The organism is Streptomyces sp. NBC_01622, assembly GCF_045209635.1.
Lineage (GTDB): Bacteria > Actinomycetota > Actinomycetes > Streptomycetales > Streptomycetaceae > Streptomyces.
The window spans coordinates 8806753-8919396 of the sequence record NZ_CP109293.1; the positions used below are offsets into that span (position 1 = coordinate 8806753).

Consider the following 112644-nt stretch of genomic DNA (forward strand, 5'->3'; position numbering starts at 1 on the left):
ACCGGCTGCGACCGGGCCTTCGCGGAGATCACCCGGCGGGCCCTCGGCGACAAGGACCAACTGCCCCGGATCAAGGACTGGTTCCACCGGAAGGCACGCGCGCGTGGCTACAGCGCGGCCGTCCGGGACGAGGTCTGGGAGACCGTCGAGGCCTTCGGGGCGTACGGCTTCTGCCGCGCCCACGCGGTCGCGTTCGCCGTACCGGCCCTGCAGAGCGCCTGGTTGAAGGCGCACTATCCGGCGTTCCTGCTGGCGGGGTTGCTCGAACACGACCCCGGGATGTGGCCCAAGCGCGTCCTGGTCTCCGATGCCCGGCGCCGCGGGGTGCAGATCCTGTCTGTTGACGTCAACCGTTCGAAGGTGAAGCACGTCGTGGAGATGACCGGGCAGGAGGAGTGGGGCGTGCGGCTCGCGCTGTCCGGGGTGCGCGGCATCAATGAGGAGGAGTGCGCGCGGATCGAGGAGGGGCAGCCGTACGGATCGCTGTCGGACTTCTGGCAGCGGGCCCGTCCCAGCAGACCCGTCGCCGAACGGCTCGCCGAGATCGGCGCGTTGACCTGTCTGCACGACGGCCGGCTCACTCGACGCGATCTCCTGCTCCAGATCGCCGAGCTGCACCGGCAGTCCCGCAACCGGACCGCGGGGGCAGGTCAACTGCCCATGGACACGGGTGCTGTTGGGGGAGCGGAGCCGAGCGGGCTGCCGGAGCTGACCGGACGCGAGGCGCTGAGCGCCGAGTTGGAGACTCTCGGCATCGATGTCTCCAGGCATCTGATGGAGCATCACCACCGGCTGCTGCGCGAGATCGGCGCGACGGACGCGGCGCACCTGGCCGAACTGCGCGCGGGCCGGCAGGTGTTGGTCGCCGGGGTGCGGGCCTCGACGCAGACCCCGCCGATCGCGAGCGGCAAGCGGATCATCTTCGTCACCCTGGAGGACGGCTCGGGCCTGGTCGACCTCGCCTTCTTCGAGGACTCCCACCCGGCCTGCGCGTACACCGTCTTCCACAGCGGCCTGCTCCTGGTGCGCGGCACGGTCCAGGTGCGCGGCACCCGTCGTACCGTCGTCGGTTCCATGGCCTGGGACCTGGACGAGATCGCGGCGGCCCGCCGGGACAACGGCCCCGAGGCGGCGCTCGCCCTCCTGGGCGCCGACCGCCCGCATCCGACGCCCGCCCAGCCGCGGCGCACCCTGGCCGACGGCACCGCCGGCGCACGGCTGCATCCGTACGCCGACCTCCAGCCCGCCGGCACCCGCTCCGCCGACCTGAAGAAGTTCGGCCACCGCAGCCCCGGTTCTCCAGGCTGATATGTGTCTCCCGAGACACACCAACACCCACCCGCGGGGGTGTCCTCGACCGCCGGGAGGTGTTGATGGCGATCCTTGGAAAACGACCGGCATTGCTCCTCGCCTCACGTGATCCAGTTCCCAACGGCTGGGGAGGATCGGCAGGCGTCCAGGGCAGCCTTACGCCTGCGCGGGGGCGGCCGGCCGTGTCGCGTAACGGTGACGCATGGCGTCGCTGGCTGCGGGACCCGCGGTGAAGACATGGGTGTTGCTGTCGTCGAGTCGGCGGCCGGTCTTGGCGTCGACGACGACGGGCTCGACTTCCTCGCCGCTGTGCGCGTCGACGAGGATCATGCTGCGTTCGGCCGGTGCGAGACGGGAGTTGCCCCACGCGGCCAAGGCGACGATCACCGGTCGCAGGGAGCGCCCCAGTTCGGTGAGGACGTACTCGTGGCGTACGGGGTTGGCCTGGTAGGGCCGGCGCTCCAGCAGGCCGTCCGCGACGAGGGTCTTCAGCCGGGTGGTCAGCATGCTGGAGGAGATACCCAGGCTCTCCTGGAACTGGTCGAAGCGCGTGTAGCCGTCGAAGGCGTCGTGGAGGATCAGCAGCGTCCACCACTCGCCTACGTGTTCCACCGTCGTGGACAGCGGGCATTCCCGGTCCTCCAGCCTGATCCGGCTTGCCACGGCGACCATCCCCTCAGTTGCTGCTAAAGTCGAAGTTACTAGCTTCTAGTTTAGCAGTAACGACGGGAGCGGTGCCTTTGGTGCCCGCACCTGGGATCGGAGCACACCGTGACCACATCCATCAGCGAATCCCTCGAAGGCCGACGCGCTCTGGTTACCGGCGGTACCAAGGGCACGGGAGCTGCCATCGCCCGACGTCTCGCCCAGGCCGGCGCAACCGTACTGGTCACCGCCCGCAGCCTCCCCGACGACGTCGAAGAGAAGACGTTCATCACCGCTGACCTGTCCACGGCCCAGGGCGCATCCCACGTGGCCGCCGAGGTGGACGCCCGTGTGGGAGGCGTCGACATCCTGGTCAACACCCTCGGCGGGTCCGAGGCGCCGGCCGGAGGTTTCGCGGCGCTCGGCGAGGACGACTGGGCCAGGGAGCTGAACACAAACCTGCTGGCCGCCGTCCGCCTGGACCGCGCGCTCCTCCCTCACATGATCGCCACGGGCGAGGGCGTGATCGTGCATGTCACCTCGATCCAGCGCCGCATGCCGCTGTGGAACGGCACCCTGGCCTACGCCGCCGCCAAGGCCGCCCTGACCACGTACAGCAAGGGCCTGGCCAACGAGGTCGCCCCGCACGGCGTCCGCGTCAACACCGTCTCGCCCGGCTTCGTGCAGACCTCGGCCGCCGACCACCTCGTCGCCCGGATCGCCCACGATGCGGACATCACCCAGGAAGCGGCGCTGGGCAAGCTCATGGACTCCCTGGGCGGCATCCCGCTCGGTCGTCCCAACCGGCCCGATGAGGTCGCCGAGCTCGTCGCGTTCCTCGTCTCCGACCGGGCCTCGGCCATCGTCGGCGCCGAGCACGTCATCGACGGCGGCACCACCCCCACCGTCTGAACCCGCCACCACCCCAAGGAGCGTCATGCACGACAACCAGCCCCGAACCAGCACCCGGGACACCCTGCCCGAGGTGATCACCCGCTACCTGAACGCGCACCGCGCCCACGACGCAGACACCGCGATCACGGCGTTCACCGGCCGGGCCGCGGTGATCGACGACGGCAACACCTACGAGGGCACCGAGGCGATCGCGGGGTGGCTCGACCGATCCGCCACCGAATTCACCTACACCATCCGCCTCACCGACGCCCGGCAGACCGACGCGACCCACTACATCGCCACCCACCACCTCGAGGGCAACTTCCCCGGCGGGACCATCGATCTGCGCTACCAGTTCACACTCCACGACGGCCTCATCGAACGCCTCGTCATCGAACCCTGAGTCTGCTCGCGAGGCGATCCTCGGCACAGCAGTGGAACGACGACGCCAGAGCGCTTGGCGAGTGGCGAGCAAGAACAACCGCACCAGGCCTCCAGAGAACGACCGGAAGGTGGCTGGCAAAACGGAGCGACTCGCACACATATTCGAACAAGGTCTATGGTGAGAGAGGGGTGGGAGTTGCCGGAGAACAACTAGGACAGTCAGGAGGCCGCCGTGGACGTATTGCCGCGAATCTCCTGCTGGGCCGCGCCACGCCCCAGGCCGGCCGTGCGACCCGACGCCCGGGGCATCCCTGGCGCCATTCGCGACCGAGGCGCTCTGGGGCGTCTGGTGAACCCGGGGAGCGCGGGATGAGCACACGGCAGCGGCACATCGCCCACCTCCATCTGCATGCTGCGCTGAGCGGGGCTCAGTACGACGACGTAATCGAACTGGTGTCCGGAATCACGCCCCATGTCCAGGCGATCCCGCCCAACGCCCTTCAGCTGGACCTGACTTCGGCGCTCCGGTACTTCGACCTGTCTCCCTACGACGCGGTCCAGACGGTGAAGATGAGGCTGAAGGCCCTCTACGACATCGACAGCAGCGCCGGCCTCGCGGGCAACCGCATGCTGGCGGCGATGGCGGCCGACGCGTCCGCCCCGGGGGACACCACCTGGGTGCCCACCGGGCAGGCGGCCGACTGGCTGTACCCCCGGCCGGTCACCGCGCTGCCCGGGATCGGCCGCGCCACGGCGGACACGCTGCACCGATACGGCCTGCACACCATCGGCCAGCTCACCGACCTGCCTCCGGCGACCCTGCAACGGCTCCTCGGCGCGGGCCAGGCACGGCTGTTGACCGAGCGTGCCCGCGGCCACGACCCCCGCCCGGTCGTCCCCGCGGAACCGGCGGCGCAACTGGTCGCCGAACTGGCCCTGAGCCGGGACTGTCTGGACCCGGCCCAACACCACCGGGCCGTCCTGGGACTTGCCGACCGGATCGGCCAACGTCTGCGCGGAGAAAGGCAGTTCGCGGGCCGGCTCACCCTCACGGTCCGCTACGCCGACTGCACCTCCACCACGCGCACCCGCGCCCTGCCGGAACCCACCGACCACTCACCCGCTCTCGCCGCCACTGCCCTGGGCCTGTTGACCTCCCTCGGACTGCAACGCGCCCGCGTCCGCGCCTTCGTGCTCCGCGCCGACGACCTGCGTCCGGCCGGCAGTGCCTACCGCCAGCTCTCCATGGATCCCACGGACGCCCGCGCCCGCGCGGTCGAGGCCGCCGCGGACCGGGCCCGCCGACGCTTCGGACAGGGGGCCGTACGTCCGGCCGCTCTGGCCGACTGAGAACCGCCCATGGATTCAGGGGTGTTGGCGGTGGTCGTTGTTCCGCACCCGCCAGGCCCGCACCAGCAGGAAGAGCCCGATCAGCGCGACCGCCACGCCCAGCACCGCGTACTGGCCGTGGCCGGACATGGCCGAGCCGTTCATCGCGCCGGTGCCCTGCGCGATCCAGACCGCGCCGAGCACGACGAGGATGATCCCGCCGATACCACGGACCAACATGGTCACTCCATTCTCCGCACCGGTACGTCCGCGGCGGTACCCGCCCGCGTTCACCGCTCAGCTTCGTCCCGTTCGGCGCGGCCGGGGCGGTCGAAAACCTTACGGAACGGGAACGTCGTACCGACCGGGGTGCTGAGGGCGCACGGGCGTCAACTGTCGGCCGCGGCCCGCAGGATGAGCCTGGTGATCACTTCCGGGTGCGTCACGAGTGACAGGTGGCCGGCGTCGACCTCGATGGTCCTGGCGTTCATCCGCCGGGCCATGAAGCGTTCGAGCCCGGGATCGATGGTGCGGTCGTTCTTCGAGACCGCGTACCAGGACGGCTTCCGGTGCCAGGCGGCGACGCTGGTGGTGGGCACCGTCCTGGGCTCGGCCGGTCTCTTCGGTCTGGTCTACGGCTTCGCGAACGCCGAGACGTACGACTGATTCTCGCCGCTGACCTGGGGAACTGAGCGGCGAACCGAGCGGGCCGATCGTCCACATGTGACCGGACTCCCTTTGCGTGCGGGTCAGTTGGCCCACGGTGGGACGATGCGTGAGCCGTCGGCCAGTTCCGCCTCCAGTCCGATGGACGTGGTGACCCAGGTGATCGTGGTCCGGTCGGTCGGGTTCTCGGCGCCGAAGGTCGCGCCGGGGTTGATGATCAGCGTGTCGCCGGTGGTGACCCGCTCGGTGCGGCCGTCGAGCGTGACGACCAGCTCGCCTTCGAGGATGTGCAGGATCTCCTCGCGGTTGACGGTGTGCAGGGGCGCCTTGGTGCCGGCCGGGATCTCACCGCGCCAGGCGCACAACTCCTTGCTGCCGGTGCCGGGACGGGCGTACGAGACGAAGCGGGCGCCGTGGATCTCGTGGGTGACGGCTTCGGTCGAGCGGATGACGGGCATGGGTGGGCCTCTCACGGGATGGTCAAGCTGCTTGACTATATGGCTCATGGTCAAGCTGCTTGACCAGTTCGTCAAGGGTGTTTCAATGCCTCCGTGCAGAACTCCGAGGCCATCGCCCTGTCCGCCGCCGTGCTCGCCGTCGCAGGTGAGCTCACGCGGCGCATCCATGAAGGCGTCGTCGCCCGTGGCTTCGAGGGGGTGCGGCCCGCGCACGGGTTCGCCTTCGTGCGTCTCGCCCCGGACGGTGCGACGGTCACCGATCTCGCCGCTCATCTCGGAGTGACCAAGCAGGCGGCGAGTCAGCTCGTCGAAGAGCTCGTGCGCAGGGGGTACGTCGAGCGGCGCCCGCATCCCGGCGACGCGCGCGCCCGGCTGGTCGTGCTCACCGAGTTGGGCTGGGCCTGCACGCGTGCGGCGGAGGAGGCCGCCGTCGATGCCGTGCAGCCGTGGGTCGAACTACTGGGGGAGAGTGAAGTGCGCGTGTTGTGTGACCGTTTGGTGCGTATTGCGCCCTACGGTCCCATCAGGCCCACCTGGTGACCGGTTATCACTGGAAGTTTTTACTGACGCGTAACTTCACACTTCACCTACTCGCTCGTAACTTGACGAGTGAACAGCATTCTTGTGATCCGGATCACAGGGCGTAAGGCCGTCGAAACTCCCTTGAGCCGCAAGGAGATCACACGATGCTGCCCTGGAAACGAGTGCTCAGACCCCTGACCGCACTGCTCCTGACCGCCGCGGTCGCCGCTCTCCCCACCGCCGCCCACGCGGCGAGCACCCCGAGCACCGGCTGGAACGACTACACGTGTAAGCCCTCCGCCGCCCACCCCGACCCGGTCGTCCTCGTACACGGCACCTTCGCCAACAGCACCGACAACTGGCTGGTTCTCGCGCCGTACCTGGAGGCCCGCGGCTACTGCGTCTTCTCCCTCGACTACGGCCAGCTCCCCGGCGTCCCCCTCATCTACGGCCTCGGCCCCATCGACAAGTCGGCAGAGCAACTCCAGGCCTACGTCGACAAGGTGCTCGCCGCGACCGGCGCCGCCAAGGTCGACCTCGTCGGTCACTCGCAGGGCGGCATGATGCCCCGTTACTACCTCAAGTTCCTCGGCGGAGCCGCCAAGGTGGACACCTTCGTCGGCATCGCGCCCGACAACCACGGCACCACCCTGGACGGCCTCACCAAACTCCTGCCGTACTTCCCGGGTGCCGAGGACGTGATCTCCGCGACCACCCCCGCCCTCGCCGACCAGATCGCCGGCTCGGCCTTCCTCGCCAAGCTGAACGCGGGCGGCGACACCGTCCCCGGCGTCCACTACACGGTCATCGCCACCCGGTACGACGAGGTGGTCACGCCGTACAGCAGTCAGTTCCTGAGCGGATCCGACGTGCACAACGTGCTGATCCAGAACCTGTGTTCAGTCGATCTGTCCGAGCACGCCCTGCTCGGGCTGTCGGACCGGATCGCCTTCCACGAGGTCGCCAACGCCCTCGATCCGGCGCACGCCACCACCACCAACTGCCTGTCGGCACTGAGCTGATGGCACATCGCGGGGTCTGTCCGACCTGAGCCGCCGGACAGACCCCGCCCCCTGGACGGCCGTACTAACGGCCGTGCCGTCCACCGCCGTTGGTCGCGCGGCGGCGGACCGAGGCGAACAGGGCCGCGGCGCCGAGCGCCAGGGAGGCCGCGCCGCCGATGACGAGATACGGCGAGCTGTCGTTGCTGCCGGTCGCCGCGAGCTTCTGCGAACTGCCCGCGGGCTGGGGCTCGTTGACCTGGGTCGTGGCGGCGGCCGGCTCTGCCGAGGTGCTCGCGTCCGCGTCCCCGTGACCTTGGTGCTCTACGGTCGACTTGTCGGCCCCGGCCGCGATCTGCTCGTCGGACGGGGCGGAGGCGGACGGCGCGGGAGTGGTCGGGGCGGCCGGGGTAGGCGTCGAACTGCCCGCCGTACCACCGCCGTTGGCCCCCGTCCCACTCCCGCCGAAGCTGACGTCCGAGCAGGAGTAGAACGCCTCCGGGCTGTCCGAGCGCTGCCAGATCGCGTACAGGAGCTGCCTGCCGGAGCGCTGGGGGAGGGTGCCGGAGAAGGTGTAGAAGCCGCCCGAGGCGACCGGGTCGGTGGCCGTCGCGACCGGGTGCTCCAGGTCCAGGCCGGCCCAGGCGAGCGGCTGCGAGGGGTCGTAGCCGGACTTGGTGAGGTACACCTTGAAGGTGCCCTTGTGCGGTGCGGTCACGCGGTACTTGAAGGTGTACGAGCCGCTGCTCACGCTCGTCGCCGGCCAGTCCGCGCGGGCCAGGTCGAGACCCTTGAACTCCTCGTTGTTCGCGCTGCACAGCTTGCCGTCCGGGATCAGCGTCCGGTGCTGCCCGTTGGCGTCGCCGATCCGGATGCCGTTCCAGTCGTAGAGCGCCTGTGTGCCGCCGGCCGCGACCGCCGCCTTGCAAGCGGCCGACTTCGGGTTCTCCGGGCCCTCCGCGTAGCACTGCGCGACCCGGCTGACCGGATCCCCCATCGAACCGTGCGCCGCCGCGGGCGTCGCGGCGAGCCCGGTCAGTACGAGGGGAGCCATGCCGAGGACGGCGGCAGCGGCGGCCTTGCGGCGTGCGAGCATGGCGGAACTCCAACTCCTCGGACGGTTCGCGGCGCGGGGGACGGATCCCGTGGGGTGATCAGAAGCTAGCCCCTGGAAACCGCGGAATCGCCTGCTGGAGACGGGGGAGGGAGATCCTTATGGTCGTGTTAAGGCAGGGCTAACCGAGGGCTCAGGGAGGGGTGGGTGCCGTGCGGGTGGAGAGGTGTCGCAGATGAGCAGAGCGCAGTCCGAGTTCCATCGCCCCGATGCACCCTGGCGGCGGCCGGCCGGGGCGCCCGCCGGAGTGTGGGAGCAGGAGCTGGCGGTGGATCCGGTCTCCGGGGACTCCACCGTGCTCCAGCGGTACGAGCCGGGGACCGACACCAGTGCCCAGGGCGCCGTCCGGCACGGCTACTTCGAGGAGGTGTACATCCTCGAGGGCGACCTCACCGACCTGCGCCTCGGCGAGACCTTCACCGCGGGCATGTACGCGTACCGCCACCCGGACATGGAGCACGGGCCGTGGACGAGCGCGGAGGGTGTCCGGATGCTCGTGATCAGTACGCACACCGTCGAGCACCGTTCATGACCACCGGCGTTCGCGCGGCCGTCCCCGCCGACGTACCGGCCGTGAAGGCCGTGACCGACATGGCGTACCACCACTACATCGCGCGCATCGGTGTGGTGCCGCAGCCCATGGAGGCGGACCACATGGCGAATGTGGCCGCAGGGCGCGTCTTCGTGACGGGGGACCCCGTGACCGGGCTCGTGGTGATCGAGGAGCGCACCGGTCACCTGTTCCTCGACAGCATCGCCGTCCACCCCGACGCGCACGGCACGGGGGTGGGACGGCGGCTGCTGCACTTCGTGGACGCACGCGCGCGTGCGCTGGGCCTGCCCGAGGTCAGGCTCTACACCAACGCGCTGATGTGGGAGAACCAGGAGATCTACCCGAAGTTCGGCTACGAGGTCGTCGAGCGGCGCACGGACGGGCCCTACGACCGCGTCCACTACCGGAAGCGGCTGGGCTGACGCCTGGGCCGGTCTCCGGGCGGGCTCAGCCGTCCGGCCACCAGGTGCGGGCGATGTCCTTTCGGACCTCGGGGCGCTCGACAGGGCGCTCGTCGGCCTCGTCCCGCACCCGACGGGCGTCCGACTTCTTCAGGGGCTTCTGCACGGTTACGCGGCGCATGGCTGCCTCCTTGTGTCCACCCGGGTTCGTGTTCTCACGAGGTAGACCGTTCCCGGGAGGGTGACTCATCGACGCGGGTCTGTCTGTGGCGGCTGTCACGATGGGACTGTCAGTGGCGGGTGTCACGCTGGGCCCATGAGTGAATCTGAAGCGAACGTGGACTGGGACGCGGAGGCCCGAACCTTCGACGAAGAGGCTGATCACGGCCTGCGTGACCCGGAGATCCGGCGGGCCTGGGCGGACCGGCTGCGCGGCTGGCTGCCCGCCGGCGCGGCCGATGTCCTCGACCTCGGCTGCGGCACCGGCACCCTGTCGCTGCTCGCGGCCGAGCAGGGACACCGTGTCACCGGCGTCGACCTCTCCCCGGCGATGGTCGACCTCGCCCGCGCGAAGCTGGCCGGCCGCGACGCGGCGTTCCTGGTCGGCGACGCGGCGACTCCTCCGGTGGGCGAGCAGCGCTACGACGTCGTCCTCGTCCGGCATGTGCTGTGGACGCTGCCCGACCCCGCCCGGGTCCTGCGGCACTGGCGCGGCCTGCTGCGCCCCGGCGGGCGGCTGGTGCTGATCGAGGGCCGCTGGGGGACGGTGAGCCCGGTCGGCATACCCGCCGACCGCCTCGCCGAGCTCCTGGCGCCCGTCGCCGGGCACGTGCGCGTGGAGCGGCTGTCGGACGACCCGCTGCTGTGGGGGAAGCCGGTGGCCGACGAGCGGTACGCGGTGGTCGCCATGGAGTGATGGGGTGAGCGGGCCTCACCGCAGCAGCGCGTCGAACCCGCCCGCACGGGCCAGCCCCTCCAACTCGTCGAGCGCGGCCGCGGCCGCCGCGGCCGCGGGGTCCGAGGTGGCCAGCCCGCTCTCCTCGAACTCGTCCTCGTCCAGCCGGCGCACGTCCGTGCCGTCGGCGGACACCCACAGGTCCAGATCGAGGTCCTCTACGACGAGTTCGGCGCCGGACCGCGTCGCGGGGCGGGTGATGTCGCAGTACCAGCCCTTCAACTCTCCGGTGCCGTCCCGGACTTCCTTCACCGCGAACCAGCGGTCCCGCCAGTAGTACTCGGTGAACACATCGCCGGGCTCGAAGCGCACGAAGCCGAAGTCGCGGACGCCGTCACCCGCCCACGGGGCACGGACGGCGAGGCGGGTGCCGTCGTCGAAGAGAAGCTCGGCCGGGTAACGGATCTTCGTACGGCCCGCTTTGACCAGGACGATGTCCAACTGGTGTGTCAAATCAGGCGAGTTCACGGACATACCGCACCTCCGTAGCGCAGATCTCATAACCGAACCACTTGTTGATCGCCAGCATCGGCTCGTTCCCGGCGTCGTTGCCCGTGAACGCCTCCGTGCAGCCGGCGGCGCGGGCGCGGTGCAGGGAGGCGTTCTTGGCGAGCTTGGCCAGGCCCCGGCCGCGATGCGCGCGGGCGGTGCCGGTCATCGACGTGCCGTAGCGGGTGGCACCGTCCGTGCGGGCGGCGCTGAAGGCGGCCGGGCGTCCGCCGACGAGGACGACGGAGGTCAGCTCGGGGCTGAACAGCGGGTGTCGCCAGGTCTCGTCCAGCCAGGCCTCGAAATCCGTGAGCTCGGCGTCGATGTCGCTGGGTTCGTCCAGCGTCACTTCCGTGTCCAGCTCGAACAGGGGGCGCGGGTCCGCGGAGAAGTCCGAGCCGGAACGGACCTCGACCCCGGACGGTGGGACCTGGAGCGGGGGCAGGGCGCCTTGCGCAAGGTCCAGACGGAGGAGATGCGCCAGGCGGCTCGCGGTGTAACCGGACCGCTCGGCGAAGGCACGATTGCCCGGCTCGTCCAGGACCCAGGAGTAGAGCCTGGTCGCACCGTGGGCGACGAGGTGTTCCTCAGCCGTGCGGACCAGAAGCGAGCCCACGCCGTGGCGCGTCCGCTCCGGGTCCACGAAGACGTTGAGCATGCCCTGGCCGGGTTCCGGGCTGTCGTGGGCGATGTCGATCTGGGCGGTGCCGATGATCTCGCCGTTCTCCTCCGCGATCAGCTTGCGCGAGTGCGCGTCCGGGTGGGCATGGGCGAGGTCGTGGGCGATCGACTCCGGGGTGGACAGCATGAAGGGGAAGGCCCGGTCGCGGACCCGAACGTAGCCCTCCAGGTCTGCTGGGACGTCGGGACGCAGGTCGCGCACGCTCACTGTCATGTCGCCGCACGCTACGGCGGAGCCGCGCCGTAGTGCCTCTCATTTTCCGGCCGGTGCGGGACAATCGGGCCGTGACCTTGAAGATCCACATCGATGACAGTGCCGCGCCCTACGAGCAGATCCGCGCCCAGATCTCGGACCAGGCCCGGTCCGGAGCACTGCCGGTCGGCCACCGGCTGCCCACGGTACGGGGACTGGCCGAGTCGCTGGGCCTCGCCGCCAACACCGTCGCCAAGGCGTACCGGGCCCTGGAGACGGACGGCGTGATCGAGACGCGGGGCCGTAACGGCACGCTGATCGCTGCCGCGGGTTCGGCGGCGGAGCGGGAGGCGGCGTTGGCCGCGCAGGCCTATGCGGAGAAGGTCCGGCGGCTGGGGCTCACGCGGGAGGACGCGGCGGCGGCCGTGCGGGATGCCCTGCGGGCGGCCTACGAGGCTTAGGGCAACCGGAGTTGCCACAGCTCGGAGCCGCTACAGATACAACCCCGCGTCCGCCCCCTCCCGCTGGTCCGGCACCGACGTCGGCTGCGTGCCCCGGCGCAGTGCGTACAGTTCCGCGAGGGTCGCGCCCTCGCGGCCGATGCCCTCCTCCGTGCCGAGCCAGCCGATCGCCTCGCGGCGGGTGAGCGCGCCGACCTCGATGCGGGCCAGGCAGCGGCCGGGGCGGACCACGGCGGGGTGCAGGCGCTCCAGGTCCTCGTTGGTGGTGACGCCCACCAGGACGTTGCGGCCCTGGCCGAGGAGGCCGTCCGTCAGGTTCAGCAGGCGGGACAGGGCCTGGCCCGCCGTGTGCTTCGCCTCGCCGCGGATCAGCTCGTCGCAGTCCTCCAGGAGGAGCAGCCGCCAACGGCCCTTGCCCGTCGTGTCGTCCTCGCCGATCGCGATGTCCATCAGATAGCCGACGTCGCTGAACAGCCGCTCCGGGTCCAGGACGCAGTCCACCTGGCACCAGTCCCGCCAGGAACGCGCCAGTGTGCGCAGCGCCGAGGTCTTGCCGGTGCCCGGTGGGCCGTGCAGCAACAGCAGCCGGCCCGCGATGTCCTCCGGGGTCGTCTTCATCAGGCGGTCCATGGCATCGGCCACCGGACCGGTGTAGTTGGGGCGCACCTCGTCCCACGTGCCCGCCGAGATCTGCCGGGTCGTGCGGTGCGGGCCGCGCCTGGGGGAGACGTACCAGAACCCCATCGTCACGTTCTCCGGCTGGGGTTCGGGCTCGTCCGCCGCGCCGTCGGTCGCCTGGCCGAGGACCTTCTCGGCGAGCTCCTCGCTGGTCGCCGTGACCGTGACGTCGGCGCCCCGGTTCCAGCGGGAGATCAGCAGCGTCCAGCCGTCGCCCTCCGCGAGCGTCGCGCTGCGGTCGTCGTCGCGGGCGGCGCGCAGCACACGGGCGCCCGGCGGGAGCAGGGTCGCCCCGGACCGTACGCGGTCGATGTTCGCCGCGTGCGAGTACGGCTGCTCGCCCGTCGCGAAGCGGCCGAGGAACAGCGCGTCGACGACATCGGACGGGGAGTCGGAGTCGTCGACGTTGAGCCGGATCGGCAGAGCGTCGTGTGGGTTAGCGGACATGGGGCCATGATCCGGCACGCGGACGCGGTGTGCACCCGCTTTCCGCAGTGCGCCCCCGAGTGTCGGCTGCGTCCGGTGCATCCGATGTGTCCCCTCCGTGTCGGCCGTGTGTCCCCTCGGTCCTGTTACAAGCCTGTGCATGTGGAGCCCTGCCCCACCGTGGGGCACCGACGTTACTGTTGCCCTTGATGGGACGTCATGGGTGGAATTCGGGGGCACGACGGTGGCGGCTCACCGCGCTGCTCGGCGTGGGTGTGGCCGCACTGGCTCTGATCGTGACCCTGATCAACACGCTTCCCGGCGGCGGAAGCACCGCGGGCACCTCGCGCGACGGCGACAAGGTGCACGGCACCCCGGCGAGCCCCCCGGACGAGGACCGGCCGGAGGTCGGCTGGGGCTTCACCCACACCCAGTACAGCGCCGACGAGGGCAGCGACACCGCGACCGAACGCGTCGAGGGGCTGCTCGCGAAGTCCCAACTGCCGCAGGACCAGGCCATCATGGGCTGGGGCGCCGACAACCCCGAGCCGGTGAAGGGGCGTTACGACTTCGGCGCCCTCGACCGCCGGATCGACTTCGTCCGCAAGTCGGGCGGCACCCCGGTGATCACGTTGTGCTGCTCGCCGGACTGGATGAAGGGCGGCAAGCCGGGCGTCGACAACACCGACTGGAGCCAGGCCTCGCTGGAGACGGCCCCGCAGCCGGACCACTACGCGGACTTCGCCGCACTCGCCGCGACCGTCGCCAAGCGGTACCCGGACGTCACCCACTTCATCGTGTGGAACGAGTTCAAGGGCTTCTGGAACAACGCCGAACAGCGCTGGGACTACGAGGGTTACACCAAGCTCTACAACCTGGTCTACCAGGCGCTGAAGAAGGTCAACCCGAAGATCATGGTCGGCGGGCCGTATCTGGTGATGGACAGCGTGGATCCGCGCGACGCGAACGCCTCCGGCACCTTCAAGGGCGGTTGGGGTGCGATGGACCAGCGGATCGTCGACGCCTTCGACTACTGGAACAAGAACAAGGTCGGCGCCGACTTCGTGGTCGTCGACGGCTCCAGCTACACCAACGACGACGAGCTGCTGCCGAACGAGTTCGGGGCCACCGACAAACTCACCGCCGTCAGCGAGTGGGTACGGCAGCAGACGCACGACCTGCCGCTGTGGTGGGCCGAGTACTACGTCGAGCCCGCCGACGGCAACGACGACCGCAAGGGCTGGTCCGAGACCCACCGCGTCGCCGTGCAGGCCGCCGGCCTGATCGCCATGGCCAAGGGCGGCGCCACCTCCGGCTTCTACTGGAACCCGGAGGAGGAGAAGGGCACGAACTGCGCGGGCTGCCTGTGGACCCCGACCGACAGCTCCGACGGCGGGAAGCAACTGCCGATGTACGACCTGGTCTCCCGCTTCGACGCGGCCTTCGGGCCCGGTACGAAGTTTGAGACCGTGTCGGTCGCCGCGGACGACGTACCCAACGTCAAGGTGCTCGCCACCGGCAAGACGGTCCTGGTCGTGAACACACTGGACCGGCAGATCAGCGCGAAGGTCGACGGGAAGCAGTTCGACCTGGCGGCCTACGGGGTCAAGTGGTTCACGCGATAAGCCACTCGACCCCGTAGGACCCTGCTACTTCATCGTCAGGAACCGCTGCACCAGCGAGGCCAGCAGCACCGCCAGCAGGGGCAGCGAGAACCAGAAACTGCTCTGCAGCCACCGCAGTTGACGCACACTCGGCCGCACCGCGACCCGGACGATCTCGCGGGCCGTCAGCATCAGGATCAGTGCGAGGGCGGCGAGCGCGCCCACCACCGACCACGGGGTCCAGGTGATCTGCGGTCCGATCGGCCCGGGATCGGGCTTCGGGACCGCGCCGGCCGGCTGCTTGCGCAGCGCGTACATGGTCACGTCGTCGTTGACGAGGACCTTCTTCAACTCCTGCCGGTTGTCCAGGTTCTGGATGAGCCGGGACTCCCAGGTCGCCGAGTAGCCCGCGTCCAGCTGGAGCGAGACGACCTGGCTCTTGTTGAGCATCAGATACGAGTTCGGGCCCGCGTCCTTGAGCGCCTTGACCAGACCGGACACCAGCACCGGGTCCGAAGGGGCCAGCGTGGGAACGTAGTTGACCCGTTCCATGTCCTTCGCGCCCCACGGCATCGCCGGCGTCACGTCGTTGACCGTGTCGTTGCTCAGCCACAGCAGCCGTACGGTCGGCTTGTCGTGGGCGTACACGTAGTTCATGGCCGCGACCTCGCCGGGCCGCACCCGCTCGAAGCCCTCGTTGCCCCAACGGGCCACCAGGAAGCCGCCCATGAGCACCAGGCCCGCGACCAGCGCGGCCAGCGGGGCGAGGCTCATCCGGTCCTTCTCGCGCTCCTTGGCTGTGACGCCGGTGCGCGGGAAGAGGGCGAGACCCGCGAGCAGGGCCGCGCCCGGCACCGCGAACATGAAGACGCGCAGCGCCATCTCGCCGCCGTAGGACTGCATGCCGAAGCCCAGGAACGGGACGAAGGTGAGGACGAGGAGGGAGCGTTCGCGGTACTTGTGGTCTCGGCGGCGCCACCAGCCCCAGCAGGCGAAGGCCATGACGCCGCCGGCCAGCAGGACGCGGGTGTAGAGGACCAGCTTGTGGGTCGAACTGCCGCCCTGGATACGGCCGGAGACGGACGTCGAGACATTGCTGCCGACGCCGCCGACCCCGCCGAAGAGGTCGTTGAAGTGTCCGGACCAGTACGGCTCGGCCATGAAACCGATCCACACCGCGACCAGCACCGCGAACAGGATGGGCAGACCGCGCAGTTCGGAACGGCCGGTCAGGACGAGGACCGTGAGCACGCCCAGCATCACGAACGGGGTGAGCTGGTGGGCCGGGACGCTCGCCGCGAACAGACCGATCAACACCAGGAGCAGGACGGCCTGTTGGCGCCGGTCGGTGGGTTCGACCTCGGCCTCGCCGGGCCGCATCCTCGTCCACAGGACTCCCGGTGCCCGGAACCAGACCAGGAGGATCGCCACGAAGGCCAGATAGAGCAGGAAGGTGAAGCCCTGCGGGGAGAAGTAGTCCTGGCCGACCCAGCCGCTGAGCACGAAGATCCAGATGCCGGTCCACTTCGCCCGCCAGCTCGCCCGCAGCGAGCGCACCAGCAGGAACATCGGTGCCAGATAGGCGAGTTGGATGACGGTGGGCCACCAGCGGATGACCTCGGTCCAGTCGGTGATCCCGCACGCCTTGCCGATGAACGCCGCCGCCGCGAAGAAGCCCGGCCAGCTCCAGCGGGCGTCCAGGTCGGGTACGGCCGACCCGGTGCGGTCGATGTAGTCGATGAACCCGAGGTGCTGCCAGGCCGTCGGGAAACGCGGCTCGGGCTCGATCACCGCGGGCAGCGCATGCAGCGAGACCACCGTCGCGAGCAGCGTGATCAGCAGCAGCACCTTGTGCTCACGGCCCAGCCACAGCAGCGAGGCGAACACCGTGATCAGCAGCGCGGCCCCGACCAGCGTGGGCAGCGGCAGTACCGAGATCAGGCCCAGTCCGCCCATACGGTCGAGGTCGGACTCGCCGAGCCGCAGCGCGGGCACCCAGTACAGGAGCAGCGCGGCGACCAGCAGACAGCCGAGGACGACACCGGGACGGGTGGGCACCAGGCGCTCGCGCAGCGACAACGGGCGGGCGGGCGGCGGCACTTCGGCCTCCTGCGCCTCCATCTCCGCCGCTTCCTCCCGGGCCTGCTGCCGTACGAGCGATGCCTCCGGTACGACCACCCGGTCGGAGCCGTTGGCGGGCTCGAACGGCGCGTCCACCTCGGGCTCCGCGGCCGGGCTCAATGACGACTCCGAGCCGGGTTCCCTCTCCTCCACCGGCAGTCCCACGATCTCGGACCGCTTGATGCCGAGCGCCCAGGTCGGCCGGTGCTCCCCGGACACGATGGGCGTGCCGGCGGGCGGGGTGCCGGGACCCGGCCGTACGTCGGGCCGCCGTTCCAGGTGGTCGAAGTCCACGTGGATGCCGAGCGCGAGGGTGTCGGAGTCGAGCGCCCAGGCCGGGCCGCGACGGCGCGACGCGGCCGGGACCTCGCGCGCCCCCAGGTCGGCGAGATCACCGTCCGGTGCCGCGTCCTCGGGCAGTTCCGTGGGCGGCGCCGCCCTGAGCGTCCTGAAGAGTTTGGGCGCGGTGATCGTCACGATCACCGCGAGGCTGGAGATCTCGGCGACGCCCGCGCCGGTCAGGCCCATGCGGGGGAGCAGCAGCAGTGTCAGCCCGAGCACCAGAACGCACAACAGGCCCTGCAGCCAGGCGAGTCCACCGGTCCGGCTCTGCGCACGCAGCACCGCGAAGTACGTCTCCATGACGACCCGCAGCAGCGCGCCCGCCGCGAACCAGCGCAGCAGCGGTGTCGCCGCGTCCGCGTAGCCCGCGCCGAACACGCCCAGGATGTACGGCGCCCCGATGAACAGCAGCCCGCAGATCGGCAGCATGATGCGGGCCATCCGCTTGAGCGCGGCCCGGGTGTTGGCGGCGATGCGCGCCGGGTCGTGGGAGCCCTCGACGGTCAGCGAGGCGCCCATGTTGATGGCGAGCAGGTTGATCGTGCCGCCTATCGTCGTGGTGATGTAGAAGTACGCGTTGTCCTCGGAGCTGACCTGCGAGGCGATGATCACCGGCACCAGATAGACCACGGCGAGCGAGAACAGCGAGCCGGTGTAGTCCCCGGCGAGGAACCGCCCGATCTCCCTCAGCGTCGGCGGCTTCGCGTGCTCCTCGGTGGCCTTGATGTGCCGGGGCACCAGCCGCCGGAACACCAGCCAGCCCAGCGGCACCACGGAGAACGCGATCGCGGCGACCCACGACACGAAGACCCCGCTCGTGGCGAACACCGACGCCAGCCCGACGAGCAGCGCCAATTTCACCGCGGAGAACACGGTGTTGCCCACCGGCACCCAGGGCGCGTTGCGCAGTCCTGTGAGCACCCCGTCCTGGAGCGTGAGCACGTTCCAGGCGACGACGGCGACGATGAAGCCCAGCGCGTTGACCGGACCGTGCAGGAAGCGGTACGACGGCCCCCATGTGTTCAGGGTCAGCAGAAAGATGCCGGCCCCGAACGCGACGACGACCGAACTGCCCGCGTACGTACGGAAGATGAGGCGTCCGGTGGCGCGTCCGGCGACCGGGATGAACCGGGCCAGGGCGCCCGTCAGGGTCACCGCGGTGAGCCCGGCGAGGAGCTTCATCGCGGCGATCGCCGCCGAACCCTGTCCGACGGCGGAGGCCGAGTAGTAGTGGGCCGCGATCAGCCAGTAGCCGAGGCCGAGCACCGCGGAGATCCCGGTGTTGAGCATCAGGGCGTAGGCGTTGCGGAACAGCGGGCTGCCGCCGGGGGACTTGCGCCTCCCCGGCAGGCGCAGACGGCGCCCCGGCTGCTGGGGCGCTTCGGTCTCGGGCACTGCGTCCTGGGTGGTGGTCGTCGTGTCAGACACGGGAACGGCTGGCCTTCCGGCGGACCTGTCGAGCTCTGCGGACCATGGCGTAGCCCTGGGTGAGGACCCGGTCCCTGGCGAAGTTGCGGGCGATCGCACGGCCCTCGACGAGCCGCTCGAACTCCTCGACACCCGTACTGCGGCGCACAGTCACCCGGCGCAGGGCGTACGGCCCCTGCCGGCGGCGGGCGAGGTCGTTGCCGACGGCGAGCGCCTGCGCGAACCCCGTCTCCCGCACCGCGCTGCGCACCCGGCGGCTGGAGTAGCCGTACGGATAGGCGAACGAGACGGGTACCGCGCCGAGTTCGTCGGCGACGATCTCCTTGCAGCGGACCAGCTCCGCGCGCAGGGTCTCCTCGTCGAGCTGGTCGAGCTGCGGGTGGGTGTGGCTGTGGCCGCCGATCTCGACGTCGGCGTCAGCGAGTTGGCGCACCTGGTCCCAGTCGAGCATGGTGTCGAGGCCGCCCCCGGTGTCGTAGGCGCCCCGGATCCAGCCGGTGGAGACGAACAGGGTGGACGCGAAGCCGTGTTGTGCGAGTGCGGGCAGCGCGTGCCGGTGCACGCCCTCGTAGCCGTCGTCGAAGGTGATCAGGACCGGGCGTTCGGGCAGCGGTTTGCCCGAACGCCAACTGGCGGCCAGATCGGCGGTGTTGATCGGGGTGAAGTGCAGATCGCCGAGGAGCGCCAGCTGTTCCGCGAACGCCTCCGGCGCGACGGAGAGGGTACGGGTGGCGTCGTTCGGCGCGGCGGCGACGGAGTGGTACATGAGGATCGGCACCGGTGTGTCACTCATGTGTGTCCCCCCGATCGATCCCGGCCACCTCGAACATGGCCCCGCCCCGCCGTGCCCTCACGCTCCCGACGACATACCCGCCCGCCGCCGTGAACACCCCGGCGACGATCGCCCCCGCCCGGCCCGCACCGCCCGGCCGGGCGAACACGGCGTCGCGCAGCCCACGTGCCACCCCGGCCGGCAGGACCCGGGTGGCGTAGCGGCGCTCCGACTCAAGTCCCTTGTCGGCGCCCACACTTCGGGCCACCAGTGCCTTGGACAGGCCCTCGGCGTAGGTGCGCGTACGGAAGTACCCGAAGTGCTCGCGCGCCTCGGGCACCCGGTGGTGGATCACCGCCCGGTCGTCGATCAGCAGCACCGCGTCCGGTCTGGCCCGCGTGAGCCGGATGCACAACTCCGTCTCCTCGCAGCCCAGCGGACGCTTGTCGCCGTCCCGCCCGATGCCGGTCGCGAACCCCCCCGCCGCGTCGAACGCCGTACGTCGGAACGAGGCGTTGCCACCGAGGACGTTGCGCACCCGCACCCGGCCCGGCGGCAGGCCCTTGTACGTGCAGCCCACCACCCAGTCGAACTCCTCGGGGAACCAGGCCGGCCGGCGGCCCGACGCCCAGATCGGCATCGTACGACCGCCGACGGCCATGACCTTCGGATCGGCGTACGCCTCGGCGAAGTGCCGCAGCCACTCCCGTTCGGCCACGGCGTCGTCGTCGAGGAAGGCGATGACCTCGCCGCGCGAGACGGCGATGCCGGTGTTGCGGCCGGCGGACAGGCCGCGGGGGCCCGCGTTCGCCAGCACACGGACCTCGCCGCTCTCCTCGAAGTCCTTGTACTCCCTGGTGAGTCGGTCCAGGAGAGCCGGGTTGTGGTCGACGACCAGCAACGTCTCCAGCGCGGGCCGCGACTGCGCCCGCACCGAGGAGACCGCCGCGAGGATGTCCTCCCAGCGGTCCTCGGTGTAGACGCAGATCACGACAGAGATGTCGGGACTGCTCAAGACACCTCTCCCCGGACCGAAGTGGGCTGCGCGTCGAGGGTGTCGATCATCGTGGAGTGCGAACGGCTGCGCAGCGCACGCCGGTTGGAGCGCTCCTTGAGGATCACCTTGAGCACCCGGATCCCGTCCCGCACGGCGCGCAGATTGCTCGTGCCGTGGATGCGGAGGTACTCGTGGCTGGGGATCTCCTGCACCTTGAGGCCGGCCTTGACCACCCGGATGTTGATCAGGGTCTCGATCTCGAAGCCGGTGCAGTCGAGGTCGATCTTGTCGAGGCAGTGCCGCCAGAACGCGTTGTATCCGTAGCAGAGATCGGTGTAGCGGGCGCCGAACTTGCGATTGACGATCGTGCACAGCGCCCAGTTGCCGAGCTTGCGGATGAACGTCATGTCGTCCGTGCCGCCGCCGTTGGCGAAGCGGGAGCCCTTGGCGAAGTCCGCGCCCGAGACGAGGGCGGAGACATAGCTGACGATCTCGTGGCCGTCGGCCGAGCCGTCCGCGTCGACCATCACGATGATGTCGCCGCTGCAGGCCTCGAACCCGGTGATCAGGGCATCTCCCTTGCCCTTTCCCTGCTGTTCGACGACCTTGACCCCGGGCCACAGCTCGCGGGCCACTTCCACGGTGTTGTCGGTGGAATTGCCGTCCACAAGAACCACTTCATGTATCCACGCGGGCAGTGTCTTGAAGACGTAGGGGAGATTCTCCGCCTCATTCATGGCGGGAATCACCACGCTCACCGGCGGTGTAATCGCCAGGTGAGAGGAGATCGGCCGGTATTTGGCCGACATTAATGGATCTTGGCCCGATGTGGCTGGGCGCAGAACAGAACTCACGAGTCTGGTCCCTCTCGTCCGGCGGACCGCCCGCCCCTGGGCGGCCCGGCTCTGTGCTCCGGTTCGAAAGGGGGGTTCTCACAGGCGCCACGGATAAATGGATCTCCGTGCGCGCGTGGTGAGCTGGCAAAGCTGGTCGACCCCCGAAAGGCATGAAAGCCGGCCGCGCGGCACGACTCGGTCACAAGTACGGTCACCGAGCACGGCACCCCCCTACCGCGCCCCGCGCCGGTTCATCGCGGTCCTTGAGCCCTCCCCTAGAGCCGCTCGATGATGGACCAGTGCGGGTGAGATTACGACGGTATTGATGATTGAACCCGTATGGCAAGGCCTGGAACTAGACCTCACGTTTTTGTTGGTTTGACCGTTACACTCCTTTGTCAGCCGTTGTGCGGCCGCGCATATGCCGCACGAATACCGATAGCGCTGTCAGGCCACTGATCACCGCCACCGCGACGATTCCCCCGTCGATCGACCACCGGTGCACGGCCAGCATTCCCTGGGCGACCAGCATGTCGACGACCACCGCGCCCGCGACCGACGCGAGAACACGGCCGTAGGGATCAAGTCCGCGCAGCGCCGCCGCAATTGCCGAGGCCGGCGCGGAGAAGAGGAAGAACAATGCGAACGGTCCGCGCAGCGGTGATCCGGAGCCGGTGAGCGCGAGCACCGCGCCGACCGCCCCGATGGTCGCGGCCGCACCGGCGAAAAGCGCCGACAGGTCCCTCCCCGGTCCTGGTCGCGCCCGCTCGGTGTCGGCGGTGGATGTTCTCTTGATGCCCAAGGTCTGCATTGGCGACTTTGCCCCCCAGCGCGCCGGATGCCGGGTTTCAATGTGGCGCAGCCCGACCTGGCACGTCAAGGTGCGGAAGGCGCTTGCACCGGTTCTCGTGTCTCTCCGAATGAATGTTCCCCAGAGACGCCTGCTGCCTCCGGGGAACATTCATTCGGATGAGGCGGACGGGCCTTACGGGACGATCTTCAGCAGCTTGTTGGGCGAACCGGTGCCCGCACTGGTCACGACATTCGAAGTGGCGCCGTTCACCAGGGCCGTGGCGACCTGGGCCGGAGTGGACGAGGTGTGGCCCGCGAGATAGACGGCGGCGGCGCCCGCCACATGCGGGGTCGCCATCGAGGTGCCCGACAGGGTGGCGGTGGCGGTGTCGCTGGTGTTGTAGCCCGCCAGGATCGAGGAGCCGGGCGCGAAGATGTCCAGCACCGAACCGTAGTTGGAGTAACTGGCCTTGGCGTCCGTGCTGGTGGTGGCGCCGACCGTGATCGCGGTGGCGACCCGGGCGGGGGAGTACGAGGAGGCGTTGGCAGCGCTGTTGCCCGCCGCGATGGCGTAAGTCACCCCGCTGGAGATCGAGTTGGCGACCGCCGTGTCGAGCGAGGTGGAGGCGGAGCCGCCGAGCGACATGTTGGCGACCGCCGGGGTGGTGTGGTTCGAGGTCACCCAGTCGATGCCCGCGATCACACCGGCCGTCGTACCGGAGCCGCTGTTGTCGAGCACCCGGACCGCCACGATGTTCGCCTTCTTGGCGACGCCGTACGTCGAGCCCGCGATCGTCGTGGCCACATGGGTGCCGTGGCCGTTGCCGTCGGAGGCGGTGGTGTCGCCGTCGACCGCGTCGTAGCCGTAGGAGGCACGGCCGCTGATCTGGGTGTGGGTGATCCGCACGCCGGTGTCGATGACGTACACGGTCACCCCGCTGCCCGCGCTGTCCGGGTAGGTGTACGTCCCCGAGAGCGGCAGCGCGGCCTGGTCGATGCGGTCCAGGCCCCAGGGCGCGCTGGACTGCGTGGTGTCGGTCAGGTGGACGCGCTGGTTCTGCTCCACCGCGGCGACGGCCGGATCGGCGGCGAGTCTCGCGGCCTCGGTCGCGGAGAGGCTCGCCGAGTAGCCGTTCAGCGCCGTGCCGAACGTCTTCTGGACCGTGCCGCCGTACTCCTTGATCAGCCCCTTGCCCGCGGCCGAGGACGACTTGAGGCCGGCGCTCTTCTTGAGGGTGACGATGTAGCTGCCGTCGACGGCTGTGGGGGAGCCGGCGGCCAGAACGGTGCCCGTGGCCGGAGCGGCCTGGGCGGGGAGTGCGGTGAGCCCGCCGACGAGAGCGGCGGTGGCGGCGCCGGTTATCGCGGCGAGCCGGAGCTTCTTGCTACGCAGGAGTGCCATTGCGAGGGAGTCCTCCTCCAGGCGGCGCGCCCGGGTCGGCGCGCGAATGTGGGGGTGCGCGCGTCGTCGTGCGCACAGCCGTGGAGCGTTGCGTTCCGCACCAAGGCTGAGTAAAGCGTGGGTCATGTACCGGTGTGGTTCAAGGGAGTTGACGGTCTGTCACGGAGCTGTCATGAACGCGCAATCAATGACCCCGGCGGCCTCTCTATTGGCATGGACACTTCCCGTCAATGCGCGTAGTTGGTACGACAGTTGTGGCAGAGATCCTGCTAAGGGAGGTTCCATGAGACGTTCCCGATTTACGGCATACGTGACCTCGCTCCTCCTCGCCGCCGGACTCGCCCTCACCGGGGCGATGACGGCGCAGGCGTCCCAACTCGCCGCCACCGGCGGCTATGTGGCCCTCGGCGACTCCTACTCCTCGGGCGTCGGCGCGGGCAGCTACATCGGCTCCAGCGGCTCCTGCGACCGCAGCACCAAGGCCTACCCCTACCTCTGGGCAGCCGCCCACTCACCCTCGACGTTCGACTTCACCGCTTGCTCCGGCGCCCGAACGGGTGATGTTCTGGCGAGTCAACTCGGCCCGCTCGGCTCGGCCACGTCCCTCGTCTCGATCTCCATCGGCGGCAACGACGCCGGCTTCGCCGACGTCATGACGACCTGCGTCCTGCAGTCCGACAGCTCCTGCCTGACCCGGATCGCCACCGCGAAGGCGTACGTCGACTCGACGCTCCCCGCCCAACTCGACAAGGTCTACTCGGCGATCAGCGCCAAAGCCCCCGCCGCGCACGTGGTCGTGCTCGGCTACCCGCGCTTCTACCGACTCGGCACCACCTGTCTCGGCCTCTCCGCGACCAAGCGCACCGCCATCAACGGCGCGGCCGACTACCTCGACGCCGCCCTCGCCAAGCGCGCCGCAGACCACGGCTTCACCTTCGGCGACGTACGCACCACCTTCACCGGCCACGAGATCTGCTCCGGCAGCTCCTGGCTGCACAGCCTCAACCTGCTGAGCATCACCGAGTCGTACCACCCGACCACGGCCGGCCAGTCCGGCGGCTACCTGCCGGTGTTCGCCGGCGCCGCCTGACAGCTCACCCGTCAGTAGGTGACGCCGAGTCCGACGCGGAGGCCCCGTCCGACGGGGTCTCCGTCAGGCAGGTCACCGAGAACGGCACCGAGTTGGACGTCGTCTTCACGGGCGTACGGACCTCGACACTGATCTCGTTCCTGAACGTCCCGCTGTTCGAGTACGTCGTCAGGAACACCCGGTCCTGCTTGGTCTTCCCGCCGCCCGCCGGGAAAGAGAGCGTCTTCCAGCCGGGGTCGGAGACCGAACCGCTCTTCAGCACCCACCGGTAGGACACCTCCGCGGGCAGCTTGCCCACCGTGAAACTCGCCGTGAAGGTCGGCGCGTTCGTGTTCGACGGCGGACAGCTCCCCGAATAGTCGGTGTTGGCGCCCGCCACGGACACCTGCACCGACTGCGGCGCCGACGAGGACTTGCTGGCGCTCGGACTCGGCGTCTCACTGGCGGGCGTGGTCTCGCTGCTCGCGCTGGGCGAAGTCCCGTCCGAGGGCTGGCTCTTGGGGGTGCTGGTGCTCTTGCCCGCGTCGTTGTTCCCGCTGTCCCGGTTCAACAGCGCGTACGTCAGTCCACCGATCGCCAGGGCCAGCGCGATCACACCCGCGATGATCACGACGGCCGCCCGCCGGTTGCGGTGCGGTTCGTCCGCGGCCGTCGGCGTCGAGTAGGAGGCGGGCGGCGGCCCGAAGCCCTGCACCGGCTGCGGCGGCGTCCGCGAGTCGGATCGGGAGAAGGAGTCCTGCGGGTACCCCGCCATCGTCGGTGTGTACGGCGCCGTGGGCGCGGTAGTCGCGCGCGGCGTACCGCCCGCCGCGACCAGCCGCAGGTCCTGCTCCGCCTGCTCGGCCGACAGCCGCTCGGCCGGGTCCTTCCGCAGCAGCCCCTCGATGACCGGGGTGAGCGGCCCCGCCAGCTGTGGTGTGGGCAGTTCCTCGTCGACGATCGCGCGCAGCGTGCTCAGCGGGGTGTTCTGGCGGAACGGCGAGTGGCCCTCGACCGCCGCGTACAACAGCACACCCAGCGCCCACAGATCGGACTCGGGCCCGGGCGTACGGCCCAACGCCCGCTCCGGAGCGAGGAATTCGGGCGAACCGATGACCTCGCCGGTCATGGTGAGCGCCGAACTGCCCTCGACCATCGCGATACCGAAGTCCGTCAGCACCACCCGGCCGTCGTTCGACATCAGCACATTGGCCGGTTTCACATCGCGGTGCAGCACCCCGGCGTCGTGCGCGGCCCGCAGCGCGGCGAGCACCTCGGCACCGATGTGCGCGGCCCGCTGCGGCGTCAACGGGCCCTCGGCATCCAGGAGATCGGCCAGGGACACGCCCCGCACCAGCTCCATGACGATCCAGGGGCGGCCGTCCTCCATCGCCACGTCGTACACCGTCACCACATTGCGGTTGGCGACCCGCGCCGCCGCCCACGCCTCGCGCTCCAGCCGGGCGTACATCCGCTCCACGTCACCGGAGGCCAGTCCGGCCGGCGCGCGCACCTCCTTGACGGCGACCTCGCGTTGCAGCACCTCGTCGCGGGCCCGCCACACCGTTCCCATGCCGCCCTCGCCGAGGGGGGACAGGAGCCGGTAGCGGCCCGCGATCACACGTTCAGTGCCCGGTTCTTCGGGCATGGGCGCTCCCCATTCGCATCCGGGCCAATTCTCCACAAACGTAGCTCAGCCGAGTGCGGATGCCGCCCCCTTGAGCACCAAACCGACCCCGAGGGCCACGACGATGGACGCCGATGCCAACGGCAGGGTCCGGCGGACCAGGACTGCCATGGGGCTGGTGGTCCAGCGGGGGCGCCGGTCCAGCACTCGGTTCATCCCTGTACCCAGCTTGACGACGGCGAATCCGGCGGCGGTGAGGGTGAGGGCGAGCCCGACGCCGTAGGCGACGACCAGCAGCAGCCCGAACCAGGCCTGGCCGAGCGCGGCGGCCCCCACGAGGACGACCACGGCGGACGGGCTCGGCACAAGCCCGCCGGCGAAGCCGAGCAGGATCGTGCCGCGCAGGGTGGGAGCGGTGGCGTGGGTGTGCGTGAAGCCGCCGTGCGTGTGTTCTACGGCGTGGTCGTGGTCGTGAGTGTGGCCATGGTCGTGATCGTGGTCGTGCTCATGGGGGTGGGGGTGCTCGTGGTCGTGACCGTGGGCATGGTCGTCGTCGTGGCTGTGGCTGTGGGGGTGCGGGTGGGCCTCGGCGAGCGTGTGCGTGGCACCGGCCTCGGCGTGCGCGGACGCGAGGACCAGTGAGCGCTGGGGGGACTTGGCGGTCTCGTGACTGTGATCGTGATCGTGGGGATGGGGGTGCGGGTGCGAAGGGGCTTGTGGGCGTGGGCGGTTGCGCCAGGCGCGGCGTACGAGGTTGCCGCCCGCGAAGAGGACCAGGACACCGCTCGCGATGCCCAGCCAGGCGATCACCGAGGGCGTCGCGGCGGACCCGGCCGTGACCAGGAGGCCCAGGGCGATCACGCCGAGGGTGTGGGTGACCGTGACCGAGGCGGCGAGGGGGAGCACGTCCTTGAGGCGGGCGCGACCGCCCCGGGCCGCCGCTGTGGCCGCCATCAGCGTCTTGCCGTGGCCGGGGGCGAGTGCATGCATCGCGCCCAGGGCGATCGCGATGAGCAGGGAGAGGGCCGCGAAGCCGACGCTGAGGTTGTGCCGGGCGACCAGGTTGTTCAGTTCCTCCGTCCAACGGTCCGCACCGCGCGGGAGGATGGAGGACGCGGCCGAGTCCGACCGGGACTGGTCGTCGTCGGTGAGGGCCGGACCACCGGGACGCGCGCGTAGCGACGCCTTCGTGATGTCGGCCGGCGAGGAGAGCAAGTCCTTGGGATAGCTGGTCAGTTCGTGCGACACCGACGTCTTCGGTACGTCCGCCCCGGTGAGCGTCATCCGGTCGGCGCGCGCGGTGATCTCCCGCCAGCCGGGCCCGGTGGTCAGGCCCGCGCTGTGGAAGCCCAGGGCGACCGTGCTGCCCTTGGGCAGTGGTGCCGTCGAACCGCACTCCAGCCGCAGGGTGTTGAGCCCGGCCTGCCCCGGCCGCAGCCGTGCGGTACTGGCGCCGGGCGTGAGCGCGACCGTGCGTCCGTCGACGGTGACCTTGCTGCCCTCGGCGGCCTTGTCGCACCGCTGCCGGGCCCACTCGGTCATGCCCAGCCGCTTGATGTCCGGCTTGGCCTGGGTCGCCGGGATCTCCGCCAGGTCCTCGATGTGGGTGACGCGCAGGACGCCGGGGGCGACGACGAGACCGTCGTAGCGGTTGACCGTGAAGTTGCCCAGCGGGTGCGCGCTCGCGGGTGCCGTGGGGACGAGCAGGAGCGCGCCGGCGGCCGTGAGGACGGCCGCGGCGGACGCGAACAGACGGCGGACGGGCCTCACTTGGTCTCCTCCAGCGCCTTGCGGGCCTTGCTCGCACCCAGCGGCGAGAAGCCCGGGTTCAGCTTCAGGGCCTTGGCCAGGTGGGCGCGGCCGTCCGCCTTGTGGCCGGTGGCGAGCTCGATCATGCCGAGGTGGTAGATGAACGAGGCGTTGTGGTAGCCGGTGGCCGTGGCCTGACGGGCGTAGGCCAGGGCCTCCTTGTCGCGGCCGTTGACGTGCAGGGCCCAGGCGAGGGCGTCCGCCGTGTGCACGGTGTGGCGGCGGGCCCACTCGGCGCGGGCGGCCTTCAGGGCCGACTTGATGTCTCCGTGGTCGGCGGCGGCGAGCGCGGTGTCGAGGTCGGCGTTGACGCCGTTGGCACGGGCCAGGGCGATCCAGGCGTCGACGAGGGCGTACTGGTCGTCGGCCTTCGCCTTGTCGCCCGCGGCACCCCGGCTCTCGTACAACTCACCGAGTTCCACGAGGGGTTGGGGGAGCGGGTAGCGGGAGACGACCAGTTCCAGGCCCTTGATGGCGTCGGCGCGGTCGCCCAGGGCGGCCTGGGCGCGGGCGCGGCCCTCCAGGGCGGGGAGGTAGTTCTCGTCGGCGGCGAGGGCACGGCCGTAGTAGTCCAGGGCGGTCTTGTAGCCGCCCTGGTTCCACGCGAGTTGGCCGAGCGTGGCGGCCACGTACGAGATGTCGCCGGGGGAGGTGGCGGCGGCGAGCGCCTGCTCCAGCACGGTGCGGGCCGTCTTGACGTCGCCGCGCAGCTCGTGGACGTAGGCGTAGCGGGTGAATACCGGGACGCCGGGCTTGCGGGCGTCGGCCAGGTCGGCGGCCTTCGACGCCTCGTCGTAGCGGCCGAGTTCGACGAGCGCGTCGATACGGGAGCACAGGGCGCGCTCGCTGTACGGGTTCTCCTTGAGGACCTGGTCCGCGTAGGTGAGGGCCTCCGCGAACTCGTGCCGGGCGGCGGCGAGCGCGGCGCGGCCCTCAAGGGCGTTCTCGTTGTCCGGCGAGATCTTCAGCGACCGCGTGAAGGCGGCCTGCGCCTGCGGGTACCGGGAGGGGTCGCCCTTGGTCCTGGCCTGCTCGACATAGGCGAGTCCGAGCGTCGCCCACCCGTCGAAGTCCCTGGGCTGGCCCCGGAGATGGGCCTGCAGCGCGGCGATGCTCGCGTCCAGGCTCCCGCTGGCCAGCAGGTCCGGCGACACTGCGCTGGACACGGCCGCGACGCCGGTGGCACCGCTGTCCTTCGCCGCGCCGATCGCGATCGCTCCGGCGGTCATCGCCACGGCCAACAGGGCGGCACAACCGGCGAGTTGAACGACCCGCCAGCGACGGCCCGCGGCGCCGACCCGACGGACGGCGGCGACGCGTTCATCGGCGACGGCCCCTTCGGGCGCGCCTTGGTGAGGGGCGTGATCGTCGTGGTCGTGGTCGTGGTCGTGAAGGTGGGGGTGGGGGTGGTCGTGCCCAGGCGATGGGGCTGCGGCTTCGGTCGGTCCTGCTTCGGGCTCGATCTCGGGGTCGGCCTCGGCTTCGGGGTCGGTCGTGGTTTCGGAGTCGGCCTCGGCTTCGGTCGTGGTTTCGGAGTCGGCCTCGGCTTCGGAACTGACCTCGGCCGCCACGGAGTTGGCTTCGCGCTCAGGGCCGGCCTCGGCGACGGTCTCGGCCTCGGCGTCGGTCTCGCCCTCCGCCCACACGCGTTCCCACTGGCGTTCCCGCTCCGCCGCCACCGGCGTCTCGCCGGGCTCGCCCTCCGTCGGCTTGTTGTCGTGCTCGCGCGGGGCCATGCCGTTCCTCCATCGCCTGGGGTGGTTCAACTGCCGTATTGCCGAGAGGTGTTGTCACGCAGGGGTGGCGCGGCCCGCACCGTGGGGGAAGAAGCTGTGCGGGCCGCGCCAGTCGGTGGGGTTTAGTACGGGCGGTGGGTCATCCGGCGGCGCCACCACGCGACGCCCGCGCCGATCAGCAGGACTCCGGCCACACCCGAGGCCGCCGACGCGGTGATCAGCATCATGTTGTTGCTGGAGGACGAGCCCGCCGGCTGCAGCGCGTCGCCCAGCTGGTTCTTGACGTCACTGCCGCTGCTCGTGCCCTTGGCGAGCGGACCGCGCGAACCCGAGGTCGGCTCGGCGACGTAGGGGAAGTACTTCTCGAAGCCCTTGTCGTTCTTGTCGACCGCGTCGCCCAAGTCGTTCTTGGAACCGACGAGTTCACCCTCCATGACCTGGAGCGCCTCGTCGATCACGTCGTCGGTGAGCCGACGCCCGTTCGGGAAGCCCGCGTTGTCGCCGTCCAGGACACCGAGCCGCTTGGGGTGCGCGGTCGGCTTGATCGACGTGTTCAGGCGCAGCATCTCCGACGGCTTCGTGTACGGCTGGAGCGTGTTGAGGTCCTTGACGCCCGTGAGGAACACGCTGACGAGGTCGTTGCGCGGCTCGCTCGGCGCCTTGATCTTGTAGATCGACTCGATGAGCTTCGGGATCTCGGGCTCGGTCACGTTCTTCAGGAACTGCGCGTCGTCCTTGGGCTCGGACGCGTTGAACTTGTCCTTGTCCTTCTGCGGGTTGACGACCTCGTTGACCAGCGGGTTGCCCAGGCGCGAGACCTGCGTGTAGTAACCCTTGGCGTTCTTGCGCTGGGTCGTCGAGTAGATGCCGACGGTCGGGTGGTTCTTCGACTGCCGGATCAGGTCGTTCGGCACCTGGAGGGCGATCGTGTTGACGTTGTAGCCCTTGAGCGTGTCGTTGCCGACCTCGCTGAGGTTGCCGCCGTACAGCAGGTCGAAGACGCGCAGGTCGGCGAAGAACGGGTCGTCGGCCTGGCCCGCGAAGGTCGCGCCGCCGTTCGCCGTCTTGTAGATCGCCTGCGAACGCAGCTTGGCGTAGTCCGGCATCGACGCGTCGCCGACGTCCGAGGGCGCCGCCGGGATGTCGTCGGCGATCTTGGTCTTGTAGACCGCCTTGCCCTTCTTGAGCTTGATCAGCTCGACGTCGTACGACTGCGTGATGTTGAGGTCGGGGTCGGTCAGGCTGGTGACCGGACCCGTGTTGTACAGGAACGTCTTCTTGTTCTTGATCTGGGTGCTGAAGGTGTAGCGGAAGATCATGTCGTCCAGCGCGTCACCGTTGTTGTCGATGTGCACGTCGTACTGGGCGTCGTCCGCGAACTGGTAGAAGTTCGGGCCGCCGGCGGGCTCCTCGAACGGGATCCAGTTCGCCACGATGGTGGTGGTGTCCGGCTTGTCCGGGCTCACAAACGCGTAGAGGTCCGTGTTGTCGTACTGGGGGGTCCCCGAGATCAGGGGGGCCTCCCGGTGGGAGGAGGCCGAGGCCACTCCCGGTTCCAGCGCGGCCGTGCCGGCGGCTGCGAGCCCTCCGGCGGCGAGCGCGCCACATATGAGGGCCGCGAGCTTCCTGCGTCCCGCACCGCTCCTGGAGATAGGTGTCATGCCGTCCGTCCTCAGTGCCAACTTGCCTGACGCTCGGGGATTCGGAGCTGGTGCCGGGCCGGATTGGTCGAATCTGAAAAGTTTTTTTGGTGGACTCCAATCCGGCTCGTGACCCGCGTTTCAAGTCCGCTGATCCGTAACCCATCCTTAGGGGCATCCGCTGCGAATGCCTCGTGTGACGGGATGCGAAGTGACAGACCGCGTGCGGTCGAAGAGGAGGGGCCGGGTGCGGTCGACGAGAGGGGGACGGGTGGGGGCGGACGAACTCCTGGTGCAGGTGGCCGGAGGGGATCAGCAGGCCTTCGAGGAGCTCTACGGACTGGTGTCCGGGCCCGTGTTCGGACTGGTGCGCCGGGTGGTGCGCGACCCCGCGCAGTCCGAGGAGGTGTCCCAGGAGGTGCTGCTCGAACTGTGGCGGTCCGCCGCCCGCTTCGATCCCGGCCGCGGCAGCGCCCTGTCCTGGGTCCTCACCCTCGCCCACCGCCGGGCCGTCGACCGGGTGCGCAGCGCCCGCGCGGCCGTCGACCGCGAGCAGCGCGAGGCCCGCCGCTCCCACAACCCGGCCTTCGACCAGGTGACCGAGGAGGTCGAGGCAGGCCTGGAGCGCCAGTTGGTGCGCCGCTGCCTGGACCGGCTCACCACCCTGCAGCGGCAGTCCGTGACTCTCGCCTATTACGACGGCTATACGTACCGTGAAGTGGCCGAGCGGCTCTCGCTGCCGCTGGGCACGGTCAAGACCCGTATGCGTGACGGACTCACCCGGCTGCGCGACTGCCTGGGAGGTGCCGCATGAGCGTCCTCGCCCGACTCTTCCGCCGGGGCGATCTCCACTCGCTCGCCGCCCCCTACGCCCTCGACGCCCTCGAACCCGGCGAGCGCGCCCAGTTCGAGAAGCACCTCAAGAAGTGCGAGCGCTGTGCCTTCGAGGTGCGCGCCCTGGCCGAGGACGCGGTCCGCCTCGCGTGGTCCGAGGCCGCCCAGCCGCCGTTCGCGATGCGCGACCGGGTGCTGTCCGCGATACGCAACACCCCGCAGGAGCCCGGGCCGCTGCGGGAGCGAGGGCGGGAGACGCGGGAGTACACGCCCCGGCTGCCGGCCCATGTGTGGGGCGCGGAGCCGCAGGCGTCACGCGCCCGCGTGCCCCAACGGCGGCCGTTCTTCGTGCCGTTCGCCACCGCGACGGCCGCCGCCGCACTCGTCGTGGCCTCGCTGTTCGCCGTGCAGGCCAACAAGACACAGGACAGGCTGGACGCCGCGCAGGCGCAGTCGCGTGAGATCGCACACGTTCTCGCAGCTCCCGACGCCCGTGCGACCACCGGCGCGGACACCGCGGGTCGGAGCATCGGCGTGATCGCCTCCGCGTCGGAGGGGCGCGCGGTCGTCACCCTGAGCGGATACGGCACACCGCCGAGCGGGCGCGTGCGTCAACTGTGGCTGATGCGCCCCAATGTGCAACCGCGCTCCCTCGGGCTCTTCAAGGACGACACGCCCTTGGTCACCACCGGACTCGACAAATCAGCAACATCACTCGCAGTGACCGTCGAGCCCGACGGGGGCTCACCACAGCCCACAACGCAGCCAGTTGTCCAACTCGCCCTGAAATCGGTTGGATTCGGAGAGTAATCAAGGAGGAGTCGTCAACACCCTTACGGGGAAGGTGAATCCTGAGACCTCGATACACGAGTGCCCGGTTGGGGCGATAGGGTTACCCTGCCCGGGCCGGGTGGACTCGTACGGGTGGGGAGTGACATGGAACAGATAGTGCGCAGTAGGGCAAGGGTCCCTGCGATCACGTGCGGGAGCAGCGCGACGAGTTCGCGCCTCGACCGCCATCTCTCGGTGCTGGGCGGCCCTGCCGTCCCGCAGCGCGAGACGGCAGAGGCGACCTCGCTGATGCGCGAGCTCACCTCGCGCGACACCACGCAGGAACGCAGCGCCAGGGGCGCGCGAGTGAGCAGGGTCTCGCTCTTCGCACCGCTGCGCAGGCTGCGCCGTTCGCTGTTCGGCGGGCGCTGAGCAAGTCCTCGGCGTCCCCGGGAGTTCCCGGGGGCCCGCGCTCAGGACGCCACACCGTCCCGGCGTAGTGCTGCGATCTCTTGGTCCGCCATCCCCACGGCACGCAGCAGCGCCTCGGTGTGCTCCCCGAGCGCGGGCACGTCACCCATCCGCGCCTCGCCTCCGCCCGGCAAGGTGATCGGCGGCAGCAGCGCCCGCAACGGCCCGACCGGCGACCCCACTTCCCGCCACCGCTCCCGGGCCGCCAACTGCGGGTGCTCCGCCACCTCTTGTACGTTCCTGAGGCGCGCGCAGGCCACGCCCGCGCGCTCCAGCCGCAGCACGGCCTCGTCGGTAGCCAGCCCACCCAGCACCGCACCGACGAGGGCGTCCGTGCGCTCCCGGTTCACCACCCGCTCCGCGTTGGTCGCGAAGTCGGGGTCGGTCCCCAACTCCGGTCTCTGGACGACCTGTTCGGCCAGCCGCCGCCACTCCCGGTCGTTCTGTACCGCGAGCAGCACCTGCCCGCCGTCCGCCGTGGGATAGACGTCGTACGGCGCGATGACGGCGTGCGCAAGACCCGTGCGCGCCGGGGGAGTTCCGCCGTGCATCGTGTGATGCAGCGGATGTCCCATCCACTCCACGACCGCGTCCAGCATCGAGACCTCGACGGGCCCGCCCCGCCCGGTGGTGCCGCGCCGCACCAGCGCCGCGAGCACACCCGAGAACGCGTACATCCCCGCCGCGATGTCGGCCACCGGGATCCCCGCCTTCACCGGCCGCTCCGGGGTCCCGGTCACCGACACCAGCCCCGCCTCGCACTGCACGAGCATGTCGTAGGCCCGCTTGTCGGCGTACGGCCCGGACGCCCCGTACCCCGAGATGTCCACGGCGACCAGCCGGGGATACGCCGCACACAGCGTCGCCGCGTCGAGCCCGAGCCGGGCCGCCGCCCCGTGCGCGAGGTTCTGCACGAACACGTCCGCGTCCGCGACCAGCCGCCGTACGACATCGAGGCCGCGCGGGTCCTTCAGGTCCAGCGCGATCGACTCCTTGCCCCGGTTGCACCACACGAAGTGCGAGGCCAGACCGCCGGCCGCGGTGTCGTAGCCGCGCGCGAAGTCACCGCCGTCGATCCGTTCGACCTTGATCACCCGGGCGCCGAGGTCGGCGAGCTGGCGGGTGGCGAAGGGGGCCGCGACGGCCTGTTCGACGGCGACGACGGTGACGCCCTCAAGGGGCGGCGGCAGAGGCTCCATGCCGGGGATCATGTCCCGCGCCCGGCACCTTTGTCATGCGACGAGCTCAGCGCTCGCCGCGCGCGTACCGGCGTACGGCGAGTGGCGCGAACACGGCGATCAGCGCCGCGCACCACGCCAGCGACCCGGCGATCGGATGGGCCACCGGCCAGGCGGCGCCCTCGGGCACGGGCGAGTTGCCGAACAGGTACCGCAGGGCCGTGGTCACCGCGCTGATCGGGTTCCACTCGGCCAGCGCGCGCAGCCAGCCCGGCAGCCGGTCGGTCGGGATGTACGCGTTGGACAGCAGCGGCAGCATGAAGGTCGCGCTGCCGAGCTGACCGGCCGCCTCCTCGCTGCGCGAGGCCAGCCCGAGCAGGATGCCGACCCAGGCGCAGGCGAACCGGAACAGCAGCAACAGGCCCACAGCGGCGGCGGCTCGGGCCGCCGACCCCTCGACCCGCCACCCCACCGCGAGACCGACCAGCAGGAACGGCACGGTGCCGACCGCCGTGACGACAAGATCGGCGGTCGCCTGCCCGAGCGGTACGGCCGCCCTGCTCATCGGCAGGGTGCGGAAGCGGTCCGTCGCACCTCGGTGCGAGTCCTGGGCGGCCTGGAACATGCCGGTCATGATGCCGTTGGCGGCGGTCGCGACCAGCAACCCCGGTACCAGGTAAGAGCGGTAGGCGTCGCCCGGCATCGCCAGCGCGCTGCCGAAGACGTACCCGAAGAACAGCAGCATCGTGATCGGCATGGTCTGGGTGAGGATCGCCAGCGCCGGATTGTTCCGCACCCGGCGCAGCTGCCGGCCGAGCATCGCGGTGCCGTCGTACGCCAACGCGCTCATGCCGCAGGCTCCTTACGGTCCGTCAGGCGGAGGAACACGTCGTCGAGGGTCGGCGGCCGCATGCTCGCGTCGAGCAACGGCACACCCGCCGCGTCGAGTTCGCGGACGAGCAGGGGCAGGGTGAGTGTCGGGTCGCCGGTGACCGCGCCGACGGTGTTCCGCTCGTGGTCGAACGACGGCTCGGCGCCGGTGAGTTGGTCGAGGACAGCCGCCGCCTTCGGCAGCGCGTCCGGGTGCGCGACGACGACCTCGGCGTAGGTGCCGATGAGCGCCTTGAGTTGGGACGGCGACCCGCTGTGCGCGACCCGGCCCCGGTCCACCAGGACGATGTCGTCGGCCAGTTGGTCGGCCTCCTCCAGGTACTGCGTGGTCAGCAGCACGGTCGTACCCTCCCTCTTCAAGTCTCTTACGGCGTCCCAGATCTGGTTCCGGCTGGCCGGGTCGAGGCCGGTCGTCGGTTCGTCCAGGAACAGCACGTCGGGGCGTCGTATGAGACTCGCCGCCAGGTCGAGGCGGCGGCGCATCCCGCCGGAGTAGGTGGACGCGGCGCGGTCGGCGGCCTCGGTCAGGCCGAAGCGGTCCAGCAGCTCTGCGGCCCGCTCCGCCGGCCCTCGCACCCGGTGCAGCCGCGCGAACAGGCGGAGGTTCTGCCGGCCGGTGAGGTCGCCGTCGACCGACGCGTACTGCCCGGTGACGCCGATCCGGCGCCGTACGGCCGAAGCCTCCCGGACCAGATCGTGCCCGGCGATCCGCGCGGAGCCCGCGTCGGGCCGCAGCAGTGTGGTGAGCAGCCGGACGGCCGTGGTCTTGCCCGCGCCGTTGGGCCCGAGGACTCCGCAGACCGTGCCCCGCGCCACCGCCAGGTCCAGCCCGCGCACGGCGTGCACGGCGCCGAAGCGCTTCTCCAGACCTTCACTAAGTACAGCGTACGTAGTAGTCATGGGTCGACCATGGCGCACTACGTACGGTGTACGTAACTAGGATGATGGGCGAGGTGATGATCAATGGCGGACCGAGCGGCCGTACCCGAAGTGATCTGGGCGCGCCCTGAGCGGACGGGGCGGGGGCCCAAGCCCGCGTACAGCCGCGCGGACATCGCGGCGGCGGCGGTGCGGATCGCCGACGGCGGGGGGCTGGACGCCGTGTCCATGCGGCATGTCGCGGCCGAATTGGGGTGCGGCACGATGTCGCTCTACAACTACGTCCCCCGCAAGGAGGATCTGTATGAGCTGATGGTCGACGCGGTCAGCGGGGAGCACGAGGAGTGGGAGCCGTCGGGGGACTGGCGGGCCGACATGATCCGGGTCGCCCATCAGACGCGGACGCTGATGCATCGGCATCCCTGGCTGCCGCGGTTGATGTCACCGGTGTACGGCTTCAGCCCGAACGCGCTGCGGTATCTGGAGCACTGTCTCGCCTGTCTCGATCCGGTCGAGGCGACGTACGGCACGAAGATGCAGCTCGTCGGGCTGCTCAACGGGGTCGTGACGATGTACGTGAGCAATGAGCTGGCGACCGCTGAGCGGTCGCGGTCGTTGCCGTGGTCCGAGGAGCAGGAGAACGCGGTGCGGATCGCGTACCTGGGGAGTCAGATCGCGGGTGGGGCGTATCCGCGGATGGCTGCGGCGTTCATGGAGGATCCGGGGCCCATTGATCTGGACGCGGTGTTTGATATGGCGCTTGGGAAGGTTTTGGACGCGTTTGCGCCGCGGGGGGACGGTTCGTAGGCGGGTGCGGGTTCGCTGTGGCTGGGCGCGCCCACGCGGCGGAGCCGCATATCAAATACAGCCCCGCGCCCCTGGGTTCCTCAGATGAGCGCGAATTGACCCTCGGGGCCCTCTTCGTGGTGGTCCAAAACCGAAGCCGGGCGGCGTGCTGCGTCCGGTACCGGTAGGACGCCCGCCTTGCGCAGCTCCGTCGCCGTGATCCGGTCCGTCACCTCCAACTCCTCCTGCTGTGGCCGCAGTTCCGCCAGCAACGCCAACACCGTGATCAGCTCCAGCAGTTCCGACGTCCATGTCTGTTGCCATGTCGTCGGGCGGATCGCGGCCAGGGTGCCCGGGGCGGCGGACTCTGACGTCCGGGACGTGAACCACTCCTCCAGAACACGTACCCCGCTCACCTCGAAGTCCCAGGACTCGGGCGGGACCGGGGAGATGCGGCCCTCGTCGAGGTGGAGGGTCTCCTCGTCGCGGTCGTAGTGGAGGGTGAGGGGGAGGGGCGGCAGCGGGGCGCGGACGTAGGGGCGTCGACCGCCGGGGAGTTTGGGGCGGTCGCCGTCGCGGCGCGTCAGCCAGAGGATGCGGTGGCCCAACTCGACGCAGTGTGCCCAGAGTTCGGCATCCGCCGTCAGGGGTACGGCCGGACCGGGGCGTACCGTCGCCACCGTCCAGGCGAGGAGGTCCACGGGGGCGGGGGAGTGGCCGAGGCGGCCGGCGAGGTGTTCCAGCAGGCCCGGTGCCAGGTTCGGTTCCTCGCCGCCCGGACGGCGGTACAGGGGGCGGACGCGGCCGGGGCGGAGGACCGGCAGGAGCGACGACGTGAGAACGGGTGGCCCGGCGGTGTTCGGGGACGTCTCGACCACGAAGACCTGGTGTTCGTCCGCCACCCGCCACAACTCCGGCCGGGCCACGTCGATCAGGCGGTGGTCGGGGATCAGCCACTGCTCCTCGAAGGGGGCGTGCAGGACGCGGACCGGCTCCGGGCAGGGGCCGGTGGCGCGGACCAGTTTCTCCGTGCCGCTGGACTGGCCCGGGAGTTGGGGCACCGCCGAGTGGAGAGTGCGGGAGCGGGTCGGCTCGAACAGGGTTTCCCGGTCCGGGACTTCGGCCTTCATCAGGGTGTCCCAGCGGGCCCTCAGGGTTGCCGCGTCGGGTGCCGTCGGCCACCCCCGGCCGAGCCGGATCGGTGCGACGGACCACGGCATGAGGTCCGCGAGCAACGGAGCGTCGTCGTGCGTCACGCTCGGCATCGTACGACGACCTCAGTTCGCGACGTCGAGCGTGACCGAGAAGGAGAAACGGTCCCCCCGGTAGTGGATGACGGCCACGTCCAGGACCCTGCCCCGGGTGTCGTAGGTGATGCCCGTGTAGTGCAGGATCGGGCTGAGGAGCGGGACTTGGAGGAGGCGGGCGGTCTCCGGGTCGGCCAGGCGGGCCTCCACGGTGTCCGTGATGCGGCTGATGTCCGCGCCGACGATGTCCCGCAGCACCTTGGTCATCGGCCAGCGGATCAGGTCGTCCGGGTCGAGGCGCGCCGCCAGTTCGGGGCGGATGTGGTTGCGGGCGTGGTTCGTGGGCTCGCCGGTCTTCTCGTCGCCGCGGAGGCGGTGGTATGCCGCCAACTCGGTCAAGTCCGGGAAGTGTTCGGCGAGTTCGGGCGGTACGGACACCTTGCCGTGGTCGAGGAGTTCGGTCGTCATGCCGGACTGCTGGGCCACGATCGCGTCGACCGAGCCCAGCAGCCGTACCGGCGTGGCCCGTCGGACGTCCGGCTCGATGAACGTGCCGCGACGGCGGTGGCGGGTGATCAGCCCTTCGTCCTCCAGCTCCTTCAGCGCCTGTCGCATGGTGAGCACGCTGACGCCGTAGTGCCCCGCGAGCTGCTCCTCCGTGGGCAGCCGCAGCGGATCCTGGGGCGAGCGGCCGAGTATCGAGGCGCGCAGCGACTGCGACACCTGGTACCAGAGCGGCAGCTTGCGGTTCAGGACGATCGAATCCGGGGCGAAGGAGGTCACGGGGCCATCCGTACCGGTAGGGAGGGATCGGTGCAAGGGCCGTGGGCCGGTGGGGAGTTGTCAGTGCGTGGGGCGGAAGTGGCGCTGCAGGCCCCGCCAGACGTCGTCGTAGCCCTGCTGGAGGTGGTCGGCGTGCGCCGCCTGGTCCGTCGCCGTCACCGGCCAGCGGGTCTCGAACATGAACGCCAGGCCGTCGTCGATCTTCTGCGGGCGCAGCTCCGCGGCGCTCGCGCGGTCGAAGGTCTCCCGGTCCGGTCCGTGCGCCGACATCATGTTGTGCAGCGAGCCGCCCCCGGGCACGAAGCCCTCGGCCTTCGCGTCGTAGGCGCCCTCGATGAGCCCCATGTACTCGCTCATCACGTTCCGGTGGAAGTACGGCGGCCGGAACGTGTCCTCGCCCACCAGCCAGCGCGGGGCGAACACGACGAAGTCCACGCCGGCCAGGCCCGGGGTGTCCGACGGGGACGTGAGCACAGTGAAGATCGACGGGTCGGGGTGGTCGTAGGAGATGGAGCCGAGCACATTGAAGCGGCGCAGATCGTAGGCGTACGGCACATGGTTGCCGTGCCAGGCGACGACATCGAGCGGCGAGTGGTCGTAGGTCGCGGTCCAGAGGTGGCCGCAGAACTTGTTCACCACCTCGACCGGGCCCTCGACATCCTCGTACGCGGCGACCGGCGCCCTGAAGTCCCGGGCGTTGGCGAGGCCGTTGGCGCCGATCGGGCCGAGGTCGGGGAGCTGGAAGGGTGCCCCATAGTTCTCGCACACATATCCGCGGGCTGAAGCATCCAGCAGCTCCACACGGAAGCGCACCCCACGGGGGATCAACGCCACATGTCCCGGCTCCACATGGAGGAGCCCGAACTCCGTGCGCAGCAGCAGCCCGCCGCGCTCCGGGACGATCAGCAGCTCGCCGTCCGCGTCGCTGAAGACGCGGTCCATGGAGGAGTCGGCGTGGTACAGGTGCACGGCCATGCCGGTGCGCCGGGTCGCGTCGCCGTTGCCGCCCAGGGTCCACAGGCCGGCCAGGAAGTCGGTGCCGGGCGAGGGTGCGGGCAGCGGGTTCCAGCGCAGCCGGTTCGGGTCGGGCACCGACTCCGTGAAGGGCGCCGTACGGATCCCGCCGTTGTCGGTGCGGGTGAAGGGCGGGTGCGCGGCCGAGGGACGGATGCGGTAGAGCCACGAGCGGCGGTTGTGCGCCCTCGGCTCGGTGAAGGCCGTACCGCTGAGCTGCTCGGCGTAGAGGCCGAGCGGTGCGCGCTGCGGGGCGTTGCGGCCATCGGGCAGGGCGCCCGGCACCGCCTCCGAGCTGTGTTCGTTCCCGAAACCGGTGAGGTGGGCCAGCCCCTCGGCGGTCTTGCGGACTCCCCCACGCTCGAACCCGCTCGCGCGGGAGGTACCCCCATCGCTCATCTCTGCTCCTCGCCCTCTGAGCCGTCTGATTCCTATGCATCACCGTAGGATTGCGGTTTCGCGGGCGCAAGGGGACGACAAAGGTTCAGGGAAAATCCGACTTCCGGGGCGAAGAACCAGCCTCAAGGGGGATCCGGCTGTCAGACCGGTGTTCTAGTCTCCCGGGCATGTCGTGGTCGCGCGCACTTCTCACCGCGCTCGCGGTCTGTGCCCTGCTGCTGGCCGGATCGGCGGGCTGCGGGTCCGGTGATGCCCAGGCGCGGAAGGGTGACCGGGTGTCGCCGTCCCCCGTGGGCAAGGTGCTCGACGACACGGACGGGCAGGGCCGGCACTACCGCGAGGTGAGCAAGAAGGGCGCGCCGGAGGTCGGTATCGAGGTGGAGCCCGACGCCTCCGACGACAGCTGGGACGTCCGGCTGACCGTCCACGACTTCCGCTTCTCGCCCGCCGGCGTGAAGCCGGTCGCGGTCGCGGGCCGCGGCACGGTCCGCCTTCTGGTGGACGGCCGCACCGTTGCCCGGCTCCGCGTCCCCGAGTACCGGCTCGCGGCCGACCTGGTCCCGCAGGGCACCCACCACGTCACCGCGCGCCTGTACGCCGACGACGGCACCGTGTGGGCCGTACACGGCAAACCGGTGGAGAGTACGGCGGACATCACGGAGTCGGCGGTGCAGGCCACGCCCGACGGCAGCAAGACACCCGGTTCCGCATCCACGCGGGGGCCCGAATGAGTGCTATGGGCACCCAGTTCCGTACTGAGGTACGAGCTTCTCCTGACCGCGGCGGAAAGGCATCATGAAGCCCGTGCCCCACACGACATCGCTCCGTCGTGCGCCCGTGCAGCGGCGCAGCGCCGAACGGCTGACCAGGATCCTCGACGCCTGCGCCGACCTCCTCGACGAAGTCGGCTACGACGCGCTGAGCACCCGGGCCGTGGCCGTGCGCGCCGGCGTCCCCATCGGCTCGGTGTACCGCTTCTTCGGGAACAAGCGCGCGATGGCCGACGCCCTCGCCCAGCGGAACCTGGAGCGCTACACGGAGCGCGTCACCGAGCGCCTCGAGGAGGCCGGTGGCGATGGGGGAGGGTGGCGGGCGGCGGTGGACGCCGTCCTGGACGAGTACATCGCCATGAAGCGCACCGCGCCCGGCTTCTCCCTCGTCGACTTCGGCAACCAGATCCCGGTCGGCTCGGGCCACGCGGAACCCAACCACCGCGTCGCCGACCGCCTCACCGACCTGCTCTCCGGCTATCTGGCGCGCGAACCCGACGACGAGCTCCGCCGCACCTTCCTGATCGCGGTGGAGACCGCCGACTCCCTCGTCCACCTCGCCTTCCGGGTCGCTCCCGAGGGCGACGAGAAGGTCATCGAGGAGACACGGGCGCTGCTGCGGGCGTATCTCGCGCGAGTACTGGACTGACCCCGGTGGCCGAACGGCCACGTTCCGCGGGTATCCGACCTCACTCCGGCACCCCCTCGCCACCGTCCATACCGGTCGGTATGCTCACCGCCAAGAGGCAACGTCGCCCTTGGGAGGCCCCGTGTCCCGCACCGCCCTGCGTATCTGCCCCCTGTGCGAAGCCACCTGCGGGCTGACCCTCACCATCGAGGGCACCCGGGTGACCGGCGCCCGAGGCGACCGCGAGGATGTGTTCAGCCGGGGGTTCATCTGCCCCAAGGGCGCCTCCTTCGGCGCCGTCGACGGCGACCCCGACCGGCTGCGCACCCCCCTCGTCCGCCGCGACGGCGAACTGCGCGAGGCCACCTGGGAGGAGGCCTTCGACGCGGTCGCGGCCGGCCTGCGCCCGGTCGTCGAGCGGCACGGCCCGAACGCCGTCGGTGTCGTCCTCGGCAACCCCAACGTGCACACCATGGCAGGCGCCCTCTACCCGCAGGTCCTGCTCGGCGCCCTCGGTACCCGCAGCGTCTTCACCGCCTCCACGGTCGACCAGATGCCCAAACACGTCTCCTGCGGCCTGCTCTACGGCGACGCCAACGCGATCCCGGTTCCCGACCTCGACCACACCGACCATCTGCTCCTCATCGGCGCCAACCCCCTTGAGTCCAACGGGAGTCTGTGCACCGCCGCCGACTTCCCCGGCAAGCTCAAGGCGCTCAAGGCCCGCGGCGGCACCCTCACCGTCATCGACCCGCGCCGCACCCGCACCGCCAAGCTCGCCGACCGGCACATCGCGGTCCGCCCCGGCACCGACGCCCTGCTGCTCGCGGCGATGACATACGTCCTCTTCGACGAACGGCTCGTGGACCTGGGGGAGTTGGCCCCGCACGTCCAGGGTGTCGACGAAGTCCGCGCGCAGGTACGGGAGTTCACCCCGGAGGCCGTGGCGGAGGCGTGCGACGTGCCCGCCGCCGAGATCCGCGCCCTCGCCCGCGAACTGGCGGCTGCCCCAACTGCCGCCGTCTACGGCCGTATCGGCAGCTGCACGGTCCCGCACGGCACCCTCGCCAGCTGGCTCGTCGACGTCCTCAACATCCTCACCGGCAACCTCGACCGGCCCGGCGGCGCCCTCTTCCCGCAGGCCGCCACCGACCGGACACCGCGGCCCGCCGGACCGGGACGCGGCTTCGCGCTCGGGCGCTGGCACTCCCGGGTGAGTCAATACCCGGAAGCCAAAGGTGAGTTGCCGCTCTCCGCGCTCGCCGAGGAGATCGACACCGCGACCTCCGAGGGCGAACCGATCCGCGCACTCATCGCCGTCGCCGCCAACCCCGTGCTCTCCGCACCGGACGGCGCCCGCCTCGACAAGGCCCTCGACTCGCTCGACTTCATGGTGAGCGTCGACCCGTACCTCAACGAGACCGCGCGCCACGCCGACGTCGTCCTTCCGCCGCCCCCGCCCTCCCAGAGCCCGCACCACGACTTCGCGTTCAACACCCTGGCCGTCCGCAACCAGGTCCGCTACTCCCGCCCCGCCATCCCGCTGGAGCCCGGCCGGATGGCCGAGACCGAGATCCTGGCCCGGCTGATCCTCGCCGCGACCGGTATGCACGGCGCCGACCCGGCCGCCGTCGACACGATGGTCGTCGACCAGACCCTCGCCAAGGCCGTCAAGGATCCCAACTCGCCCGTCCACGGCCGCGATCCGCGCGAGATCGCCGACCGACTCACCGGCGACACCGGCCCCGAGCGCCGGCTCGACATGATGCTGCGCCTGGGCCCCTACGGCGACGGCTTCGGCGTACGACCGGACGGGCTGACCCTCCAGCAGCTGCTCGCGCACCCGCACGGCATCGACCTGGGCCCGCTCGCCTCCCGCCTGCCGCAGCCCCTGAAGACCCGCAGCGGCAAGGTCGAACTGCTGCCTCAGCCGATCGCCGACGACCTGCCCCGGCTCCGGCAGGCCATGAGCGAGCGCGCGGACGGACTGGTCCTCGTCGGCCGCCGTCACCTCCGCTCCAACAACAGCTGGATGCACAACGTGCCCGCCCTCACCGGCGGCACCAACCGCTGCACCCTGCACATCCACCCCGAGGACGCGGAGCGGCTCGGCGTGACCGACGGAGCGCCGGTCCGGGTGAAGGGCGCCGGGGGAGAGGTGACCGCCCCCGCCGAGATCACGGACGCCCTGCGCCGGGGCGTGGTGAGCCTCCCGCACGGCTGGGGACACGACCGTCCCGGCACCCGGCTCAGCCACGCGTCCGCCGATCCGGGCGTCAACGTGAACCAGCTGCTCGACGGCAGTCTCCTCGACCCGCTGTCGGGCAACGCGGTGCTCAACGGAGTGCCCGTGGAGGTCGCCGCACTCATCGCACCGCTGTGACCTGGAGTTTTGCGCTTATTGCTCGCGCGTCAACATCTTGTTAACGCCGCTTTGCGCGACCTAACGTCATCGCACTGCCGTCCCTGGTGGGAGTTCAAAGGCGAACGTTAGGTGTTCCACTCATGCTGACCATCCTCGGCTTCACCATGATCGCGACCTTCCTGGTCCTGATCATGCTGAAGAAGATGTCGCCGATCGCGGCGCTCGTCCTGATACCGGCGCTGTTCTGCGTCTTCGTCGGAAAGGGCGCCAAGCTCGGCGACTACGTCATCGACGGCGTCACCAGCCTCGCGCCCACCGCGGCGATGCTCATGTTCGCGATCGTCTACTTCGGTGTGATGATCGACGTGGGTCTCTTCGACCCGATCGTCCGGGGGATCCTGAAGTTCTGCAAGGCCGACCCCTTGCGGATCGTGCTCGGTACGGCGGTCCTCGCCGCGATCGTCTCCCTGGACGGCGACGGCTCCACCACCTTCATGATCACCGTCTCGGCGATGTACCCGCTGTACAAACGCCTGAAGATGAGCCTGGTCGTGATGACCGGTGTCGCCGCGATGGCCAACGGCGTGATGAACACGCTCCCCTGGGGCGGCCCGACCGCCCGCGCCGCGACCGCCCTCAAGCTCAACGCCGGCGACATCTTCGTCCCGATGATCCCGGCGCTCGCCGTGGGCCTGCTCGGCGTCCTCTTCCTCGCGTACGTCCTCGGCCGCCGCGAACGCAAGCGGCTCGGGGTGCTGACGCTGGACGAGGTGCTCGTGGAGGAGCCCGCCGAGTCGGAGACGGTTCTCGTGGGAGCCGGCAAGGGCAAGGGCACCGGCGCTTCGGGCGCCGGCAACGACCGTAAGGCCACCGGCAGTTACGGCTCCGGCACGGACGCGGACGCCGAACTGCCCGACGAGGACGACGGTTTCCGGGGCCTCGACCCCAACCGCCCGACCCTGCGCCCCAGGCTCTACTGGTTCAACGCGCTGCTCACGGTCACCCTGCTCACCGCCATGATCATGGAGTGGCTGCCGATCCCGGTGCTGTTCCTGCTCGGTGCCGCGCTCGCCCTGACCGTCAACTTCCCCCACATGCCCGACCAGAAGGCCCGCCTCGGTGCGCACGCGGAGAACGTCCTCAACGTCTCCGGCATGGTCTTCGCCGCCGCCGTCTTCACCGGCGTCCTCCAGGGCACCGGCATGGTCGACCACATGGCGACCTGGCTGGTCGACAACATCCCCGACGGAATGGGCCCGCACATGGCCTTCGTGACCGGCGTGCTCAGCATCCCGCTCACGTACTTCATGTCGAACGACGGCTTCTACTTCGGCATCCTCCCCGTGCTCGCCGAGGCCGGCCAGGCACACGGCGTCTCCTCCCTGGAGATCGCCCGCGCCTCCCTCGTCGGCCAGCCCCTGCACATGTCGAGCCCGCTCGTGCCCGCCGTGTACGTCCTGGTCGGCATGGCCAAGGTGGAGTTCGGCGACCACACACGGTTCGTGGTCAAGTGGGCGGCACTGACATCGCTCGTCGTCCTCGGGGCAGGAATCCTGTTCGGCATCATCTGACCCACACGACAAGGGACTTGACCATGGCGCCCGGCAGGAACCGCGGCTGGCTGCTCCGCCTCGTCATCGCCTTCAGCTTCGCGCAGGCGGCGGTGTCGATGGCCCGCCCCGCGGTGTCCTACCGGGCCCTCGCGCTCGGCGCGGACGAGCGGGCGATCGGTGTCATCGCGGGCGTGTACGCGCTGCTCCCGCTGTTCGCCGCCGTACCGCTCGGCCGCCGCACCGACCACGGCCGCTGCGCACCCCTGCTGCCCGTCGGCGTGATCCTGATCTCCGGCGGCTGCGCACTGAGCGGACTGGCCAACTCCCTCTGGGCGATGGCGATGTGGAGCGGCGTGATGGGCCTGGGCCACCTCTGCTTCGTCATCGGCGCCCAGTCGCTGGTCGCCCGCCAGTCGGCGCCGCACGAACAGGACCGCAACTTCGGCCACTTCACCATCGGCGCCTCCCTCGGCCAACTCGTCGGCCCCATCGCCGCGGGCGTCCTGATCGGCGGCTCCGACATGGCCGGCACCAGCGCCCTGGCCCTGCTCGTCGCGGGCGCGGGCGCCGCCGTATCGTTCACGTCCCTGTGGCGCATCGAGGACCGTACGGCCGTCAAGTCCCGTACGCGGCAAGGCGATCGCGTGCCCATGCGCAGCATCCTCGGCGCCCGGGGCGTGCCCGCGGGCATCTTCGTCAGCCTCTCGGTGCTTTCCGCGACCGACATCCTCACCGCCTACCTCCCGGTGGTCGGCGAACACCGGGGCATCGCGCCCTCGGTGATCGGCGTACTGCTCAGCATCCGCGCGGCGGCCACCATCGCCTGCCGCCTGGTCCTCACCCCGCTCCTCCAACTGCTCGGCAGGGCCGCCCTGTTGACCGCGACCTGCCTCCTCGCGGGCGTCCTGTGCGCGGGCATCGCCCTGCCGGTACCGGTGTGGGCCATCGGCCTGATGCTCGCCGTGCTCGGCTTCTGTCTCGGCGTCGGCCAGCCGCTCTCCATGACGACCGTCGTCCAGGCGGCCCCCGACGGCGCCCGCTCCACCGCCCTCGCGCTGCGCCTCACCGGCAACCGGCTCGGCCAGGCCGCCGCGCCCGCCGGCGCGGGTCTCGTCGCCGGAGTCGCGGGAGTGGCGGCGCCGTTCGTGATGCTCGGCGCGCTGCTGGTGCTCTCGGCGGGGGCCGCGCTGCGGTCGCCGGGCGGTGCCGCCCGGGAGCGGACGGCTCCCGGCAGCGTGCGGCGCGGGCGGCCGTCCTTGAGCCGGAAGGGCGATATCTAGCGACATCTGACGGCGCGTACGGCGCTGCGCACACGTTCGGCGGGCCGGATGCGAGAGGGAATCAGGTTAAAGAGTAATTCTTACGATAATCACCTGATTCGCAGGGCTGTTCATGCCGACCTTATTCCTGCCCCGTCGAGCCGCCGCCGGTGACAACGGAGACGTCAAGATCCACGAGGTGGGGACGCTCTTCAATCGAGACCCAGCCGCTGGTCCTGGGCGGCGCGACCCGTTCCGGCTCCATCACGCTCATCGGCGGCACCGGCCACACCATGCCCGTCGCGACGCTGCCGAACGGCATGTACAAGCTGACCTGGAACTTCGTCGGCGAGAACGGCAAGGCCAAGCAGAAGGTCTTCAAGGTCGACTGCCCGACACCACCGCCCGGCGGCGGTCCCAGTGGCGGCACCGGCGGTCCCGGCGGCGGACCGGGCGGTCCCAACGGCGGTCCGCCCGCCGGTGGCGGCGGGCTGGCCCGGGAAGCGGCCCTGACCCCGCTCGCGGGTGCCGCCGCGGTGGGCCTGACCGCGGTCGGCGGGGTGGTCTGGTTCCGGCTGCGCCGCCGTCCTCACGGTGCGTCCTGAGCGGATGCGATGAACTCCAGCGCCGCCCCGCGCCCCACCGGGGTGCGGGGCGCTGACACCATGCGCCCGCGCCAAGGGCCGTGACCGGCCGGGCGCGCCTCCCGCGAGGCGCCGGGCCGCACCACCACCCGCGTGGTGCGACGCCGTCGGCCCTGCTACCGGACGCGGGCCTACCGGCTCACGCGGACCATCGTGCCGGCCGTCTTCCTGATGGTCGGCGGCGCCCGGTGCGCCGGGGGCGCGGGCCCCGCCACCCCGGCCCGGGCGACGTCGTCGGTCGCGGACACCTCCGGCCCGGCCGGGGCGGCTCCGCCGGCCACAGGCGCCTCCGGCCCGAACCGGGCTGCTCCGCCGGCCACGGGCATCCGCACGGACGCGCGCGGCGGTCAACAGCCGCCCCCCGCGCACCCCTTGGCCTGCTCCGCCCGCCCGGCACCTCCGCCGCGCCCCCTCCCGCGCTCCCGCGCGACCGGTCTCGTCATCCCCTACCTCGATGTCGACGCCCCGGTCGTCCCGCACCGGCTCGGCCGCGGACGGCACATGTCCGCGCCGCCGGAGGACGACTCCAAGCAGGTGGGCTGGTACGCGGACGGGCCCGCCCCCGGCGAACAGGGCACCGCCGTCGCCGTCGGCCACCTCGACACCATGACCGGCCCCGCCGTCTTCGTGGGCCTCGGTGGACTCAAGCCCGGCCGCCTGATCGAGGCCCGCCGCGCCGACGGCCGGACCGCCGTCTACACGGTCGACGCGGTGAAGACGTACGAGAAGGCGCACTTCCCCGACCAGGAGGTCTACGGCGCCCGCGGCCGGCCCGAACTCCGCCTGATCACCCGCGGTGGCAGCTACGACCACCGGACCGGCTACTCCGGCAACACCGTCGTGTTCGCCCACCTCACCACGACCCACGAACGCGGCCGCACGCGCTGAACGCGATCGTCCGTTTTCTCACCACCCGGACCGACCCGCCCGATCCCGTCCGGTCTCTTCCCCCGGGCGCGCACATTCCGTTAACTTCCGTGACTCACAAGCCTCGTACGACCCGTACGGGGCGATCCGATCGCGGAGCCCCCGGGGGCACTCGTCATGACACGCGCCATCTCCCTGCACGACGTGAGCAAGGCCTACGCGCGAGGCGCCCGCGTGGTGGACCGGTTGTCGCTGGACATCGCGCCGGGGGAGTTCCTCGTGCTGCTCGGGCCGTCCGGGTGCGGCAAGTCGACCGTGCTGCGCATGATCGCGGGCCTGGAGGAGATCACCGAGGGCGAGTTGAGGCTCGACGGCGAGTACGCCAACGAACTCGCCCCCTCGGAACGGGACATGGCGATGGTCTTCCAGAACTTCGCCCTCTACCCGAGCATGACCAGCCGCGACAACATCGGCTTCCCGCTGCGCATCGAGGCACCCGGAGCCGACCCGCGCCCGCGCGTCGACGCCACCGCCCGCATGCTCGGCATCGAGGAACTCCTCGACCGCTTCCCCGGCCAGCTCTCCGGCGGCGAACGCCAGCGCGTCGCCATGGGCCGGGCCATCGCCCGCCACCCCTCCGCTTTCCTGATGGACGAGCCGCTCTCCAACCTCGACGCCAAGCTCCGCAACCACCTGCGCGCCGAAATCTCCTCCCTCACCCGCGAGTTGGGCGTCACCACGGTCTACGTCACCCACGACCAGGCCGAGGCCATGTCGCTGGGCGACCGGGTCGCCGTCCTGCGCGGCGGGGTCCTCCAGCAGGTCGGCAGCCCCCGCTCGGTGTACGCGCTGCCCCGCAACGTCTTCGTCGCCGCCTTCGTCGGCACCCCGCGCATCAACCTTCTGCGCGGTCTGGTCCGGGCCCCGTTGGACGGCGCGATGACCATCAGCCTCGGCAAGCAGTATCTGCGCCTGCCCGAACCCCTGTGCCTGGACCACCAGTTGCTCCGCGTCCAGCAGGGCCGCGAGGTCATCGTCGGCCTGCGCTCCGAGGCGATCCGCATCGCCAAGCCCGCCGCCGCCCGCCCCGGCGAGGTGCCGATCAGCGGCCTGGTCGAGCATGTGGAGTTCCAGGGCCACGAGGTCCTCGTCCACTTCAACACCGGCTCCCGGCCCGCCGTGGTACCGGAGTTGGAGGCCCCACGCCTCACCCGCCCGGCCAGGCGCCGCCGACGCGAGGGCGGCGTCCTGGGCCGGCTGCGGGAGCGCGCGGGCGTGCTGCGCGCCGGCCCGGTCGTCGTCCTGGACCATCCGGCGGACACGGAACCCGACCTCATACCGCCCGAGGGCCGCCTCCCCGGCGACCTCGTCGTCCGCACCACCCCCGACATCCAACTCCGCCACGGCATGCAGGTCCCGCTCCTCGTGGACATCGCCCACCTGTTCGTCTTCGACCAGCACGGCGAACGGATCTCGCCCGCCCCGGCGCGGCTGCCCGACCTGGAGGAGTGAGGACCGGTACGGATAGGTGCATGAACGCGCACCTCACCCGAAACCGGGCAGCCCTCGCGATCGTCGGCCTCCTCCTGGCCGCCGCGACCCCGACCGCCTACGCCACCCTCGACACGGAGGCCGCTCCGGCGCCGACGCGCGGAACGCCGTACGTCGAGACGCAGCTCTTCTTCGGCACCGAGCGGCCGGACGGCGGACCGGCCGTCACCGACGGGCAGTTCATGGCCTTCGTCGACAAGGAGGTCACGCCGGACTTCCCGGACGGGCTCACCGTGCAGAGCGGGCGCGGGCAGTGGCGGGACACGAGCGGGAGGATGGAGAAGGAGCGGTCGTACGAGGTGATCCTGCTGTATCCGGTGACGGCGGCGGGTGCGGGCGACCGGAAGATCGAGGAGATCCGGCGGGCGTACGAGAAGGCCTTCGCGCAGGAGTCGGTGGGCCGGGTGGACGACCGGACCCGGGCCGATTTCTGACCGGCCGTGCACCCGTGACCGGGAGTCTCTGGCGCCGGAAAACTAACACCGCTAGTTTGTGAGGCGGACGACGCAGTCACGCCCGGGAGGCAGCACGATGAAGGCACACGACGGCATGTACATCGACGGCGCCTGGCGCCCCGCCGCGAGCGGGGAGACCATCGACGTGGTGAACCCGGCCGACGAGCAGGTGATCGACCGCGTCCCGGCCGGTACCGCCGAGGACATCGACACCGCCGTACGTGCCGCCCGTGCCGCCCTTCCGGGCTGGGCCGCCGCCCCGCCCGCCGAACGGGCGGCGCGCTTGGGGGCGTTGAGGGACGTGCTCGTCGCCCGCAAGGACGAGATCGCCGAGACGGTCACCGCCGAACTCGGCTCTCCGCTCGCCTTCTCCCAGGCCGTCCACGCGAGCGTGCCGATCGCGGTCGCGGGCTCCTACGCCGAACTCGCCGCGACCCACGCCTTCGAGGAGAAGGTCGGCAACTCGACGGTCTACCAGGAGCCGATCGGTGTGGTCGGCGCGATCACCCCCTGGAACTACCCCCTCCACCAGATCGTCGCCAAGGTCGCCCCCGCCCTCGCGGCGGGCTGCACGGTGGTGCTGAAGCCCGCCGAAGACACCCCGCTCACCGCCCAGTTGTTCGCCGAGGCGGTCGACGAGGCGGGCATCCCGGCAGGAGTCTTCAACCTCGTCACCGGCCGCGGTCCGGTCGCCGGCCAGGCTCTCGCCGAGCACCCGGGCGTCGACCTGGTCTCCTTCACCGGCTCCACGGCGGTGGGCCGCCAGATCGGCGCCACGGCGGGCGCCGCGATCAAGAAGGTCGCCCTCGAACTCGGCGGCAAGTCCGCCAACGTCATCCTCCCGAGCGCCGACCTCGCCAAGGCCGTCAACGTCGGCGTCGCCAACGTGATGTCCAACTCCGGCCAGACCTGCAGCGCCTGGACCCGCATGCTGGTCCACCGTGACCAGTACGACGAGGCGGTGCAACTGGCCGCGACCGCCGCTGCCAAGTACGGCGACCGCATCGGCCCGGTCGTGAACGCCAAGCAGCACGCACGGGTGCGGAGTTACATCGAGAAGGGTGTGGCGGAGGGTGCGCGCGTGGTGGCGGGCGGCCTCGAATCCCCTTCCCCGCAGGGCTACTTCATCGCCCCGACCGTCTTCGCCGACGTGACCCCGGGGATGACGATCGCCCAGGAGGAGATCTTCGGCCCGGTCCTCTCCATCCTCCGCTACGAGGACGAGGACGACGCCGCGCGCATCGCCAACGGCACGGTCTACGGCCTGGCCGGTGCGGTGTGGGCCGGCGAGGAGGCGGAAGCGGTCGCGTTCGCACGGAGACTGGAGACCGGGCAGGTCGACATCAACGGCGGACGCTTCAACCCCCGTGCCCCGTTCGGGGGTTACAAGCAGTCGGGCGTGGGCCGGGAACTCGGTGCGCACGGGCTGTCCGAGTACCTCCAGACCAAGTCCCTTCAGTTCTGAGGAGTGTTCGCATGGTCCGCGCAGCCGTACTGCCCGCCGTGGGCGCTCCGCTGGAGATCGCCGAGATCGACCTCCCGGACCCCGGCCCCGGCCAGGTCCGTGTCCGCCTCGCAGCCGCCGGGGTCTGCCACTCCGACCTGTCCCTGACCAACGGGACCATGCGCGTCCCGGTCCCTGCGGTCCTCGGCCACGAGGGCGCGGGCACGGTGCTGGCCGTGGGGGAGGACGTCACCCACATCGCACCCGGCGACTCCGTCGTCCTCAACTGGGCCCCGTCCTGCGGCACTTGCCACGCCTGCACCCTCGGCGAGGTCTGGCTCTGCGCCAACGCCCTCAACGGCGCCGCCGACGTCTACGCCCACCGCGCCTCCGACGGCACCGACCTCCACCCCGGCCTGAACGTAGCGGCGTTCGCCGAGGAGACGGTCGTATCCGCAGCCTGTGTCCTCCCCCTCCCGGACGGAATCCCGTTGACGGACGCGGCACTTCTGGGCTGCGCGGTCCTCACCGGCTACGGCGCCGTGCACCACTCGGCGCAGGTGCGGGAGGGCGAGACGGTCGCGGTCTTCGGCGTCGGCGGAGTGGGTCTGTCGACGCTCCAGGCGGCCCGGATCGCGGGCGCCACGAAGATCATCGCCGTCGATGTCTCCCCGGAGAAGGAGGAGTTGGCGCGCGCGGCCGGAGCGACGGACTACGTGGTCGCCTCCGAGAACACGGCCCGCGAGATCCGCGCCCTGACCGGAAAACAGGGCGTCGACGTCGCCGTGGAGTGCGTCGGCCGGGCGGTCACCATCCGCACCGCCTGGGAGTCCACCCGCCGGGGCGGCCGCACCACGGTCGTCGGCATCGGCGGCAAGGACCAGCAGGTCACCTTCAACGCCCTCGAACTCTTCCACTGGGGACGGACGTTGAGCGGCTGCGTCTACGGCAACTCCGACCCGGCGAAGGACCTGCCGGTACTCGCCGAGCACGTGCGGGCCGGACGCCTGGACCTGGGCGCACTGGTGACGGAACGGATCGAACTGGCCGGGATTCCGACGGCGTTCGAGAACATGGTGGCGGGGAAGGGCGGCCGGGCTTTGGTGGTGTTCTGAACCGCCTTGCCTACGGGACCTGTTCGGGCTCCGGGTCAGTGGCGGTGCTCGCGGCCTGCTCCACCTCCGCCTTCCCGCGCGGCCGGGACCGCGACACCGCCACACCCGCCAGACACAGCACCCCGCCCGCCAGCGTGAACAGCCCCGGTACCTCGCCGAGCGCCAGCCACGACATCAGGACGACCAGTGCGGGCACGGCGTACGTCGTCGCGCCCATGCGGCTGGCCGTCGTACGGGCGAGGGCGTAGGCCCAGGTGGTGAAGGCGAGGGCGGTCGGGAAGACGCCCAGGTAGACCATGTTGAGCGTGGCGGAGACGGGCGCGTCGGCCGCGTCCTGGACGAGCTGTCCCGCGAACGGCAGACAGAGCACCGCCCCGATGAGACACCCGAACGTCGTCACCTGGAGCGCGCCGGCGCGGCCGAGGGCCGGCTTCTGGGCGACGACTCCGCCGGCGTAGGCGACCGCCGCGAGCAGACACAGCGCCACGCCGAGCACGGACGAACCGCCCTCACCCGACATCGACAGCCCCACGGTCACCGCACCGGCGAAGGACACCGCCATGCCCGCGAGCAGCCGCGGCGGCATCGCGTCACCGAGCAGCCGTGAGCCGAGCAGGGCGATGAGGATCGGCCCGATGTTCACGACGAGAGCGGCGGTACCGGCGTCGACCTGCTGCTCGCCCCAGTTCAGGACGACCATGTAGAAGCCGAACCACAGCGCGCCCGAGATCGCGATCCCCCGCCACGCGGACCGGGGCGGCAGCCCTTCCCGCCGTACGAGACAGAGCACCCCCAGCGCCAGCGCCCCGCTCGTCAGCCGCCCCAGGGCCAGGGCCCCCGGCGAGTAGGCGGCTCCGGCGCTCCGGATGGACACGAAGGCGGAGGCCCACAGCACGACGGTGACGACAGCGGCTGCGGCGGCGGTCGCCTCGGTGGGGCGGAGGGGTTTCTTCATGCCCCGAGGCTAGGTGGGGCAGGGAGGCGATGCTAGCGGAAATCGGACGGCAGGGTCGGGGTGCGTGCGCGATGCCTGCGAGGTCATATCCATTGCCTGTGAGGCTTGACGTCGCCTCGGTCGGAGGGGCAGAGTCCGGCACAAGTGTTCGACCCGGGCTCGACCGTCGACGCGGTCGCGGGCTTCGACTGGGACCGCGTCTATCCGCTGGCCGGTCCCATCGTGGTCAGGGACGCCGAGCCGGGCGACGTACTGGAGGTGGAGTTCCTGGAACTGCGCTCGGTGGACTGGGCTGGACGGCCGTACTGCCCGGACTCGGCCTGCTCGGCGAGGACTTCCCCGACGCGCATCTGCACCCGTGGGACCTCGGCGGCGGCGACACGGCCAACTTCCTCGACGTGGCCGACATCCCAATCCGCCCGTTCTGCGGGGTAGTTGGGGTCTGCCCGGACGTCGCCGAACCCCAAAGCGTCCTGTCGCCGGGCCACTTCGGCGGAAACGTGGACTGCAAGGACCTGGTCGTCGGCACCAAGCTCTACCTCCCGGTCCAGGTACCCGGCGCCCGCCTCGGCCTCGGCGACCCCCATGCGGCCCAGGGCGACGGTGAGTTGTGCGTCAGCGCGATCGAGGCGTCCCTGCCGGGCGCGGCCCGCATCCGCCTGCACAAGGGCCGCCGAATCGCGGCCCCGCAATTCGAAACAGCGGGCCCCCTCCGCACCGACGCCGACCGCGCCGGCCACTACGCCACGATGGGCGTCGCTCCGGATCTCATGAGGGCGGCCCAGGACGCGACCCGCGCAATGATCGACCACCGGCAGCCGCTACGGCCTCGACCCGATCGACGCATACGTCCTGTGCAGCGTGGCTTCGGCGCCTCTTGAGTCACGGCAGGCGCAATTCCTCAGGGGTGCGGGGCTGTATCGATCTGCGGCTCCGCCGCGCGGGCGCGACCAGCCCAACGCACCCGCACCCGACAATCCACAGAACCCGTCCTACGGCCCAGCAACTTGCTCAAACTGCCCTGCCAACCCATCCAGCAACGCAGCCAACCCCACCTCAAAAGCCCGCTCATCAATCTTCTCCTGCTGCTCGGCAAGAAGATGCGCCTGCCCAAGATGCGGATAGTCAGCAGGGTCGTACGCACTCGCATCGTCCACAAACCCCCCGGCGAAGGACCCGAGCGCCGACCCCATGATGAAGTACCGCATCAACGCCCCGATCGACGTGGCCTGCGCAGGCGGCCACCCCGCATCGACCATCGCCCCATAGACCGCGTCCGCGAGCCGCAACCCCGCCGGCCGCCGCCCGGGCCCGGTGGCCAGTACCGGAACGATGTTCGGGTGATCCCGCAGCGCGGACCGATAGGAAACGGCCCAGTCGTGCAGCGCGGTACGCCAGTCGCGCCCGTCCTCGAACATCGACAGATCGACCTGCGCGCTCACCGAGTCCGCGACCGCCTCCAGAATCTGGTCCTTCGTGCGGAAGTGGTTGTAGAGCGAGGGCCCACTCACCCCCAACTCGGCGGCGAGCCGACGCGTGGAGACGGCCGCCAGCCCCTCCGAGTCCACCAGCATGCGAGCCGTCTCGACGATCCGGTCGGTGCTGAGGAGGGGCTTGCGCGGTCGGGCCATGGCGCACATAGTAGGGCTGCGAGACCGAAACTAGCAGTGCTAATTTAAATGTGCAGCAGTCAATGTGCAGCAGTCGATGTACAGCCTTCCACTTGGGGTGACGCGCGATGGACCTGGGACTGAGCGAGGAGCAGGAGGCCGTACGGCGGCTCGCCAAGGACTTCGTGGACCGCGAGATCGCCCCGCACGTCGTCGCCTGGGACCGGGCCGAGGAGGTCGACCGGTCGATCGTGAAGAAGCTCGGCGGGGTCGGTTTCCTGGGTCTGACCATCGACGAGGAGTACGGCGGCTCGGGCGGTGACCATCTCGCGTACTGCCTGGTCACGGAGGAACTCGGCCGCGGCGACTCCTCGGTGCGCGGCATCGTCTCCGTGTCGCTCGGCCTGGTCGCCAAGTCGATCGCGGCCTGGGGGAGCGAGGAGCAGAAGCGGCGCTGGCTGCCGGGGCTCACCTCCGGCGAGTACGTCGGCTGCTTCGGCCTCACCGAGCCGGGCACCGGTTCCGACGCGGGCAACCTCACGACCCGGGCGGTGCGTGACGGCGACGACTACGTCATCAGCGGCACCAAGATGTTCATCACGAACGGCAGTTGGGCCGATGTCGTACTGCTCTTCGCCCGCTCCACCGACGCCCCCGGCCACAAGGGCGTCTCCGCCTTCCTCGTGCCCACCGACACCCCCGGCCTGACCCGCCGCACGATCCACGGCAAGCTCGGCCTGCGCGGCCAGGCCACCGCCGAACTGGTCCTCGACAACGTCCGCGTGCCCGCCTCGACCATGCTCGCCCCGGAGGGCAAGGGCTTCTCCGTCGCCATGTCGGCGCTGGCCAAGGGGCGGATGTCGGTCGCGGCGGGCTGTGTCGGCATCGCCCAGGCCGCGCTGGACGTGGCGGTCCGCTACGCCGGCGAGCGCGAGCAGTTCGGCAAGCCCATCGCCCACCACCAGCTCGTCCAGGAACTCATCAGCGACATCGCCGTCGACGTGGACGCGGCCCGGCTGCTGACCTGGCGGGTCGCCGACCTCATCGACCGAGGGCTCCCCTTCGCCACCGAGTCCTCCAAGGCCAAGCTCTTCGCCTCGGAGGCCGCCGTGCGCGCCGCGAACAACGCGCTCCAGGTCTTCGGCGGCTACGGCTACATCGACGAGTACCCGGCCGGGAAGCTGCTGCGCGACGCCCGCGTGATGACCCTCTACGAGGGCACCAGCCAGATCCAGAAACTGCTCATCGGGCGGGCGCTGACGGGGATTTCGGCGTTCTGAGTACCTCAGCTGAGTACCTCGACGGATGTGGTGGCGGCCGTAGGAGCGGACGCTTGTCCCCATGAGCGAAGCATCGGGCAAACCGCAGAACACGGCCGCCTTCTACGGCCAGGCCGTCGCGTCCTTCTCCGTCGCCATCGCGGCGACCGCCATCGGCATCTTCAAGCTGCAGGCCGACGCCTGGGTGCGGGCCTTCCTCGCGATCGCCGTCCTGTATCTGGTCACCTCCTCCTTCACCCTCGCCAAGGTGATCCGGGACCGGCAGGAGGGGGCGCGCGGCACCTACAACCCGTTCGAAAAGCTCTGAGCGGGGAGACTAAGCGCTCGCTCAGGTTCGGCGGTATGGTGGAGCCCTTGTCATCGAGAGGGGCTTACGAGCGATGAGTACGGCGGAGGAGACGACCGCGGGCGACCCGCAGGCCTGGGCAGAGGTCACGCCCGACGCGGCCCGGCGACTGCTGATCGCCGCCGTGGAGGCCTTCGCCGAGCGCGGCTACCACGCGACGACCACCCGGGACATCGCCGGCCGCGCCGGGATGAGCCCGGCCGCGCTCTACATCCACTACAAGACCAAGGAAGAGCTGCTCCACCGGATCAGCAGGATCGGCCACGAGAAGGCCCTCGACATCCTGCGTACGGCGGCGGCGCGCGAGGGCAGCGCCGCCGAGCGGCTCGCCGACGCCGTGAGCTCCTTCGTGCGCTGGCACGCGGGCGGTCGTACCACCGCGCGGGTCGTGCAGTACGAACTCGACTCGCTCGGCCCGGACGCCCGCGCCGAGATCCTCGCGCTGCGCCGGCAGGTCGACGCCGAGGTGCGCGGGATCGTCGAGGACGGGGTCGCGGACGGCTCCTTCGATGTGCCGGACGTGAAGGGCACGACCCTCGCGATCCTGTCGCTGTGCATCGACGTGGCCCGCTGGTTCAGCCTCGACGGACCCCGCACGCCCGACGAGGTCGGCGCGCTCTACGCCGACCTCGTACTGCGGATGGTGGGGGCCAACTAGCTGTTGTTGCGCGGGATTTGGCCGCTCAGAGGTAGTAGCGGGACACCGACTCGGCCACGCACACCGGCTTGTCGCCGCCCTCGCGCTCCACGGTGAAGGCGACGGTCACCTGGACGCCGCCCGGTACGTCGTCGACGCCGGTGATCGTCGCGGTGGCGCGCAGCCGGGAGTCGACCGGGACCGGGGCGGGGAAACGGACCTTGTTCGTCCCGTAGTTGACGCCCATCTTCACGCCCTCGACCTTGATCAGCTGCGGTCCGAAGAGCGGGAGCAGCGACAGGGTGAGGTAGCCGTGCGCGATGGTCGTCTTGAAGGGGCCCGCCGCCGCCTTCTCCGGGTCCACGTGGATCCACTGGTGGTCGCCCGTCGCGTCCGCGAACAGATCGATCCGCTTCTGGTCCACCTCCAGCCAGTCGGTGTACCCCAACTGCTCCCCGACCGCCGCCCGCAGGTCGTCGACGGAGGTGAAGATCCTCGGCTCTGCCATGTCCCGGCCTCTCACGTCATCCAGCATCATCTGTCCCGACATACCTAAGCAACTGCTTAGCATGGTCGCATGCCGGGCCGCTGTCAACGGAACACCTGTGCCGGTGGATGGGTAGGGTTCGAGGGGTGCCCCAGATTCCCGAGAAGATCCACGAGCTGACCGTCGGCCAACTCGCCGCACGCAGCGGTGCCGCCGTCTCCGCCCTGCACTTCTACGAGGCCAAGGGTCTGATCAGCAGCCGCCGCACCACGGGCAACCAGCGTCGGTACACCCGTGACACCCTGCGCCGGGTCGCCTTCGTGCGGGCCGCCCAGCGCGTCGGCATCCCGCTGGCCACCATCCGCGAGGCGCTCGCCGAACTCCCCGAGGAGCGCACCCCGACCCGCGAGGACTGGGCCCACCTCTCCGAGGCCTGGCGCTCCGAACTCGACGAACGCATCAAGCAGCTCAACCGCCTCCGCGACCACCTCACCGACTGCATCGGCTGCGGCTGCCTGTCCTTGGCGACCTGCGTCCTGTCCAACCCGGACGACGTGGTCGGCGAACGGGGCGCGGGTTCCCGCCTGATGACGGAACCGGGCGCACGCAGGCCTCGGGGCCGGGGAATGGATCCCGGCCCCGAGGAGCGCGGCTGAGCGCTGCGTACGTCGGCCGTCACTCGCACCGCGATGGTTCGTGTGCCGGCTGCTACGCGCACCGCGCCGATGGCTGCGCGCGCCAAGGCGTCATGCGCACCGCGCCGAGGGCTTCGTGCGTCGGCCGTCACCTGTACCGCGACGAGCGGTTCACGCGACGGCCGTCACGCGCACCGCGACGAGGGTTTCGCGCGTTGGCGCGTCACGCGCACCGCGCCGAGGGGTTCACGCGCACCGCGTCGAGGGCTGCGCGCGCCCGGGCCTCACTCGTACTCGGTGCCGCCCTTCCGTGTCAGATACGCGGCGCTGACCGCCTTGGCGATCGCCCGGCCGCCGGTCACGGGGCTGTAGCGCTCCACGGCGGGGCGGATCACGACGCCCTCCCGCAGATGCAGCCCCCGCCCGGACACGGTCTCCCGTCCGCTCGCGACCTCCAGCACCCGCTCGATGTCGTACGGTCCCTCGTGGAGTCGTGGCACCAACGGCAGCTCCCCGTCGAGGAGTTCGGCCGCGTCCAGCCAGCGCACGGCTCCGTCGATCTCGGCGGAGACGTCGAACACGGCGTAGCCCAGCGACTCGCGGCGTCCGTCGGCGCCGTAGGACAGGTCCTGCACGCCCGCGCCGTAGACCTCGCCGAAGATTCCGACCCGGCGCGCGCCGAGCCGTTCGGCGAGACGGGCGGCGGCCTCGGGGACGCCGTGGCCGAGGACCGCCCGCCAGTACAGATTGCGCGGATCCTCTTTCAGGGCAAGGGACTTGGCGCCGAAGCCCTTCGAGGAGACCTGGACGCGGCCGTCCTCGGCGAAGTAGGTGAGCAGGCAGGCGGAGCCGTGCAGTTTCTCGGTCAGGACCACAGCCTCGCCCGGTTCGAATATCCCGGGAAACCGCTGGATGTTCTCGATGTCCACCCAGGGCAGCAGATCGGGCGCGGACTCGACGTCTCCGTCCATCGTGGGCGGGATCGGCGGTACCCACTTGACGATGCCGAGCAGTTCCGCGAAGTCGGTGCCGTCCAGGGCGGCCCGGGCCAGATCCACGTCCGCGAGCGCCTTGGGCCGGCACACGATGCCCTGCGACAGCTCACCGCGCAGGCGCACCGCTTTGACCCGGTCGGCGTTGCTCCCCGCGAGGCGTCCGGTGAGCCCCAACTCCTCGATCAGCGCGGCCGGGAGCACGGACTGCTCCGGGATGTAGACGGCGGTGTCACCGGTGCGGTACTCGCCCTTGGCGACGACGGCCCGGTACAAACCGACCTGGGCCAGTTCGAGGGCGTCGGCGTTCGGGTGTTCATGGACGGTCAGCACTTCGGCGGTGACGCGCAGCGTCGACATCGGGACTCCTCGGGTTCCTCAGCTGGGTTTCATCGCCCTCAACTGTCCTGACACGAAACGGGTTGAGCGAGGGGAATATCGGCTGCTACGGCCGACGTCGAAACCGGTTGGTCGTGACTCCGTTGCCTGTGTTTCCATTCCCGAGTGAACATCCGGGAGAGAGCCGACGGCGATGTCGAGGAGTGCGTGCGGATCCTCGCGGAGGTCCACGCGCACGACGGCTATCCGGTCAACTGGCCCGACCGGCCCGGTGAGTGGCTGACACATGGTCCCTCGCTGGGCTCCTGGGTCGCCGAACTCGAGGGCCGCCTCGTCGGACACGTCAGTCTGTCGCGGGTCGGCGAAGGCGATCTCGCACCCGTGTTGTGGAGCGAGCGGAAGGGGGCGCCGCCGGGCACGACCGCCGTGGTCGGCAGACTGTTCGTCTCCCCGCAGGCGAGGGGGCGGCGGATCGGCGCACTGCTGATCGGCCGGGCGGTGCGGGAGGCGCGGCGGCACGGCCTGCATCCGGTGCTCGACGTCGTCACCACCGATACCGCCGCGGCCGCCCTGTACGAGCGGCTGGGCTGGGAACTGATGGCCACGGTCGAGCAGCGATGGAGCCCCCATCAGACGGTGGCCGTCAGCTGTTATGCGGCGCCGTCGTGACATCCGTACTGGACCAGCGCCTCGGCGACCAACTGGGTGTTGGACAGGGCCCGTTCACCGTCCGGTAGGAACAGGGTGTCCTCCAGGCCGATGCGGGTCGCGAGCCCCAGCCGCCCCGCGAGCCGGAGCACCGGCCAGGCACCGCCGTCCTCACCGTGCAGCAGCACCGGGCGGCCGTGATCGGTGCCGAGCTCGGTGAGGAGCGCGCGGGCGGACGCTTCGGCCGTATCCGCATCGGGGTCGGTCACCTCCGCGAGGACCCGCAGCACCTTCGAGCGGAGCGGTGAGACGGCGAACCGGGCGGCCCCGTCAGTGCCGGACCAGATGCCGGCCTCCACGCCGACGCCCCGGTCCAGCAGCGCCGCCGCGACCTCCTCGGCGCCCGGCTCGTGCCAGTTGACCGAGGCGTGGTCGGGCAGCACGGTCCAGCCGCGCACCCGCTCCAGCCGGGCGGCGGGCTCCGGCTCGGCCCAGGCACCGGTGGTCACACCGACCGGCACGGTCACCCGCGCCCGTATCACGTCGAGCGTCACCGCGAGGACGCGCGGCGACAACGTGTCGTCCCCGCAAGGGGACTTGGGATGGACGTGCACATCCGTGGCCCCCACCGCGACGGCCTCGGCCGCGGCGTCGGCCATCGCCCCCGGCGAGACCGGCACCATCACCCCGTCGACGGCCCCACGGACCCCGTTGAGACAGACCTGCACCATGCCTCGATGGTGCCACCCGCCACTGACAACGCCCTCTCACGCCCATACCCACCGAATCCCGACCCGACAGGGCCCCACCCCCAACGCCACCGTGTGCACCCTGGGCCGCCCGGCACCGGCGTGGGAGTCGAGGCCGTTCGTGCGGAACGAGTAGCGCGCGCGGCAACGCCCCTTCGCGAACCGGACTTCCAGGAGGTGTTCGCGCATCGGGACGACGTCACCGTCTCGTCCGCCAACTGGTCCGGCTACGCGGCCACCGGCTCGACCGGCGCCCACACATCGGTGACCTCGTCCTGGACCCAGCCGACCGTCACCTGCTCCTCGGCCACCACGTACTCGTCGTTCTGGGTCGGCCTCGACGGCTACAGCAACTCCGCGCTGGAGCAGACCGGTACGGAAGCCGAGTGCATCGGCGGCAAGGCCACCTACGGCGCCTGGTGGGAGGTGCTGCCCGCCTCCGAGAGCGCGTACTCCGGTGTCACCGTCAAGGGCGGCGACAAGTTCACCGCGACCGTGACCTACACCGGCTCCACCTTCACCATGACCCTCGCCGACTTCGGCACCGTGACCTTCACCGGCGCCAAGGCCAACGGCAGCTACCTGGACACCTACTCGCCGAACGAGATCGTCATGACGAAGAGCAGCAGCTCCGCCGTACGGGCCCAGCCGGGCTCGATCTCCGGCGGCAGCTTCGCCGACGTCTGGAAGGCCGGCTGACACCAGTGGCGCACCGCTTCGGGGCTGTCGACGGATCGCCGTCGGCAGCCTCGGCCGTTGCGACAGCAAGGGCAAACCGGCTCGGTCAAAAGGGGGTGCGGCATCCCCGGCGCACCCCTGGCGCCCTTCTTCGTTTGCCCCGGTTCAGGCCGACATCAGCAGCCGTCCGCGCCTGGCGTAGGCCAGGGCCTCGGGCGTGAGCACCGGACGCGGGACGACGATGCCGCAGTCGGTGCAGACCGGGCCCGAGGACGGTTCGTGGGCCAGGTCGTACTTCCACAGGAGGCGCTCCCCGGCGCACACCGGGCACACGGAACCCGGTTCGCGCTCCAGGGCGGCGATCAGCCGTCGCAGCACCTCGGCCAGTGGTTCATGGGGGTGGAGACGGGGGTCGTCGCACCAGGCGACACCGAAGCCGCCCCAGGTCAGCCGGTGCCAGTCGTCCACGCTGCCCGGGCGGCGGAGCCCGTCGTGCTTCTCCTTCTTGCGGCGCTCGGCGAACCCTGCCTCGTAGGCGAGCCAGACCTTGCGCGCCTCCTCCAACTCGTCCAGTGCGGCCACGAGCCGCGCCGGGTCGGGGGAGCGGTCCTCGGGTCCGAACCCGGCCCGGGAGCTCAAGTGGTCCCAGGTCGCCCTGTGCCCATAAGGGGCGAACCGCTCAAGGCACTTGCGCAGCGAGTAGCGCCGCAGCGCCAGATCGCACCGAGGGTCTCGCACCTGTCTCGCCAGACTCCGGAAACCGGCCATCGCCCTGCACCTCCGTCACACCTGCACCTGTACTTCGGTCACCTCGGCGTCGTCGTACGGACGTCGCCGAATAGACGTATCGACAAGCGATTTGGCTCCATCCGATTTCCGATGGCCCCCATAAGCCGCTCCTGCTCATCCAAAACTTGACGCATGTTCATCTTCAATCCCGGGGATACCGGCGGTAACGTCCGGCCACACCCCCGTCGGTAGGAGCCGTTATGCCTCGGCGCACCCCACGTAACTTGCTCGACAGACTGAGAACTCCCGGCAGATTCCCCGGGTTCCTGAAGGCCGCATCCGTATGCGCCCTCATTGCCGCCCTTTTGTCTCCTCTTGCCCAGGGGACCGCCACGGCTGCTACCGCCTCGAACGACTACTGCGGCGGCCAGTGCTCGGACATCCTCCCGGCCGGCGAGAACGGCAACGCGACCCTCGCCCAGATCCTTCTCAACCAGGCCTTCGGAGTGGAGCCCGCGCACGCCGAGGACCAGCTCGGCCCCTACGCCAACCTGGCCACGGGCGCCTCCACGCTGACCGACGCGAAGATCAACACCTTCTTCAACGACGCGTCGTTCGGGGTCGCTTCCGACCAGGTCGCCTCGACCGAGAGCCCGAGCGGCCGCACCGATGTGACGATCGTCCGCGACAAGGCGACCGGTGTGCCGCACATCACAGGCACCACGCGCTACGGCACCGAGTACGGCGCCGGCTACGCGGCGGCCGAGGACCGGCTGTGGCTGATGGACGTCTTCCGGCACGTCGGACGCGGCCAGCTCACCACCTTCGCGGGCGGCGTCGCCGCCAACCAGGGCCTTGAGCAGGAGTTCTACCGCAACGCCCCGTACTCCGAGGCCGAGTTGCAGTCCCAGATCGACAACGCCGTCGCCAACAACGGCGCCCGCGGCCAGCAGGCCCTCGCCGACGCCAACGCCTATCTGGCCGGCATCAACGCCTACATCGACGCCTCGGACAGCGGCCGTTACTTCCCCGGCGAGTACGTCCTCACCGGCCACAAGGACTCAATCACCAACGCCGGCACGATCGACCACTTCAAGATCACCGACCTGGTCGCGCTGGCCTCCGTCATCGGCACCCTGTTCGGCTCCGGCGGTGGCGGCGAGGTCAACAACGCCGTCTCCCTGCTCGCCGCCCAGGAGAAGTACGGCGTGACGGAGGGCACCAAGGTCTGGGAGTCCTTCCGCGAACGCAACGACGCCGAGGCCGTGCTCACCGTCCACAACGGCGAGAGCTTCCCCTACGGCACCAAGCCCACCACCGCCCAGGGCGAGGCTCTGCCGGACGCCGGTTCGGTGACGACCGAGCCACTTGTCTACGACGCCACGGGCACCGGCGCCGACCAGAGCGCCGACGCCGCCTCCGCCGCGGCGACCGCGACCGCCCTCAGCTCCGCCAAGCGCGGGATGTCCAACGCCCTTGTGGTGAGCGGCAAGTACACCGCGAGCGGCCACCCGATCGCCGTCTTCGGACCCCAAACGGGCTACTTCGCACCCCAGTTGCTCATGCTCCAGGAGATCCAGGGCCCGGGCATCAGCGCCCGCGGCGCCTCCTTCGCGGGTCTGAGCATGTACGTCGAACTCGGCCGCGGCCAGGACTACTCGTGGTCCGCCACCACCTCCGGCCAGGACATCATCGACTCCTACGCCGTCGAACTCTGTCAGGACGACTACCACTACCTCTTCCACGGCACCTGCACGGCCATGGACGAGATCGAGCAGAAGAACTCCTGGAAGCCCACCACGGCCGACGGCACCGCGGCCGGGTCCTACACGATGAGAGTGTGGAAGACCAAGTACGGACCCGTCGAATACCGGGCCACCGTCGGCGGGAAAAAGGTCGCCTACACCACCCTGCGCTCCTCCTACATGCATGAAGCCGACTCGATCATCGGCTTCCAGATGCTCAACGACCCGGACTACGTGAAGAGTCCGCAGACCTTCCAGACCGCCGCGCAGCACATCAACTTCACGTTCAACTGGTTCTACGCCGACTCCCAGCACACCGCGTACTACAACAGCGGCAACAACCCGGTGCGGGCGAGCGGTGTCGACCCCGAGTTCCCGGTCTGGGGCCAGGCCGCCTACGAGTGGCAGAACTGGGACCCCACCACGAACACCTCCGACTACACCCCTGCCTCCGCGCACCCCAACTCCATCGACCAGGACTACTACATCTCCTGGAACAACAAACAGGCCCTCAACTACACGACCGCGAGCTGGGGTGACGGCTCCGTCCACCGGGGCAACCTCCTCGACGACCGGGTGAAGAAACTCGTCGCGGCCGGCGGGGTCACCAGATCCGCGCTGGTGAAGGCCATGTCGGACGCCTCGCTCACCGACCTGCGCGCCGAGGACGTACTGCCCGACCTCCTGAAGGTGATCAACAGCAGTACGGTCACCGACACCACCGCGGCAGCGGCCGTCACCAAGCTGCAGACCTGGCTGACCGCGGGCGGCAAGCGCACCGAGACCTCGGCCGGGTCCAAGACCTACGCCAACTCCGACGCCATCCGGATCCTGGACGCCTGGTGGCCTGCGCTGGTCAAGGCCGAGTTCCAACCCGGCCTCGGTGACAGCCTGTACACCGCGTTCACCAACAACCTGTACATCGACGAGACCCCGTCGGCCGCCCACGGCCCGACCGGGTCGCACGCCGGAAGCTCCTTCCAGTACGGCTGGTGGAGCTACGTCGACAAGGACATCCGGTCCGTGCTCGGACAGACCGTCTCGGGACCGCTCGCCGAGCAGTACTGCGGCGGCGGCAGCCTCAGCGCCTGCCGGGACATCCTCATCAGCACCCTGAAGACTGCGGCCGGCGCCACCGCGGCCACGGTCTACCCCGGGGACTCCCTGTGCTCGGCGGGCGACCAGTGGTGCGCCGACTCGATCGTCCAGCGCACCCTGGGCGGCATCAAGCACTACAACATCAGTTGGCAGAACCGGCCCACCTTCCAGCAGGTGGTGGAGTACACGTCACACCGGTGACGCCGTAGCGGCGGTGGGCCGGCCGATCCGGCCCGCCGCCAGCACCACCCGGGCCAGTTCCGGGTGCACGATGTCGCTGTGCGCCCCGTTCGGGGCGCCACCGTGACACACCACCGCGCAGGCGTCGACGTTCACACAACCCGACGTCGGCAGCGGCGAGTCGAGGGCCTCGGCCAGCGTCAGCGCCTGGGTGCCGGGTACCGCGCGCACCCCGTCGTGGCCCATCGCGCCCCACTTGTCGCCCAGCACCCGGCCGATGTCGAACGCGGCGAACGAGCGGTCGTCGTCCGTCATCCGCGAGGCCAGCGGATAGATCGTGCCGAGAGCCGAGTCGAAGTGCGAGTAGCAGCACACCAGCGGACCGTCGACCCGGTTCTGCTGCCCCTGCAGCACACCCCCGGTGCGCGCGTCGTCCGGCAGCCGGGACGCGAACGCGTAGTGCGAGAAGGCCCCTTGGAGCAGCGTCACCGACTTGACCGAGCGCACGCCTTCGGGCAGACCCCGTAGCGCGAACGACACCAGGCGCCCGCCGAAACTGTGCCCCACGAGATGCACCCGGACCTCCGGCGCCACCCCCGCGAGCCGCCCGATCACCGGTCCGAGCCCCCGCTCGCCGACGGTGCCCGCGCGCCGCTTCATCGCGTAGTACGCCGCCTGCCGGAGCATCTCCCGCGCCCCCTTCCAGGGGTTCGGCAGCGTGAACTCCACGGTGGTGCCCGGTGGTTGGGGCGACGCGAGATGCTCCAGGGCCTGCGCGAACTGGTCGCAGACCTCGGCCGTGCAGCCGACGGCGAGCATCCGCGGCTCGCACTGCGGCAGCCCCTCCGCCATCGTGTCCGCGCCGAACTGCGCCTGCGGCCCGGGCGGCACCACCTCCACGAGCGTCCGCACCAGCCGCCCGAATTCCTCCAACTCGGCGTCCTGGGCGGGCTGTTGGTCCAGCATGCGGGCGATCTGTTCGATCAGCGTCGCGTTGCCCGGGAAAGTGTCCAGGAGTGTGTGCCGGGTGTCGTCGTCGAGCGCCGGAGCCGCCGTCGGCCCGGCAACGGTGGCCCGTGTGTGCGGGAAGTCCGGGATCGGCTGGTCCGGGAACTCCATCGATGGCCAGATCACGCCCACGTACCCGATGCGGGCCTTCGGCGCGAGCTTCGGAATCGGTGCGAAGAAGCGGCTGTAGAGCCGCGTGGCACCGGCGCGTTGGCTGTTCCATCCGTGCGAGAACACGATCAGGTCACCGACCCCGCGCTGCCGCACCTCGCGCAGCAGCCGATCGCATTCCCCCTGGTCGACGTCTCCGTCGGCGTCGAAGGTCAACTCCCAATAAGGGCTCACACTCATCGCCGGATCCGCCATGACCGGCCTCCTCGTCCCCCGGAGCGGCTCGATGTGGGCGCATCGTCCCGCTACCGGTGAAGATTGGCCATACGTCACGACTCACTTGTAGAGGAGGTATTCAGTTCGAATCCCCCGGAACACCCTCAACTCCTCCTGCCACCCCGCCACCACCTCGTCGGTGCCCGCGCCCGCGTCGATCGCCGTACGCACCCGCGCCGACCCGGTGAGGTTGTCGATCCAGTGGTCCGAGCGCCAACCGAAGCCGCTCCAGACCTTCTTGGCGGTCACCAGCAGCGCGATCCCGGTGCGCACGGGGTCGAAAGCGGCCCGGTCGTGCACATGGATCTGCACCCCGCCGACCGTCTTCCCCTGGAACTTGGAGAACGTCGGCGCGAAGTACGCCTCCCTGAAGTGCACACCGGGCAGGCCGAGTTGATTCAGCGTCGCCGCCCAACGGCCGTCGATGCCCTCCGCGCCCAGCAGTTCGAAGGGGCGGGTGGTGCCACGCCCCTCGGACAGGTTCGTCCCCTCGAAGAGACACGTCCCCGAGTACACGAGGGCGGTGTCCGGCGTCGGCATGTTGGGGCTCGGCGGCACCCACGGCAGCGACCAGGCGTCGTAGAACTCCGACCGCTTCCAGCCCGTCATCAGTACGGTCTCCAGCGGCACCGGTTTCGTGAGGAACTCCCCGTTGAACAACCGGGCCAGCTCCGCCACCGTCATCCCGTGCGCCTGGGCGATCGGCTGCCGGCCGACGAAGGTCGCGAACTCCCGGTGCAGGACCGGGCCTTGAGCCGTGCGGCCGGTCGCCGGGTTCGGGCGGTCGAGCACGACGAAGCGTTTGCCGGCGAGCTGGGCCGCCTCCATGCAGTCGTACAGCGTCCAGATGTAGGTGTAGAAGCGGGCGCCCACGTCCTGGATGTCGAAGACGACGGTGTCGACGGCGGAGGCCTTGAAGATGTCGGCGAGTGGTTGACCGCTCTTCAAGTACGTGTCGTAGACCGTGAGTTCGGTGGCCGGGTCGGTGTGGCGGCCCTCGGAGCCGCCGGCCTGGGCGGTGCCCCGGAAGCCGTGTTCGGGGCCGAAGACCGCAGTGAGGTTCACGTGGGGGCTTGCGTGCATGACGTCGACGATGTGGTGGGCGTCTCTGGTGATGCCGGTCGGGTTGGTGACGATCCCGATGCGTCGGCCGTTGAGCTGGGCGTAGTCGTGTGCGGCGAGTTGTTCGAAGCCGGTTCGCAGAGCGCCGGGTTTGGAAGCTGCGGGGGTGAGGGTTGCCGCCGGGGTTGCTGCCAGGAGGGTTCTTCTGGTGAGGGGCATGTCGGCACGTTATGGGCTGCTGCCGGTCGTTTGCCGGGTGCGACTCGGTCGTGGTTGCTCGCGCCCGCGCGGCGGAGCCGCAAATGGATACAGCCCCGCGCCCCTGAAAGACTTGCCCTTCCGGTGTTACATACCGACCGGTTAGTCTGGCCGTGCAGTGGAGCCGCAGTCGAAGGAGACCGATGGTGGAAGCCGTTCAGGGTGCCGGGGTGGTCGTCACGGGGGCTGGGGGTGGCATCGGGGCCGCGCTCGCGCGGCGGTTCGCCGCCGAGGGGGCCCGGGTCGTCGTCAACGATCTGGACGGTGACCGGGCGAAAGCCGTCGCCGACGAGATCGGTGGGATCGCCGTGCCCGGGGATGCCTCCGCCGTTGTCGGTGAGGCCCGGGACGCTCTCGGTGGGACCGTCGACATCTACTGCGCCAATGCCGGGCTCGGCTCCGGTGGGTCGGAAGCCGCTGGTGAGCAGGTCTGGGCGCAGGCCTGGGACGTCAATGTGATGGCTCATGTGCGGGCCGCGGAGGCGCTGATTCCGGGGTGGCTGGAACGGGGCGGTGGGCGGTTCGTGTCCACCGTGTCGGCTGCCGGGCTGCTCACCATGATCGGTGCCGCGCCCTACAGCGTCACCAAGCACGGCGCGTACGCCTTCGCCGAGTGGCTGTCGCTGACGTACCGGCACCGGGGGATCAAGGTCCACGCCATCTGTCCGCAAGGTGTCCGCACCGACATGCTGGCCGCCACCGGCAGCGCGGGCGACCTGGTGCTGCAGCCGACCGCGATCGAGCCCGACGCCGTCGCCGACGCTCTGATGAAGGGGATCGAGGAGGAGCGCTTCCTGATCCTGCCGCACCCCGAGGTCGCCGGGTACTACCAGCACAGGGCCGCCGAACCGGACCGCTGGCTCACCACCATGAACCACATCCAGCAGAAGTGGGAGGCCGGAGAGTGACCGACTCCCGCTATGCCGCCCGGCCCTGGCTCGGCCTGCTGAACGAGGCCCAGCGCGGGCCCGTCAGCCCCGACGACTCGCTGGTCCACGCCCTGCGGCGGGTCGTCGCCGAGACGCCCGACCGCACCTTCCTCACCTACTTCGACGGCCGGCTCAGCTACCGCGAGGTCGACGAGCTGAGCGACTCCGTCGCCGGGTATCTGGCCGCGCGGGGTCTTGAGCACGGCGACCGGGTCGCCGTCCTGCTGCAGAACTCGCCGCACTTCGTGCTCGCGCTGCTCGGTGCCTGGAAGGCGGGCGCGATCGTCGTGCCCGTCAACCCCATGTACAAGTCGGGCGAGGTGACCCATGTCCTGCGGGACGGCGAGGTGGCCGCGCTGATCTGTTCCGCTCGCGCGTGGGAGTCGTATCTGCGGGACACGGTGGCTGCGGTTGAGGAGAGCGGGTCGCCGGTGCGGATCGTGCTCACGGCATGTGAGTTGGATTTCCAGACTTGCGGCGACGCGCGCGTGCTCACCTTCGAGCGGCTTCCGCAGGCCGAGGACGCGGCGGATCTGGTGGCCGTCGCGAAGGAGGGGCACAAGGCGCCCGAAGTGCCTGCCCCGGTGCCCTCCGACATCGCGCTGATCAGCTACACCTCGGGGACGAGCGGTGCTCCCAAGGGCGCCACCAACACCCACGGCAACATCCTGTACAACGCCGAGCGGCAGCGCACCGGGCTCGGGCTGCCGGACCCGCCGGTGTACTTCGCGATGGCGCCGCTGTTCCACATCACCGGGATGGTGTGCCAGCTGGGTGCCTCGCTCGTCAGCGGGGGTTCGCTGGTGCTGGTGTACCGCTTCGAGGGCGGGGTCGTGCTCGACGCGTTCGCCGAGCACAGGCCGCACTACACGGTCGGCCCGTCCACCGCCTTCATGGCGCTCGCCGCGCGCCCGGACGTCACCCCGGACCACTTCGCGTCCTTCCGGAACATCTCCTCCGGCGGCGCGCCGGTACCGCCCGCCCTGGTGGAGAAGTTCCGGGCCGGCTTCGGGCCGTACATCCGCAACGGCTACGGCCTCACCGAGTGCACCGCGCCCTGCGCCTCCGTGCCGCCCCAGCTGGAGGCGCCCGTGGACCCGGCGTCCGGGACGCTGGCCGTGGGTGTGCCGGGGCCCGACACCGTCGTACGGATCGTCGACGACCAGGGCGAGGAGGTGCCCTTCGGCGAGCAGGGCGAGATCGTCGTACGTGGGCCGCAGGTCGTGCCCGGGTACTGGCGGCGCCCCGAGGCCACGGCCGAGACCTTCCCGGACGGTGAACTGCGCACCGGGGACATCGGGTTCATGGACCCGGAGGGCTGGCTGTACGTCGTCGACCGCAAGAAGGACATGATCAACGCGTCCGGTTTCAAGGTGTGGCCGCGCGAGGTCGAGGACGTGTTGTACACCCACCCGGCGGTGCGCGAGGCGGCCGTCGTCGGGGTGCCCGACGGGTACCGGGGCGAGACCGTGAAGGCGTACATCAGTCTCCGTCCGGGCGCCGAAACCGACCCCGATGAATTCGCCGTGTACTGCAAGGAGAGACTGGCCGCCTACAAATACCCGCGCCAGGTGGTCATCCTGCCCGACCTGCCCAAGACGGCAAGTGGGAAGATCCTCCGGCGGGAACTGCGTTCCCGCTCGCACGACAGCGAGTGAACACCTAGGAAAGGCAGGTGGCGGCAGTGCCCAGTACGACCGACGGAGCGGGGGCTCCCGTCCCGCAGCGGCTCCTCGCCGCCGCCACCCGGCTCTTCGCCGAGCAGGGCTACGACCGCACCTCGGTGCAGGAGATCGTCGAGGCCGCAGGGGTCACCAAGGGGGCGCTCTACCACTACTTCGGCTCCAAGGACGACCTCCTGCACGAGGTGTACGCGCGCGTGCTGCGCGTCCAGATGGAGCGCCTGGAGGTGTTCGCAGGCGCGGACGAGCCGGTGGAGAAACGGCTGCGGGCGGCGGCGGCCGACGTCGTGGTGACGACGATCGACAATCTCGACGACGCGTCGATCTTCTTCCGGTCCATGCACCATCTGAGCCCGGAGAAGAACAAACAGGTGCGTGCCGAGCGCCGCCGCTACCACGAGCGCTTCCGCGCGCTCGTCGAGGAGGGCCAGCGCGAGGGCGTCTTCTCCACGGCGACCCCGGCGGACCTCGTCGTGGACTACCACTTCGGCTCGGTCCACCACCTGTCGACCTGGTACCGGCCGGGCGGCCCCCTCAGCCCCCAGGAAGTCGCCGACCACCTCGCGGACCTGCTGCTGCGAGCGCTGCGCCCCTGAAACGCGTTCACGTGTCCGGTGAGTGGCCCAGTCCCGCCTCCCGGGCCCAGGCCGCCGCCTCTGCGCGGTCCGCGACGCCCAGTTTGGCCAGGACCGCCGACATGTGGTTGCTGACCGTCTTGGGAGACAGGCCCAGCCGGGTGGCCACCGTCGAGTTGGGCCGGCCCTCGGCGATCAGGGCGAGTACGTCCCGTTCGCGCGGGGTGAGCGTCGGGCACGGGTCCGGCCGGTCCGGCGGTCTGCTGAGCTGTCCGAGCACCCGCCGGGCGACACCGGGGCCGAAGATGGCCTCACCGGCGGCCACCGCGCGGATCGCCCGGACGATCTCGTCCTGGCCCGCGCCCTTGAGGACATAGCCCAGGGCGCCCGCCCGCATCGCCGCGAACACCGAGTCGTCCTCCTCGACCATCGTGAGCATCAGCACGGCCACCCGGGGCGCCACCCGGCCGATCTCCCGGGTCGCCTCGATGCCGTTCAGGTCGGGCATCCGGATGTCCATCACCACCACGTGCGGACGCAGGGTCACCGCCGCCCGCACCGCCTCCCGCCCGCTCGCCGCGACCCCGACGACCCGCACGCGCGGGCTCCCGTCCCGCACGGACTCCAGCAGCGCGGCCAGCCCGGTGCGGACCACGGGATGGTCGTCGGCGAGTACGACCCGCAGCGCGTCGGTGTCCTCCTCGTCGCAAGGTGCTCGTCCCGTCACAGCGCCCCTCCCAGCGGCAACGTCGCCACCACCCGCCCCCGCCCCGCCATGCACCGGCCGCCCAGCTCCGCCGCGCGCTCCTGCATCGACGTGATGCCCACGCCGGGCGTCCACGCGGTCTCCTCGCCCACCGGCGAACCGTCGTCGCACACCTCCAGGCGCAGCCCGTCCCCGATCTCGATGCGCAGGTCGACGCGGGAGGCGCGGGCGTGCCGGGCCGCGTTGGTCAGTGCCTCGATCGCGATGCGGTACGCGGCCACCTCCACGGCGGCGGGCAGCGCCGGCAGCCGCTCGGGTGCCTGGACCCGCACCTGGAGCGGGATGCCGTCCGCGCGCCAGGACAGCCGTACCGCGCGTTCCCGCAGCGCGCCCAGCAGCCCCAACTGGTCGAGATCCGGGGGCCGTAGCCCGTCCACCAGCCGGCGCACCTCCGCGACCGCGCCCCCGACCTCGGACCGCAACTCGGCCAGCAGCACCGCGGCCCGCTCCGGATCGAAGGCCAGCAGATTGCGGACGGCGTCCGCCTGGAAGGCCGCCCCGGCGAGGGTCGGTCCGAGCCCGTCGTGCAGATCGCGGCGGATCCGGCGCCGCTCCTCCTCGCGCGCGGCCACGATCCGCTCCCGGGAGTGCTGCAACTGCCGGGTGAGGTCGGTGGCGTGGAGTGCGGCGGCCAGTGGTACGGCGAGCAGTTCGAGTACGGCCAGGTCGGCCGGCGTGGGCTGTTGCTCGCCGGGACGCAGTCCGATCACCAGCGCGCCGACGGTCCGGCCGTCGTAGTCGAGCGGTATGGCGTGGATCCGTTCCCCCGGCTCGCCCCAACTCCCGTCCGTGACACCCGACTTCGACTCCACGCAGACGTACGGCAGCCGCAGCGCCTCGCCGACGGCCTCCGGGACCCCGTCGACCCCGGTGCCGGCCAGCCGTTCGCCGATGCGGGAGACCGCGCGCACCGGGTCGTGCCGGTCGCCGTAGAGGGCGTGGTCGACCGTGCTCTGGAGGAGGCGGCGGGCGGGCGCGAAGGCGAGGGCCAGGGTGACGGTGATCAACGCCGGGCCGAGGAGGGCGGGGTCGGGGTTGAGGAGGGCCTGCACGGAGGTGACGAGGCCGACGTACGTGACGATCACGCCGACCGTGAGGGTGCCGTAGAGGAGGCTGCGGGAGACGACGAGGCGGATGTCGAGGAGCTCCTCGCGGACCACGGCGATCATGATGGCGGTCGGCAGGAACAAGGTGCAGCACGAGGTGTAGACCGCCGGGAAACCGAGGATCTGCAGGGCCACGCTCAGCGCCAGCGGCAGCATTCCCGCGATGAGCCACAGCAGTCGGCGGCGGTCCTGTTCACCGCCGCGCCGGTAGCGGACGGCCATGACGGCGAACACGGCGGCCAGTACCAGGCAGGCCTTGGCGGTCTCGATGTCCCGCAGGAGGGGCATCCAGCCGTCCGGCACCGGGAGGTAGGAGGGCTGGGCGGGCGTGCCGCGGAACAGGCCCCAGTCGTCCCGGGCCCAGATCGCGAAGTCCAGTGGGGAGGAGAGGAGTTGGGCGGCCAGGGCCCAGCGCCAGCGGCGGTCGGGCAGCCGGCCGTCGGGGAACAGGAAGAACACGAGCACGAACGCCGTGGAACTGCCGAGGATCCAGGTGTGGCGGCCGACGGTCGTCACCGCGTGCAGCAGCTCCGGCGACCAGCCCAACCGCAGCCCCTGGACGGCCAGTCCGATCGACATGCCGGTGAACGCGTGGCCCAGCCCGTAGGCGATCAGCAGCCATCCGATGGGATTGCGCGGCCGGTGCAGCGCGATCACCGTACCGCAGACCGGATAGGCGAGGCCGACCGCCAGGTCGACGACCATGTCGTAGTGGACCAGGTCCGCGACGGGGACGTCGGCCACCGCCAACGCGACCGCCCCGACGGCCACTTGGAGGGCCGCCAGCCCCAACAGCGCGTACGCGGCGGCCGTGTGGGGCCGGGTGCGCCGGTCGCGGTCGTCCATGCGTCCCATCGTGGGGGTGCGGCACCCGGGTGTCATGGGAACGCTTCCCGGACCACCCGGGAGAGGTCCCCGGTGTTGCCCGGGGGCTTCCCCTCAACTCCCGGCCCCCGTCGCCGTGATGCTCGTAGCAGCGGAACGGCGGGCACACCGCCGGACCGAAGGACAGGAACCAACGGGGGAAACACCATGCTGTCAACGAAGCGGCGCCTGACCGGCGTTGTCCTGGGCTCCCTGCTCGCTCTCGGCGGCACGGCGGCGGTGCCGGCCGCCGCGCAGACACCGGCCCGCGCCGGGTGCGGTATTGCGGTGAACGAGCCTCACATCTACCAGCGTTGGAGCGCGCTCGGCGGAGCCGGCGGCTGGCTGGGCTGTCCCACCAGCTACACCAAGGACGTGTACCTGAACAACGTGTACGCCGGAAAGCGCCAGTACTTCACCTACGGCACCGCCACCTGGTCACGGCGACAGGGCTCGAACATGGTCGTGGCCGCGTGGGAGGACCGCGGCTACGCCTACTTCAACTGGGGTACGACGGCCCCGTACCGCTACGACTCGTTCCTGGTCCGCTGGGCCAGCGCCTCCGACCCCGGGGGCACCCAGCGGGAGTTCGGCGGCGGCACCTCCGGCCGGATCCGGGTGCTGGAGCGGAACACCGGCGCCTACGTCTTCACCGTCGAGGGCTGCGACATCGGCACCTTCGGCCACACCTGCCGCCAGGGCTGGACGCTGAAGGCGAGCACGCCCAACTGACCATCACCTCGGGGGAAATGGGCTGGAGGGGGTGCTCACACCCCTTCCAGCCCCTTCGCGCTACAGGTACTGCTTCAACTCCCGCCGCGCCAGTGACCGTTGGTGCACCTCGTCCGGGCCGTCGGCCAGCATCAGGGTGCGGGCGCTCGCGTACAGCTCGGCCAGCGGGAAGTCCTGGCTCACACCGCCCGCGCCGTGCAGCTGGATCGCCTTGTCGAGGATGCCGACGACCGTGCGGGGCGTGGCGATCTTGATGGCCTGGATCTCCGTGTGGGCGCCCTTGTTGCCGACGGTGTCCATCATCCAGGCCGTCTTCAGGACCAGCAGCCGCAGTTGCTCGACGGCGACCCGGGCGTCCGCGATCCAGTTGTGGACGACGCCCTGTTGGGCCAGCGCCTTGCCGAACGCGACGCGGGAGACGGCCCGTTGGCACATCAGCTCGATCGCCCGCTCGGCCATGCCGATCAGCCGCATGCAGTGGTGGATGCGGCCCGGACCGAGCCGCGCCTGGGCGATGGCGAAGCCGCCGCCCTCCTCGCCGACCAGGTTCGTCACCGGCACGCGTGCGTGGTCGAAGATCACCTCGGCGTGGCCGCCGTGCGAGTGGTCCTCGTAGCCGAAGACCTGCATCGCGCGCCTGACCGTCACGCCCGGGGTGTCGCGCGGGACCAGGACCATCGACTGCTGGCGGCGGATGTCGGCGCCGTCCGGATCCGTCTTGCCCATCACGATGAAGATCTTGCAGTCCGGGTTCATCGCCCCGGAGATGTACCACTTGCGGCCGGTGATGACGTAGTCGTCGCCGTCGCGCTCGATGAGCGTGGTGATGTTCGTGGCGTCCGAGGAGGCGACCTCGGGCTCGGTCATCGCGAACGCGGAGCGGATCTCACCGGCGAGCAGTGGCTCAAGCCACTGCTTCTTCTGCTGCTCGTCGCCGAACTGGTACAGCACCTCCATGTTGCCGGTGTCCGGCGCCGCGCAGTTCAGCGCGGTGGGCGCCAAGTGCGGGGAGCGGCCGGTGATTTCGGCCAGCGGCGCGTACTGGAGGTTGGTGAGCCCGCCGCCGTACTCGGCGTCCGGCAGGAAGAGGTTCCACAGGCCCTGCCTGCGCGCCTCCGCCTTCAACTCCCCGACCACGGCGGGGGTGTCCCAGGGCGAGGCCAGCTGGGCGCGCTGCTCCTCGGCGACCGGCTCGGCCGGATAGACGTACTCGTCCATGAAGGCCAGGAGCTTGGCGCGCAGTTCCTCGGTGCGTGCGTCGAACGCGAAGTCCATGGTGGATCAGCCTTCCTGAAGGGTGGTCAGGCCGTGCTCGATGAAGACGGGTACCAGTTCGCCGATGCGGTCGAAGCCGTGGCCGACGGTCTGGCCCAGGGTGTAGCGGTAGTGGATGCCCTCCAGGATCACGGCGAGCTTGAACCACGCGAACGCCGTGTACCAGGCGACCGACGACACATCGCGCCCCGAGCGCGCGGCGTACCGCTCGATCAGCTCGGCCGGTGCGGGGTGGCCGGGGGCCGAAGCGGTGGTGGAAATGGGGGAGTTGGGCAGCTCCAGCGGGATGCTGTACATCACCAGCAGGCCCAGGTCGGTGAGCGGGTCGCCGAGCGTGGACATCTCCCAGTCGAGGATCGCCCTGATCTTGTCGTCCTCGCCGATGAGTACGTTGTCGAGGCGGTAGTCGCCGTGCACGACCGTCGGTGCGGGGGAGTCGGGGAGGCGGCGGCCGAGGGCTGCGTGCAGCTCTTCGACGCCGGCCAGTTCGCGGTTGCGGGAGGCGGCCAACTGCTTGCCCCAGCGGCGCAGTTGGCGGTCCAGGAAGCCCTCGGGGCGGCCGAAGTCCGCGAGGCCCACCTCGGCGGGGTCCACCGCGTGCAACTCGACCAGCGTGTCGACCAGTTCGAGCACCGCGCCCCGGGTCCGCTCCGGGCCGAGCGGGGCCAGGTCGTCGGCGGTGCGGTACGGGGTGCCCTCGACGAACTCCATGACGTAGAAGGACGCCCCGAGCACCTCGTCGTCCTCGCACAGCAGCACCGGCTTCGGTACCGGCACGTTCGTCGGGTGCAGGGCGCTGATCACCCGGTGCTCGCGCTTCATGTCGTGTGCGGTGGCCAGGACGTGGCCGAGCGGGGGGCGTCGTACGACCCACTTCGTGGTGCCGTCGGTGACCGCGTAGGTGAGGTTCGACCGTCCGCCCTCGATCAGCCGGCCGGACAAGGGGTCGGTCACCAGACCGGGCCGCTCGCGGTCGAGCAGACCGCGCAGCCGGCCGAGATCGAGTCCGGGCGGGTGGTCGGGGCTCATACATCACTCCTACGAACGGACGAACAGGTCTCGCACTATCATGCCGACCGGTCGGTATGTAGTCCAGTGGGGGAGCGAAACGTGACCGGGGCCACGATAGGCCGACAGCTCCCCGCGCGGGGCTGCGGGGAGCTGCGGGGTGACGCGTTCAGGCCGTTCCGGGCCGTGCGGGCCGGTTCAGTGGTCGTCCCAGTGGCCGTCGTGCCGGGCGTGCCGGTGGCCGTCGTGGACGTAGTCGACGTGGTCGCCGTGCAGCACGCTCTCGTGGCCGCAGTCCTGGCCGTGCTGGTGCTCGTGCTCCTGGTGGGCGACATGGCCGCCCGGCTCGCACTCGTCCCAGTGGCCGCCGTGCTCGCGGTGCAGATGACCGTCGTGCGCGTAGTCGACGTGGTCGCCGTGCGGGACGGGGGCGTGACCGCAGTCGGGGCCGTGGGTGTGGGCGTGGGAGGAGTGCTCCAGGTGCAGGGTGGTCATGGTGCTCACCTTTCGGAAGTGCGGGCGATGACGTCGCACAGGCTGCCACGGGAATCGGTTATATCGGGTGATCCGGGGTGCGTGGCGCCGCGGGTGGTGGGGGTGTCGGGGTCGTGGCGATACGGCGAGCCCGCTGCGGTTGCGCCCCTCTGCCTGCTGCCACAGTCCACGGCGTGGGGACCAGCTGAGCGGCGGGCTCGCCGTACCGCCACGACCCGCTGCCGTGCGTCGGCGGGTGCGGGCAAGTGGTCCGTTTGCGCTCCGACCGTACGGCTCCGGCCTCATCCCTCAGTACACGAGTACCGCCGCGCATACCGCCACGGCCACCGTGCACAGCACTGTCGCGGTGGCGTGCCGAGGAGCCAGGGGCGGGGGTGTGCCGCCGGCCGCGAGGGTGGTGATGCGGTGGTGGGCCAGGGCCAGGAAGCCCAGCCAGAGCGCGCAGCACAGGGCGCAGATGATCACGCCTTCCGGCCGGACTCCGCCGTGCAGTGCGGCCTTCACCGCGAGGACCGCGGCTACCGTGCTCGACAGGGTCGTGCGGCGCCAGGCCAGTCGGGTGCGCTCGGGCTGCAGGCCGGGGTCGCGGTCCGGTGCCGGGGCCCGGGTCACCCTTCCCATCCGGCGAGTACGACGACCACCATCGCCACGGCCACGATCGCGACGGCGATGCTCAGCAGCGCCGGGAAACGCGACACCGGCAGATCCTCGCCCCGGCGCATCGCCCGCTCGCAGCGCACCCAGTGGTTCACCGCGCGCAGCGAGCACAGCACGCCCGCCGCGAGCAGCGCGAGGGCCAGGCCGACCCGCCAGGCCCAGCGCAGGTCCGGCAGGAACTGGTCGACCGCGAAGCCCCCGCCGATCAGCGCGAGCGCGGTGCGCAGCCAGGCCAGGAAGGTGCGTTCGTTGGCCAGTGAGAACCGGTAGTCGGGGGTGCCGCCCTCCTCGCTGATCTCCTGGGGCGCGAACCACAGCCGGACGTTCCGTGCAAAATCGATCACGGGCAGGACCCTATCCGGCCGTTTCTTCCCGGTACGCCTTGAGCCGCTCGTAGGCCGCCAGCCCGTCCGGCACCCACTCCCACTCGTCCAGCCGCCGGACGATCTCCCCCTCCTCCAGGAAGGCGTGCCAGTCGACCTCCTCGACCTGCGGGCTGACCGGAAGCTCGCAGCGCACCTCGTACACCGCCGACCACCAGGTCTGCCCGGCGCCGTCGTCGTACAGGAACTTGAAGAGGAAGCCGGGTTGCGGCAGACCGGTGACGCCGAGTTCCTCCTCGGCCTCGCGCAGGGCCGCGTCGTCGTAGGACTCGCCCGCGCCGACCACCCCGCCGACGAACATGTCGTAGAGGGAGGGGAAGACGAGTTTCGTGGGGGTGCGGCGGTGGACGAAGACGCGGCCCTGGGCGTCGCGGGTCTGGACGAAGACCGCGCGGTGGCGCAGGCCCCGGGCGTAGGCCTCGCCGCGCGCGGATTGGCCGATGACCTGGTCGTGCTCGTCGACGATGTCGAGGATTTCGTCAGCTGCGCTCATGAGCCCATCCAAACAGGGGAGGGGCGGTCAGCGCGGCTGGAGGTTCAGGGCCGACTGCGGCTTTGTCGTGCCGCGCGGCATCGCGGGGTGCATACCGAGCAGCAGGATGCCCACGACGATCCCGGCGAGGCCCACCGCCTCCCAGGCCAGCGCGCCGGTGTCGGTGCGCAGCCGGTCGCCCAGGAAGCCCACCCCGCAGATGATCCCGGCCAGCGGCTGGGCCGCGGTCAGGGCGGGCAGCGACATGCGCAGGGGAGCGGTCTCGAACGCGCTCTGCACCAGTACCAGGCCGGTCACCCCGAGCGCCAGCACGCCGTACGGCTGCCAGCCGGTGAGGAGCTGGGCGAAGCCGCCCTCGGTGAAGCGCTGGCCGCTGACCCGGGTCAGCGCGTCCTGCACGCCGTAGAGGAGACCGGCGGCCAGGGCCAGCAGGACCGGGCCCGAGCTGAGGCGGGAGCGCTTGGCGTAGGTCGTGAGGAGGAGGGCGAGGCCCACCATGGCGCCGATGATCAGCCAGTGGCGGAAGGGGTTGGTGACCGCCGTCCCGCTGCGCGGCTCGCCCGCGACGATGAAGGTGGTGACACCGCCCGCGAGGAGCGCGAGGCCCGCCCAGCCCTGCCGGCCCAGGGGCTGTCGGGTCTGCTTGCGGGAGAGGGCGAGCGCGAAGAGGAGGTTCGTGGCGAGGAGCGGTTCGACGAGGGAGACCTCGCCGTGGCTGAGCGCTGTCGCGCCGAGCACCATGCCCGCGACCATCAGGCCGATACCGCCGAGCCAGCGCGGCATCCGCACCAGGTCGAGGAGCAGCCGCGGGGAGAGGAAGTCGCTGAGAGGTGCCTGCTGGGCCGCGTTCTGCTGGAGCACGAACCCGAAGCCGAGGCAACAGGCCGCGCTCACGGAGAGCATCAGAACCAGAACCGACACGCTGCGTACCTCGCTCGTTGGGCCGGGCTACGGGATGCGTTTGGGCGACTGTAGCGCCCCGGGGTCCGGCGTGCCCCTGCGAGTACCCGGAACCGGGACCGTGATGCCATGGTCCGCCGTCGCGCGCCCGTGCGCCATGGCGTACGACACATCGGTTACCCGCGAACGCTGGGGAGCGTACCGTCCCGGGTAGGGGTTGTGGCAACAAGTGCCTTTTGCGTGAAGGTAGTTGACAGGAGTAACAGCCGTTCGGCACTTGACGTGAAGTGTTGGCTGGGGGTTTGCTGTGCGTGATCGGCCGATGGCACGCCGATGTCCCACAGCGTCGCGTGAGGATCGTGAGGAATACCCGGGTGTCCCCACCCCCGCCACCCCTCGGACGCCGCCACAAACGTGCGGCCCAGGCATTCGACGCCGCCCTCGACGACGGAGAACTCGTCGCCGCGCGCGCCGCGTTGGCCCAGGGACGCTGGCAGGCGGTGCGCGGCCTGCTCGCCCGGACGGGCGACGAGTGGGATCTGCGCGCCCACCGGGTCACCGTCCTCGCTCTGGAGTCCTACACCACCGCCTGGGCCCGTGACTGGCTGCTCGCCGAGCCCGAGTCCGCCGACGCCTCCGTACTGCTCGCCCTCGCCATGGTCCAGCGCGTACTGGCCGGCAAGGAGAAGCCCGTCCGGGCCCGCGACGCCTGCCGTACAGCGGCGGCCCGCGTGCCCGCCGATCCGACGCCCTGGCTCGGAATGCTCCTCCTGGAGCACAGCCTCGGCACCGACGAGGGCGTCGTCCAGCTCTTCGACGAGGTCCGCCACCGGCACGCCGACCACCACCACGCCCACCACCTGATGGTCGCCAGGCTGGCCGAGCGCCGGGCCACCGCCGGCCTCGACCCGCTGCACGAGGTCTACGACTTCGCCTACTGGGCCGCCGAACAGGCCCCCGCCGACTCCCCGCTCGCCATCCTGCCGGTCATCGCGCACGCGGAGCGGTACCGCGTGCTGGCCACCGCCGGCCTGGAACCCGCCGACCCGGCCGCCTCCGGGCACTGGTCCGGCCGCCGGGCCCGGCAGGTGATGAAGGCAGCCTTCGACTGGTGGCTGGAGTGGGAGCACGAAGGCCATCCGCGCCGCCTGGTCGACCTCAACTTCCTTGCCCACGCCAAGTACTGCGAGGGCCGCAGCGCCGAGGCCGCCGCCCTGTTCCACCGCATCGGGGACCACCCGACCGCGGCCCCCTGGTCCTACCCGGACCGTGACCCGCTCACCGCTTTCCGCACCGCGCGCGACCATGCGCTCGGTACGACGTAACGCCCCCGTACCGACGGCTCGGTAGCGATGAAACGCGACCGTAGCAACGCCGCCGTAGCGAAGTAACGCGACCGTAGCAACGAACCCGTAGCGACCCCGAAAGGACGTTCCCGCCATGACGACGGGCAGTTCCAGCACGAGCAGCGCCACCGCGGACGGCGGCGGCAGCGGCATCAGCACGTTCAGAGGGCAGGAGCGCGCGCTGCGCGCCGACCGCCTCGGCACCGGAGGCCTGCTGCTCTCCGTGCTCGCGGCGACCGCGCCCCTCATGGTGGTCGCGGGTGTCATGCCCACCACATTCGCGGTGATGGGCATCGAAGGGCAGCCCCTGCTCTTCGTCCTCCTCGGCGTCGTCCTGGTCCTCTTCAGCGTCGGCTACGCCGAGATGAGCCGGCACGTCCACAACGCCGGCGCCTTCTACGCGTACATCTCCCGAGGCCTCGGCGGTACCGCCGGCGCGGCTGCGGCGCTGGTGGCACTGGTCGCGTACAACGCCCTCCAGGTCGGCATCTACGGCATCTTCGGCTTCGAGGTATCCGGATTGTTCTCCACCTACGCCGACCTCCAAGTGGCGTGGTGGATACCGGCGTTGGTGGCCGTGGCCGTCGTCGGCGGGCTCGGCTGGCTGAAGATCGACGTCAACGCGCGCGTGCTCGGCGTGCTGCTGATCGTCGAGGTCGCGCTCGTCGTCATCTTCGACATCGCGGCCGTCGCCGACCCCGCCAAGGAGGGCCTGTCCCTGCACGCCTTCAACCCCGACACGCTCAGCGGCGCCGGGGTCGGCACCGCCCTCTGCTTCTGCATCGCCGCCTTCCTCGGCTTCGAACAGGCCCCGGTGTACGCCGAGGAGACCAGCCGCCCGCACATCCTGGTGCCGCGCGTGATGTTCCTGGCCGTCAGCGGCGTCGCCGTCTTCTTCGCGCTCAGCTGCTGGGCGCTCACCGTCGCGACCGGACCCTCCCAGATCGTCGGCGTCTCCCAGAAGCAGAGCGCGGGCCTGCTCTTCTACCTCACCGATTCCCGGCTCGGCAGCACCTTCACCGACGTGCTCCACGTCCTGTTCGTCACCGGCATGTTCGCGGCCATGCTCAGCTTCCACAACGTCGTCGCCCGGTACGCCTTCGCCATGGGCCGCGAGGGCCTGCTGCCGTCCGCCTTCGGCCGTACGACGGGCTCCAGCGGCGCCCCCGGCACCGGCTCGCTGCTGCAGACCGCCGTGTCCGCCGTGATCGTGATCGTCTTCGCGGTCGTCGACGACAAGCCCACCGGCGACCCGACCGAACCGGTCCTGCACCTGTTCACCTGGTTCGGCAACATCGGCGCCCTCGGCGTGATCCTGCTGATGGCCGCCGCCTCCCTCTCGGTGATCGTCTTCTTCGCCCGCCGCGGCTCCGCCGGCGCCCAGGCCTGGCGGCTGGTCACCTCCGCGCTGTCCGGCATCGCCCTGGTCGTCATCGCTGTCTACACCGTCAAGGACTTCGACGTCCTGGTGGGCGCGGGCCCCGGCTCGTCCCTGAGCTGGATCCTGCCAGGCATCGTCGGCCTCGCCGTGCTCGTCGGCCTGGCCCAGGGCCTGTTCCTGCGCTCCCGCAACCCCGAGGCGCACGCCCGCATCGGGCTCGGCAACGAGGCGTTCCAGCTGGACAAGGCGGCCACGGAGACACCGTAGGAACCTGTGGGCGAGCTGTCGTTGCTGAGAAGCACGTAAGAAGTGGTTACGGAAGTCTGACGAGCATCCGCGATCCCTGGCCGCGCCGGGGTCGCGGGTGTTCGAATGAACGCGTGAACCCTGAACCAACCGAGGAGGAGCAGGAGGCGCAGGGCCGGCCCATCGGCCGCCGTGTCCTCCTCGGCACCCTCGGCCTGGGCGCCCTCGGCGTCGTGTCCGCGCCCGTCCTGCAGAAGGGCATGGACGGGTTCCTGGGCGCCGTCTCCGGCAAGGACCCCACCGGGCTGACCGGACTGCTCCCGAACGGCGGCGGCTTCCGCTACTACTCCGTCACCGCGTCCGTGCCGAACAGGAACGCCGAGAACTACCGGCTGACCGTCGACGGCCTGGTCGACAAACCGGCGACCTACACCCTGGCCGACCTGCGCGCGATGCCGCAGACCCGGCTGGTCAAGGACGTCCAGTGCGTCACCGGCTGGCGGGTCCCGGGGACCCCCTTCGAGGGGGTGCGACTGTCCCGGCTCCTGGACGCCGCGGGAGTGCGCGCCAAGGCCGGGGCGGTCCGCTTCACCTGCTTCGACGGCGCCTACACGGAGAGCCTCACCCTCGACCAGGCCCGCCGCTCCGACATCCTGGTCGCGCTGCGCATGCAGGACAAGCCCCTGGGCCACGACCACGGCGGCCCGGTCCGCCTCTACGTCGCCCCCATGTACTTCTACAAGTCCGCGAAGTGGCTCTCCGGCATCACGGTCACCGAGCAAGTGAAGCCCGGCTACTGGGAGGACCGGGGCTACGACGTCGACGCCTGGGTCGGCAAGTCGAACGGACGCGACGATGACCCTACGAGCTGAAGCCCACGCCCCTGCCACGGAGCCGTCGTCCCGCGTCCGCCGCTTCGGCCGCACCGACCGCTGGGTGCACCGGACGACAGCCGCGCTGATGGGCATCTGCGTGGCCACGGCGGCCTGTCTCTACATCCCGGAGTTCGCCGAACTCGTCGGCCGCCGCCAACTCGTCGTCCGTATCCACGAGTTGGCCGGGGTCGCGCTCCCCGTACCCATCCTCTTCGGCCTCTTCTCCCGGGGCTTCCGCGTCAACCTCGGCTTCCTCAACCGCTTCGGCCCGCACGACCGGGTCTGGCTGCGCGGCGCCCTGATGCGCGACAAACGCCGATCGGCCCGCCCGGCCGACAAGTTCAACGCCGGCCAGAAGATCTACGCCAACTGGATCGCCGGCGCGAGCCTGGTGATGCTCGGCACGGGCCTGATGATGTGGTTCACCCACCTCACCCCGATCATGTGGCGCACCAGCGCGACCTTCGTCCACGACTGGCTCGCCCTCACGATCGGCATCGTGCTGGGCGGCCACATCGGCATGGCGCTCGGCGACCCGGAGGCACGTGCGGGCCTGCGCACCGGGTCGGTGAGCAGGGAGTGGGCGAAGCGGGAACACCCCCTGTGGAAGCCGTGAGCGCGGTCAGCATTCCCCGGCCCGGTAGCCGTGCCCGCTGACGTACTCCACACGCAGCCCGGGGTCCCCGTCCCGCAGCACGTAGAGGGTGCCGTCCCAGGGGGCCCAGTACCGCGGTACGAGGAACAGGCGGTCGCCCGAGACGTGGAACAGGCGCAGCCCGGCATACCGGAAGTGGTAGGGGCTGCCCTTTTCCGCGACGGCCGAGACACAGCTGCCGCCGCCGCGGATCAGCAAATCCTGCTTGCTGAACACGACGACTGCCGGGAACCCGTCGGCGACCGTGGCGGTCGTCTCGGCGGCGCGGCCCCGGCCGACGATCTCCGCGTACGCGTACACCGCCCAGAACAGTGAGACGACGGCGACCAACAGGGCCGGCACCCAGATACGCGCCGCTCTGCGCCGGTCGGCGGGCCGCGTGTACGCGTACGCGCTCAGCAGCACGCCCGCGAGGATCGCCAGCGGGACGACGAGATTCAGGGCGCCCGGAGCGACGTAGTAGAGGGCGAGCAGCGGGAGCGACGGCAGCCAGGCGTACCGCAGGACGCGCAGCACCCGCGCGGTGCGCTCCGGGTCGCGCTCCTCCCGGTGGTGCAGGGCCGCTGCCGCCATCCACACGGCTGCCGCCACGAGCACCGGGAAGTAGAGCGCGTCCACGCTGCGCAGCAGGTAGTCGGCGGTGGAGAACCGGAAGAGCGTGTCCCGCAGTCCGAGGGCCCGTGTCTCGGCGTCCGTGCTGGCCCAGCCGAAGTAGAAGAGCACGGCCGTGAGGAGGGAGAGGAGCGAGCCGACGGTGCCGAGGAACTCGACCCATTTCGGGGGGCCGGGGCCGGGGGTGGGGAGCGGTTCGGGGGGCGGCTCCGGTGGATCGGGCGGGAGCGGTGGGTCCGGTCGGCTCGGCGGGTCCGGTGGGATCGGTGGGCCTGGCGGCTCCGGTGGGTCCGGCGGTTCCGGTGCGGGGGCGTTCACCGGGAGCGGGCGGCGCCGGTCGAGGGGGATGTCACCGGGGAGGTGACCGGCGAGTCGTCGGGGGAGCCGGGAGCGACGAGGGTGAAGGCGTTCTTCAGGGTCACCGGCTTTCCCCCGTTGTGGGAGAGACTCACGGCGACCTTGTGCCCGTAGCTTCCCGGTCCCGGATCCGGGACGACGACCTCGAAGGTCAACTGGTCGGGTGGTTCGGTCGTGGGGTCGGGGTCGTGTCCGGGGAGGTCGGCCGGCGTACCGGCGATGGTCATCGTGCTGGCACCGCCCAGCAGCTCCACCTTGTCGAAGTAGAGGTCGCCGACCGTGACGGTGATCGTGTCGCCCGGCTTGGCCGCGCCGTCGGCGCCCGCCTTCACGGAACCGATCCGGAAGCGGCAGACCGCTCCACCGCCGCCCGGTGTGGAGGCCTTCAACTTCACGGTGGTGGAAGGGTGTTGTCCGTGAAACCGCAGGATTCCGCCGAGCGCGGTGTACGCGGCACCGCTCTTGCAGCCTTTCAACCTGCCCTGGAGCGCGGCGTAGTCCGAGGCCGCGAGATCCCAGTCGCCGCCCTGGCCCTGCACGGCCTTGCATGCCTCGGCGAGTCCGCGGAGCACCCGCCAGTCGACGCTGGGAGGACCGGCCGGGATCTGCTTGGAGGTGTCCGCACAGCTCGCCGGCTTCTCACCGAGCAGGTCGTAGACGACCTCGGGGTCGATCTCCGTGTCGGTGTTGGGCGAGTGCGGCCCGGGCGGTAACCAGGCGGGGCCTTCTATGCTGCCGCCACCACCGCCACCGCTTGTATGACCCGAACCGCTCGAACTACCCGAACTACCCGATCCGCTGGGCCCGTTGGACCCGTTGGACCCGTTGGACCCACCCGATCCGCCCGAGCCACTGGACCCGCCCGAGCCACCGGACCCACCGGAACTCCCCGAGCCGCTCGTTCCACTGCCACCGTTGCCGTCGGGCGCCTTCCAGGTGGGCATGCCGCCGCCCGTACTGCCACCCGTACCGCCGGTGCTGCCCGAGCCGCCCGTGCCACCCGTGTCCCCGGTCCCGCCCCCGTCCTGCCCTCCGTTCGCGGTCCCGCCGGCGACACTCGTGCCCCCGTCGCTCCCACCTCCGGACGACTTGCTCGCGTTGTCCCCGTCGCCACCGCCGCACGCGGCCGCGGTCCCGATGGCCAACGCCCCCGCGAAACACAGCGCCGATATGCGCACGCCGAGAGAAACCTCCATGACGCCCCCGATGCGGTCGCCCCCGGGCTTGCCTTGCCGGGCCGGTGGCCGCGCGCGGGCCCCAGTGGGTTCCCTCATGATGGGACGGGCCGCCGCGCCCGGGAAGGCAATGCGCCCAAGATGCGAGAGCAGGGGCGAATCGATGCTCGGGAGGCAAGCCGAGGGGCCGACGACTGGGCTCAGGAGGCGAATCAGGGGGGGCGATGCCTGGGCTCAGAGGGCACGCCAAGGCCGCGAGGCCCGGGCTCAGGAGTCGAGCCCGGCGGCGCGGCTCGACTCAGGGCGCGAAGCCCAACAGCACCTCGCAGGACCGGCTCAGCCCCCGAAGTCCAGCAGCACCTTGCAGGACCGGCTCCGGTCGGCCGCCAGCGTGAACGCCGACTCGGCGTCCCGGACCGGTACCACCGCGCTGACGAGCGCGTCGAACGCGGGCTCCACCGCGAGGAGTCGGAGCGCGTCGTCGAACTCCGTGTCGAAGCGGAACGCGCCCCGCAGTTCGATCTCCCGGCTGACCACCAGATTCCCCGCGAAGGGACTCTGCCCCGGCGGCAGCATCCCGAGCTGCACGACCACCCCGCCCCGCCGCACCAGCCGCAGACAGGTGTCGAGCCCGGCCGCCACCCCGGACGCCTCGATGGCCACGTCGACCTCCGACGGCCACCCGGAGTCGTCCGGATCATCGGCCCGTACGACGGTGTCGGCACCGGCCGCGGTGGCGTAACTCAGCGCCGCCGGGAGCAGATCGGTGACCGTGACGTGTGCCGCGCCGGCCGCCTTCGCCGCCGCGACGACCAGACAGCCGATCGGACCCGCGCCGGTGACCAGCACACGCCGTCCGGTCACGTCCCCGGCCCGGCGTACGGCGTGCAGGGCGACGGAGAGCGGTTCGGCGAGGGCGGCCCGGCGCAGCTCCAAGCCGTCCGGGATCGGCCTCAACTGGTCGGCGGGGACGGTGACTTGGGCCGCGAATCCGCCCTGTACGTGCGGAAAGCGGGCCGCGCTGCCCAGATACGCGGTGTCCCGGCACACGTTGCGCCGCCCTTCCGCGCACTCTGGGCAGACCCCGCACGGGCTGGCCGGGTGCACGGCAACTGCCGTACCGGGGCCGGGACCTGAGCCTCCGGGGCCGTAGGACAGGACCGTGCCGACCACCTCGTGGCCGAGCAGCATCGGTTCCTTGAGGCGGAAGTCGCCGACGCCGCCGTGGCGCCAGTAGTGGAGGTCGGAGCCGCAGACGCCGCCGTAGCGGACGGCGACCAGGGCCTGGCCGGGGCCGGGCTCGGGGACCGGCAACTCCTCGACCCGCAGGTCGTCCTGACCGTGGATCACACAACCCAGCATGTCCGGCACGATGATGTCCCCTTTCACAGCACGCTCGTCATACCGCCGTCGACGTACAGCACCTGTCCGCTCACGAAGTCCGCGGCGGGCGACGCCAGGAACAGCACCCCGCCCACCAGGTCCTGCGTGGTGCCCCAGCGGCCTGCCGGGGTCCGCTTGCGCACCCAGGCGCTGAACTCCTCGTCCTGGACGAGGGGTTGGGTCAGTTCCGTCTCGATGTAGCCGGGGCCCAGGCCGTTGACCTGGACGCCGGACGGACCCCAGTCGGCGCACATGCCCTTGGTGAGCATCTTCAGGGCGCCCTTGGTGGCCGCATAGGGCGCGATGCCGGGGCGGACCACCTCGCTCTGCAGCGAGCAGATGTTGATGACCTTCCCGTGGCCGCGTTCCGTCATCCGCCGGGCCGTCTCACGGCCGACCAGAAACGCGCTGGTGAGGTTGGTGTCGATGATGCGGTGCCAGTCGGAGTCGGTGAACTCCAGAAGCGGGGCGCGCAGTTGCATGCCCGCGTTGTTGACCAGGATGTCCAGCGGGCCGACCCGCTCCTCAACGTCGGCTATTCCAGCGGCTACTGACGGGCCGTCGGTGACGTCGAAGGCCGCCGTGTGGACATCGCCGGACAGTTCGGCGGTGGCCTTGGTGAGCCGTTCGCCGTCCCGGCCGTTCAGGACGACCGTGCAGCCGGCCTCCAACAGGCCCCGGGCGAGGGCGAGTCCGATGCCCCGGCTGGAACCGGTGACCAGGGCCGTACGGCCACTGATGTCGAAGAGAGGATGACTCATTCCCGTACCCCTAGATGATCAGCGAGAGGAGGAGGACCAGTCCGCCGGCGACCACCGAGATGATCGTCTCCATGACGGACCAGGTCTTGAGGGTCTGGCCGACGCTCAGGCCGAAGTACTCCTTCACCAGCCAGAATCCGGCGTCGTTGACATGGCTGAAGAAGACCGAGCCCGCACCGATCGCCAGCACGAGGAGGGCGGTGTGGGTGCTCGACATGTCTGCGGCCAGCGGCGCGACCAGACCGGCCGCCGAGATGGTGGCCACCGTCGCCGAACCGGTCGCCAGCCGGATCGCCACCGCGATCAGCCAGGCGAGCAGCAGCGCCGGGATCGACCAGTCCTTGGAGATGTCCAGGATCATCTGGCCTACGCCGGAGTCGATCAGCGTCTGCTTGAAGCCGCCGCCCGCGCCGACGATGAGCAGGATGCCCGCGATCGGCATCAGCCCCTTCTCGACGGTCGAGGACAACCGCTCCTTGGTGAAGCCGGCCGGGCGGCCCAGCGTGAACATCCCGACGATCACGGCCGCGAGCAGCGCGATCAGCGGGGAGCCGATGACGTCGAAGACGCGCTGAACGGTGTGCTCGGGGTCGTCGACGATGATGTCGACCAGCGCCTTGGAGAGCATCAGCACGACCGGCAGCAGGATCGTGGCGAGGGTCGCGCCGAAGCCGGGACGGTTCTCCAGGTCCTCGGAGGGGCGCTGCGGGAGCATGCGGTCCGGCGCCTGGACGTCCACCCAGCGGGCGGCGACCTTCGAGAACAGCGGCCCCGCGATGATGACGGTCGGGATCGCGACCAGTACGCCGAGCGCGAGGGTCAGCCCGAGGTTGGCCTCGACGGCGTCGACGGCGACGAGCGGCCCGGGGTGCGGCGGAATGAGGCCGTGCATGACGGACAGACCGGCGAGCGCCGGGATACCGATCCGCATGAGCGAGTAGTTGCCGCGCTTGGCGACCATCAGTACGACCGGGATCAGCAGCACGATGCCGACCTCGAAGAACAGCGGCAGCCCGATCACGGAGGCGATCAGCACCATCGCCCACGGCATGGACCGGGGGCTCGCCTTCGCGAGGATCGTGTCGACGATCTGGTCCGCGCCGCCGGAGTCGGCGAGCAGCTTGCCGAGGATCGCGCCCAGCGCGATCAGCACACCCACACCGGCGACGGTCGAACCGAGTCCGGTGGTGAAGCTGGTGATGGCCTTGTCCAGCGGCGCCCCGGCGAACGCACCGAGCGCGAGCGAGCCGATGGTCAGCGCCAGGAAGGCGTGCATCTTGAACTTGGTGATGAGCAGGACGATGACGGCGATGCCCGCCAGTACGGCTATGCCCAGCTGTGCGTGGCCGGCCGAGGTGATGGGCTCGACGGGGTCCGCTGCCAGCATCTCGACGCCGAGTCTGGTCACGGTGGATTCCTTGCGGATACGGAGGGAAGGGGGAGGGGATTACAGGCGTCAGGTGTCAGACGGTCGGCTCGGGGACCTGCTCCAGTGCGGTCATCGCCCGTTCGGCGATCTGCTCCGGGCTGCCCGTGACGTCCACGGCGACACCCGCCTCGTCGGCCTCCAGCGGCTGGAGCGTGGCGAACTGGGAGTCGAGCAGGGCGGTCGGCATGAAGTGCCCGTGCCGGTGCGCCATCCGGTCCTCGACGAGCGCGCGGTCGCCGGTGAGATGCACGAAGACGACCCCGGGGGCGGCGGCCCGCAACCGGTCGCGGTACGACCGCTTCAGCGCCGAGCTGCTGACCACTCCGCCGAGCCCCGCCCGCCCGTGCGCCCAGGAGCCGATGGCGTCCAGCCACGGCCACCGGTCCTCGTCCGTCAGCGGATGCCCGGCCGACATCTTGGCGATGTTGGCCTGCGGGTGGAAGTCGTCGCCCTCGGCGTACGGCACGCCGAGCCGGGCCGCGAGCAGGGGACCGATGGTGGTCTTCCCGGTGCCCGCTACGCCCATCACCACGACGACATGGGGGGTACGCATCGCTGCCTCACTGTCTCCGTCGACACCTGATGTCGAACCCACTGAAACCGATTAGGTACGACGAATTCAAGAGTCTGTGACATATAAGTCTGACTTTTTGGTTCGGTGACGCGACCCGTACGCTGAGTGCATGACCACTCCGGGCCGCGGGTTGCACGGCCGTGTACTCGACTCCCTCGGCCCCGCCATCACCGCGGGTGAGTACCCGCCGGGCAGCGTCCTGCGCACGGACGAGCTCGCCAAGGACTTCGAGGTGTCCCGCTCCGTGATGCGCGAGGCGGTCCGCGTCCTCGAATCCATGCACCTGGTCGAGTCCCGCCGCCGAGTGGGCGTCACCGTCCGCCCCAAGGCCGAGTGGAATGTCTACGACCCACAGGTCATCCGCTGGCGCCTGGCCGGCGCCGACCGCCCGCACCAACTGCGCTCACTCACGGTGCTGCGCTCCGCGGTCGAGCCGATCGCGGCGGGCCTCGCGGCCAAGTTCGCCACGGCGGAGCAGTGCGCGGAACTCACCGAGTGCGCGATCGGCATGGTGGCCAACTCACGCGGCCACAAACTGGAGGCCTACCTCGTCCACGACGTGGCCTTCCATCGGGTGATCCTCGCCGCCTCCGGCAACGAGATGTTCGCCCGCCTCGGCGACGTCGTCACCGAGGTCCTGGCCGGCCGCACCCACCACGAGGTCATGTTCGAGGACCCCGACCCGGCCGCCGTCACCCTCCACGTCCAGGTCGCGGAGGCGGTCCGCGAGGGCGACGCGGTCCGCGCGGAGACCCTGACCCGCGAGATCACGATCGGCGCCCTCCAGGAACTGGACATCCTGGCCCCGTAGTCGACCTACTCCAGGAACTCCCCGTCGACGTACACCCACGCCCCGTCGACCCGCTCGAACCGACTCCGCTCATGGATCGAGCCGCCCTTGTAGGACGCCCGGAATGTCACGGTCCCCGCCGAGTGAAACGCCGACCCACCGCTCGTCTCCAGAATCTCCAGCCCCGTCCACCGCATCCCCGGGTCCAGATCGAGGGGCGCGGCGGGACGCGTCCTCGGATGCCAACTGCGCAGCAGATACGGCGCGTCCAACCGCACGAAGGCGCTGTAGCGCGAGCGCATCAACGCCTCGGCGGTGGGGGCGGCGGCGGTGCCTGAGTGGTAGCGGCCGCAGCAGTTGTCGTAGGGGGTGGGGAGGCCGCAGGGGCAGGGGGTGGGTCGGGGCATGGGGACCATTGTGCCGGGGTGACGCTGAGAGGCAGGGCCGCGTAGGCCAGATCGACGCTCGACCGCGTGAATCGGAGCCATTTGCGGGCGAGTGTCGCGCAGGCGAGAAGCTGCGGTTCCGTGTTCTCTGGCGCACCTTCGGCAGGTGTTGCCTTGATGAACTGCACCAGCAGGGCACCGGTGACCCGGGTGCCGATCTGCTTCACGAACCTCGGCGGGAGGATCCACTCGACCCCCATGTACGGGGTCTCCTCGACCTTGTGGTGGACCCTCCTGACGTACCACTCGTGTCTCGGCATCTGAGGCGCGCTGCGCGCGGTCAGGTGGGCGGCGACGGCCGCTGCCATGGCGAGTACCGGGAAGTTGCCGGCGGCTGCCGTGACCTCACCGACCGCCTTCACGACGGGTGCGGCCGTGTGCAGGTCCTCAGCCAGAGTGGATCGCCATGCCCGCTCATCCTTGACCGGTGGCAGGTGATAGACGACCGCCTGGAGGTCCTTCACCCGCCAACTGCCCACGGCCGGGAATAGCAGCTGGACCCTCAGGTGCGGCGGTGCATCCCCGGTGTACCCGAGCGCCCAGACGTACAGATTCGCCGTGAAGGGATGGTCTTGGTGATTCTCCCTGGCGAAGATCCGCTCCAGCGGAATGGACTGCGGCTCGGTCTCCCCGTAGACCTCCAGCCACTCACCTGTCTCTGCGAACAGCCGGGCCCATGCTGACGCCATGACCTCACCCCCGTGAAGTCACTTGATACTCCGTCAGTTCCCCACTCGCAACGGACTCGACAACTCAGACCGCGATCCCCGTCTCAGCCGAAGGCATCGGCGGCAGCCGCGTCCCATACACCCACGCCTCGAAGAGCTGATCCAAGGGCTCCGAGCTGAACCGGGACGCATGAGACGTGAACGTCGCCGTAGTCACCGTGCCATTGCGGTGCACGCTCGCCCAACTCCGCAGCATGCGGAAGAACGCGATGTCGCCCAGCGCGCAGCGCACCGCGTGGACGGTGACGCCGCCGCGTTCGTAGAGGCGGTCGTCGAACATGGACTTGCGGCCGGGGTGGGCGAGGCGCAGGTCCTGGGGGAGGGTGGAGAGCAACCGGTGTGCGGCGGCGGCGTGTTGGTGGGCGGTGCGGCCGCCGGAGCGCTCGGACCACAGCCATTCCGCGTACTTGGCGAGGCCCTCGTTCAGCCAGATGTGCCGCCAGTCGGCGATGGAGACGCTGTTGCCGAACCACTGATGGGCCAGCTCGTGCGCGACGAGCCGTTCCGAACCCCGGGCCCCGTCAACGTGGTTGGCGCCGAACAGCGACAACCCCTGTGCCTCGACGGGGACATCGAGTTCCTCCTCCGTCACCACGACCGCGTACTCGTCGAAGGGGTACGGGCCGAACAGCTCCTGGAACAGCTCCATCATCGCGGGCTGCCGCGCGAAGTCCCTTGAGAATTCCGGGAGTAGGTCCGACGGGATGTGTCCGTGCTGCGGGACTCCGCCCAGACCCGGGTCGCCCAGCAGCACCGTCTGGTACTTCCCGATCGACAGCCCGACGAGATAACTCGACGTCGGCGCCGACTGTTCGTACACCCACGTGGTCGTCGAGGCCTTCGTCGTGCGCGTCAGGAGTCTGCCGCCTGCCACCACCGCGTATGCCGACGGCGTCGTGATCGAGATCTGGTACGACGCCTTGTCCGCGGGCCGGTCGTTGCACGGGTACCAGGACGGCGCCCCGATCGGCTGGCTCGCCACCAGCGCGCCGTCCGTCAGCTCCTCCCAGCCGAGGCCGCCCCAGGGGCTGGCGACCGGCTTGGGGTTGCCCGACCAGTGCACCTCGACGGTGAACGCGGCACCGGCCCGCAGCGGCTTCGCGGGCCTGATGCGCAGCCGGCCGCCGCGGTGCGTGTAGTGCGGCTGGCGGCCGTCCACCCGGATCCGGCCGATCTTGAAGTCGCCCAGGTTCAGCTGGAATTCGGGCAGCGGAGCACGGCCCGCTATGGCGTTGATACGCGCCGTGCCGGAGAGACGGTTCGGGCCGGGGCGGTAGTCCAGCGCCAGCTCATAGCGGTGCACCCGGTAGCGGGCATCGCCGTTTGCCGGGAAATACGGGTCCGGACCCGCCGCCTGCTGAACGGTCACTGCTGCGTCTGCTCCCTGCGCTGTGCTCGTATCTCGTACCCGTGCACCGCCCTCCGAAGCCGACGCCTCGCGACCCGTGTTCAGGATCGCCATGACTCGATCGGATTGCCCAGCCAGCGGGTGTCGTCCGGAACGGACTCCGCCGCCATCACGAGCGATGCGGGGCCCAGAGTGGTGCGCGCCCCGACCTCGCTGCCGGGCAGGACGATTCCGCCAGGACCCAGCGTCGCGCCCTCACGGAGGACCACAGTATCCGTCCGCAAGATCCGGTCGTGGAAGAGGTGGGTCTGGAGCACACAGCCGCGGTTCACCGTCGAGGCGTCCTCCAGGGTCACCAGGTCGGTCTCGGGCAGCCAGTAGCTCTCCACCCAGACGCCCTTGCCGATGTGCGCGCCGAGCCCGCGCAGCCAGGCCGTCAGCACCGGAGTGCCCGGCACGGAACCAGCCAGCCACGGCACCGCGACGACCTCGACGAAGGTGTCCGCCAGTTCGTTGCGCCACACGTAACCGCTCCACAGTGGGTGCTCGGCACCGCGGTGCCGCCCCACGAGGGTCCACTTGGCCACGATCGAGATCAGACCGGCCGCAGCGCCCACCGCCAGCAGCACGAGCCCCGACAACAGCGGCGCCCACACACCCAGCGCGCACAGCGCCGCCACCGTCAGCACGGCCAGGCCCGCCGAGCAGAACACCGGCACGATCCGGCACAGCTCGACCAGCCCGCGCGCCCACAGTAGCCGGGCCGGCGGGTCGTAGGTCCGGCTCTGGTCGCCGCCGCTCGTGCTCCGCGGCAGCTTCACCGGCGGCAGCCCCAGGTACGACGTGCCCTTCTTCGCCTTCTTCGGCGTCGCCGACAGCACCCCGACGAGCCCGCCGTCCGGCACGCTCCGCCCGGGCGCGGTCATCCCGGAGTTCCCGAGGAACGCCCGCCGCCCGATCTCGGCCCGCCCGATGTGCACCCAGCCACCACCGAGTTCGTACGGCGCGGTCAACGTGTCGTCCGCCAGGAAGGCACCCTCACCGACGGTCGTCAGGCTCGGCAGCGCGAGCACGGTCGACACCTCGGCGCCCCGCCCGATCCGCATCCCGAGCAGCCGCAGCCACACCGGAGTGACGAGCCCGGCGTACAGCGGGAACAGGGTCTCGCGGGAGAGGTCCATCAGCTGCGTGACAGTCCACGCCTGCCAGCCGATGCGGCTGTGCGTGGGGTGCGTGCCCTCGCGCAGGCCGAGGCTGAGCAGCCGTACACCTATCAGAATCAGCAGCGCGTACGTCAGCCCGAAGGCGAGCGTCGCCGGGACCAGGGCCAGGGACGCGCCCCGCAGGGCCTCGCCGAGACCGTCGCCCGGTACCACGAACAGGCTGGTCACCAAGAGCGCGACGGCTCCGGCGACCACCGGGAGCATGGTGAGCGCGAAGCCCGTCATGCCGTACATCACGCGCCAGTACGTGCCCCGCTGCGGGCGCTGCTTGGGCCAGTTGCGCTTGGCCTTGCCGAGCTTGACGGCGGGCGCGCCCGCCCAGCGCTGGCCGGTCGGGACGGTGCCGGTGACGGCCGAACCCGGCGCCACCTCGGCCCGCTTGCCCACCCGGGCGCCGGGGAACAGCATGCTGCGCGTGCCGACGACGGCGTGCGCGCCGACCTTGACCGGGCCGACCTCCAGACGGTCGCCGTCCAGCCAGTAGCCGGAGAGGTCCACCTCGGACTCGACGGCGGCACCCCGGCCCAGCTTGAGCATGCCGGTGACCGGCGGCAGGGAGTGCAGGTCGACGTCCGGGCCGACCTTGGCGCCGAGGGCGCGCGCGTACCGCTCCAGCCAGGAGCCGGTCAGCGAGGTCGCCCCGCTGAACTCGGCCAGCCGCTCCGCCGCCCACAGCCGCAGATGGACGCTGCCGCCACGGTCGTAGCGTCCCGGCTTCACGCCACGCAGCAGCAGGCGCGCACCGCCCGCCGCGATCGCCAGTCGGCCGGGCGGGCTGAAGAGCAGCAGGGCGCCGACGGCGACCAGCCACCACGAGGCGGTGGGCAGCCAGGCGTAGCCGCCCAGTACGTTGCCGAGCGCGGCCAGGGCCACTGTCCAGCGCAGGCCGGCCAGGGTGAACAGGGGGACCAGCGCGAGGAGTTGGATCACCTTGGCGCGCGTCGGCACCGGGGCGATCACCCGTGCCGTGCCGTCGCCCTGCGCCGAGTCCTCCAGGTGCCGGGCCAGCTTGCGGAGCGTGGGCTGCTGGTAGATGTCGAGGACGGCCGCGCTCGGGTAACGGGTGCGCAGCCGTGTCGTGAGCTGGGCGGCTGCCAGGCTGCTGCCGCCGATCGCGAAGAAGTCGTCGGCCGCGCTGCCCACGGGGATGCCCAGGACCTCGGCCCACTGCTCGGCGAGCCAGGCCTCCGTGCCGTAGAGCTGCTCCTTGGCGCCGCCGGTCTCCAGGCCTTCGAGCGGCCACGGCAGTGCGTTTCGGTCGACCTTGCCGGAGGTGCGGGTCGGGAGGTCCTGGACCGGGGCGATCAACGGGACGAGGGCGGCGGGCAGTTCGGCGCGCAGCTTCTCGACGGCGGAGGGCTGGTCCCAGCCCTCCTGGGTGACGACATAGCCGACGAGAAGTTGGTTGCCGCTGCGGGCAGTTCGTACGGCGGCGGCCGCGCCCGCGACTCCGGGCAGTGCCTGGAGGGCCGCGTCGACCTCGCCCAACTCGATCCGGCGTCCGCCGAGTTTGATCTGCTCGTCGGCCCGGCCGAGGAAAATCAGGCCTTCGGGCTCGGCCTTGACCAAGTCGCCGCTGCGGTACGCCCGTTCCCAGCCGAGCGATTCGAGGGGCGCGTACTTCTCGGCGTCCTTCTCGGGATCGAGGTACCGGGCGAGACCGACCCCGCCGATCACCAACTGGCCGCTGCCGCCCATCGGTACGGGCACCCCGGCCTCGTCGACGACGGCCAACTCCCAGCCGTTCAGGGGGAGTCCGATGCGGATCGGCTCGTCACCGGTCATCAGGGAGGCGCAGGCCACGACGGTCGCCTCGGTCGGGCCGTAGGTGTTCCAGACCTCGCGGCCCTCGGTGACCAGCCGCTGCACCAGTTCGGGCGGGCAGGCCTCACCGCCGAAGATCAGCAGGCGTACGTCGTTCAGCGCCTCGGGCTCCCACAGGGAGGCCAGGGTCGGCACGGTCGAGACGACGCTGATGTCCTGGTCCACCAGCCAGGGGCCGAGGTCGGCGCCGCTGCGGACCTGGGAGCGCGGCACGGGCACCAGGCAGGCGCCGTAGCGCCAGGCCAGCCACATCTCCTCGCAGGACGCGTCGAAGGCCACGGACAGGCCCGCCATGACCCTGTCACCCGGACCGATGGGGTCGTCGGTGAGGAACAGTGCCGCCTCGGCGTCCACGAAGGCCGCCGCGCTGCGGTGCGAGACGGCGACGCCCTTGGGCTTGCCGGTGGAGCCGGAGGTGAAGATGATCCACGCGTCCTGCTCGATGCCGGGCCGGGCGGCCGGGGCGTCGCTGTGACCGAGCACGGTCAGTGCGTGCTCGGCACCGATCACGGCCCGCACGTCGGCCTCGCCGAACACCAGCTCGGCCCGCTCGTCCGGGTCCTCGGCGTCGACGGGGACATAGGCGGCGCCGGCGGCGAGGACGGCGAGGATCGCGATGTAGAGGTCGTTGGTCCCGGACGGGACGCGCACGCCGACCCGGTCGCCGAGGCCGACACCGGCGGCGGCCAGGGTGCGGCGCAGGGTCTCGACCTCGACGGCCAGCGCGCGGTAGGTGAGGCGGACGGTGCCGTCGTCCAGGGCGAGCTCGTCGGGATACGAGCGCACCGAGGCGTCGAAGATGTCGACGAGCGTGCGGGGCGAGGCGGCGGGTGCCGCGGAGAAACGAGCCGTATCGCCGAACTGGGTGCGGATCTCTTCGTCGAGCAGGCCGAGAGCACTGCTCTCGTGTATGGCTGCCATCGGTCCTCGCGTCTCAAGCCCGGTAACTTCCGGGGCGCTGGCGGGCCCGCAGGTCTGCCTGGGGTTGTCCAGCTCCAGCTCCGTTCCGTAACAAGCCGGAAATTTTAGTACGACGCTAGGCTCCAGGTCTCCCGGCGGCCACTCGGGGGAGCCGAACGGAGGCGCTCCGTAAGCAACCGGCAACGCTCTGACCTGGTGATCTTCTGATCCAGGGAGACATCCCCCACAAAACCGGCGAGGGCTTCCCGTCGCTTCGGAGGGATCGGGCCGAAGGCCTCCGGCGGGGCGGCGTGCCACATAAGTCGTCGATCGGACAATCCCGGAATGAGATTCGGCCAACTCCCCTGTTAACCCTCTGCGTTCGCACACGAGTCGATGAAGTCGGGGGTTGTCACACGGGACAACCATGAGGCTAAATGGCGAATGAATCGACTCCGGTCGCGGGTCGCCGCCTTGCACCGGGTCTCTCGCAGCGAGGAAGGGGATTCGTCTGGTGGCAGCCGACCGGCCGGTGGGCTATCGGATGCTGTGGGCGGTGACGGAATACCGTGCGGTGTTCGTCGCGAGTGCGCTGTCCTGGACCGGGGACTATCTGTGCAAGGCCGCAGTCACCCTGCTGGTGTACGAGCGGACCAGTTCGGCGCTGGCCTCCGGCGCCGCGTTCGCCGTCGGGTATCTGCCCTGGCTGCTCGCGGGCCCCGTGCTCGCCGCGGTCGCGGAACGGTACCCCGCACGCACGATGATGATCTCCTGCGATCTGATCCGCGCGGTACTCATCGGACTGGTCGCGATTCCGGGCATGCCGATCCCGGTCCTCTTCGTGCTGCTGCTGGCCGGCGGGCTGGCGTCGCCGCCGTTCGAGGCGGCCCGCTCCGCCCAGCTCCCGCAGATCCTGACCGGCGACCGGTATCCGCTGGCCCTGGCCCTCAACAACTCCGTCCTGCACGCCGCGCAGGTCGCCGGGTACGCGCTCGGCGGAGTGATCGCCGGATACAGCCCACAGGTGGCGCTGGCGCTGAACGCCCTCACGTTCGTCGGTTCGGCGCTGCTGCTGCGCCTGTACGTCCGCAAACGTCCCGCGACGCTGACGGCCGCCCGCCGCACCGGCCTGTGGCGCGAGACGGGCCAGGGATACGCGGTGGTGTTCGGCGACCCGCTGCTGCGCGCGATCGCGATCATCACCTTCGGCGTGGTGACCTTCGTGATCGTCCCGGAGGGCCTGGCCGCCGCCTGGGCGTCCGACCTCGGCGGCGGCGGCAGGACCCAGGGCCTGATCATGGCCGCCAACCCGCTCGGCGTCGCCATCGGCGGCCTGGTCCTGAACCGTCTGCTGTCGCCCCGGGTCCGGACCCTGCTGATGCGCCCGCTGGCCGTCCTGGCACCGGTGGTTCTGGTTCCCGCGCTGCTCAACCCGCCACTGGTCGTGGTGGTGGTCGTGGTCACCGTCTCCGGGATAGCCATGGCGCTGTTGCTGCCGGCTGCCCAGACCCTGTTCAAGCAGGCGCTCGCCCACGAATACCGGGCCCGGGCCTTCGGCGTGATGAACGGCGGCGTGCAGCTCGCGCAGGGAGCGGCGATCCTGATCACGGGCGCACTCAGCGAGCGCCTGCCGACCCCGACCGTCATCGGCGCCTGGTGCGCCGCCGGGACCGTGCTGATGCTGCTGGCCACCTTCCGGCCGCTCACCGAGCCCGCCGGGACGGTCGCCGTGCCACCCGTGCTGACCGAGGAGACCGGATGAACACCTCCGCCGTCACGGCTGCCACCGGCGGTGAATCCGGCCAACCTCTGGACCCTGAGGACCCCGGAGACCGCCAGGGCCCCCGGACCGGTGACGCGATCGGGGACCTGTTGCTCGCCGCCCACCAGGCCGCCGCGGACCCGGATACGGCCCCGGTCCTGCAGATCATCGAACGCGACGACGGCTTCGTGAAATCGGCTCCCCTCACCTCCTGGCTCGCACCGATCGACGAGTGGCCCGACGAGGACCGCCAAGCGCTGGACCTGGTCAAGGGCCACCGGGTCCTGGACATCGGTGCCGGCGGCGGACGCGCCGCGCGCGTCCTCATGGAGCGCGGTCATGACGTCACCGCGCTGGACGTCTCGGCCGGCGCGGTGGAGGTGTGCCGGCGGCAAGGCGTGCAGTCACTGGTCCACGGCACGGTCGACGAACACGCCGGGTCCGGGGCGCGCTACGACACCTTCCTGCTGCTCGGCGCCAACCTGGGCCTCCTGGAAAACCGGGAGCGGGCGCCCCGGTTCCTGCGCGCCCTGGCCGCGATGGCCGCACCCGGTGCCGTCGTCATCGGCCAGGGCCACAACATGACCGACTCCCAGGACCCGCGGCAGCTGCTCTACAACCGGCGGAACCTGCGCGCGGGCCGTATCGCCGGTCAGCGCACCCTGCGGATCCGCTACGGCGACGTGACCACCCCCTGGTTCGACTACCTGTGCCTGGCCCCCCGCGAACTCGCCGAGCTGGCCAACGGAACCGGCTGGCAGCTCACCGACACCGCCCCGTCCGACACGGTGACCGACTACATCGCCACCCTCACGTTGGCATCCGACTGAACGTCGTACCGCCACAGTCCTGGAACGCAAGATCCTGGAACGCAAGAAACCCCACACAAAGTGTGGGGTCTCAGCTGGTGTCCGAGGGGGGACTTGAACCCCCACGCCCGATAAAGGGCACTAGCACCTCAAGCTAGCGCGTCTGCCATTCCGCCACCCGGACAAGGTGTCTGTCGCGCGTGGTTTCCCCGCGGCGACGAAGGAAACATTACCAGGCTTCCAGGGGTGGCCGATCACCCCCTGTTCCCGCCCGCCTCCCGCGTGAACGGCGTGTGACGGGCCCGGACCGCCCTTGGGGTGCGGGCCGGGGAGAGAGAGGATGAGGGACAGGACCACCAGCAGTGACAGTGGGAGGAAGCAGCGTGAGCGACACGGGCACGGCCAAGGGCGTCACCGGCGAGGACGAGGTCGTGGACCTCTGCCGCGAGCTGATCCGGTTCGACACCAGCAACTACGGCGACCACTCGGGCCCGGGGGAGCGCAAGGCGGCCGAGTACGTCGCCGAGCAGCTCGCCGAGGTGGGCCTCGAACCCCAGATCTTCGAGTCGCACCCGGGACGCGCCTCCACGGTCGCCCGGATCGAGGGCACGGACCCGTCCCGGCCCGCGCTCCTCATCCACGGCCACCTGGACGTCGTACCGGCGAACGCGGCGGACTGGACCCACCACCCCTTCTCCGGCGAGGTCGCGGACGGGTGCGTGTGGGGGCGCGGCGCGGTCGACATGAAGGACATGGACGCGATGACCCTGGCGGTCGTCCGCGACCGGCTGCGCAGCGGGCGCCGGCCCCCGCGCGACATCGTGGTCGCCTTCCTCGCGGACGAGGAGGCGGGCGGTACGTACGGGGCGCGGCACCTCGTCGACAACCACCCCGACCTGTTCGAGGGCGTCACCGAGGGCATCAGCGAGGTCGGCGGGTTCTCGTTCACGGTGAGCGAGGAGCGGCGGCTCTATCTGATCCAGACGGCAGAGAAGGGCATGCACTGGCTGAAGCTGACCGTCGCCGGTACGGCAGGGCACGGGTCGATGATCCACCGGGACAACGCGATCACCGAGCTGTCCGAGGCCGTCGCCCGGGTGGGCCGGCACAAGTTCCCGGTGCGGGTCACCAAGACGACCCGGGCCTTCCTCGACGAACTCGGCGACGCGCTCGGCACCCCGCTCGACCCGGAGGACATGGAGTCGACCCTCAAGCGGCTCGGCGGCATCGCCAAGCTCATCGGCGCGACCCTCAGCAACACCGCCAACCCGACGCAGCTGAACGCCGGTTACAAAGTCAACGTCATCCCCGGCGAGGCCACCGCGAACATCGACGGGCGCTTCCTGCCGGGCCACGAGGAGGAGTTCCTCGCCGACCTCGACCGGATCCTCGGCCCCAAGGTCAAGCGCGAGGACGTGCACTCGGACAAGGCGCTGGAGACCTCCTTCGACGGCGCGCTGGTCGAGGCCATGCAGTCCTCGCTGCTCGCCGAGGACCCGACCGCGAAGGCCGTTCCGTACATGCTCTCCGGCGGTACGGACGCCAAGTCCTTCGACGACCTCGGCATCCGCGGCTTCGGCTTCGCCCCGCTCAAGCTGCCGCCGGAGCTGGACTTCGCGGGCATGTTCCACGGCGTGGACGAGCGGGTGCCGGTGGAGGGGTTGAGGTTCGGGGTGCGGGTGCTGGACCGGTTCATCGACGCGTCGTGAGACGCCGGGTGACACCGGTTGACGCCTGAATTCGACCGCGCGTGCGGTAGGCGACTGGGACGAGTGAATGTGCTCATAAGCTCGTAGCTCCATTACTCCCTCCTCGTTACAGGTGATGCGATCGGCAACACGAGATCGCTTTTGCCAACAAGGAGGAATAATGATCAAGAAGGTCGTCGCCGCTGCGGCTGCCACCGGTGGCCTGGTTCTCGCGGGAGCGGGCCTGGCCGTCGCCGACTCGGGCGCTCAGGGTGCCGCCGTGCACTCCCCGGGTGTCGTTTCCGGCAACGTCATCCAGGTTCCCGTGCACGTCCCGGTGAACGTGTGCGGCAACACGATCTCGGTGATCGGTCTGCTGAACCCCGCCTTCGGCAACACCTGCATCAACAAGTGACGTCGCCCCACTGAGGGGTGACCACGTCCTCGGCCCCGGAGCGTGCGCCATGCGCTCCGGGGCCGACGGGTCTTTGCGCGAGAAACCGAGCGGGAAATCGTTCGAGAAGTCGCGCGAGGAATTTCAGTCAGGAATGAAGGCAGGGGGAATTCAGCAATGCGACAGGTCACTCGAAAGAGCTTGATGACCATGGCGGCCGCGACCGGGGTGATCGCCGCCGTGGGCGGTGTCGCCCACGCCGACTCGGGCGCGAGCGGCTCCGCTTCGGACTCGCCCGGCGTACTGTCCGGCAACACCGTGCAGGCACCGGTGCATGTGCCGGTCAACGTCTGCGGCAACACCGTGAACGTGGTCGGGATCCTCAACCCGGCGGTCGGCAACAAGTGCGCCAACCAGGGCGGCGGCAGCGGGCACGGCAACGGGGGTTCGGGGGGTTACGGCAACTCCGGCGGTTACGGCGGCTCAGGTGGGCACGGGGGCTCCGGCGGACACGGCGCGCACGGCGGCTCAGGGGGCTCGTACGCCGGCGGACACACCTCCGGCTCGCCCGGCGTCGGCTCGGGCAACCACGTCCAGGTACCGATCGACGTGCCGGTGAACGTGTGCGGCAACAGCGTCGACGTCATCGGCATCGGCAACGCCGTCACCGGCAACGACTGCGCCAACGGCGGCGGTTGGCACGACGGCGGCCACCACCACGGGACGCCTCCGGGCGGCGGCGGTCACCACGGTGGCGGGGGCGAGAACGGCGGCGGTGGCCATCACGGGGGTGGCGGTCACCACGGGGGTGGCGGTCACCACTGCACGCCTCCGGGCGGCGGCCACGGGACGACCCCGCCGGGGACACCGGGCCACCCGGGCACTCCGGGCCACCCCGGAACTCCCGGTCACCCCGGAACTCCCGGTCACCCCGCAACTCCCACCCACCCGGGCGCCCCCGCTCACCCCGGTTCGCCGGGCGGTATCTCGCCGGGCGCGGGCGGTCACACGCCGACCGGCGCCGCGCACGTCACCCAGCCCGGCGCTGCGCGGTCCGCCGTCCAGTCCCAGGGCGCCCCGCAGCTCGCGCACACCGGCGGCGATGTGCCGCTGGGCCTCGCGCTGCCGGTCGGAGCGGGCGCGCTGCTCGCGGGCGCCGCGCTCTACCGCAGGGCGAAGGCCATGGCGTAGCGCCTGGATCGAGCGCACGGGAACCTGTGATCTGCGCGACGGAGGGGCCCCGCACAGCCGGGGCCCGCTCCGTTTCGCCCGACTCAGCTCACCACGTGGCACGCACCTGGCGGATGATCCGCCGGCGCAGCCGCACCCTGCGGCTGCCGTCGCGCAGCAGGCTCAGTCGGTCCAATTCCCAGTGTCCGTACTCGGCGTGGTCCGTCAGTAGACGTGTGGCGTCCTTGCGGGAGACCCCGCGCGGTACGTACACGTCGACAAATTCGTATTCCGGCATCGCATCTATTGTGCGGGCAGAGCCCCGGTACGGATAGCGTCTGCACTATGTCTGATGCTGCGCAGCCCACCGCTGCCGAGGTACGCGCCGCCGCCGAGGCGGTAAAGACCGCGCTCGACCGCCACCTGGCCGCGGTCGAAGGCCGGTCGGGGGAGGACGACCCGGCCGTCTACGAGGCGTTCAACCAGCTCGCCGCGGCGGCCGAGGTCTACGACGAGCTGCTCTACGACCGTTATGACGAGGTCACGCCTTTCGAGATCCCCGGTACCGACGACTCCCTGCCCCCGTACACCGGCCCCGAGGAGCCGAACGCGGTGAGCGTGCTGATCCGTCGCGACTACGCCGTGGCGGAGCCGCAGCGGCTGCTCGCCCAGGCGCAGCGGGTCGAGGCGGCGGTCGGCGACGGCACCGGCACGGAGGCCTCCGGCACGATCCACGGCGCGCTCGGCATCCTCTTCGACGAGTTCGAGGCCGACGAGATCGCCTCCCGGCCCAAGGAGTTCGGCCTCGAGGAGGGCGACTCCACGCTGTGGGTGACCGCGGCCGACGAAGCGGCCGAACCCGGCGCCTGGCTGGAGGCCCCCTTCGAGCAGGTCGACCCCCAGCGGGTGGTGTGCCGCTTCGACGTCAGCGCGGTCTTCGACGACGAGATCGACGACGAACTGGACGACCTCGACGAGGTGGACGAGCCCGGGGCGGAGATCGAGGAGGGAATCGAGGACGAACTCGATCCCGACCTCGACGCGGATCTCGACGAGGACGAGGACCTGGAGGCGCTCGAAGCGGACCGTTGAGCCGCGCAGCGCCGACTGTGACGAACGACGGCGGCGGTCACGGAGGAAGCCCCTCCGTGACCGCCGTCGTCGTCGTTGTGCCGTCCGGTTCAGCCCCCTACCGGGACCTGCGGCCGCAGCAGCACCGGCAGGCGGGTCGTGCGCGGCTTGGCCGGGATCTCGGCGACGGCCCGGGGCAGCGCCTGATCGACGCCGTGCACCACGGAGAGATGCCGGTCCGCCCGGCTGAACGCCGTGTACACCCAGGGCCGGCTGAGAGCCTGCGCCGCGTCCCCGGGCAGCACCACGACCACCGCGGGCCACCGCGCCCCGACCGCCTGATGCGCGGTCAACGCCCACCCGTGCCGCACGGACTGCTCCACCCGCTCCTTCGGTACGACGACGGGCTCGCCCGCGCACGACAGGTGCAGCCCCTCGGCGTCGGCCTTCACCACCTGGCCGACGACGGTACGGCCCGGGGTGGGGGAGTACGCGACCCGGTCACCGGGGTCGAAGCCGCCGAACCGGCCGGGACCCGGGTTGAGCCGCTCCTTCAGCGCCACGTTGAGGGCACGGGTGCCGGCCGCGCCGCCGTGGCCCGGTGTGATCACCGCGGTCTGCTCGGCGGGGACGCCGATCACGCGCGGCACCGAGTCGGCGACGAGCTGCACGGTCCGGTGCACGGCCTCACCGGCGTCCCGCACCGGCACGATCACGACCTCCTTGCCGGGGGCCTCCACCTGGTTCAGCTCGCCGATGCCGATGCCGGAGACCAGCTCGCCCACGGGACCGGGGTCGGGGCGGCGCGAGACGACGTGGGGGCAGGCCCGCGCGGCCAGCAGATCGGCGAAGACCCGGCCGGGGCCCGCCGACCACAGCACCGCCGGGTCCCCGGCCAGCACCAGCCGGGCGCCGTCCGGCAGCGACTCGGTGAGCAGGGCAGCCGTCTCGACATCGAGCTGGGGCGCGTCCAGTACGACGAGGAGATCCAGGTCCAGGGCACCGTCCGTGTCCCGACCCGGGCCTTCGGCACCGGCCAACAGCCCAGCCACGGTTGCCACTTGGGGTCCTTCGCCGGGCCCGGCACCCTCCGCCTCCGCGGACCGCGTCAACAGCGCGGCAAACCGGTCCCGGCCCACCGGGCTGTACGCGGCGGCCCAGGAGCGCAGGCCGAAGCCCGCCGCCGCGTGCAGCAGCGCGGCCGGTTCTTCGAGGGACGCCTCCCCGCCCGTGTGCAGCACCAGGCCGTGTCCCGCGACCGCGCGGACCAGCTCGCCGGTGGACCCCTTGGCGGCACCGGCCCGCTCCCAGTCCGTAGCCGAACCGTCCTCCTTCGGCACCGAGTTGATCAGCTTGGCCAGTCCGTCGGCGAGGCTCTCCTCGGCGAGCGCGTACCGCTCCAGGCCGATCAGCACCCGCACCGGACGCTCCGCGCCCTCTTCTGCTTCCGCTTCGTCGTCCGTGCGCTGCACCGGGACCGCGGGCTCGTCCAACGCGTCCTGGAACACCAGCACTTCGCCCTCCGCGATGGCGCTCTGCGTCGCCGCGTCCGGGTCGGGCACGCCCTGCTTGGCCAGTGCGGCCGTCAACGCCGAGGCCTCCAGGGCCGTATGCCCGGCCAGGGCCGCCTGCTCCAGGAGCCAGCCGGTGACCGACCGGCCCCGCCGCTCGTCGTCCGGCGCGCACTCGGCGCCGAGCAGCGCCCGCGCGAACCCGTCGGCCTGCTCGGGCCGCACCCCCGGGACGCGCAGCAACTGCCAGGGATCCTCGCGGAGTTGGTCGTCCGCGCCCTCACCGAGCGCCGCCGCGACCTGCGCCGCGAGCGTCTCGGGCGCGCCGCCCTCGACCAGCACCTGCCGTACGGAGGCGACGGTCTCGCCGGCCGGGGCGCCGGGCTCGGCCGCGACGGGCTGCGGCCGCCGCACGGCTTCGGGCGCGGCGGCGCGGCGCGGGGTGGGCTCCGGCCCGGTGAACGCGGTGGCCACGGGCTTCTCGCCGCCCTCCACGGCCCGGACGGCGGCGAGCAGATCGGCGGCCGTACCGCTCAGCTTGGTCCCCGCCGCGATGGGCCCGGCCTTCTCCGCCTTCCGCCGCTCGATCCGCTCCCGCTCCAGCCGCTGCGCGAGCAACTCGGCGGCGGCCTCGGACAGTTCGGGAGCGGCGGCAGCCCCGGCGGTGGCCTCACCGGTGCCTTCGGCACCCTCCACGGCGGCAACCTCACCCGAGTCCGCGCTCTCGGCACCTTCCGCGTCCGTGGCCTCACCCGCGTCCGCCTCCGCGCCCTCGGCCGGCGAGGTCTCCGTGGTCTCCGGGTCCGTGCTCACAGCGTGCTCCAGTCGTGATCGGGATAGCGGTGCAGAGGCGCTGACACATCGTCGAGCGCTCGGCAGATCTCGTCAGGAAGACTAAGCGCCTCCACTGACAATGCGGCCGTGAGCTGCTGCGCGTTGCGCGCGCCGACGATCGGGGCGGCCACCCCGGGCCGGTCGCGGACCCAGGCCAGGGCGACCTGGAGGGGGGTCACGGCGAGCCCGTCCGCGGCCGTCGTCACGGCGTCCACGATGCGGCTCGCCGTGTCGTCGAGGTAGGGCGCGACGAAGAGCCCCATGTGCTCCGAGGCCCCGCGCGAGCCGGCCGGTGTGCCGTGCCGGTACTTTCCGGTGAGCACCCCGCGTCCGAGCGGCGAGGAGGGCAGCAGCCCGATGCCCAGGTCGAGCGCGGCCGGCAGCACCTCGCGCTCCACGCCCCGCTGCAACAGCGAGTACTCCAGCTGTGTGCTCGCCAGCCGCGTGCGCGTACCGGGCGCCGCCAGCTGCCAGGTCGCCGCCTTGGCGAGCTGCCACCCGCAGTAGTTGGAGACGCCCGCGTAGCGCGCCCGGCCGCTGCTGACCGCCAGGTCGAGGGCCTGGAGGGTCTCCTCCAGCGGGGTGAACGGGTCGAAGGCGTGGATGTGCCACAGGTCGACGTAGTCCGTGCCGAGCCGGGCCAGCGAGGCGTCCAGCGCGGCGAGCAGATGGCCGCGCGAGCCGTCGAAGCGGCGGTCGGGGTCGGGCACGCTCCCCGCCTTCGTCGAGATGACCAGGTCCCGGCGCGGCACGAGCCCCTCTATGAGCTGTCCGAGCAGATACTCGGCCTCCCCGTCGCCGTACACGTCCGCCGTGTCGACGAGGGTGCCGCCGGCCTCCCAGAACGCCTTCAAGAGGTCCGCGGCGTCATGCTCGTCGGTGTCGCGCCCCCAGGTGAGGGTGCCGAGTCCGATCCGGGACACACGAAGGCCGGTACGGCCGAGATGCCTCTGCTCCATGAACGCCGAGATTACTGGCCTGAACCTGGCCTGTGGTTGCCTGTGGATAACCGATTTCCACGATGATCCACAGTCCCTCGCACGGCACGCTCCGTGACCACTCACCGGCACCCGTCCTGTCCGCCCTGACCACCTCGCGCTAGGGTCGGCACAACAGCGACGTTACTGATCGGTAAGGGGTCTGCCATGCAGCTCGGGATCAACCTCGGCTACTGGGGTGCCGGAATGGACGGCGACAATCTGGCCGTGGCCCAGGAGGCCGACCGCCTCGGCTACGCCGTGTGCTGGGCCGCCGAGGCCTACGGCTCCGACGCGGCCACGGTCCTCACCTGGGTCGCCGCGCAGACCGAGCGCATCGACGTCGGCTCGGCCATCTTCCAGATCCCGGCCCGCCAGCCCGCGATGACCGCGATGACCGCCGCGACCCTCGACTCCCTCTCCGGGGGCCGCTTCCGCCTCGGCCTCGGCGTCTCGGGGCCGCAGGTTTCCGAAGGCTGGTACGGCGTCAAGTTCGACAAGCCGCTGGCACGCACGCGTGAGTACGTCGAGATCGTACGGAAGGCGATGACGCGCGAGCGGCTGTCGTACGACGGCGAGCACTGGACGCTGCCGCTGCCCGGCGGCCCGGGCAAGCCGCTCAAGCTGACCGTGCACCCGGAGCGCGAGCACATCCCGCTGTACATCGCGGCGATCGGCCCGAAGAACCTGGAGCAGACCGGCGAGATCGCCGACGGCGCGCTGCTCATCTTCCCGTCCGCGGAGCACCTGGAGGACACCGCCGTCCGGCACCTGCGCGCCGGGCGCGAGAAGGCGGGCAAGACCCTCGAAGGCTTCGACATCGTCCCGACGGTCCCGCTCGCCCTCGGCGAGGACAAGGACGTCGAGAAGCTCGCCGACACCTTCCGCCCGTACACCGCGCTGTACGTCGGTGGCATGGGCAGCCGGCAGCAGAACTTCTACAACAAGCAGGCCCGGCGCATGGGCTTCGAGGAGGCGGCGACCGAGATCCAGGACAAGTACCTGGCCGGCGACAAGGGCGGCGCCGCCGCCGCGATCCCACACGACCTGATCGACAAGACGACACTCCTGGGCTCCGTGGACCGCATCGCGGACCGGATGAAGGAGTACGCGGCGGCCGGTGTCACCACCCTGACGCTCGCCCCGGCGGGCTGGACCCTGGAGGAGCGGATCGCCGCGCTCCGCGCCGGAACCGAGGCACTGGAGCGTGCGGGACTCGCGTAAGGCGACTGCGCCGTACGGACGTTTTCTACGGCCGTGGTGGGGGCTCGGGGGGTCTTCCCCGCCACGGCCGTCACGGGGAACAACGCGCCCGGCCCCTTGCGGTTACGCCCCCGTCGGGATACGGGCAGTCCTCCTTTTGGCGGAGTTGTCCGACACAGCTGTTGCAGCACCTCTGATGCCGCATTTGACTCGTTCTTTGCGGATTGCTGCTGATTATGCAGAGAGGTGCCTCAGATGCTGTCGGCCAAAAGTCTGTTCCAGGAGATCCTCGACGACGACGAGTCCTTCCGGCTGTTCTGCTCCATCGCGGCCAGCGGTGAGTCCCAGGGCGGCTGGGAGAACGGGCGCATCGCCGCCCTCGTCCCGCCGACCGAACGCGACCTCGCCCCCAAGATCAGGCGGCACGGCGCCGACGAGGACAAGCACGGGCGCATTTTCAACGCCCTCATGAAGAAGCGCGGCCTCGAACCCGTCCCGGTGCCGTCGGACACCGACTACACGATGCTCCTGGAGCGGCACGGCATCGGTCTCGCGCACGAGAAGCTCGAAGGCGACCAGTCGCTCACCGTCCAGGACATCGTCATCTATCTCGCCCACAGCCGGGTCACCGAACAGCGCGCCTCCGAGCAGATGGGACTGCTGCGCAGGCACTTCGCCGACCACCCCGACCTCGGCCGCGCGGTGCGGATGATCTCGAACGACGAGGACAACCATCTCGCCTACTGCCACGAGGAGTTGTTGCGCTTCGCGCGCGCGGGACACGGCCGCGCGATCCAGCGGACCCTGCGCGAGTGCGCGCTCGCCGAGATCCGGATCTACCGGGACGTCAGCCTCGCCGTGATGGCCCACATGGGACGCGTCCTCGCCTGGCCGCGCGCCAAGTCGGCGGCCCTGGCCGCGGGCATCCACGCCGTGTACGCCTACGAACGGTTCGGCGGCTGGCGCCGGATGGTGTCCTTGAAGATGCCGGAACGACGTGACGCGCTCGGCGGACCGGCCACCGCGGCACTCGAGTTCGCGTGAGCCGGAGCGGAGGCCGCTACAGCCAGCCGCGCCGCTTGAACGTCCGGTACAGCAGCACCTCCAGGGCGACCATCAGCAGGATCACCGCCGGGTACGCCCACAGCCAGTGCAGCTCCGGCATGTGGTCGAAGTTCATGCCGTAGACGCCCGCGATCATCGTGGGGACCGCGGCCATGGCCGCCCAGCCGGAGATCTTCCGCATGTCGTCGTTCTGCCGGACGCTGGTCTGCGCGAGATGCGCCGACAGGACGTCCGAGACCAGCCGGTCCAGGCCCTCCACGGACTCGTTGACCTTCATCAGATGGTCGTTCACGTCACGGAAGAACGGCCGCGCCTTGTCGTGCACGAACCGCACCCGGTCACCGGCGAGACCGACCCCCGCGAGCCGGGCCAGCGGTTGCGCGAGCGGCCCGGTGGCCCGGCGGAACTCCAGGATCTGCCGCTTGAAGGCGTAGATGCGCGACGCCGTGGTCCGCGAGCCGCCGCCGGCCGGCGAGAACACCGCCGCCTCCAGCTCCTCCAGGTCGGTCTGCAACTCGCCCGCCACGTCCACGTAGTGGTCGACCACGGCGTCCGCGATCGAGTACAGCACCGCCGTAGGACCGTGCCGCAGCATCTCCGGCTCCTCCTCAAGACGGTGCCGTACGGCCGCCAGAGGGGCCTCCTCGCCGTGCCGGACGGTCACCACAAAGGAGTCGCCCACGAAGACCATGACCTCGCCGGAGGTGACCACGTCGCTGTCCGCCTCGTAGCCCACCGGCTTCAGGACCACGAACAGCGAGTCGTCGTAGACCTCCAGCTTGGGCCGCTGATGTGCGGTCAGGGCGTCCTCGACGGCCAGCGGGTGCAGCCCGAACTCCTGGGTGACCCGGTCGAACTCCTTCTCCGTGGGCTCGTACAGCCCGATCCAGACGAAGGCGTCACCCACGCGACGGCAGTGGTCCAGGCCGTCGGAGAAGTCGCCGGGCCCCTCCGTCCGGCGTCCGTCACGGTAGATGGCGTAGTCGACGATCACGGTGCGTATTGTCCCTCCGTCCGGCCCAGGACGCACCCGGGCGTGCGCCTACCCTTGGCGGCATGCCCACGTTGATCCTTGTCCGGCACGGACGTTCGACCGCCAACACCGGGGGAGTGCTCGCCGGCTGGACGCCCGGAGTCGCTCTCGACGAGCGCGGCAACGCCCAGGCCGCCGCGCTCCCC

110 protein-coding genes and 1 tRNA gene (2 of these 111 cut by a window edge) are annotated in these 112644 nt (G+C 70.7%); 54 read left to right on the forward strand and 57 right to left on the reverse strand.

Annotation, left to right across the window (positions count from 1 at the left end):
• A protein-coding gene (locus OH768_RS40810) for a DNA polymerase III subunit alpha (protein WP_406461418.1) crosses the window boundary here: on the forward strand, positions 1-1308 show its 3' portion. Its footprint begins 2145 nt before the window's first position; only the last 1308 of its 3453 coding nucleotides appear in the window; its start codon lies off the left edge, out of view; its stop codon occupies positions 1306-1308.
• A 159-nt stretch (positions 1309-1467) separates the two neighbouring features.
• Here OH768_RS40810 and OH768_RS40815 read toward each other — a convergent pair whose 3' ends face one another.
• Positions 1468-1983, reverse strand: coding sequence for a winged helix-turn-helix transcriptional regulator (locus tag OH768_RS40815; RefSeq protein WP_406461420.1), 516 nt, complete (start codon positions 1981-1983; stop codon positions 1468-1470).
• 99 nt (positions 1984-2082) lie between these two features.
• Here OH768_RS40815 and OH768_RS40820 point away from each other — a divergent pair, with 99 nt between their 5' ends.
• From OH768_RS40820 to OH768_RS40830, 3 genes are all read left to right on the forward strand, one after another.
• Positions 2083-2868 (forward strand): SDR family oxidoreductase, encoded by a 786-nt coding sequence (locus tag OH768_RS40820; protein WP_406461421.1) that lies wholly within the window; start codon positions 2083-2085, stop codon positions 2866-2868.
• A 25-nt stretch (positions 2869-2893) separates the two neighbouring features.
• The gene (locus OH768_RS40825; protein ID WP_406461422.1) at positions 2894-3253 is read left to right on the forward strand and encodes a nuclear transport factor 2 family protein; all 360 of its coding nucleotides are present in this window, start codon (positions 2894-2896) and stop codon (positions 3251-3253) included.
• A gap of 350 nt (positions 3254-3603) precedes the next feature.
• Positions 3604-4584, forward strand: coding sequence for a DNA polymerase thumb domain-containing protein (locus OH768_RS40830; RefSeq protein WP_406461423.1), 981 nt, complete (start codon positions 3604-3606; stop codon positions 4582-4584).
• 15 nt (positions 4585-4599) lie between these two features.
• On the opposite strand, the gene OH768_RS40835 is transcribed toward OH768_RS40830, so the two are convergent.
• The 3 genes from OH768_RS40835 to OH768_RS40845 form a co-directional block, all read right to left on the reverse strand.
• Complete coding sequence (locus OH768_RS40835; protein WP_406461425.1) at positions 4600-4803, reverse strand: hypothetical protein; 204 nt, start codon at positions 4801-4803, stop codon at positions 4600-4602.
• A 149-nt stretch (positions 4804-4952) separates the two neighbouring features.
• Positions 4953-5162 (reverse strand): alpha/beta fold hydrolase, encoded by a 210-nt coding sequence (locus tag OH768_RS40840; RefSeq protein ID WP_406461426.1) that lies wholly within the window; start codon positions 5160-5162, stop codon positions 4953-4955.
• 150 nt (positions 5163-5312) lie between these two features.
• Positions 5313-5687 carry a cupin domain-containing protein gene (locus tag OH768_RS40845; RefSeq protein WP_406461428.1) on the reverse strand — a complete coding sequence of 125 codons (375 nt, stop codon included), beginning with the start codon at positions 5685-5687 and terminating at the stop codon, positions 5313-5315.
• A 93-nt stretch (positions 5688-5780) separates the two neighbouring features.
• On the opposite strand from OH768_RS40845, the gene OH768_RS40850 reads away from it, so the two are divergent.
• Positions 5781-6227 (forward strand): MarR family winged helix-turn-helix transcriptional regulator, encoded by a 447-nt coding sequence (locus tag OH768_RS40850; RefSeq protein ID WP_406461429.1) that lies wholly within the window; start codon positions 5781-5783, stop codon positions 6225-6227.
• Between the two features lie 146 nt (positions 6228-6373).
• Entirely contained in the window at positions 6374-7231 is an 858-nt protein-coding gene (locus OH768_RS40855; protein ID WP_406461431.1) for an esterase/lipase family protein, read from the forward strand.
• A 64-nt stretch (positions 7232-7295) separates the two neighbouring features.
• Here OH768_RS40855 and OH768_RS40860 read toward each other — a convergent pair whose 3' ends face one another.
• On the reverse strand, positions 7296-8306 hold the full coding sequence (locus tag OH768_RS40860) for a lytic polysaccharide monooxygenase (RefSeq protein ID WP_406461433.1): 1011 nt from the start codon (positions 8304-8306) through the stop codon (positions 7296-7298).
• A 193-nt stretch (positions 8307-8499) separates the two neighbouring features.
• Between OH768_RS40860 and OH768_RS40865 the strand changes: the two genes are divergently transcribed.
• Together OH768_RS40865 and OH768_RS40870 are read left to right on the forward strand one after the other, a co-directional pair.
• The gene (locus OH768_RS40865; RefSeq protein WP_406461435.1) at positions 8500-8856 is read left to right on the forward strand and encodes a cupin domain-containing protein; all 357 of its coding nucleotides are present in this window, start codon (positions 8500-8502) and stop codon (positions 8854-8856) included.
• Positions 8853-9299: a GNAT family N-acetyltransferase gene (locus OH768_RS40870; protein ID WP_406461436.1), complete on the forward strand. Its 447-nt coding sequence runs from the start codon at positions 8853-8855 to the stop codon at positions 9297-9299. The genes OH768_RS40865 and OH768_RS40870 overlap by 4 nt, the downstream gene beginning before the upstream one ends.
• 25 nt (positions 9300-9324) lie before the next feature.
• Here the strand turns inward: OH768_RS40870 and OH768_RS40875 are convergent, their stop codons facing one another.
• Complete coding sequence (locus OH768_RS40875) at positions 9325-9459, reverse strand: hypothetical protein (protein WP_019066207.1); 135 nt, start codon at positions 9457-9459, stop codon at positions 9325-9327.
• A 135-nt stretch (positions 9460-9594) separates the two neighbouring features.
• Here OH768_RS40875 and OH768_RS40880 point away from each other — a divergent pair, with 135 nt between their 5' ends.
• On the forward strand, positions 9595-10194 hold the full coding sequence (locus tag OH768_RS40880; RefSeq protein WP_406461438.1) for a class I SAM-dependent methyltransferase: 600 nt from the start codon (positions 9595-9597) through the stop codon (positions 10192-10194).
• 15 nt (positions 10195-10209) lie between these two features.
• Here the strand turns inward: OH768_RS40880 and OH768_RS40885 are convergent, their stop codons facing one another.
• Together OH768_RS40885 and OH768_RS40890 are read right to left on the reverse strand one after the other, a co-directional pair.
• Positions 10210-10707, reverse strand: a complete 498-nt coding sequence (locus OH768_RS40885; protein WP_406461440.1) for a DUF402 domain-containing protein — start codon at positions 10705-10707, stop codon at positions 10210-10212.
• The gene (locus tag OH768_RS40890) at positions 10688-11617 is read right to left on the reverse strand and encodes a GNAT family N-acetyltransferase (RefSeq protein WP_406461441.1); all 930 of its coding nucleotides are present in this window, start codon (positions 11615-11617) and stop codon (positions 10688-10690) included. The genes OH768_RS40885 and OH768_RS40890 overlap by 20 nt, the downstream gene beginning before the upstream one ends.
• Before the next feature lie 71 nt (positions 11618-11688).
• Here OH768_RS40890 and OH768_RS40895 point away from each other — a divergent pair, with 71 nt between their 5' ends.
• Positions 11689-12057: a GntR family transcriptional regulator gene (locus tag OH768_RS40895; protein WP_406461442.1), complete on the forward strand. Its 369-nt coding sequence runs from the start codon at positions 11689-11691 to the stop codon at positions 12055-12057.
• Between the two features lie 30 nt (positions 12058-12087).
• Here the strand turns inward: OH768_RS40895 and OH768_RS40900 are convergent, their stop codons facing one another.
• Entirely contained in the window at positions 12088-13182 is a 1095-nt protein-coding gene (locus OH768_RS40900; RefSeq protein WP_406461443.1) for a DUF5925 domain-containing protein, read from the reverse strand.
• Positions 13183-13370: 188 nt separating this feature from the next.
• Here OH768_RS40900 and OH768_RS40905 point away from each other — a divergent pair, with 188 nt between their 5' ends.
• Positions 13371-14786, forward strand: a complete 1416-nt coding sequence (locus OH768_RS40905; RefSeq protein ID WP_406461444.1) for a GH39 family glycosyl hydrolase — start codon at positions 13371-13373, stop codon at positions 14784-14786.
• Between the two features lie 24 nt (positions 14787-14810).
• On the opposite strand, the gene OH768_RS40910 is transcribed toward OH768_RS40905, so the two are convergent.
• The 6 genes from OH768_RS40910 to OH768_RS40935 all read right to left on the reverse strand — a co-directional run bounded on the left by OH768_RS40910 (position 14811) and on the right by OH768_RS40935 (position 23455).
• Positions 14811-18656: a lipopolysaccharide biosynthesis protein gene (locus OH768_RS40910; protein WP_406461446.1), complete on the reverse strand. Its 3846-nt coding sequence runs from the start codon at positions 18654-18656 to the stop codon at positions 14811-14813.
• On the reverse strand, positions 18649-19449 hold the full coding sequence (locus OH768_RS40915) for a polysaccharide deacetylase family protein (RefSeq protein WP_406461447.1): 801 nt from the start codon (positions 19447-19449) through the stop codon (positions 18649-18651). The genes OH768_RS40910 and OH768_RS40915 overlap by 8 nt, the downstream gene beginning before the upstream one ends.
• A complete protein-coding gene (locus OH768_RS40920; protein WP_406461449.1) occupies positions 19442-20443 on the reverse strand; it encodes a glycosyltransferase family 2 protein in 1002 nt (333 codons plus the stop codon). The genes OH768_RS40915 and OH768_RS40920 overlap by 8 nt, the downstream gene beginning before the upstream one ends.
• Positions 20440-21279: a glycosyltransferase family 2 protein gene (locus tag OH768_RS40925; RefSeq protein ID WP_406461451.1), complete on the reverse strand. Its 840-nt coding sequence runs from the start codon at positions 21277-21279 to the stop codon at positions 20440-20442. The genes OH768_RS40920 and OH768_RS40925 overlap by 4 nt, the downstream gene beginning before the upstream one ends.
• Positions 21280-21646: 367 nt before the next feature.
• Entirely contained in the window at positions 21647-22072 is a 426-nt protein-coding gene (locus OH768_RS40930; RefSeq protein ID WP_406461452.1) for a hypothetical protein, read from the reverse strand.
• A 174-nt stretch (positions 22073-22246) separates the two neighbouring features.
• Positions 22247-23455, reverse strand: a complete 1209-nt coding sequence (locus OH768_RS40935; protein ID WP_406461454.1) for a S8 family peptidase — start codon at positions 23453-23455, stop codon at positions 22247-22249.
• Positions 23456-23738: 283 nt separating this feature from the next.
• On the opposite strand from OH768_RS40935, the gene OH768_RS40940 reads away from it, so the two are divergent.
• Complete coding sequence (locus tag OH768_RS40940) at positions 23739-24545, forward strand: SGNH/GDSL hydrolase family protein (protein ID WP_406461456.1); 807 nt, start codon at positions 23739-23741, stop codon at positions 24543-24545.
• Between the two features lie 4 nt (positions 24546-24549).
• Here OH768_RS40940 and OH768_RS40945 read toward each other — a convergent pair whose 3' ends face one another.
• From OH768_RS40945 to OH768_RS40960, 4 genes are all read right to left on the reverse strand, one after another.
• The gene (locus tag OH768_RS40945) at positions 24550-26172 is read right to left on the reverse strand and encodes a protein kinase domain-containing protein (RefSeq protein WP_406461458.1); all 1623 of its coding nucleotides are present in this window, start codon (positions 26170-26172) and stop codon (positions 24550-24552) included.
• A 45-nt stretch (positions 26173-26217) separates the two neighbouring features.
• Positions 26218-27921, reverse strand: coding sequence for a sulfite exporter TauE/SafE family protein (locus OH768_RS40950; RefSeq protein ID WP_406461459.1), 1704 nt, complete (start codon positions 27919-27921; stop codon positions 26218-26220).
• Positions 27918-29696 carry a tetratricopeptide repeat protein gene (locus OH768_RS40955; protein ID WP_406461461.1) on the reverse strand — a complete coding sequence of 593 codons (1779 nt, stop codon included), beginning with the start codon at positions 29694-29696 and terminating at the stop codon, positions 27918-27920. The genes OH768_RS40950 and OH768_RS40955 overlap by 4 nt, the downstream gene beginning before the upstream one ends.
• 122 nt (positions 29697-29818) lie before the next feature.
• The gene (locus OH768_RS40960) at positions 29819-31357 is read right to left on the reverse strand and encodes a DUF4331 domain-containing protein (protein ID WP_406461462.1); all 1539 of its coding nucleotides are present in this window, start codon (positions 31355-31357) and stop codon (positions 29819-29821) included.
• A gap of 250 nt (positions 31358-31607) precedes the next feature.
• Here OH768_RS40960 and OH768_RS40965 point away from each other — a divergent pair, with 250 nt between their 5' ends.
• From OH768_RS40965 to OH768_RS40975, 3 genes are all read left to right on the forward strand, one after another.
• A complete protein-coding gene (locus OH768_RS40965) occupies positions 31608-32150 on the forward strand; it encodes a sigma-70 family RNA polymerase sigma factor (RefSeq protein WP_359608501.1) in 543 nt (180 codons plus the stop codon).
• Positions 32147-32980: an anti-sigma factor domain-containing protein gene (locus OH768_RS40970; RefSeq protein ID WP_406461464.1), complete on the forward strand. Its 834-nt coding sequence runs from the start codon at positions 32147-32149 to the stop codon at positions 32978-32980. Before OH768_RS40965 ends, OH768_RS40970 begins: the two co-directional genes overlap by 4 nt.
• A gap of 126 nt (positions 32981-33106) precedes the next feature.
• Complete coding sequence (locus OH768_RS40975; RefSeq protein ID WP_406461466.1) at positions 33107-33373, forward strand: hypothetical protein; 267 nt, start codon at positions 33107-33109, stop codon at positions 33371-33373.
• Between the two features lie 41 nt (positions 33374-33414).
• Here the strand turns inward: OH768_RS40975 and OH768_RS40980 are convergent, their stop codons facing one another.
• Genes OH768_RS40980 through OH768_RS40990 form a run of 3 tightly spaced genes read right to left on the reverse strand, consistent with a single transcriptional unit; the run spans position 33415 to position 36381 of the window.
• Complete coding sequence (locus OH768_RS40980) at positions 33415-34623, reverse strand: CaiB/BaiF CoA transferase family protein (protein ID WP_406461468.1); 1209 nt, start codon at positions 34621-34623, stop codon at positions 33415-33417.
• 34 nt (positions 34624-34657) lie between these two features.
• Positions 34658-35440: an ABC transporter permease gene (locus OH768_RS40985; protein ID WP_406461469.1), complete on the reverse strand. Its 783-nt coding sequence runs from the start codon at positions 35438-35440 to the stop codon at positions 34658-34660.
• Complete coding sequence (locus OH768_RS40990; protein WP_406461471.1) at positions 35437-36381, reverse strand: ATP-binding cassette domain-containing protein; 945 nt, start codon at positions 36379-36381, stop codon at positions 35437-35439. Before OH768_RS40990 ends, OH768_RS40985 begins: the two co-directional genes overlap by 4 nt.
• 63 nt (positions 36382-36444) lie before the next feature.
• Between OH768_RS40990 and OH768_RS40995 the strand changes: the two genes are divergently transcribed.
• Entirely contained in the window at positions 36445-37167 is a 723-nt protein-coding gene (locus OH768_RS40995) for a TetR/AcrR family transcriptional regulator (RefSeq protein WP_406461473.1), read from the forward strand.
• Positions 37168-37247: 80 nt separating this feature from the next.
• On the opposite strand, the gene OH768_RS41000 is transcribed toward OH768_RS40995, so the two are convergent.
• Genes OH768_RS41000 through hmgA form a run of 3 tightly spaced genes read right to left on the reverse strand, consistent with a single transcriptional unit; the run spans position 37248 to position 40589 of the window.
• A complete protein-coding gene (locus OH768_RS41000) occupies positions 37248-38411 on the reverse strand; it encodes a type ISP restriction/modification enzyme (protein WP_406461474.1) in 1164 nt (387 codons plus the stop codon).
• A 12-nt stretch (positions 38412-38423) separates the two neighbouring features.
• Positions 38424-39176, reverse strand: a complete 753-nt coding sequence (locus OH768_RS41005; protein ID WP_388105989.1) for a GntR family transcriptional regulator — start codon at positions 39174-39176, stop codon at positions 38424-38426.
• 60 nt (positions 39177-39236) lie between these two features.
• Positions 39237-40589: a homogentisate 1,2-dioxygenase gene (gene hmgA / locus OH768_RS41010; protein WP_406461476.1), complete on the reverse strand. Its 1353-nt coding sequence runs from the start codon at positions 40587-40589 to the stop codon at positions 39237-39239.
• A gap of 167 nt (positions 40590-40756) precedes the next feature.
• Between hmgA and OH768_RS41015 the strand changes: the two genes are divergently transcribed.
• From OH768_RS41015 to OH768_RS41065, 11 genes are all read left to right on the forward strand, one after another.
• Positions 40757-41320, forward strand: coding sequence for a hypothetical protein (locus OH768_RS41015; protein WP_406461478.1), 564 nt, complete (start codon positions 40757-40759; stop codon positions 41318-41320).
• A 64-nt stretch (positions 41321-41384) separates the two neighbouring features.
• A complete protein-coding gene (locus tag OH768_RS41020) occupies positions 41385-42008 on the forward strand; it encodes a TetR family transcriptional regulator (RefSeq protein WP_406461479.1) in 624 nt (207 codons plus the stop codon).
• A 121-nt stretch (positions 42009-42129) separates the two neighbouring features.
• Entirely contained in the window at positions 42130-44370 is a 2241-nt protein-coding gene (locus OH768_RS41025) for a molybdopterin oxidoreductase family protein (protein ID WP_406461481.1), read from the forward strand.
• Positions 44371-44492: 122 nt separating this feature from the next.
• Complete coding sequence (locus tag OH768_RS41030; RefSeq protein WP_406461483.1) at positions 44493-45923, forward strand: CitMHS family transporter; 1431 nt, start codon at positions 44493-44495, stop codon at positions 45921-45923.
• A gap of 23 nt (positions 45924-45946) precedes the next feature.
• Positions 45947-47185 (forward strand): MFS transporter, encoded by a 1239-nt coding sequence (locus OH768_RS41035; RefSeq protein WP_406461485.1) that lies wholly within the window; start codon positions 45947-45949, stop codon positions 47183-47185.
• Positions 47186-47457: 272 nt separating this feature from the next.
• Positions 47458-47769: a hypothetical protein gene (locus tag OH768_RS41040; protein WP_406461486.1), complete on the forward strand. Its 312-nt coding sequence runs from the start codon at positions 47458-47460 to the stop codon at positions 47767-47769.
• Between the two features lie 192 nt (positions 47770-47961).
• Positions 47962-48696, forward strand: a complete 735-nt coding sequence (locus OH768_RS41045; protein WP_406465659.1) for a class F sortase — start codon at positions 47962-47964, stop codon at positions 48694-48696.
• A gap of 156 nt (positions 48697-48852) precedes the next feature.
• Positions 48853-50187 (forward strand): ABC transporter ATP-binding protein, encoded by a 1335-nt coding sequence (locus tag OH768_RS41050; RefSeq protein ID WP_406461488.1) that lies wholly within the window; start codon positions 48853-48855, stop codon positions 50185-50187.
• Between the two features lie 20 nt (positions 50188-50207).
• Positions 50208-50660: a DUF3574 domain-containing protein gene (locus OH768_RS41055; RefSeq protein ID WP_406461489.1), complete on the forward strand. Its 453-nt coding sequence runs from the start codon at positions 50208-50210 to the stop codon at positions 50658-50660.
• 97 nt (positions 50661-50757) lie between these two features.
• Positions 50758-52146: an aldehyde dehydrogenase family protein gene (locus OH768_RS41060; protein WP_406461490.1), complete on the forward strand. Its 1389-nt coding sequence runs from the start codon at positions 50758-50760 to the stop codon at positions 52144-52146.
• An 11-nt stretch (positions 52147-52157) separates the two neighbouring features.
• A complete protein-coding gene (locus OH768_RS41065) occupies positions 52158-53240 on the forward strand; it encodes a Zn-dependent alcohol dehydrogenase (RefSeq protein ID WP_406461491.1) in 1083 nt (360 codons plus the stop codon).
• 10 nt (positions 53241-53250) lie between these two features.
• Here OH768_RS41065 and OH768_RS41070 read toward each other — a convergent pair whose 3' ends face one another.
• The gene (locus tag OH768_RS41070; protein ID WP_406461492.1) at positions 53251-54195 is read right to left on the reverse strand and encodes a DMT family transporter; all 945 of its coding nucleotides are present in this window, start codon (positions 54193-54195) and stop codon (positions 53251-53253) included.
• 200 nt (positions 54196-54395) lie between these two features.
• Positions 54396-54551, reverse strand: coding sequence for a hypothetical protein (locus OH768_RS41075; RefSeq protein WP_406461494.1), 156 nt, complete (start codon positions 54549-54551; stop codon positions 54396-54398).
• Between the two features lie 42 nt (positions 54552-54593).
• Between OH768_RS41075 and OH768_RS41080 the strand changes: the two genes are divergently transcribed.
• Complete coding sequence (locus tag OH768_RS41080) at positions 54594-55076, forward strand: acetamidase/formamidase family protein (protein WP_406461496.1); 483 nt, start codon at positions 54594-54596, stop codon at positions 55074-55076.
• Positions 55077-55187: 111 nt separating this feature from the next.
• Here OH768_RS41080 and OH768_RS41085 read toward each other — a convergent pair whose 3' ends face one another.
• The gene (locus OH768_RS41085) at positions 55188-55826 is read right to left on the reverse strand and encodes a TetR/AcrR family transcriptional regulator (RefSeq protein WP_406461498.1); all 639 of its coding nucleotides are present in this window, start codon (positions 55824-55826) and stop codon (positions 55188-55190) included.
• Positions 55827-55933: 107 nt separating this feature from the next.
• Here OH768_RS41085 and OH768_RS41090 point away from each other — a divergent pair, with 107 nt between their 5' ends.
• The 3 genes from OH768_RS41090 (at position 55934) to OH768_RS41100 (ending at position 58089) form a co-directional block, all read left to right on the forward strand.
• Positions 55934-57085, forward strand: coding sequence for an acyl-CoA dehydrogenase family protein (locus OH768_RS41090; protein ID WP_406461500.1), 1152 nt, complete (start codon positions 55934-55936; stop codon positions 57083-57085).
• A 61-nt stretch (positions 57086-57146) separates the two neighbouring features.
• Positions 57147-57392 (forward strand): YiaA/YiaB family inner membrane protein, encoded by a 246-nt coding sequence (locus OH768_RS41095; RefSeq protein ID WP_019066249.1) that lies wholly within the window; start codon positions 57147-57149, stop codon positions 57390-57392.
• A 73-nt stretch (positions 57393-57465) separates the two neighbouring features.
• Positions 57466-58089, forward strand: coding sequence for a TetR/AcrR family transcriptional regulator (locus tag OH768_RS41100; RefSeq protein WP_093624869.1), 624 nt, complete (start codon positions 57466-57468; stop codon positions 58087-58089).
• A gap of 25 nt (positions 58090-58114) precedes the next feature.
• Here OH768_RS41100 and OH768_RS41105 read toward each other — a convergent pair whose 3' ends face one another.
• Positions 58115-58576, reverse strand: a complete 462-nt coding sequence (locus tag OH768_RS41105) for a MaoC family dehydratase (RefSeq protein ID WP_362972400.1) — start codon at positions 58574-58576, stop codon at positions 58115-58117.
• Between the two features lie 125 nt (positions 58577-58701).
• On the opposite strand from OH768_RS41105, the gene soxR reads away from it, so the two are divergent.
• Positions 58702-59211, forward strand: coding sequence for a redox-sensitive transcriptional activator SoxR (soxR, locus tag OH768_RS41110; RefSeq protein ID WP_406461502.1), 510 nt, complete (start codon positions 58702-58704; stop codon positions 59209-59211).
• A gap of 263 nt (positions 59212-59474) precedes the next feature.
• Here soxR and OH768_RS41115 read toward each other — a convergent pair whose 3' ends face one another.
• Positions 59475-60542 carry an RNA ligase (ATP) gene (locus tag OH768_RS41115; RefSeq protein WP_406461503.1) on the reverse strand — a complete coding sequence of 356 codons (1068 nt, stop codon included), beginning with the start codon at positions 60540-60542 and terminating at the stop codon, positions 59475-59477.
• 186 nt (positions 60543-60728) lie between these two features.
• Between OH768_RS41115 and OH768_RS41120 the strand changes: the two genes are divergently transcribed.
• Positions 60729-61190 carry a GNAT family N-acetyltransferase gene (locus OH768_RS41120; RefSeq protein WP_406465661.1) on the forward strand — a complete coding sequence of 154 codons (462 nt, stop codon included), beginning with the start codon at positions 60729-60731 and terminating at the stop codon, positions 61188-61190.
• On the opposite strand, the gene OH768_RS41125 is transcribed toward OH768_RS41120, so the two are convergent.
• Positions 61172-61900 carry a 3-keto-5-aminohexanoate cleavage protein gene (locus OH768_RS41125; protein WP_406461505.1) on the reverse strand — a complete coding sequence of 243 codons (729 nt, stop codon included), beginning with the start codon at positions 61898-61900 and terminating at the stop codon, positions 61172-61174. The two genes, OH768_RS41120 and OH768_RS41125, sit on opposite strands and share 19 nt — an antisense overlap.
• Positions 61901-62095: 195 nt before the next feature.
• Here OH768_RS41125 and OH768_RS41130 point away from each other — a divergent pair, with 195 nt between their 5' ends.
• Complete coding sequence (locus tag OH768_RS41130; RefSeq protein ID WP_406461507.1) at positions 62096-62617, forward strand: G1 family glutamic endopeptidase; 522 nt, start codon at positions 62096-62098, stop codon at positions 62615-62617.
• Positions 62618-62761: 144 nt separating this feature from the next.
• Here OH768_RS41130 and OH768_RS41135 read toward each other — a convergent pair whose 3' ends face one another.
• Positions 62762-63364 (reverse strand): hypothetical protein, encoded by a 603-nt coding sequence (locus OH768_RS41135; protein WP_381245756.1) that lies wholly within the window; start codon positions 63362-63364, stop codon positions 62762-62764.
• A gap of 221 nt (positions 63365-63585) precedes the next feature.
• Between OH768_RS41135 and OH768_RS41140 the strand changes: the two genes are divergently transcribed.
• Positions 63586-66369 (forward strand): penicillin acylase family protein, encoded by a 2784-nt coding sequence (locus OH768_RS41140; RefSeq protein ID WP_406461508.1) that lies wholly within the window; start codon positions 63586-63588, stop codon positions 66367-66369.
• Here the strand turns inward: OH768_RS41140 and OH768_RS41145 are convergent.
• Positions 66358-67722, reverse strand: a complete 1365-nt coding sequence (locus tag OH768_RS41145; protein WP_406461510.1) for a serine-threonine protein kinase — start codon at positions 67720-67722, stop codon at positions 66358-66360. The two genes, OH768_RS41140 and OH768_RS41145, sit on opposite strands and share 12 nt — an antisense overlap.
• Before the next feature lie 81 nt (positions 67723-67803).
• Positions 67804-69024 carry an exo-beta-N-acetylmuramidase NamZ domain-containing protein gene (locus OH768_RS41150; RefSeq protein ID WP_406461512.1) on the reverse strand — a complete coding sequence of 407 codons (1221 nt, stop codon included), beginning with the start codon at positions 69022-69024 and terminating at the stop codon, positions 67804-67806.
• Between the two features lie 182 nt (positions 69025-69206).
• Here OH768_RS41150 and OH768_RS41155 point away from each other — a divergent pair, with 182 nt between their 5' ends.
• From OH768_RS41155 to OH768_RS41165, 3 genes are read left to right on the forward strand one after another with little or no spacing between them, the layout of a single operon-like run.
• Positions 69207-69971 carry an SDR family oxidoreductase gene (locus tag OH768_RS41155; protein WP_406461514.1) on the forward strand — a complete coding sequence of 255 codons (765 nt, stop codon included), beginning with the start codon at positions 69207-69209 and terminating at the stop codon, positions 69969-69971.
• Positions 69968-71650, forward strand: coding sequence for a class I adenylate-forming enzyme family protein (locus tag OH768_RS41160; RefSeq protein WP_406461515.1), 1683 nt, complete (start codon positions 69968-69970; stop codon positions 71648-71650). The genes OH768_RS41155 and OH768_RS41160 overlap by 4 nt, the downstream gene beginning before the upstream one ends.
• Before the next feature lie 26 nt (positions 71651-71676).
• Positions 71677-72270: a TetR/AcrR family transcriptional regulator gene (locus tag OH768_RS41165; RefSeq protein ID WP_406461516.1), complete on the forward strand. Its 594-nt coding sequence runs from the start codon at positions 71677-71679 to the stop codon at positions 72268-72270.
• A gap of 7 nt (positions 72271-72277) precedes the next feature.
• Here the strand turns inward: OH768_RS41165 and OH768_RS41170 are convergent, their stop codons facing one another.
• Both OH768_RS41170 and OH768_RS41175 read right to left on the reverse strand, forming a co-directional pair.
• A complete protein-coding gene (locus tag OH768_RS41170) occupies positions 72278-72976 on the reverse strand; it encodes a response regulator (RefSeq protein WP_406461517.1) in 699 nt (232 codons plus the stop codon).
• Positions 72973-74967, reverse strand: a complete 1995-nt coding sequence (locus tag OH768_RS41175) for a sensor histidine kinase (protein ID WP_406461518.1) — start codon at positions 74965-74967, stop codon at positions 72973-72975. The genes OH768_RS41170 and OH768_RS41175 overlap by 4 nt, the downstream gene beginning before the upstream one ends.
• A 186-nt stretch (positions 74968-75153) precedes the next feature.
• On the opposite strand from OH768_RS41175, the gene OH768_RS41180 reads away from it, so the two are divergent.
• Positions 75154-75717: a hypothetical protein gene (locus OH768_RS41180; protein WP_406461520.1), complete on the forward strand. Its 564-nt coding sequence runs from the start codon at positions 75154-75156 to the stop codon at positions 75715-75717.
• A 60-nt stretch (positions 75718-75777) separates the two neighbouring features.
• Here OH768_RS41180 and OH768_RS41185 read toward each other — a convergent pair whose 3' ends face one another.
• From OH768_RS41185 to OH768_RS41215, 7 genes are all read right to left on the reverse strand, one after another.
• Complete coding sequence (locus tag OH768_RS41185) at positions 75778-76992, reverse strand: acyl-CoA dehydrogenase family protein (protein WP_406461521.1); 1215 nt, start codon at positions 76990-76992, stop codon at positions 75778-75780.
• Between the two features lie 6 nt (positions 76993-76998).
• Positions 76999-78021 (reverse strand): phosphotransferase family protein, encoded by a 1023-nt coding sequence (locus OH768_RS41190; protein WP_406461522.1) that lies wholly within the window; start codon positions 78019-78021, stop codon positions 76999-77001.
• 177 nt (positions 78022-78198) lie between these two features.
• Positions 78199-78495, reverse strand: a complete 297-nt coding sequence (locus OH768_RS41195; RefSeq protein WP_406461523.1) for a hypothetical protein — start codon at positions 78493-78495, stop codon at positions 78199-78201.
• A 288-nt stretch (positions 78496-78783) separates the two neighbouring features.
• Positions 78784-79116 (reverse strand): DUF202 domain-containing protein, encoded by a 333-nt coding sequence (locus tag OH768_RS41200; RefSeq protein ID WP_406461524.1) that lies wholly within the window; start codon positions 79114-79116, stop codon positions 78784-78786.
• Positions 79104-79496, reverse strand: a complete 393-nt coding sequence (locus OH768_RS41205) for a YidH family protein (RefSeq protein WP_093624836.1) — start codon at positions 79494-79496, stop codon at positions 79104-79106. Before OH768_RS41205 ends, OH768_RS41200 begins: the two co-directional genes overlap by 13 nt.
• Before the next feature lie 10 nt (positions 79497-79506).
• Positions 79507-80028 carry an NUDIX hydrolase gene (locus OH768_RS41210; protein ID WP_406461526.1) on the reverse strand — a complete coding sequence of 174 codons (522 nt, stop codon included), beginning with the start codon at positions 80026-80028 and terminating at the stop codon, positions 79507-79509.
• Between the two features lie 27 nt (positions 80029-80055).
• Entirely contained in the window at positions 80056-80949 is an 894-nt protein-coding gene (locus OH768_RS41215) for a DMT family transporter (protein WP_406461527.1), read from the reverse strand.
• Positions 80950-81302: 353 nt separating this feature from the next.
• Here OH768_RS41215 and OH768_RS41220 point away from each other — a divergent pair, with 353 nt between their 5' ends.
• The 4 genes from OH768_RS41220 (at position 81303) to OH768_RS41235 (ending at position 85392) form a co-directional block, all read left to right on the forward strand.
• Positions 81303-82253: a hypothetical protein gene (locus tag OH768_RS41220; protein WP_406461529.1), complete on the forward strand. Its 951-nt coding sequence runs from the start codon at positions 81303-81305 to the stop codon at positions 82251-82253.
• Positions 82254-82368: 115 nt separating this feature from the next.
• Complete coding sequence (locus OH768_RS41225) at positions 82369-83922, forward strand: APC family permease (RefSeq protein WP_406461531.1); 1554 nt, start codon at positions 82369-82371, stop codon at positions 83920-83922.
• Between the two features lie 113 nt (positions 83923-84035).
• Positions 84036-84773: a molybdopterin-dependent oxidoreductase gene (locus tag OH768_RS41230; protein WP_406461533.1), complete on the forward strand. Its 738-nt coding sequence runs from the start codon at positions 84036-84038 to the stop codon at positions 84771-84773.
• Complete coding sequence (locus OH768_RS41235; protein ID WP_406461534.1) at positions 84757-85392, forward strand: cytochrome b/b6 domain-containing protein; 636 nt, start codon at positions 84757-84759, stop codon at positions 85390-85392. The genes OH768_RS41230 and OH768_RS41235 overlap by 17 nt, the downstream gene beginning before the upstream one ends.
• 6 nt (positions 85393-85398) lie before the next feature.
• Here the strand turns inward: OH768_RS41235 and OH768_RS41240 are convergent, their stop codons facing one another.
• The 6 genes from OH768_RS41240 to OH768_RS41265 form a co-directional block, all read right to left on the reverse strand.
• Positions 85399-86154 (reverse strand): hypothetical protein, encoded by a 756-nt coding sequence (locus OH768_RS41240; protein WP_406461536.1) that lies wholly within the window; start codon positions 86152-86154, stop codon positions 85399-85401.
• 203 nt (positions 86155-86357) lie between these two features.
• Complete coding sequence (locus OH768_RS41245; protein ID WP_406461537.1) at positions 86358-87596, reverse strand: hypothetical protein; 1239 nt, start codon at positions 87594-87596, stop codon at positions 86358-86360.
• 315 nt (positions 87597-87911) lie between these two features.
• A complete protein-coding gene (locus tag OH768_RS41250; protein ID WP_406465662.1) occupies positions 87912-88937 on the reverse strand; it encodes an L-idonate 5-dehydrogenase in 1026 nt (341 codons plus the stop codon).
• Between the two features lie 23 nt (positions 88938-88960).
• Positions 88961-89719, reverse strand: coding sequence for an SDR family oxidoreductase (locus OH768_RS41255; RefSeq protein WP_406461538.1), 759 nt, complete (start codon positions 89717-89719; stop codon positions 88961-88963).
• Positions 89720-89729: 10 nt separating this feature from the next.
• Complete coding sequence (locus OH768_RS41260; RefSeq protein ID WP_406461539.1) at positions 89730-91127, reverse strand: gluconate:H+ symporter; 1398 nt, start codon at positions 91125-91127, stop codon at positions 89730-89732.
• Positions 91128-91182: 55 nt separating this feature from the next.
• The gene (locus OH768_RS41265; RefSeq protein WP_406461541.1) at positions 91183-91701 is read right to left on the reverse strand and encodes a gluconokinase; all 519 of its coding nucleotides are present in this window, start codon (positions 91699-91701) and stop codon (positions 91183-91185) included.
• A gap of 130 nt (positions 91702-91831) precedes the next feature.
• Between OH768_RS41265 and OH768_RS41270 the strand changes: the two genes are divergently transcribed.
• Positions 91832-92533, forward strand: a complete 702-nt coding sequence (locus OH768_RS41270) for a FadR/GntR family transcriptional regulator (RefSeq protein WP_406461543.1) — start codon at positions 91832-91834, stop codon at positions 92531-92533.
• A gap of 5 nt (positions 92534-92538) precedes the next feature.
• Here OH768_RS41270 and OH768_RS41275 read toward each other — a convergent pair whose 3' ends face one another.
• Positions 92539-92919 carry a YchJ family protein gene (locus tag OH768_RS41275; protein ID WP_406461544.1) on the reverse strand — a complete coding sequence of 127 codons (381 nt, stop codon included), beginning with the start codon at positions 92917-92919 and terminating at the stop codon, positions 92539-92541.
• Positions 92920-93075: 156 nt separating this feature from the next.
• Here OH768_RS41275 and OH768_RS41280 point away from each other — a divergent pair, with 156 nt between their 5' ends.
• Positions 93076-93222 (forward strand): hypothetical protein, encoded by a 147-nt coding sequence (locus OH768_RS41280; RefSeq protein WP_406461546.1) that lies wholly within the window; start codon positions 93076-93078, stop codon positions 93220-93222.
• 489 nt (positions 93223-93711) lie between these two features.
• Here the strand turns inward: OH768_RS41280 and OH768_RS41285 are convergent, their stop codons facing one another.
• On the reverse strand, positions 93712-95055 hold the full coding sequence (locus OH768_RS41285) for a M1 family metallopeptidase (protein ID WP_406461548.1): 1344 nt from the start codon (positions 95053-95055) through the stop codon (positions 93712-93714).
• 80 nt (positions 95056-95135) lie between these two features.
• On the reverse strand, positions 95136-99002 hold the full coding sequence (locus OH768_RS41290; protein WP_406461549.1) for a Pls/PosA family non-ribosomal peptide synthetase: 3867 nt from the start codon (positions 99000-99002) through the stop codon (positions 95136-95138).
• Positions 99003-99495: 493 nt separating this feature from the next.
• Here OH768_RS41290 and OH768_RS41295 point away from each other — a divergent pair, with 493 nt between their 5' ends.
• Entirely contained in the window at positions 99496-100743 is a 1248-nt protein-coding gene (locus OH768_RS41295) for an MFS transporter (RefSeq protein WP_406461551.1), read from the forward strand.
• Positions 100740-101573, forward strand: a complete 834-nt coding sequence (locus tag OH768_RS41300; protein ID WP_406461552.1) for a class I SAM-dependent methyltransferase — start codon at positions 100740-100742, stop codon at positions 101571-101573. Before OH768_RS41295 ends, OH768_RS41300 begins: the two co-directional genes overlap by 4 nt.
• A 75-nt stretch (positions 101574-101648) precedes the next feature.
• Here OH768_RS41300 and OH768_RS41305 read toward each other — a convergent pair.
• A tRNA-Leu gene (locus tag OH768_RS41305) sits at positions 101649-101736 on the reverse strand.
• Between the two features lie 199 nt (positions 101737-101935).
• Here OH768_RS41305 and OH768_RS41310 point away from each other — a divergent pair.
• From OH768_RS41310 to OH768_RS41320, 3 genes are all read left to right on the forward strand, one after another.
• Complete coding sequence (locus tag OH768_RS41310) at positions 101936-103261, forward strand: M20/M25/M40 family metallo-hydrolase (protein ID WP_406461553.1); 1326 nt, start codon at positions 101936-101938, stop codon at positions 103259-103261.
• A 160-nt stretch (positions 103262-103421) separates the two neighbouring features.
• Positions 103422-103655: a chaplin ChpH gene (gene chpH, locus OH768_RS41315; protein ID WP_019066065.1), complete on the forward strand. Its 234-nt coding sequence runs from the start codon at positions 103422-103424 to the stop codon at positions 103653-103655.
• A gap of 156 nt (positions 103656-103811) precedes the next feature.
• A complete protein-coding gene (locus tag OH768_RS41320) occupies positions 103812-104825 on the forward strand; it encodes a chaplin (RefSeq protein WP_406461555.1) in 1014 nt (337 codons plus the stop codon).
• 88 nt (positions 104826-104913) lie between these two features.
• Here OH768_RS41320 and OH768_RS41325 read toward each other — a convergent pair whose 3' ends face one another.
• Positions 104914-105102, reverse strand: a complete 189-nt coding sequence (locus OH768_RS41325; protein ID WP_005485166.1) for a DUF5703 family protein — start codon at positions 105100-105102, stop codon at positions 104914-104916.
• Positions 105103-105149: 47 nt separating this feature from the next.
• Between OH768_RS41325 and OH768_RS41330 the strand changes: the two genes are divergently transcribed.
• On the forward strand, positions 105150-105896 hold the full coding sequence (locus tag OH768_RS41330; RefSeq protein ID WP_406461557.1) for a hypothetical protein: 747 nt from the start codon (positions 105150-105152) through the stop codon (positions 105894-105896).
• An 89-nt stretch (positions 105897-105985) separates the two neighbouring features.
• Here the strand turns inward: OH768_RS41330 and OH768_RS41335 are convergent, their stop codons facing one another.
• Positions 105986-108199: a helix-hairpin-helix domain-containing protein gene (locus OH768_RS41335; RefSeq protein ID WP_406461559.1), complete on the reverse strand. Its 2214-nt coding sequence runs from the start codon at positions 108197-108199 to the stop codon at positions 105986-105988.
• Positions 108196-109179: an aldo/keto reductase gene (locus OH768_RS41340; RefSeq protein WP_406461561.1), complete on the reverse strand. Its 984-nt coding sequence runs from the start codon at positions 109177-109179 to the stop codon at positions 108196-108198. The genes OH768_RS41335 and OH768_RS41340 overlap by 4 nt, the downstream gene beginning before the upstream one ends.
• 186 nt (positions 109180-109365) lie before the next feature.
• Here OH768_RS41340 and OH768_RS41345 point away from each other — a divergent pair, with 186 nt between their 5' ends.
• Together OH768_RS41345 and OH768_RS41350 are read left to right on the forward strand one after the other, a co-directional pair.
• Positions 109366-110421, forward strand: coding sequence for an LLM class F420-dependent oxidoreductase (locus OH768_RS41345; protein WP_406461563.1), 1056 nt, complete (start codon positions 109366-109368; stop codon positions 110419-110421).
• Positions 110422-110655: 234 nt separating this feature from the next.
• A complete protein-coding gene (locus OH768_RS41350; RefSeq protein WP_406461565.1) occupies positions 110656-111444 on the forward strand; it encodes a ferritin-like domain-containing protein in 789 nt (262 codons plus the stop codon).
• Between the two features lie 16 nt (positions 111445-111460).
• On the opposite strand, the gene corA is transcribed toward OH768_RS41350, so the two are convergent.
• The gene (corA, locus tag OH768_RS41355) at positions 111461-112459 is read right to left on the reverse strand and encodes a magnesium/cobalt transporter CorA (protein WP_406461566.1); all 999 of its coding nucleotides are present in this window, start codon (positions 112457-112459) and stop codon (positions 111461-111463) included.
• A 62-nt stretch (positions 112460-112521) separates the two neighbouring features.
• Here corA and OH768_RS41360 point away from each other — a divergent pair, with 62 nt between their 5' ends.
• On the forward strand, positions 112522-112644 hold the beginning of the coding sequence (locus OH768_RS41360) for a histidine phosphatase family protein (RefSeq protein ID WP_406461568.1). It continues 564 nt past the right edge of the window; only the first 123 of its 687 coding nucleotides appear in the window; it begins with the start codon at positions 112522-112524; the stop codon falls past the right edge of the window.

What these genes read in the sequence shown, in the direction of transcription:
- OH768_RS40815 (WP_406461420.1), bottom strand. Translation starts at nt 1,983, where the DNA reads ATGGTCGCCGTGGCAAGCCGGATCAGGCTGGAGGACCGGGAATGCCCG.
- OH768_RS40825 (WP_406461422.1), top strand. Translation starts at nt 2,894, where the DNA reads ATGCACGACAACCAGCCCCGAACCAGCACCCGGGACACCCTGCCCGAG.
- OH768_RS40830 (WP_406461423.1), top strand. Translation starts at nt 3,604, where the DNA reads ATGAGCACACGGCAGCGGCACATCGCCCACCTCCATCTGCATGCTGCG.
- OH768_RS40835 (WP_406461425.1), bottom strand. Translation starts at nt 4,803, where the DNA reads ATGTTGGTCCGTGGTATCGGCGGGATCATCCTCGTCGTGCTCGGCGCG.
- OH768_RS40845 (WP_406461428.1), bottom strand. Translation starts at nt 5,687, where the DNA reads ATGCCCGTCATCCGCTCGACCGAAGCCGTCACCCACGAGATCCACGGC.
- OH768_RS40855 (WP_406461431.1), top strand. Translation starts at nt 6,374, where the DNA reads ATGCTGCCCTGGAAACGAGTGCTCAGACCCCTGACCGCACTGCTCCTG.
- OH768_RS40860 (WP_406461433.1), bottom strand. Translation starts at nt 8,306, where the DNA reads ATGCTCGCACGCCGCAAGGCCGCCGCTGCCGCCGTCCTCGGCATGGCT.
- OH768_RS40865 (WP_406461435.1), top strand. Translation starts at nt 8,500, where the DNA reads ATGAGCAGAGCGCAGTCCGAGTTCCATCGCCCCGATGCACCCTGGCGG.
- OH768_RS40870 (WP_406461436.1), top strand. Translation starts at nt 8,853, where the DNA reads ATGACCACCGGCGTTCGCGCGGCCGTCCCCGCCGACGTACCGGCCGTG.
- OH768_RS40875 (WP_019066207.1), bottom strand. Translation starts at nt 9,459, where the DNA reads ATGCGCCGCGTAACCGTGCAGAAGCCCCTGAAGAAGTCGGACGCCCGT.
- OH768_RS40880 (WP_406461438.1), top strand. Translation starts at nt 9,595, where the DNA reads ATGAGTGAATCTGAAGCGAACGTGGACTGGGACGCGGAGGCCCGAACC.
- OH768_RS40885 (WP_406461440.1), bottom strand. Translation starts at nt 10,707, where the DNA reads ATGTCCGTGAACTCGCCTGATTTGACACACCAGTTGGACATCGTCCTG.
- OH768_RS40890 (WP_406461441.1), bottom strand. Translation starts at nt 11,617, where the DNA reads ATGACAGTGAGCGTGCGCGACCTGCGTCCCGACGTCCCAGCAGACCTG.
- OH768_RS40900 (WP_406461443.1), bottom strand. Translation starts at nt 13,182, where the DNA reads ATGTCCGCTAACCCACACGACGCTCTGCCGATCCGGCTCAACGTCGAC.
- OH768_RS40905 (WP_406461444.1), top strand. Translation starts at nt 13,371, where the DNA reads ATGGGACGTCATGGGTGGAATTCGGGGGCACGACGGTGGCGGCTCACC.
- OH768_RS40915 (WP_406461447.1), bottom strand. Translation starts at nt 19,449, where the DNA reads ATGAGTGACACACCGGTGCCGATCCTCATGTACCACTCCGTCGCCGCC.
- OH768_RS40930 (WP_406461452.1), bottom strand. Translation starts at nt 22,072, where the DNA reads ATGCAGACCTTGGGCATCAAGAGAACATCCACCGCCGACACCGAGCGG.
- OH768_RS40935 (WP_406461454.1), bottom strand. Translation starts at nt 23,455, where the DNA reads ATGGCACTCCTGCGTAGCAAGAAGCTCCGGCTCGCCGCGATAACCGGC.
- OH768_RS40940 (WP_406461456.1), top strand. Translation starts at nt 23,739, where the DNA reads ATGAGACGTTCCCGATTTACGGCATACGTGACCTCGCTCCTCCTCGCC.
- OH768_RS40945 (WP_406461458.1), bottom strand. Translation starts at nt 26,172, where the DNA reads ATGCCCGAAGAACCGGGCACTGAACGTGTGATCGCGGGCCGCTACCGG.
- OH768_RS40955 (WP_406461461.1), bottom strand. Translation starts at nt 29,696, where the DNA reads ATGGCCCCGCGCGAGCACGACAACAAGCCGACGGAGGGCGAGCCCGGC.
- OH768_RS40960 (WP_406461462.1), bottom strand. Translation starts at nt 31,357, where the DNA reads ATGACACCTATCTCCAGGAGCGGTGCGGGACGCAGGAAGCTCGCGGCC.
- OH768_RS40970 (WP_406461464.1), top strand. Translation starts at nt 32,147, where the DNA reads ATGAGCGTCCTCGCCCGACTCTTCCGCCGGGGCGATCTCCACTCGCTC.
- OH768_RS40975 (WP_406461466.1), top strand. Translation starts at nt 33,107, where the DNA reads ATGGAACAGATAGTGCGCAGTAGGGCAAGGGTCCCTGCGATCACGTGC.
- OH768_RS40980 (WP_406461468.1), bottom strand. Translation starts at nt 34,623, where the DNA reads ATGATCCCCGGCATGGAGCCTCTGCCGCCGCCCCTTGAGGGCGTCACC.
- OH768_RS40985 (WP_406461469.1), bottom strand. Translation starts at nt 35,440, where the DNA reads ATGAGCGCGTTGGCGTACGACGGCACCGCGATGCTCGGCCGGCAGCTG.
- OH768_RS40990 (WP_406461471.1), bottom strand. Translation starts at nt 36,381, where the DNA reads ATGACTACTACGTACGCTGTACTTAGTGAAGGTCTGGAGAAGCGCTTC.
- OH768_RS40995 (WP_406461473.1), top strand. Translation starts at nt 36,445, where the DNA reads ATGGCGGACCGAGCGGCCGTACCCGAAGTGATCTGGGCGCGCCCTGAG.
- OH768_RS41000 (WP_406461474.1), bottom strand. Translation starts at nt 38,411, where the DNA reads ATGCCGAGCGTGACGCACGACGACGCTCCGTTGCTCGCGGACCTCATG.
- hmgA (WP_406461476.1), bottom strand. Translation starts at nt 40,589, where the DNA reads ATGAGCGATGGGGGTACCTCCCGCGCGAGCGGGTTCGAGCGTGGGGGA.
- OH768_RS41015 (WP_406461478.1), top strand. Translation starts at nt 40,757, where the DNA reads ATGTCGTGGTCGCGCGCACTTCTCACCGCGCTCGCGGTCTGTGCCCTG.
- OH768_RS41020 (WP_406461479.1), top strand. Translation starts at nt 41,385, where the DNA reads ATGAAGCCCGTGCCCCACACGACATCGCTCCGTCGTGCGCCCGTGCAG.
- OH768_RS41030 (WP_406461483.1), top strand. Translation starts at nt 44,493, where the DNA reads ATGCTGACCATCCTCGGCTTCACCATGATCGCGACCTTCCTGGTCCTG.
- OH768_RS41035 (WP_406461485.1), top strand. Translation starts at nt 45,947, where the DNA reads ATGGCGCCCGGCAGGAACCGCGGCTGGCTGCTCCGCCTCGTCATCGCC.
- OH768_RS41040 (WP_406461486.1), top strand. Translation starts at nt 47,458, where the DNA reads ATGCCCGTCGCGACGCTGCCGAACGGCATGTACAAGCTGACCTGGAAC.
- OH768_RS41050 (WP_406461488.1), top strand. Translation starts at nt 48,853, where the DNA reads ATGACACGCGCCATCTCCCTGCACGACGTGAGCAAGGCCTACGCGCGA.
- OH768_RS41055 (WP_406461489.1), top strand. Translation starts at nt 50,208, where the DNA reads ATGAACGCGCACCTCACCCGAAACCGGGCAGCCCTCGCGATCGTCGGC.
- OH768_RS41060 (WP_406461490.1), top strand. Translation starts at nt 50,758, where the DNA reads ATGAAGGCACACGACGGCATGTACATCGACGGCGCCTGGCGCCCCGCC.
- OH768_RS41065 (WP_406461491.1), top strand. Translation starts at nt 52,158, where the DNA reads ATGGTCCGCGCAGCCGTACTGCCCGCCGTGGGCGCTCCGCTGGAGATC.
- OH768_RS41070 (WP_406461492.1), bottom strand. Translation starts at nt 54,195, where the DNA reads ATGAAGAAACCCCTCCGCCCCACCGAGGCGACCGCCGCCGCAGCCGCT.
- OH768_RS41085 (WP_406461498.1), bottom strand. Translation starts at nt 55,826, where the DNA reads ATGGCCCGACCGCGCAAGCCCCTCCTCAGCACCGACCGGATCGTCGAG.
- OH768_RS41090 (WP_406461500.1), top strand. Translation starts at nt 55,934, where the DNA reads ATGGACCTGGGACTGAGCGAGGAGCAGGAGGCCGTACGGCGGCTCGCC.
- OH768_RS41095 (WP_019066249.1), top strand. Translation starts at nt 57,147, where the DNA reads ATGAGCGAAGCATCGGGCAAACCGCAGAACACGGCCGCCTTCTACGGC.
- OH768_RS41100 (WP_093624869.1), top strand. Translation starts at nt 57,466, where the DNA reads ATGAGTACGGCGGAGGAGACGACCGCGGGCGACCCGCAGGCCTGGGCA.
- OH768_RS41105 (WP_362972400.1), bottom strand. Translation starts at nt 58,576, where the DNA reads ATGGCAGAGCCGAGGATCTTCACCTCCGTCGACGACCTGCGGGCGGCG.
- OH768_RS41115 (WP_406461503.1), bottom strand. Translation starts at nt 60,542, where the DNA reads ATGTCGACGCTGCGCGTCACCGCCGAAGTGCTGACCGTCCATGAACAC.
- OH768_RS41125 (WP_406461505.1), bottom strand. Translation starts at nt 61,900, where the DNA reads ATGGTGCAGGTCTGTCTCAACGGGGTCCGTGGGGCCGTCGACGGGGTG.
- OH768_RS41135 (WP_381245756.1), bottom strand. Translation starts at nt 63,364, where the DNA reads ATGGCCGGTTTCCGGAGTCTGGCGAGACAGGTGCGAGACCCTCGGTGC.
- OH768_RS41140 (WP_406461508.1), top strand. Translation starts at nt 63,586, where the DNA reads ATGCCTCGGCGCACCCCACGTAACTTGCTCGACAGACTGAGAACTCCC.
- OH768_RS41145 (WP_406461510.1), bottom strand. Translation starts at nt 67,722, where the DNA reads ATGGCGGATCCGGCGATGAGTGTGAGCCCTTATTGGGAGTTGACCTTC.
- OH768_RS41150 (WP_406461512.1), bottom strand. Translation starts at nt 69,024, where the DNA reads ATGCCCCTCACCAGAAGAACCCTCCTGGCAGCAACCCCGGCGGCAACC.
- OH768_RS41155 (WP_406461514.1), top strand. Translation starts at nt 69,207, where the DNA reads ATGGTGGAAGCCGTTCAGGGTGCCGGGGTGGTCGTCACGGGGGCTGGG.
- OH768_RS41175 (WP_406461518.1), bottom strand. Translation starts at nt 74,967, where the DNA reads ATGGACGACCGCGACCGGCGCACCCGGCCCCACACGGCCGCCGCGTAC.
- OH768_RS41180 (WP_406461520.1), top strand. Translation starts at nt 75,154, where the DNA reads ATGCTGTCAACGAAGCGGCGCCTGACCGGCGTTGTCCTGGGCTCCCTG.
- OH768_RS41185 (WP_406461521.1), bottom strand. Translation starts at nt 76,992, where the DNA reads ATGGACTTCGCGTTCGACGCACGCACCGAGGAACTGCGCGCCAAGCTC.
- OH768_RS41190 (WP_406461522.1), bottom strand. Translation starts at nt 78,021, where the DNA reads ATGAGCCCCGACCACCCGCCCGGACTCGATCTCGGCCGGCTGCGCGGT.
- OH768_RS41195 (WP_406461523.1), bottom strand. Translation starts at nt 78,495, where the DNA reads ATGACCACCCTGCACCTGGAGCACTCCTCCCACGCCCACACCCACGGC.
- OH768_RS41200 (WP_406461524.1), bottom strand. Translation starts at nt 79,116, where the DNA reads ATGGGAAGGGTGACCCGGGCCCCGGCACCGGACCGCGACCCCGGCCTG.
- OH768_RS41210 (WP_406461526.1), bottom strand. Translation starts at nt 80,028, where the DNA reads ATGAGCGCAGCTGACGAAATCCTCGACATCGTCGACGAGCACGACCAG.
- OH768_RS41225 (WP_406461531.1), top strand. Translation starts at nt 82,369, where the DNA reads ATGACGACGGGCAGTTCCAGCACGAGCAGCGCCACCGCGGACGGCGGC.
- OH768_RS41235 (WP_406461534.1), top strand. Translation starts at nt 84,757, where the DNA reads ATGACCCTACGAGCTGAAGCCCACGCCCCTGCCACGGAGCCGTCGTCC.
- OH768_RS41245 (WP_406461537.1), bottom strand. Translation starts at nt 87,596, where the DNA reads ATGGAGGTTTCTCTCGGCGTGCGCATATCGGCGCTGTGTTTCGCGGGG.
- OH768_RS41250 (WP_406465662.1), bottom strand. Translation starts at nt 88,937, where the DNA reads ATGCTGGGTTGTGTGATCCACGGTCAGGACGACCTGCGGGTCGAGGAG.
- OH768_RS41255 (WP_406461538.1), bottom strand. Translation starts at nt 89,719, where the DNA reads ATGAGTCATCCTCTCTTCGACATCAGTGGCCGTACGGCCCTGGTCACC.
- OH768_RS41265 (WP_406461541.1), bottom strand. Translation starts at nt 91,701, where the DNA reads ATGCGTACCCCCCATGTCGTCGTGGTGATGGGCGTAGCGGGCACCGGG.
- OH768_RS41270 (WP_406461543.1), top strand. Translation starts at nt 91,832, where the DNA reads ATGACCACTCCGGGCCGCGGGTTGCACGGCCGTGTACTCGACTCCCTC.
- OH768_RS41275 (WP_406461544.1), bottom strand. Translation starts at nt 92,919, where the DNA reads ATGCCCCGACCCACCCCCTGCCCCTGCGGCCTCCCCACCCCCTACGAC.
- OH768_RS41280 (WP_406461546.1), top strand. Translation starts at nt 93,076, where the DNA reads ATGAACTGCACCAGCAGGGCACCGGTGACCCGGGTGCCGATCTGCTTC.
- OH768_RS41290 (WP_406461549.1), bottom strand. Translation starts at nt 99,002, where the DNA reads ATGGCAGCCATACACGAGAGCAGTGCTCTCGGCCTGCTCGACGAAGAG.
- OH768_RS41300 (WP_406461552.1), top strand. Translation starts at nt 100,740, where the DNA reads ATGAACACCTCCGCCGTCACGGCTGCCACCGGCGGTGAATCCGGCCAA.
- chpH (WP_019066065.1), top strand. Translation starts at nt 103,422, where the DNA reads ATGATCAAGAAGGTCGTCGCCGCTGCGGCTGCCACCGGTGGCCTGGTT.
- OH768_RS41320 (WP_406461555.1), top strand. Translation starts at nt 103,812, where the DNA reads ATGCGACAGGTCACTCGAAAGAGCTTGATGACCATGGCGGCCGCGACC.
- OH768_RS41325 (WP_005485166.1), bottom strand. Translation starts at nt 105,102, where the DNA reads ATGCCGGAATACGAATTTGTCGACGTGTACGTACCGCGCGGGGTCTCC.
- OH768_RS41330 (WP_406461557.1), top strand. Translation starts at nt 105,150, where the DNA reads ATGTCTGATGCTGCGCAGCCCACCGCTGCCGAGGTACGCGCCGCCGCC.
- OH768_RS41340 (WP_406461561.1), bottom strand. Translation starts at nt 109,179, where the DNA reads ATGGAGCAGAGGCATCTCGGCCGTACCGGCCTTCGTGTGTCCCGGATC.
- OH768_RS41345 (WP_406461563.1), top strand. Translation starts at nt 109,366, where the DNA reads ATGCAGCTCGGGATCAACCTCGGCTACTGGGGTGCCGGAATGGACGGC.
- OH768_RS41350 (WP_406461565.1), top strand. Translation starts at nt 110,656, where the DNA reads ATGCTGTCGGCCAAAAGTCTGTTCCAGGAGATCCTCGACGACGACGAG.